This is a genomic window from Streptomyces sp. NPDC033221, from assembly GCF_055577005.1.
This window is the reverse complement of record NZ_JBVIQN010000015.1, coordinates 1-114,481: the sequence shown is the minus strand read 5'-3', so window position 1 is coordinate 114,481 and position 114,481 is coordinate 1. Positions and strand designations below refer to the sequence as shown.

Below are 114,481 nucleotides of genomic sequence, written 5' to 3'. Positions count from 1 at the left end.
AACTATTTCCATACTCCTACCCCGTGCCGTCCGGAGGACAGGGGACGAAGGTCCCTCCCCGGCACGGAGTAGAGTCGAACGTCACTTCTCAGCCCCTTACCTGGGACGCAATGAACACACTTCAGGCCCCGCAGTCCGTCGCGTGGACCGAGGCCGGCGCCGAACGCACCGCACGCTGGCGTTCCGAGAGCGGCACCCCGGCCCCCCGCCGGGTGGCCGTCGCGGACGACCGCACGAAGGCCGACGACGCCTACAAACTCGCCTGCGAGGGCACCGCGCTGCTGTGGCGCGGCGACTTCCACAACGCCCGCCAGCTGCTGACGGCGCTGGCCCGCCGTATCGACCGCCGTCCGCGCAAGCGGCCGCCGGCCGACCCCGCCCAGGCGTTCCACCTGCACCGGGCCGCGCAGAGCCAGCGCGCCCGGATCCTGGGGATGCTGCTGGTGTCCCTGGACCCCGGCTACGGGCTCGCGCTGCGCCGCGCGCCCGACGTCCGGGAGGCATGCGTCCAGGCGTACGGCCCGGACGACGCCGGAAGCCCCGCCGGCGCGGCCGAGACCGACGCCGGTCTGCCCCTGGTCATCTCGCTGCGCGAACTCCTCGGCGTGCTCGGCGCGTATGAATGGCGCAGAAACGGCGTCGGGATACCGGCCCTCGGCGGCGACCGCATCCATCCGTACTACGGCGTCTTCTCGCCGGTGCGCGGCGAGTACGTCGACCTGGTGGCCCGGGCGCCCCTCCCGTCCGTACCCGGCCCGGCCTTCGACATCGGCACCGGCACCGGCGTGCTGGCCTCGGTGCTGGCCCGGCGCGGCGTCTCCCGGGTGGTGGCGACGGACCAGGACCCGAGGGCGCTGGCCTGTGCGCGGGAGAACACCGAACGGCTGGGCGTGGGGGACCGCGTGGAGGTCGTGGCGGCCGACCTGTTCCCGGCCGGACGCGCGTCACTGATCGTCTGCAACCCGCCGTGGGTCCCGGCCAAGCCCACCTCCCCCGTCGAGTACGCGGTCTACGACCCGGGCAGCCGGATGCTCCGCGGCTTCCTGAACGGCCTGGCCGCCCATCTCGAACCGGGCGGCGAGGGCTGGCTGATCCTGTCCGACCTCGCAGAACACCTCGGACTGCGCCCCCGCGCCGAACTGACCGCCGCGTTCGACGCGGCGGGCCTGACGGTGCTGGACCGCCTGGACATCCAGCCCCGGCACCCCCGCGCCCACGACGCCTCCGACCCCCTGCACACGGCCCGCGCCGCCGAGGTGACGTCGTTGTGGCGGCTGGGGGCGGCGGGAGCAGCGGGAGCAGCGGGAGCAGCGGGAGCAGCGGGAGCAGCGGAGGCATGATCACCGTGTCCGGCGGCGCCGTACCGAAGTGCTGAGACCTGAAGCCCCGAAAGAGGATCGAAGACCGCGATCATGGAACCGCAGCAACTCACCGCACGCGCCCGGCGCCTCGCCGCCTCCGCCACACCGGGCCGCCGCCGGCTCCTCGGCATCGCGGGGCCGCCCGGCTCGGGCAAGTCCACCCTGGCTGCCCGCCTGGTGTCCGAGCTGGCCGGAGCGGCGGCACTCGTCCCCATGGACGGGTTCCACCTCGCCGAGGCGGAGTTGCGCCGCCTGGGGCGTACGGACCGCAAGGGCGCCCCGGACACCTTCGACGCCGCCGGGTACGCGGCCCTGCTCACCCGCCTGCGCTCCCCCGCGCCGGACACCGTCGTCTACGCCCCGGCCTTCGACCGCCGCATCGAGGAGGCGGTGGCGGGCAGCGTCCCCGTGACGCCCGACGTGCCGCTCGTCGTGACCGAGGGCAACTACCTGCTGCTGGACGACCCGTCGTGGGCCCGGGCCAGGGCGTGCCTCGACGAGGTCTGGTACGTGGACCTGGACGACGCGGAACGGGTGCGGCGCCTGATCGACCGGCACGAGCGCTTCGGCAAGTCCCGCGCGCACGCCGAACGGTTCGTGCACGCTTCGGACGAGGCCAACGCGCGCTTGGTGGCGGCCGGGCGGGAGCGCGCTGATCTGGTCGTCCGGCTTCCTGCGGGTCCAGAGCTTTAGTTTGCCTCCCGGCTTGGGGCTGGTTGTTTTATTGCTGGCGGCTCGTGGCTTTTGGCCTGCGGCTCGTGGCCTGTGACTCGTGGCCTGTCGCCTGCGGCTTCGGGCCTCTGGCTGCTTACGGCGGCGGGTCACCGTATCCGCTCGTAGACCTCTATGCGGCGGCCGACGGTGTCCGTACGGTCGGTCCGCTTGAAGTGCCGGTCGAGGACGCGGAGTTTGACGGCCTCGCGTACGGGGGCGGGCGGCGCGGCACGCCGGGTGTCGGTGACGACCACGAGGCGGGTCTCGGCCAGCATGGCGGAACGTATCTGCTCGGCACTGCCCTCAACGCCCTTGATGGTGCCGGAGGCCGCCGGGCCCTCGGTCAGCGCGAGATCGTCCAGAACGGTGAACGCCGACGGCGTCACCAGTGCCGTGTCGCGCCGCGCGGCCGGTATGAACAGCACGCCGTCACCCTTGTGCGCGGTCGCCGCGACCCGGCCGGCCGCCCGCAGCACGTCGTCCGCCCTGCTCTTCGGCTCGCGCAGACCGGTCTCCACCGGCAGCAGCGCCACGAAGGCCAGCGCTGTGACGCCCGCGAGCAGCACCCACGTACGGACCGGGAGCGCCTGGACGGCAGCCGCGACGCCGACGCCGACGAGCAGGGCGAAACCGATGTTCGTGTAGAGGACGTAGCGGTCGAGGTAGACGGGCTCCACGAGGACGGAGGCCAGCAGCAGACCGCACTGCGGCACGGCGAGCAGCGGCAGTCCCACGGAGGCCGGTGACATGGGCGCGCGGCCCCGGCCGGGGTACGGGACACGGGCGCACACCAGCGCCACGAGCAGCAGCATGGCGATGCCCAGCAGCGTGGACACGGCGACCGGCTTGATCCACGACACCTGGTCCGACTGGGCCCGGCTGGCCTGGATCAGCGGCAGCGCGCCTGCCAGCACCACAGCGGCGGAGACCGACCACGGCAGCCACAGCGGGCGTGCGCCGCGGCGGCGCGCGGCGAGCACCGTGACGGCGTGCGCGGGCAGAGCGAACAGCGAGAACCAGTTCAGCAGGGCCGTGATCAGCATGACGACGGCGTAGCCGGTCCAGCGCGGCCAGCGGCGGCGCGGTACGGCCGGCATGCCGTTCGAGGTGCTGCCCGAGGCGTTGCCCGAGGTGCTGCCCGAGGTGCTGCACGTGGTGCTGCACGTGGTGCTCACCAGGAGCCAGGTGGCCACCGCCGTACCGGCCGTGACCAGCGCGTACGCCCGCCCTTCCTGGGCGTAGTGCTGGATGTTGGGGACCAGCGCGAGCACCAGTCCGGCGGCGAGACCGGCCCACGGCCCGGCGAGGCGGCGTCCGGCCGCGGCGGTTGCGGCAGCGGCCACGGCGACGGCCAGGACGGACGGCATACGGAGAACGGCCGGGCCCGTGCCGAACAGCTCGAACACGCCGTGCATCAGCACGTAGTAGAGGCCGTGCACGACGTCCACCTGGCCGAGCATGTCCCAGATCTCCGCCACCGAACGCTGCCCGACCTGCCAGGTCACGGCCTCGTCCCGCCACAGACTGTCCTCCCGCCGGATGCCCCACAGGCCGAGCGCCAGCGCCAGCAGCGCGGGCAGCGCCGGGACGGCGAACCTCGCGAGAGCGGGGCGGCGGGCGGAGAGGTGGGCGGGGGCGGAGCTGCGGGTGGAGGGTGCGGCGGTGACGCCGCGCTGCGCGGGGAGAGCGGCGGCCGGTGGGGCGGGGGCGGCTTCGGCGGGCATGGCGTGGACTCTACACTGCACGTATACATTGAATGTATACACCCCGAGGGTAGCGCGCCGCTTCGCCATTTGCGCAGCTCAGCGGGGCCCCGTCCCACCCGCACGAACGGAGCGTCCGGCGAAGTGCTCGACCAGACCACCGATCGGCTCGCCGGTCGGACCATCGATCAGGCCACCGATCAGGCCACCGATCGGGCCGTCGCCCGCCCCCATGCCGGAACCGGCCCCCGTCCCCACGTCCGCCTCCGCACCCGCACCCGCACCCGTACGGCCCTTTCACCCCTGCTCGCCATCTGGCTCCTCAGCCGGCTCTGGCTGGTGCCGGCGGCGCTGAAGGTCAGCCCGTTCGTGGGTGGCGGCGGCCTCGATCCGTCCGTGAGCAGGGTCTACACCGGCTGGTACGAGACCTTGAGCACCGGCAGCTTCCCGCTGCACGACGTGAGCTGGCAGTACCCGCCGGGCGCCGCCCTCCCGATCCTGGCTCCCGGCCTCGTCCCCGGCCTCGGCTTCGGGCACGCCTTCATCGTGCTGGCCGCCCTGTGCGACGCCGCGATCTTCGCGCTGCTGGTGTGGGCCGCGCGGCGGCGCGGCCGTTCCCTCGCCGCGCCCTGGCTGTGGACGGTGGGTCTGGCCGTCCTCGGCACCATGCCGTGGAACCGGTTCGACCTGCACGTGACCGCCCTGGCGGTGCTCGCCCTGGTGGCCGCGTCCGCGCGGCGCGCCTGGGCCGACCGGGCCTTCGGCGCCGTGACGGCGATCGCCGCCGTCATCAAGGTCTGGCCCGCGCTGCTGCTCGCCGGTACCTTGCGGGGCCGCCGTACCCGTACGGCCTGGACGGCCGCCGCCGTCACCGGCATCGCCGTGACCGCCGGGTTCGCCCTCGCCATGCCGAACGCGCTCTCCTTCCTCTCCGCCCAGGAGTCGCGCGGCATTCAGATCGAGTCGGTCGGCTCTCTGCCGTTCCATGCGGCCCGGCACTTCGGCTGGAGCGGTACGTGGGCGGCGAAGGACGGGTCGCACGAATTCGTCGGCCCGTGGGTGAACGGGGTCAGTGTCGCCATGCAGGTGTCGACCGTGGTGGCCTTCGGCTGGCTGCTGTGGTGGCGGCACCGTTCGGACCGCACCGCGGCCCGGGTCCTGCCGGACGCCGCGCTCACCGCGACGCTGCTGTTCGTGGTCACCAGCCGGGTGATTAGCCCGCAGTACATGATCTGGCTGCTCGGCCTGGCCGCGGTCTGCCTGCTGCGCGGCGACACCACCCAGCGGCCGGTCGCCCTGCTGATCCTCGCGGCCTGCCTGTTCACCACGCTGGGCTTCCCGCTCCTGTACCGCGGGCTGCGGGATGACGCGGCCTGGCCGTCCATCGCCAACCTGTACGTCCGGAACCTGCTGCTGATCGCGGCGGCCTGGCTGTCCACCCGCCGCTTGTGGCGCGGGTCCGTACCCGTGGACCGGCCTTCCTGAGGAGGCGCCGGGAACTTCGGTGCGCTCCCATCCGTACATTCGGCAGTATGTCGACACACATCGACGCATGGACGCATGGACAGTTACGGACTTACGGACCCAGGGGCCCGCAGCTCACGGTTCTGGCCTCAGGACTCACGTAAGGGGACTCAAGGCCGTAACTACCCGGCGCGTACCGCGACTTCCGTAATGACACTGCCGATGTCATCATGACATCATGAGTGTCACAGAAGGCGGCGCAGACCCCGCCGAGCACCTCGCGTACGAGGTGATCCGCCGCCTGTGGCCGCTGCACCGCACGGTCGTACGCGCCGTGGAACGGGAACTGGCGGGTACGGGCCTGACAGCCGGTCAGCACGCTCTGCTGGACACCCTGCGCACGCAGGGCCCGCGTACCGTGCCGGAACTGGCCCGCGCCCTGGAACTGGACCGGCAGCCGGTGCAGCGCTGGGTGAATCACGCGGCGGAGCTGGGCCTGGTGGAGGCCGTCCCCAACCCCGCGCACCGGCGGTCCCGCCTGATCCGGCTCACGCCCGACGGCTCCGAGGTCATGAGTTCCCTTCAGCGGTCCGAGGCGGCCGGGCTGCGGCGCGCGCTGGCCGGGGTGCCGGCCGCCGACGTCGCCACCGCGCTGCGCGTGCTGGACCGCCTCGGCGAGGAGTTCCGTGCGCCGGCCGGGGACGCCCCGGCGCATCCCGGCCCCTCCCGAACGCCCGAAGTCCCCCAAGCACTCCAAGCACTCCAAGCACCTCAGACGACTCAGACGCCCCACCCGACACCAGCACCCCACACAGGACGGCACGGAGCATGACGACCGAAGGAATCCAAGACGCCCAGGGTTTCCAGGAGGCCGGTGTCTGGCCCGGGATGGAGGTCGAGAACGACACGGTCCCCGTCGAGAACGGTGAGCTGTTCTACGAAGCGGCCGGCACCGGCACCGAAGGCGACCCCGCGGTGGTGCTGCTGCACGGCGGAATGCTGGACCAGCGCATGTGGGACGAGCAGTTCACCTGGCTCATCCGGTCCGGCCTGCGTACGGTCCGCTACGACGCGCGCGGCCACGGCCTGTCCTCCACCGTCGACGGTGACTACGCCAACCACGAGGACCTGCGCGCCCTCCTCGACCACCTCGGCATGGCGAGCGCCATCCTCGTCGGCCTCTCGCACGGTGCCCGCATCGCCCTGGACATGGCGCTCACCCACCCGGACCGCGTCTTCGCACTGGCTCTCGCCTCGCCCGGAGTGAGCGGCCGGGCCTTCACCGACCCGTTCATCCTGGAGCACATCAAGGCACAGGTCGCCGCCGTCACCGATGAGGAAGAGGACGGCACCGAGCGCTACATCGAGCACTTCCTGCGTATGTGGGTGGACGGCCCGCACCGCGCCCCCGACGCCGTGGACCCCGCCCTGCGCGAGCGGATACGGGCGTCGGCGGATGCCAACGTGGTCGTCCACGCGGGCGGCATGGGCGCCGGTACGCCGATCGAGGCCGGCGCGTACGAGCGGCTGGCGGAGATCCGCGTACCGACCCTGGTCCTGGACGGCGACCTGGACAGCTCCGACATCTCCGCCAACGCCCACGCCATCACCCTGGCCGTGCCGGGCGCCCAGCGGGTCCGCATCCCGGGCGCGGCCCACATGGTGAACCTGGAGAACACCGGTCACTTCGACCACGCCCTGCACGGGTTCCTCTCCGGACTGCCGTACTGAGCCAGAGGCCCCTGTCGTCCGGCGTCCGGGGCGGGGTGCAACGATGAGCGGGTCATGATTGCGGGGCGTGTTCTCAGAGGCTTGCGTGCCGGGGTGTTCGCGGCGGTGTGTGTGCTGCTCGCCGCCCTCGGCCATGCCCTCATGTCCGACGCGCCCGTGCCCTGGTGGGTTCTGCTCGGCGCGGTGACGGGGACGGCCTGCGGGGCGTGGTGCCTCGGCAGGCGCGAGCGGGGGCCGCTGTTCGTGACCTCGCTGACGCTGGTCACGCAGGCCGCGCTGCATGCCGCCTTCTCCTTCGGCCAGTCGGTGGCGGCCGGTGTGTCCGCCGCCGGCGCCGGGGGCGGGGGCGGGGGCGGGCAGGCGTCCCTGGCCCAGCGGTGGGCGGCCTCACTGATGTGCGGCACGGTCGGTCCGATCCCGCAGCGCGAGGCCGAGCGGATGCTGCACGAAGCGGGCATCGGGCGGCGCTACGGCGAGGCCATGGCCGATATGCAGGGGACGCACGGGGCTCATGGGATGTCTGCCCATGGGATGTCTGGCCACGGGGTGCCTGTCCATGACATGCACTCCGTCCTCTCCATGCACGACATGCCGGGCATGGGCGGCAGCATGACCGGCATGGTCGCGGCGCACGTTCTGGTCGCGTTGCTGGGTGCCTGGTGGCTGTGCGGCGGCGAACGGGCGGCGTTCCGCGTCGTACGGACCGTCTCCGTCCGGTTGTTCGTACCGTTGGCGCTCGTCCTGCGCGTGGTGCTGCCCGAGCCGCCCCGGCCCGCCCGCCCGGTGCGCCGCGAACCCCGGCAGCCGCTGCGGCGGCTGATCCTCGTCCACGTCATCTGGCTCCGCGGCCCGCCCCGGGAGATCGCTGTCCGCTGACAGCACGGTCACACCCAGGACTTCGTACCCGCACCGCGTATCGCGTGCCTCCGGTCCTGGTCCTTGTAATCGTCACCGGTCCCGATCGTCGTCCGTTGCGTACGCGGCGGGGCCGGTTCTCCCGAAGGGCTTCTGATGATGACTCCTGTCCTCGCCGTCGCCGAGTGCGGCGGGCCGCCGCAGCCGGTCGAGCAGCCCGGCCAGTGCCGGGCTGTCCGCGGCGTCCGTCGCGTCCACGTCGTCGGCCGCTTGTCGCGCGGCCGCCGAGGTGAGGTGCTGCAGCCGGGCGGCCCGCTCCGACCAGAGACGGCAGTCCGCGCACCCCGCCAGATGGGCGTCGAGCAGGCCGCCCGTGACCCCCGGCGGCAGCTGTTCGCCGTCCAGGCGGGCGGATACGGCGGTTCGTACGCGCGAGCACTGCATGACCCCATCCTCCCCGACGTGCGCGGCCACGGTTCCGCGGCGGGCGGCACGGAGGTGCGGCGTGCGCGATGACGGCGCGGTGACGGCCTGGGCCCTGGCGGCCCGTACCGGGGACGAGACGGCCGTGGAACGGTTCGTCCGCGCGACGCAGCTGGACGTACGCCGCTACGTCACGCACCTCAGCGGCGACGCGCAGGCCGCGGACGACCTGGTGCAGGACACATACCTGCGGGCCCTGCGCAGCCTGCCCCGGTTCGAGGGGCGGTCGTCGGCCCGTACGTGGCTGCTGACCATCGCCCGCCGGACGGTCGCCGACCGGCTGCGGTCGCTGGCCAGCAGGCCCCGGCTCGCCGGGACCGACGACTGGCAGGCCGCGGTGGAGAAGGCCCAGCCGCGCGGCGTGCCCGGTTTCGACGAGGGCGTCGCCCTCGCCGAACTGCTGTCGGCGCTGCCCGAGCCCCGCCGGGAGGCGTTCCTGCTGACCCAGTTGCTGGGCCTGCCGTACGCGGAAGCGGCGGCGATCGCCGACTGCCCGGTGGGAACGGTGCGTTCCCGGGTGGCGAGGGCCCGCGAGACGCTGGTGGCGTTGCTGGCGGAGCAGGAAGAGGAGGGGCAGGCGTGCGCGGTGGGCGCGCTCGCCCCCTCTCACGCCCGGCGCGCCCGGCGCGGGCGTGTCCCGGCGGGCTCCGCCGCGTGACGCGGTCACCGGGATTGGTTGGCTGACATGGACGGGCGCTCCGGGTGCACACTCGGAGCGCCCGTCTCCGGTCGGTGACGTCCGGCCGGTTCAGGGCCGCAGGTGCAGCCGTCCCGGGCGTACGGCCACCGCCTCGACCCTCATGTCCCCGCTCTCGCGGAAGTGCAGCGTGAAGGTGAGCCGGTCGCCCGGCGCCAGGCGCGGCGGCGGGCTGACCATGATGTCCAGGCCGGTCGGTGACATCCGCACTTCGCCGCGTGCCGGAACGGTGACGGCGCCGGCCATCTCCATCTGATGCGCCCCTTCGGCGACCTCGACATCGCGGCCGACCATGGCCCGCAGCCCGGCGGGGCCGGTGACGCCCGTCAGGACGTCGGCGGTGGTACCGGTGTTGCTGATGGTGAAGAAGGCGGCGGTGGCTTCCGTGTTGGAGGCGGTGAGGATACGGCCGTCGGTCACCCGCAGCCGGGGCGGGGTGCCGGCGTTGCCGGTGACGGTCCAGGCGGTGAGGCAGCCGAGCGTCAGCCCACCCGCGAGGAGCGGTACGGCCACGGAACGGAGGGCGGCGGAGCGGAGGGCGGAGCGTGTGGGGCCCGAGGGGTCGCGTGTGGCGGGGGATGTCATGAGGCGTCCTGGGGAGTCGCGGAGGGGGTGGGAGCGGGGGCGGGGGAGGTGTTCCGCTGCCGACCGCCGGGCTGCCGGTCACCCGACCGTTGACCGTCCGACTGCCGACCACCCCGCTGCCGATCGCTCCTCTGCCGACCACCCGGCTGCCACGCCCGTAGCCGCAGGCTGTTGCCCACCACCAGCAGCGAACTCGCGGACATCGCGGCCGCCGCGATCATCGGGTCCAGCCGCCCCACGGCGGCCAGCGGCACGGTGACCAGGTTGTAGCCGAAAGCCCAGACGAGGTTGACGCGGATGGTGCCCAGCGTGCGCCGGGCCAGCCGTACGGCGTCCGGCACCGCCTGCAGGTCTTCCCGCAGCACGGTGACGTCGGCGGCGCCGATCGCGGCATCCGTACCGCTGCCCATGGCGATGCCGAGATCGGCGTGGGCCAGGGCGGCCGCGTCGTTGACCCCGTCCCCGACCACCGCGACCCGGCCGCCGTGTTCCTTCAACGTGGTGACCAGCGCGGCCTTCTCCTCCGGGAGCGCCCCGGCGTGGATCTCGGTGATCGCGAGATGTCCGGCGACGGCCCGCGCGGTGGCCTCCCGGTCCCCGGTGGCCAGCACCGGCCGCAGGCCCAGGCGGCGCAGGTGGTCGACGGCCCGGTAGCAGTCGGGCCGCAGCGTGTCCCCGATGGCGATGACGGCCTCCGGGCCGCCGTCGACGGTCACCAGTACGGCGGTGTGTCCGGCGGCCTCGGCCGCACGGACCGCGTCCGCGAGCGCGGCGGGCAGTTCCGCCGGCTCGCCGGGCCGCCCGACGGTCACCGTCCGTCCGTCCACCTCGCCGGTCACGCCATACCCCGCCGTCGCGGTGAAATCGCGCGTCGTGGGCGGCGGCCGGTGGTCGGCGAGGGCTGTGCGGCGCGTGTCGCCGTACGTGGTGATGGCGCGGGCCAGGGGGTGTTCGGAGCCGTACTCCACGGCGGCGGCCAGGCGAAGGGTCTCGTCGGCCGTCAGTCCGGGGACACCCGTGGCGCTTTGGGTGCTCTTGGTGCTCGCGATGACTGTGTCACTTGCGGCACTTGCGGCACTTGCGGCATCCGTACGGGACGTCATGGCGACCACGCTCATCCGCCCGGTGGTCAGCGTGCCGGTCTTGTCCAGCACCAGTGTGTCGATGCGCCGCAGCCGCTCCAGAGCCTGCGGCCCGCTGACGAGGATGCCCAGCTGCGCGCCCCGGCCGGTGGCGGCCAGCAGGGCGGTGGGGGTGGCCAGTCCGAGGGCGCAGGGGCAGGCGACGACCAGGACGGCCACCGCGGCGGTCACCGCCGCCTGCGGATCGGCCCCCGCGCCCAGCCAGAACCCGAGGACGGTGACGGACACCGCCAGCACGGCCGGGACGAAGACCCCCGCGACCGCGTCGGCCAGGCGCTGCACCTGGGTCTTGCCGGTCTGCGCCTCCTCCACGAGACGGGTGATCCGGGCCAGCCGGGTGTCCGCGCCGACCGCGGCCGCCCGTACTTCGAGGAGCCCGCCCGCGTTCACCGCGCCACCGACGACCGCCGAGCCCGGGCCGACCTCCACCGGACTGCTCTCCCCGGTGACGAGGGAGAGGTCGAGGGCGGAACTGCCGTCCACCACCGTGCCGTCGGTGGCCACCCGCTCCCCCGGGCGGACGAGGAACCGGTCGCCGACCTGGAGTTCCGCCACCGGGATACGGCGTTCCACGGTGGCGGCGGCACCCTGGGGACCGTTGCCGTCCGCGGTGCCCGCGGCCGGTACCCGTACGGACACGTCCTTGCCGACCAGTTCGGCCAGCGCCCGCAGCGCGGACCCCGTGCCCCGGCGGGCCCCGGCCTCCAGCCGCCGCCCCGCGAGGACGAACAGCGGTACGCCGACGGCCGCTTCCAAGTAGACGTGCGCGGTGCCGCCGCTCAGGAAGAGCGCGTACGCGGACCAGGCGAAGGAGGCGGCCACCCCGATCGAGACCAGGGTGTCCATCGTCGCGGCACCGTGCCGCAGGCCGCGTACCGCACGGCGGTGGAAGGGCAGCGCGCCCCACACGGCGACCGGTGCGGTCAGCGCGAAACAGAGCCACTGCCAGTTGCGGAACTGCCAGGCGGGGGCCATCGACAGGACGAGTACGGGGACGGACAGCAGGGCGGTGATGAGGAGACGGTTCCGTTCGATGTCCGGCGCCTCCCCTTCGGAGGAGGGCGGCGAATCCACTGCCGGGGCGAGCGGCCGGTCATCCGGCAGCTCCGCCGTGAACCCCGCGCCCTCCACGGTCGCCACGAGGTCGCTCACCGGCAGTGCGGCCGGGTGGTGGACGCGAGCCTTGCCGGTGGCCAGGTTGACCGTGGCGGTCACCCCGTCGAGCCGGGCGAGCTTCTTCTCCACCCGGTTCACGCACGCGGCGCAGGTCATCCCGCCCACCGTCAGCACGGTGACGCGCTCGCTCATCCCATACCACCCATGCCGCTCATACCACCCATGCCGTCCGTGCTGTCCATGTCGCCTGTGGAGCCGCCGTTCCCGGGTTGTCGTGGGGCGCCGGGAAGCGGACCGCTCGGCCGGATGCCCGGCGCCACGGGCCCGGCGGCCGCCCCCACCGCGTACGCGCACATGAACAGAACGGCGAGCAGTGCCACGAACCCGATCACCGGTTTCGCGGGCAGCACGGATGACAAACGCCGTACGAGAGGCATGACCACTCCGATACACAGACGACGGAATGAGAAAAAGGGAGGCCGGGGAAAGGGGGCGCCCCGGGGAACGGAGAACACAGCACGGAGCACGGAGAACCGGGCCAAGTCAGGCGGCAATTCATGAATATCGCGCGCCGCAGGCACCGGCCAACGCCCCGGCCCGCCCCCGAAGCCGCCATCCTGGCACGGCAATCGCCCCCGCCCCCCTCCCGAACCGCTTCCCCTCGCACGTGAGGTTTGTCCCGGCCCCAGGCCGGAACCCGACCGGCCGCCCGCCCGACTACCTGGAGTTCCGGCCGCCGTTTCCGGTGCCTCCGCGCCGCCGGTCACGACGTCCCTGCGTCACCGCTCACGACGCCCCCGCGTCGCCATTTCGACCACCGCGACGAAATCCCCGTACCGCGCCGGGAACTCACCGCGATGTCCGCCCGACCTCTGAGTGAAACGCGCGCACGACCGGCCTCCGGCGTGTGCGCGCATACTCAATCGACCGCCGAGGAGTTCGGTCCATGTGTGGCATCACCGGATGGATCTCGTACCGCGAGGACCGTGCGAACGGTGCGGACCCCCGCGCCCGGGCCTCCGTCGTCGAGCGGATGACCGCCGCGCTCGCCCGCCGCGGCCCCGATGCCGCGGGGATCTGGTGCGGCCCGTACGCCGCGCTCGGGCACCGGCGGCTGGCCGTCCTGGATCCCGAAGGCGGTACGCAGCCCATGGCCGCGCCCGCCGCCTCCGTTCCCGTACCGCCACATCCCGGAAGCCCGGCACGGTCGCTTTCCGAGAGCGCGGCATCGTCGCCTTTCGAGAGCGCGGCACCGCCCCACCACCCGCCGCAGGCCGTCCTCACCTACAGCGGCGAGATCTACAACCACCACGCTCTACGTGCCGAACTCCGTTCGCGCGGGCATCGCTTCGCCACCCGCAGCGACACCGAAGTCGTGTTGCGCGCCTTTCTGGAGTGGGGCGACGGCCTCACCGAGCACCTGGAGGGCATGTACGCCTTCGCCGTCTGGGACGCCCGCCGCGAGCGGCTCCTCCTGGTGCGCGACCGGCTGGGCGTCAAACCGCTGTTCTTCGCCGAGGTGCCCGGTGGTCTGGTCTTCGGTTCCGAACCCAAGGCCCTGTTCGCGCACCCCGCGTGCCGGCCGCGCGTCGACGCCCGGGGGATGCGGGAGGCGTACGGCCTGGTCTTCGGTACCGGGGAGACGCTCTGGTCGGGGGTGCGTGAGGTGCAGCCGGGCGGCGTGGCCGTGTTCGACCGGAGCGGTCTGACCGAGCGTGTCTACTGGCGCCTGGAGGCCCGCGCGCATCCGGACGGCGACGGCGGGATCGCCGCGACGGTGGACGCCGTACGGTCCCACGTGGAGCGGGCGGCCCGTGGGCAGCTGGAGGCGGACGTCCCCCTGTGCACGCTGCTCTCCGGTGGTCTCGACTCCTCCGTGCTGACCGCGTTGCTGGCGGACGAACTCCGCGTACGGGAGGGGCCCGCGGCCCGGCTCCGGTCGTACGCGGTCGATTACAGCGACCAGGCGGAACGTTTCACCGGCGATGTCCTGCGCACCGGCCACGACACCCCCTACGCCGCCGAAGCGGGCGCCTTCATCGGCACCGACCACCACCTCGTCGTCCTCGACCCGCGGGAACTGCTGGACCCGGAACACCGCGCCGCCGTAGTGGCGGCCCGCGACTCGCCCATCGGCGTCGGCGACATGGACACCTCCCTGTACCTCCTCTTCGGCGAGATGGCCCGGCACTCGACGGTCGCGCTGTCCGGCGAGGCGGCCGACGAGGTCTTCGGCGGCTACCCCTGGTTCCGCAACCCCGCCGCGCTGGCCGCGGAAACCTTTCCGTGGCTGCTGGTGACCAGCGACGAGGCCGCCATGCCGCTGCACCCGGCGCTCGCGACGACGCTGCGTGTCGGCGAGTTCCAGGCCGACACCTACCGTTCGGCACTGGCCGCCGTGCCCCACCTGGACGGCGAGACACCGGCGCAGCACCGCAGGCGCGAACTCCAGCACCTGTCACTGACCCGCTGGCTGCGCCAGCTGCTGCACCGCAAGGACCGGCTCAGCATGGCGCAGGGACTGGAGGTACGGGTGCCGTACTGCGACCACCGTCTCGTCGAGTACGCCTTCAACGTCCCGGCCCCGCTCCAGGACTTCGACGGGCGGGAGAAAAGCCTGCTGCGCGCCGCCGGCACCCGGCTCGTCCCGCACTCCGTACTCCACCGCCCCAAGAACCACTACCCGGCCACCCACCACCCCGCGTACAACCGCGGCCTCCAGGACATGGCACGCGACGCGCTCGCGGCCGGCCAGGGGCGCGTCCGCGACCTGGTGGACGAGACCGTCGTCAAGACCTGCCTCGACACCCCGCCCGAACACCTCCAGTGGGGCCACCGCCTGCGCCTGGAGCGGGTCGTCGACCTGTCGCTGTGGCTGGACCACCACCGGCCCGAACTCGCCTTCTGACAGTCGGCTGACCCAGACCCACCCGCCTGGCCAGCACACCTCATCAGCCCTCCCCCCACCTCACCAACCCCCGCTAGGAGTAGGCCCATGCGCCTCCCCGAACCGCTCCCCCTCCACGGAGCGGGCTACAAACGTGACCCTTACCCCCTCTACACCGAGTTGCGCGCCCGCGGCCCCGTCCACCGGGTCCGCTTCCCGAGCGGGGTGTGCGCCTGGCTCATCACCGGTTACGAGGCCGCCCACCAGGCGCTGAACGACCCACGGCTGGGCAAGCACCACTCCCGGGGCAACGCGGCCTGGCGCGCCCGCGCCTCGATCATGCCCGAGCCGCAGCACTCGCAGCTCCAGGTCCACCTGCTGCACCAGGATCCGCCCCGGCACACCGACATGCGCCGGCTGATCACCGACGCGTTCACGCCCAGGCGGGTGGCGGAACTCCGGCCGCGCTTCGAGCGCCTGGCGGACGCGCTGCTGGACGCGCTGCCGTCCGCGGCCCCCGGGCACCGGGCGACCGCCGATCTGGTCGAGTCGTTCGCCGCCCGCTTCCCCTTCCTCGTACTCGCCGAGGTCATCGGTCTGCCGGCGGAGTTCACCGAGCGGTTCGACAGGGACTGGGGCAAGGTCGTCCAGCCCGTCGGTCCGGACGATCCCGGCCGCCCGGCGTACGAGGCGAGACTGCGCGGCCTGCAGGGGTACATCGCCGCCCTCGTCCGCCACAAGAGACAGGAACACGGCTCCGACCTGCTGTCCCGGCTGGTGGCCGCCCGTGACGAGGGCACTCTGAGCAGCGCCGAACTGGACTCCATGATCTTCCAGCTGCTCGTCGCCGGTCAGGAACCCGTCACCAACCAGATCACGACAGCCCTGACCGCCCTGCTCCGCCACCCCCGCCACCTAGCGGCACTCCGTGACGACCCCGCGCTGCTGCCCCGCGCCGTCGAGGAACTCCTCCGCTACGACAGTGCCTTCGAGCTGACGACCTGGCGCTTCCTTGCCGAGGACGCGGACGTGTCCGGCACCCCGATCCCGGCCGGCGACTCCGTGATCGTCTCGCTGTGCGCGGCCAACCGCGACCCCGCCCGCTTCCCCGACCCCGACACCCTGGACCTCGAACGGTCCCCCAACCCCCATCTCGCCTTCGGCCACGGCATCCACTTCTGCCCCGGCGCAGCGCTGGCCCGCACCGAACTGCACATCGCCCTGGAGACGCTGCTCCGCCGACTGCCGGAACTCCGCCTGGCCGTACCGGAACACGACTTGGACTGGATACCGGCGGTGCTCGCCCGGGGTGTCAGCGCGCTCCCGGTCACGTACGGCTCCCTTCCGGCGGAACGTTCCGGTGCCGCGCGCCGCTGCCCCTTCGGCGCCACCGGAGAGGCCCGATGAACAGCACGGCGACCGCCATCCTCACCGCCCTCCTCCCGTACCACCGCTCCCTGGAGACGACAGCCACGGCTGACTGCACGGGACCCGCCGACGCCACCGCCCCCGCCCACTTCCCGCACCAACTACGCCAGCTGGAAGACCTGGTGGCCGCCGGCCGCCCGATCCGTTTCACCCTCCCCGGCTTCCCCTGCAAGTCCCCCAACCCCGCCAAGGTCATCGGCCGTCTCCCCGACGAGGGCGAACGCCTCGCCCTGCGCTTCCTCGACCGGCTCTGCGCCCGGATCGGGGAGCTGTACGCGCCGGGCGCGCGGCTCGTCATCTGCTCCGACGGGCACCTCTTCAGCGATCTGATCGGCGTCCCGGATCCGGACGTCGACGCGTACAACGACGAGCTGCGCGCCATGATCCGTACGGCCGGGCTGTCCCACCTCAGCACCTTCGACCTGCGCGACGTCTACGGTGACCTGCCCTGCCACACCAAGCGCGAACGGGCCCACCGCCGGTACGCCCCCTCCCTGGACTCCCTGCGCGCCGAGACCCGGGCCCCGGCCCCCCACGGCGGCGAAACGCTTCGCCTCTACCGCGGCATCACCCGCTTCCTGTTCGAGGACGCCACCGGCTTCGAAGGCACCCGCTCCGCCCTCCAGCGCAACTGCCGCGAGCGCGCCTACGGAGTCATCCAGCGCAGCCGCGCCTGGGGCGCGCTGATCGCCGAGCACCACCCGGACGCCGTACGGCTGTCCATCCACCCGCAGCCGCGCGGGTCGGCGAAGTTCGGCATCCGGCTGCTCGACGCGCCCGACGTGTGGATGACGCCGTGGCACGCGTGCGTACTGCGGGACGCGGACGGCGGCGTACGGCTGATGCGCGCGGCGGACGCGGCGGAGCACGGACGGCTCGCCCACCGGGACGGCCACCCGAGCCACTACGTATCCGAGGCCCCCGTACGGCCGGCGCCCCGCTAGACGGGCCCCTCTGAACGGACCCTCGCTGGACGTGCCCCTCTGAACGACCCTCGCTGGACGTGCCCCGCTAGACGGCGCCCCGCTGATCGACGGCGATCAGCGGATCCCCCGTCAGCGGGTGGTCGACCACCGCCGCCCGCACCCCGAACACCTCGGCCAGCAGGTCCGGCGTCAGCACGTCACGCGGCGCGCCGGAGGCCACCACGGCGCCCGCGGAGAGCACGTGGAGCCGGTCGCAGACCGAGGCCGCCGCGTTCAGGTCGTGCAGCGAGACGAGCGTCGTGCAGGCCCGGCCGCGCAGCAGGCCCAGCAGTTCGACCTGATGCCGTACGTCCAGGTGGTTCGTCGGCTCGTCCAGTACGAGGACGTCCGGGTCCTGGGCGAAAGCACGGGCGAGCAGGGCCCGTTGCCGTTCCCCTCCGGAGAGCGCCGAGAACCGCCGCCCGCCGTACTCCGCCAACCCGACGTCGGCCAGTGCACGGGCCACTGTCTCCCGGTCGCCGTGGTCGTCGCCCGCGAACGCCCGCTTGTACGGGGTACGGCCCATGGCCACCACCTCGTGGACGGTGAGTTCGAAGTCGCCGCCGCGTTCCTGCGGCAGCGCGGCGATGTGCCGGGCCGTCCGCGTCGGCGGCATCGCCCGGATGTCCTCCCCGGCCAGCAGCACGCGGCCCGCCTCGGGGCGCAGATGCCGGTAGACCGTGCGCAGCACCGTGGACTTGCCGCTGCCGTTCGGGCCGACCACCCCCGCGATCTCGCCCGGCGCGGCCATCAGCCGCACCCCGGCCACCACACACCGGCCCGCGTACGAGACCCGCAGGTCCTCGATGTCGATGCGCAGGCCCTGACGCGGATGCTCGTCCGTACCGCTCATGCTCATGCTCCCCCTCCGGTTCCCGTGCCCGCACCCGCGCCCAGCCGCCGGTCCAGCACGTACAGCAGCACCGGCGCGCCGATCAGTGCCGTCACCACGCCCACCGGCAGTTCCTGGCCGTCCATCGCGGTACGGCACACGATGTCCACCACGACCAGCAGCAGCGCCCCGGTCAACGCGGACAGCGGCAGCAGCCTGCGGTGGTCGCCCCCGACGATCAACCGGCACAGGTGCGGCACCATCAGCCCCACGAAGGCGACCGCCCCGGACACCGACACCAGGACGCCGGTGAGCAGGCTCGTCACCACGAACAGCATCCGGCGCAACCGGACGACGTCCACGCCGACGCTCGCCGCCGTCTCGTCGCCCATCGTCAGCGCGTTCAGCGCGCGGGCCCGTGCCTGGAGGGCCAGCAGCCCGGCCGGCACAGCGAGGGCAGGCAGGACCAGCGTGCTCCAGGTGGCGCCGCCGAGGCTCCCCATCAGCCAGAACAGCACGCCGCGCGTCTGCTGCTCGTCACCGGCCTGCAGAACGAGATAGCTGGTGAACCCGGCCAGAAACTGCCCGATACCGACCCCGGCCAGCACCAGCCGCAGCGGCGCGAAGCCGCCACCCCGGCGGGCCAGCGTCCACACCAGCGCGAACGAGGCCAGCGCCCCGGCGAAAGCGGCCAGCGACAGGCCCACACCACCACCGAGACCGAACGTGCCGGCCGCGCCGAACACCCCGCCGGTCCCCGCCACGGCGCCCGCACCCAGCACGATCGCGGCCACCGCGCCCAGCGAAGCGCCGTTGGAGATGCCCAGCAGATACGGGTCCGCGAGGGGGTTGCGCACCAGCGCCTGGGTGGCCGTACCGACGAGCCCGAGACCCGCGCCGACCAGCGCGGCGAGCAACGCCCTGGGGACCCGCAGCTGCCAGACGATCAGGTCGTCCGTACCCGGCCGGGGCGGCTCACCGCCCAGCCGCCGGAACACCACCGACCACACCTCGGCCGGGGCGATGTCGGTGGCACCGAGCGCGACGGCTGCGGTGAGCGCGACGAGCAGCGCAACCAGCAGCCCGAACCCGAGCCAAGCAGCACGGCCCCGGCCCGCCCCTGCCCGTTCCTCTCCCCTGCCTTTCTTGCCTTTCCTGCCTTCTCTGCGTTCCCTGCCTTCCCCGCCTTCCCCGCCTTCCCCGCCTTCCCTGACGCCTTCGGCGACGCCGTCAGCCCGCTTGCCGGACCGCTTGCCGAACCGCTCCCGGGCACGCTCGACGGTCGGCGGCGCCATCAGCGGCCCGCCCCGGCCGTGGCTTCCGCCTTGGCCCCTGCACCTGTTCCTGCCCCTTTTCCTTCTCTTTCTCCTTCCAGACGGTTCGGATAGAGCGTTTCCGCGATCCGCCGCACCGTATCGGCATTGCCCACCCCGGCGATGGTCGTCTGCTCAGAGCCGATACGCAGGAATTTGCCTTCCTTCACCGCGCGCAGCCCCGCCGTGGCCGGGAATTCCCTGAGGAACTTCTCGGCCTCGTCGAATGCCGCCTCATTGGCCGCGGCACTCCCCCGGTTCCGTACCGCGAGCTGAATCCAGTCCGGGTTCTTGCCGACCACGTCCTCCCACGACACCGCCTTGAAGTCGCTCGCACAGTCGGCGAAGACGTTCCGCGCCCCGGCTTCGGTCAGCACCGCGTTCGCCACCTGCCGGTTGCAGACCGCGACGGGCTGTTTTGTACCCGCGTCGTAATCGAAGAAGAAGTACGACGGCCGCTTCGCCTCGGGCACGTCCGCGATGGCCGCGCGTACCGAGGAAACCTTCTTCTCCATCTCCGCCACCAGCTGCATCGCACGCTGCGAAGTGCCCGTGACCTGCCCGAGCCGCCGAATGTCACCCTCCACCGCGGACAGGTCCCGCTGCGGCGCCTCCTTGCGCGGCGCACACGCCGTCGAAGCCAGGTAGACGTGCTTGATGCCCGCCGCGGCGAATTCCTGCTCGGTCGGGCCGGCCGCCGCCCCGCCCATGTTGCCCATGGACGCGAACGTGTCGATATACACGTCAGCTCCCGAACCGAGCAGCTTCTCCTTCGGAATCACCATCTTCCCCAGCACCGGAACACGCTGTGCCCGGGCGTCCAGCGCAGGCGGCAACGTGCCCTTACCCGGCGGGAATCCGGTGCCGACGACCCGGTCGCCCGCTCCCAGCCGGAGCAGCATTTCCAGACTCGACGCATTGCTCGTGACGATTTTCCGCGGCGCCTCGGAGAACGTCGTCTGCCGCCCGTCGCAATCGGTGACCGTCGCGGGAAAGCCGCCCGCCGCGCCGCCCTGACCGTCCGCGGCGCCCGCTGCCGTACGCCCGTCGCCACCGCCGCAGCCAGTGGCAAGCACGGCGACCGCCGCCAGCACCGCCGCCGTCGCCGAGACCGACCGCCCCCTCGGCACCGACCGGCTCCCGGACGCCGCCTTCACCCGACTCACCCGAACCCGACCCAACCGGCCGACCCGACCCACCCGACTCGTCCGACTCATCCGACTCATCCGAGGACGCATACGTCCGCTCTCCCTGCCTCTCGACTGCCCGGCGACCCGCCCCTGCGGGCCCAGGACCAGGTAGTCGAGCGGCGGGCGCCCCGGGTTCCCGCCGTATTGATCCGATGACCAGGCCGCTACCGGGCGTTAGAGTGTCCGGGCCGTGGTGTCGGGAAGACCGGTGAAGACCTTCGGGTCCAGGCCGGAGCGGCCCTCGCCACTGTGATCGGGAAGTTCCCGCCCCTTTCCGTACGTGCCTGCCGCCCGTACGGAGCCACTGGCCGCAGCCCGCGGCCGGGAAGGCCGGGGCGGGCGCGTACACCCGTCAGCCAGGAGACCGGCCACGGCATCTCACGAACTGATCCACGAGGTGCTGGAGCGTGACCACCGGATGCCCCTGTCCGCCGATTCCCCTTCCCCGTCCCCTGCCACCACCACTTCACCCACACCACCCGCCCCCCATGCCCCATCCGCCTCCCCTCCCCCGCCATCCGGATTCCGCTGGCGGCGTCAGGACACCGTGCGGACCGCGGGGCTGATGGCGGTCATAGCCGCGCTACACGTCGTCGCCTTCGGCGTGCTCTTCCTCCTGGTCGTCCCGCAGCACTACGCGGTGGGCTCGCAGGTCTTCGGAGTCGGCCTCGGCATCACCGCGTACACCCTCGGCATGCGGCACGCCTTCGACGCCGACCACATCGCCGCCATCGACAACACCACCCGCAAACTGATGGCCGACGGCAAACGTCCGGTCTCCGTGGGCTTCTGGTTCGCGCTCGGGCACTCCAGCGTGGTCGTCGCCATGGCGGCCCTGGTCGCCGGCGGCGCACAACTGGCCGGCACCCTGCTCGACGACGGATCGAGCGCCCACCAGGTCCTCGGCACCGTGGGCACCACGGTCTCCGGCAGCTTCCTCTACCTCATCGCCGCGCTCAACCTGGTGGCGCTGGCGGGCATCTGGCGGGTCTTCCGCGCGATGCGGCAGGGCCGGTACGACGAGACGGAGCTGGAGCAGCACCTCGACTCGCGCGGCTTCATGAACCGCCTGCTGGGCCGCTTCACCCGCTCCATCACCCGGCCCGGCCAGATGTACCCGCTCGGCCTGCTCTTCGGCCTCGGCTTCGACACCGCGACCGAGGTGACGCTGATGGTGATGGCGGGCAGCGGCGCGGCGGCCGGTCTGCCCTGGTACGCGATCCTGGTGCTGCCGCTGCTGTTCGCGGCGGGGATGAGCCTGTTCGACACGCTGGACGGTACGTTCATGAACTTCGCGTACCAGTGGGCGTTCTCGAACCCGGTGCGCAAGGTCTACTACAACCTCACGATCACCGGCCTGTCGATCGCCGTCGCCTTCTTCATCGGGACCATCGAACTGGTCACCGTCCTGCACGAGAAGCTGGACCTGAAGGACGGTGTCACCGGCTGGATCTCGTCGATCGACCTCGACAACGTCGGCTTCATCATCGTCGGCCTGTTCGTGGTGGTCTGGGCGGTGGCCCTGGCGTACTGGCGCCTGGCCGGGGTGGAGAAGCGCTGGTCGGCGCGGGCGGCGGAGGCCCAGGAGACCGCCTGACCCGACGAGCCGAGGGGCCGGCGGTGGGCCTCCCACTGACCCCGGCGGGCCGACGGCCGGTCTCCCGCCAGGGTCAGGTGGCCGACCCGGCCGCCGCGCCCGTCTTCAGATCCCGCCCCCAGCGCGCCAGCTCGGCTTCGAGGTCGAGCGGACGGAGCCGGTCCGGTTCGTCCGGACCCGGCCAGTCCGTACGCGGCACCCGCCACATGACCTCGAACTCGTTGCCGTCCGGGTCCTTGGCGTACAGCGACTTGGACACCAGGTGGTCGGTGGCGCCGACCAGCGCGCCCCGCCCCGCCAGGTCCGCCGCCACCTCCGCCAGCTCGCCGAGGGTGCCGACCTCCCAGGCCAGGTGGTAGAGCCCCACCCGGCCGTGCTCGGGGCCGGGCGCCGCGGCGCCGACCGCGAACAGCCCGAGATCGTGATCATTGGCGGTCCCCTCGGCACTGAGGAACGCGGCCCTCCCAGGAATCTCGGTGTCCACCCGGAACCCCAGCGCCTCCGTGTAGAAGGCCACGGCACGCGCCACGTCCCGTACGTAGAGCACCGCGTGATTCAGCCGCCGCACAGCCACGTCAATCCCTCACCTTCCGCTTCTCTCCACCAGCACAGCTCATACGATTCACGCAATTCACGCTGCTTCACCGGCTCCGCGCCACCACGCGCTCACGCGCATCCACGTGCTCACGCGCATCCACGCGACCCTCAGTCGCGTACCAGCAACATCGCGAACGCCACGACCACGCCGAACACCAGCGCGGCCACCCCGTACGCGAGCCGGTGCGTACGCAGGACCGGGAGCAGCCTGTCGACCGCGTACCGGCCGGGACCGGTCAGCGCCAGGGCCGCCGCCCCCGCCGTGAGCAGCAGCTCGTACTCCACACCCTCGGGCGCGAAGAAGCCGCCACCCCACTTGACCGCCAGCGCGTTCACCATCGTGCCGACGACCGCCGCGCCCGCCAGCGGCGTCAGCAGTCCGAGCACCAGCCCGAGACCGCCGAGCGTCTCGCTGAGACCGGCCACCACGGCCATGGCCTTGCCGGCCGGGTAGCCGCTGGCCGTGAAGAACTGTCCGGTTCCGTCCAGACCGGGCCCACTGAACCAGCCGAACAGCTTCTGCGCACCGTGCGCGGCCATGGTCAGCCCGACCGCGAGCCGCAACAGCAGCAGGCCGACGTCGTACGCCTGCGGAGTCGCGGCGTGCCGGTCGTCGACACCGCTGCCGTAGTCACTGAGAGGGCTGAGAGGGCTGAGGGGGGAGGTCATACGAGCGCTCATTTCTGTCTGGGGTCCGACGGGCCCGACGGCGGACCGGGCCGCCGTCCGGCCACCGCCACCGGAAGTACTTGAAGTTTCAAGTCACACGTCGACGATACACATCACTTGAAAGTCGAACAACAGCGCCGCGCCCACAACCCTCACTCTTCGGACACCCATCCACACGATGCGTAACCTCTACCCCTGCCCCCGGCCACCCCACATCCATCCGCCCCGCTCCCCCAAAAACCACCGACCCACTCAGCCCAACCGCACAGCCCACCCTCTCGCCCGCCCCTCGACCCGACCTCTCACCCTTATCCCTCAGCCCGCCGCCAACCCTCCATCCGTAACCGACCACGTGTCCTTGTCCCCACCGCGCCATTCCACGAGCCCCGGAGCGTCCAGGTCGATGTCCTCGGCATCCGGCGCCAGCCCCGCGTGCCGCAGGAACTCGGCGACATCGCCGCGCCCGTGTGCCAGCCCGACGATCTGCCCGTGGATGGTGACCCGTCGCCCGCCGGACGAGGAGGGCGGGTGGACGATCACCGACGGATGCTCAGCCATGCTTTTAGCGTGCACCGGGACCGAGCACCACGCATGTCGGCCACCGCACCGACCGCGGCACGTGTGACGCCGCACGGCACACCGCCGGCAAAGACGAGGCCCAGAGCGGCGAGTCCCTCTCCGACCGTGCCGAGATTGACCGGCTGATCGTTGCGCGACCGCACGGCCCTGCATCGGGATGACACAGGTCACCGAACCAGCATCCCCACCCCTGGCATTGACGCTGCCCGGCAGCCGAGACGTACCGCATCGCACCAGGCACCGAGATCGAACTCCCGGCCGCGTTGCACCGGCACGGGCTGACGACCTCCCCACAACAGCGAAGACCCCCCGTCAAGATCGACGAGGGGTCTTCGCGCTGGTGGGCACAACAGGATTTGAACCTGTGACATCTGCTTTGTAAGAGCAGCGCTCTACCGCTGAGCTATGCGCCCTGGCTGAGCCGACAGACTACCTTGCTTCTGGGGCTGCACCGCAAACCAGGGGCCCGGCACCCTGGGGCGGGGGTCGGGAACCGACCCCCGAGATCGCGAACCAACCGGCCGCTGTGTTCGTTCCTACTGGGTGGGAGAATGGCAGTCGGGCCTGGGGCGATGCGATCGGGAGAGGGATGTGACGGCGACACACACGCAGCCGCACGAGCAGCGAGCACGCCGTGCAGTACGCCGTCGCCCTCGAAGGGGCGCGTTCCGGGACACGATGACCCTGCTTCTGCTGCCGCTGCCCTTGCTGGCCGCCGCTGCACCGGCCGCGTTCGCCGGTGGCGGTACGCGGCGCTGGTTCGGGCGCGGGGAGAGCCAGCGTGCGGACGCGCAGGCCGCGAAGGATGCCGCGGCGGCGGCTTTCTACGAGCTGGACACGGCGCAGCGCGATCTCCGCATCTCCATAGAAACCATCACGGCGGTCGACAACTCGCCGGCGGCCAGACGGGCCGCGGAGGACTACGCAAACTTCGGGCGGCGGATCGACGAGGTCAGCCAGGGCTACATCAGCGCCGTCGACGCCCACGACCTCGACGGGGACGACCTCGACGCCGGCGCGGCCGCGCGGGCACGCGCCGACCTGACCCGGGCCAAGGAGGAATTGGAGCGGGTCAAGGCGGACCTCGACCGCTTCGCGCAGGGACTCGGTCCGCTGCTGCAGACCGCGGAAACGCAGCTGGCGCGGCTCGCGCCCGCTGTGGAGCGGGCCCGGCAGGCTCTGCTCGCCGCGAGCAACGCGCTGGACGCCGTTCGCGCGCAAGACTTCAAGGCCGACGATCTGGCGGCCCGGCTGGCCGCCCTGTCCCCCGAGCTGACCAAGCTCAACCAGGGCGCCGGCCAGCACGGCGTACAGGAGACGATCCGGCGCGCCGATGACGTACTGCGCCGGGCCGAGGCCGTACGGACCGAGGCGGAACGGCTGCCCGAGAAGGCCGCGGAGATCGACAAGCGGCTGGTGTCGCTGCGCACCCGGGCCCAGGCCATCACGACACGGGCGGGCAAGGTCGACCCCGTACTGAGCGAACTGCGGCGGCGCTACAGCGCGGCCTGCTGGCAGGACCTCCAGCACGTGCCCGACCAGGCCGCGGACGCCGTCGCGCAGGCCGAGACCAAGGTGCGGGAGGCCCAGCGGGCACGGGACGAGCAGCGCTGGGCCGACGCCACGAGCCTGCTGACTACCGTACGGGCCCTGCTGAACACGACCGACGAGGCGGTTTCGGCGGCCGGCGACCGGCTGCGGCGGCTGGACGAGGTGTCCTTCGACCGCGAGAAGGAGGTCGAGCGCACGCGCTTCGCCGTGCGGGACGCGCAGCGGCTGGCGATGGCCGGACGCAGCACGCCCGACCCACGCCACGCGCGGCCGCTGGACGACGCGGTGGCGCGTCTGGAGCGGGCGATCGACGGTCTGGAAGGACGGCACCCGGACTGGTGGCACTTCCTGACCGAGACGGAGGCGGTACGGCAGACCGCGACCCGGGTCGTCCAGGAGATCCGCGACGAACGGGGCGGCGGCGCAGCAGGCTGAAACGCCCGCAGCAGGAAGGGCTCGCAGACGTAGGGGCCCCACGGAGCCGCCCTTCGGAGCCGCCCTCCCAACTCCGCCCTCCAGCCCCCAGCCCCGGTCCCCGACTTCCAGTTCCCCGGCCCCAGCTCCCAGCCCCATTCCATAGTCGTGACCGCCCGCCCCCGCGCCCCGCCCCCACACCCCTCCCCCTCACCCCCTTCCAGCCCCTTGACCTGGCACTATGGCGTTACGCCACGTACAGGCGGATGCTGGACTCAGGCACGGCCCTGGCGGTTCGATCTGCGCTAAGGAGGCCGGACATGGACGCTGGCCAGGCTCTGCACGGGCCCTCCCGGACGCTACGCGGCAAAGTACGGCACACGCGGCTCGACGAACACCTGCCCGTCGATCACCGGCTCAGCACGGTCTACCGTTTCGGCGCCGGGCTGATGGGTCTGGTCCTCGTCGCATTCGGCATTCTCGGCCTGATCGACAAGATCGGATTCTTCGACACCGGCGGCGACACCGTCGTCGGCCTGAACACCAACGGTGCACTGAGCGTGTTGTCGATCATCGTGGGCCTGATCCTCTTCGGCGGCATGATCATCGGCGGGAACTTCGCCTCGACGCTCAACATCGTCCTCGGAGTGGCGTTTCTCCTGAGCGGCTTCATCAACCTCGCCATCCTGGAAACCGGCTTCAACTACCTGGCCTTCCGTATCCAGAACGTCCTGTTCAGCTTCCTGGTCGGCCTGATGCTCCTGGTCTTCGGCATGTACGGACGTGTGTCCGGCGGCCTGCCGCACGACAACCCGTACTGGCGCGCCCGGCACCCGGAAGTAGCACCACGACCGGTCCGGCGACCCCTGCCACCCCGGACGGGCTCTCACGCGACGCCCCGACCAACGACCACCACGGGCAGCCGCCACCGCTCCCCAAGGCACCGCAAACACGCCATGTGACGACGGCCACCAACCCCCTCGCCCCGCCCCCTCACCCCGGCTCCCGCCCCGTCCCTCCCCGCGGCCCCGATCGATAGACCACCAATTGATAACCCCACCCCCGCATGCCAGCCTGCCTCTGATCAGTCGCACACAGTTGCACACAGTCCGAGGAAGGCGGCGGGCAGCGTGAGCATCAGCCGTGTGGAAACGTTTCTGGCCCCGCCGCGCTGGATGTTCGTCCGCGTGGAGACCGACGAGGGGCTCGTCGGCTGGGGCGAGCCGGTGGTCGAGGGCCGCGCCGAGCCGGTACGGGCCGCCGTCGAGGTGCTGTCCGAATACCTCATCGGCCAGGACCCGTCGCGCATCGAGGACCACTGGCAGGTCATGACAAAGGGCGGCTTCTACCGTGGCGGCCCGGTACTTTCCTCCGCCGTCGCCGGGCTGGACCAAGCCTTGTGGGACATCAAGGGCAAACAGTACGGAGTGCCCGTCCATCAGCTCCTCGGCGGCCCCGTACGGGAACGTGTCCGCGCGTACGCCTGGATCGGCGGCGACGAACCGGACGAAATCCGGGACGCCCTGACCGCCCAGATCGAGGCGGACTTCACCGCCGTCAAGATGAACGGCTGCGGGCCGATGACACCGGTCGCCACCCGCGCGGAGGTACGCGACTGCCTGCGCCGCGCCGAAACCGCCCGTGAAGTACTGGGCGACGAACGCGACTTCGGCCTGGACTTCCACGGCCGGGTCTCCCCCGCCAACGCGCGACGCCTCCTCCCCCTACTGGCCGAGTACGCGCCGATGTTCGTCGAGGAACCCGTCCTCTGCGACTACCCGCACGCCCTTCCCGACCTGGTCAACACCTCCAACATCCCCCTCGCACTGGGCGAACGCCTCTTCACCCGCCAAGAGTTCCTGGCCCCGCTCCAAGCCGGCGTCGCCATCCTCCAGCCGGACATCTCCCACGCGGGCGGCATCTCCGAACTCCGCCGGATCGCCGCCCTCGCGGAAACGTACGGAGCCCAGCTCGCCCCGCACTGCCCGCTCGGCCCGGTCGCCCTCGCCGCCAGCCTGCAGATCGCCTTCACCACCCCCAACTTCCTCATCCAGGAACAGTCCATCGGCATCCACTACAACCAGGGCGCCGAACTGCTCGACTACGTGACCGATCCGGAACCCTTCCGCTTCCACGACGGCTCTTTCCTGCGCACCGACCGCCCGGGGTTGGGCGTGACAGTCGACGAGGTGGCCGTACGAGCCGCCGACCAGCGGGGGCACGCATGGCGCAATCCGGTCTGGCGCCACGCGGACGGCTCGTTCGCCGAGTGGTGAACAGCAGCCCGTCCCGGACCGCCCCCCCACGGCCCGCACGACTGGTCACCCTCATCCACGCGACTGGTCCCCTCATCCACGCGGCACGGACGCCGACGCATCGTTCCGTGCGGTCACCCACCTCCCCTCCCCCGCTAGCGGGCTAATCTGTCGCCATGCCTCGTTACGAATACCGCTGCCGTTCCTGCGGCTCGACCTTCGAGCTGAACCGTCCTATGGCCGAGTCCTCCGCCCCGGCGACCTGCCCGGACGGGCATGAGGACACGGTCAAACTGCTGTCCACGGTCGCCGTCGGCGGCACCGCCGCGGCTCCGGCACCCAGCGGCGGCGCGGGTGGCGGTTGCTGCGGAGGCGGTTGCTGCGGCTAGGTCTGGAGGCCGGGCCGCAAGCCCAGGCAGAACCAGGCTCCAGGCCAGGGACGGGCTCAAGGCCCGGGTTGAGCTCCGCACCAGGCCCCGGCCCCAGGCCAGTGCCGGAGTCCGAGCCAGGATCGGGCTCCAGGCCAGGACCGGGGTCCGAACCAGGACCGGGATCCAGGCCGGGGCCGAGGTCCGGGCCATGACCGGGACCCCAACCAGAGACGGCCCGGCTCCCGATCGAAAGCCACCCCTCACTGCCTGCGTGCCACCGTCAGTCCGTCTGCCACGGTGAGCATCACCGCCTCCACCCTCTCGTCCGCCATGACGTGCTCGTTGAACTTCGCGATCGCCGCGGCCGGGCCTTCCGCCCGGGGATCGACGACCGCCCCGCCGAAGACGACGTTGTCCGCGACGATCAGCCCTCCGGGCCGCAGGCGAGGGATCAGTTCGTCCCAGTACTGGGTGTAGTTGCCTTTGTCCGCGTCGAGGTAAGCGAAGTCGATGTGCGGCTCCTCGGGCATGGCTCGCAACGTGTCCAGTGCCGGTGCGATCCGCAGGTCGATACGGTCCGCGACGCCGGCCTTCTCCCACGCCTTACGGCCGTACGCCGTCCACTCATCGGAGACGTCGCAGGTGATCAGCTTGCCGTCCGCCGGCAGGGCCTGGGCCATCGCCAGTGCCGAGAAGCCGGTGAACGTGCCGACCTCAACGACCTGGTGCGCGCCACACAGGCGGATCAGGAAGGCCAGCAGCGGGCCCTGTTCCTGGGCCGACTGCATCTGCGCCACGTCGGGGAAGCGCTGATATGTGATCTCCACCAGCTCTCGCTGCACGGCGTCCAGCGGCGGGTTGTGCGCGAGGACGTAGCCGTACAGCTCCTCCGTGATCGCGGTGGACTTGCTCTTGGTCACCGGTACTCCCTCAGGTCCCCAAATAGCGCAAAACGGCCAGAACGCGGCGAGAGTAGCCCGAAGTGCCGGTCAGACCGAGCTTGTCGAAGATCGCGTTGGTGTGCTTCTCCACCGCGCTCTGCGAAATGTGCAGCCTCCCGGCGATGGCGGCGTTGGTGTGGCCCTCGGCCATTTGGGCGAGCACCTCACGCTCGCGTGCGGTGAGTGAGTTCAGCGGGTCGGTACGGCTGCTGCGGGAGAACAGCACGCGGACGACCTCCGAATCGAAGGCCGCCTTCCCGGAACCGACCCGCTCCAGCGCGTCCAGGAACTCGTCCACCTGCACGACTCTGTCCTTGAGCAGATAGCCGACCCCTTCGCTGTCCTCGGTCAGCAGCTCGGTGGCGTACCGCCGCTCGACGTACTGCGACAGGACGAGCACGCCGACGTCCGGCCAGCGTTCCCGGATCTGCACCGCCGCTCGCAGCCCTTCGTCCGTGTGCGTGGGCGGCATCCGTACGTCCACGACCACCACGTCGGGCCGCTCCTCCGCCGGCGCGCGCTCCAGCACCGTCATCAGTTCGGCGGCGTCCGCGACGGCGGCCGTCACCTCGTGATCCTCTTCCGTCAGCAGTCGCACCAGGCCCTCCCTCAGCAAGGTCGAATCGTCGGCAAGTACTACGCGCACGGCAGCTCCGCGGTGATCGTGGTGGGTCCACCGACCGGGCTGTCCACCTGGAATCGGCCGTCCATGGCGGCGACCCGGCGGGCCAGTCCGTAGAGACCGCTTCCCGAGGCGTTCGCACCGCCCCAGCCGTCGTCCTGGATCCGGACGGACAAAATGTTCTCATCGCGGTTTACGGTGACGGTTATCCCTTCGGCGCAGGAATGCTTGACGGCATTGGTCACCGCTTCGGAGACGACGAAATAGGTGACGGTCGCCACGGCGGTATCCGGTTCACGGGGGAGGTGGTAGCTGAGCCGGACGGGGACGGCAGAGCGCTCCGCTACGGTTTCCAGGGCGGCCCGCAATCCGGCCTCGTCCAGCACCGTCGGATAGATACGCCAGGCGACCTCGCGCAGCTCGGTCAGTGCCTGGCGGCTCTCCGCATGGGCCTGCCGCAGCAGGCCGACCGCGTGTTCCTCGTCTTTGCTGCGCAACGCGCGGCCGAGCAGCATCCCGAGGGCCACCAGCCGCTGCTGCACTCCGTCGTGTAGGTCACGCTCGATGCGGCGGCGTTCGTCGTTGACCGCGGCGACGACGCCGGCCCGGCTGGAGGCCAGTTCCGCGACGCGGCGTTTCAGTTCCCGTTCGTGCGTAGGGCCGAGGAAGTGGCGTGCCAGCCGGGCTTCCAGGGCCGCCACCCCGAACACCCCCTGCAGGCTGAGGAAAAGCAGCAACAGGCCGCCCACGCCGGTCTCCGCGACATCTACCGGGTGCTCGACGTGGGAGAACATCCACGCCGTCGACGCCCACAGAACAATGGTCGCGCCCGCGAGCGCGAAGAACACGACAGAAGCGCCCAGGAGCCCCAAAAGCCAGCGGACCGCCAGGTACTTGAGCGCTCGCTCGTTGTCGTATCCGTAGGAGAAATCGGCCCCGCCGAACCTCAGGCGGCGACGCGCGGACTCGATGAGCCACCGGGCCACGGCCGTCACCGGCTGCAGCACCTTGCGTCTCCCGCGCGGCCACACGAAAACACAGAGCAGCACGAGCGCCGAGAGCACGATGAACGGCAACTCGACCGCCACCGTGCCCGCGCCGACCAACAATCCGACCGTGAGGCGCATCCCGCGCCGTGCCATCCCCCGCATGATCGAAACGCTAGTGCCGCGTCGGCACCGCCGCACTGCGGAAAACCGCAGTGTTCCCTGCGGTTTTCCGCAATGTGCGGGCGAGCACGGATTTCTAACGTCGAAGTCATGAACGAACACGCGGACACCAGCTGGATCACCGGACTCATGGACACCCTCGGCGCGCCCGGCGCGGGCCTGGCGATCGCCGCCGAGAATCTCTTCCCGCCCCTGCCGAGCGAGCTGATCCTGCCCCTCGCGGGATTCGCCGCGGGCCAGGGCCGGATGACGCTGTTCTCCGCGCTCGCGTGGACGACGCTCGGGTCGGTGCTCGGCGCCCTTGCTCTCTACGGCGTGGGCGCGCTGCTCGGCCGGACCCGCATGCTGGCGATCGCGGCCAGGCTGCCGCTGGTCAAGGTCTCCGACGTCGAGAAGACGGAGCGCTGGTTCCAACGGCACGGCAACAAGGCGGTGTTCTTCGGCCGGATGGTGCCGATCTTCCGCAGCCTGATATCCGTCCCGGCCGGCATCGAGCGGATGTCGATACCGGTCTTTCTCGTCCTGACCACCCTGGGCAGCCTGATCTGGAATTCGATCTTCGTTCTCGCCGGCTATGCGCTCGGCGAGAACTGGGAGGAAGTGACCGGCTATGTCGACGCGTACTCGAAGGTGGTGCTGGTGGCCGCCGTACTGGCCATCATGGCCTTCCTCGTCGTACGGCTCAGCAAGAGCGGGCGGGGGCAGCGGCGCCGCGGGTGAAGGCCCGCAGGATCTCCTCGCCCGCCACCGCTCCGCGCTCCTCCAGCGCGGTGACGTGCGGGGCGCTCCATCCCGAGTCCGCCAGCTCACCGTGGCCGGGGCGCCAGCCGTGGTCCGCGGCCAGCAGCAGGTCAGCATCGAGCAGCGAGTCACCGGCGGCGAGTACCTGCGAGGTCCCGGCCCGTCGGATGACCTCGGCCACGGCGGCACTCTTGGTGAGCGGCTTCGGCACGGCGTAGATCTTCCGGCCCTGGAGCGAGACGGTCCAGCCGCGGGCGTCCGCCCACTCGGCGAGTTCCTTGACCCAGGTCTGCGGCAGCAGCGCGCGCTCGACGACGAGGTAGGCGAAGAGATCCTCGGCGACACGCTCCTTGAGCAGCCATGCCGGGTCGGCGGTGCGCAGCAGATGCGTACGGACCTCGTCGAGCGAGGCGCACTCCGCGCTCAGCCGGGCGGCGACAGTGCGCTGCCAGTCCCGGTCGGACTCTCCGTCGACCAGCAGGTGGCCGCCGTTCGCGCAGATGGCGAAACGCGGGGCACGGCCCGGGAGGTGAATGCGTCCGTACTGCTCGCGGGTGCGTGTGGTCGTGGGGACGAAGGTCGTGGCGTCGGCGAGGCCGGCGAGCAGCCCGGCCGCCGTCTCCGTCATGTAGGAGAGCGGTCTGTGTTCGTAGACCTCGACACAGAGCAGGCGCGGCGCCTGGGCGTCGGGCATGGCCAGGTCCAGCGCGGCGGCCGAATAGATGAGGGTGCGGTCCAGGTCGCTGGCGACGATCGTGTTCACGGCGCGGTCACCGCCTTGCCGTCCGCACCCGTCGCGCCCCGGGTGAAGCGGGGGTGGATCAAACCGACACAGGTGTAGGGGAGTTCGTCGACCTCTTCGACGGGTACACCCCGCTGTTCAGCGAGGAGACGCACATGATCGAGGTCCGTTCCGGCGCCGCGCCGGGCAAGTATCTTCCAGGGGACGCGCCGGAGCAGTACCCGCGTGGTCTCGCCGACACCCGGCTTGACGAGGTTGACGTCGTGGATGCCGTGCGCCTCGCTGATCCGCTCGACCGCGGCCCAGCCCGCCCACGTGGGTGTCCGGTCGGCCGCGGCCAGTTCCTTCACATCGGCGGCAACCTCCTCGGCGACCTCGTCGAAACGCGCGGCGACCGTGTCGATGAGCACCCGAGACAGGTCGGCCGCCGCGAGATCACGGTAGAACTTGGCGCCGTGGAAGTCGTCGGGCCCCACGAGGTCGTCACGGAGCACGGTGCGCGAGATCAGGCCCGAGACGGTCGAGTTGAGGCACGCGGAGGGGATGAGGAAGTCGTCGCGGGTGCCATAGGTGTCCACGCAGCCGCCGGGGTCGGCGAGGACGGCGATCCGCGGGTCGAAGCCGGAGAAGTCGCGCAGCGCCTCGGCCAGTTCCCTGGTGATGGCGCCCTTGCCGGTCCAGCCGTCGACGAAGACGACGTCCGCCGGGTCGTGGTGGGCGGCGAGCCAGCGCAGTGCGGTGGTGTCGATGCCGCGGCCGCGCACGATGGAGACGGCGTAGTGCGGCAGGTCGAGGCCGTGATTGTGCAGCGCCCAGCGGCGCATCAGCACACCCACCGGAGTGCCGGCACGGGCCAGCGAGACCAGTACCGGACGGGGCGAGCGCTCGGCGATCACGGTTTCCGTGACGGCGCCGACCGCCCGCGCGATGCGGCCTGCGGAGATGTCCAGTGCGCTGTGGAACAGCGCCTGATACTGCTCGCTCGGCTGGTATTCGACGGGCAGCGACTCGGCATAGTGGGCGCCGCCTGCCTGTATCGCCTCCTCGCGCTCTTCCGTCGGCGCTTCAAGGGTGATCGCGGACAGGTCCTGGAGCAGCCAGCCGACCTCGTCGGGGGCGTAGGAGGAGAAGGCGGGGCCGCGCAGCGGCTCGGGGAGGGGCATCGGTCAGACCTGTCGTCGCGTGGCGTGGGGCGTGGGCTTCGGGGCGGGCTCCGGCGTCTGCGGCAGCGGGCCCGCCGGCGTGTACGAGGGGATGACGGCGAGCAGCAGCCGGTCGGTGTGGGCGGCGAGCCGGCCCAGCAGACCGTGGGGGGCGTGGAGCTGCGGGGTGTCGCCGTGCGAATCGGTGACGGCGACGATCGCGTCGAAGCGCCGCTCCGGGTCCGCGCCGGCCGCGACGTTGTACGCGTAGCGCTCCCCCGGGCCGTCGGCCGGACGGTCATGGGCCGGGAAGGCCAGCCGGGTGCGTATGGCGTAGCCGGGGTCGTCCACGGCGAGGACCGGGGAGCGGGTGGTGGTCGAGAAGTACACCTCGGCCGGTATGGCGTCGTCCAGGGCACCGGCGAGGCGCAGCGGCGCGTACATCAGCTCTTCGTTGCCGAGGACCAGGACCCGGCGAGCGCCGGTGAGTCCGTCGGCGAGTGCGTCGGCGACCCGGGCCGCCATGCCGGGGAGCGCCGCTTCCAGGCGGTCCCGGTGCGCGGGGGTGAAACCGTGCCGCCCGCCGTCCGGCACGGCCTCCGGCCAGCCGAGGTCGATCCGTACGGCGGGCAAGGGGCCGCTCGGGGTCGAAGGCCCCCCGTCGGCCACAGGCTCGTCCGGAGCCCCAGGCTCAGTGCTCGGGACGGTTCTCGGAGCCGGGATGTCCGGCGGCGGCGTCGGTGCCGGTGCCGATATCGCGTCCTGGTGGGCGGCTACGAGGGCCTGGCCTCGTTCGAGTACGTCCGCGGGGAGCTGGACGCCCCCGGCAGCCAGGGATATCAGGTCGACCCGTGCGCCGAGGTCCGCGGCGAATTTCTCCAGGTGGACCCGGTCCGCGTCCGAGCGCATGTCCACCAGGGCCACGACGACGTACCGCTCGCGGGGGAAGCGGGCGTGCAGCGCCTTGATGGTGTTCAGAACCGTACGGCCGGTGGAGAACTCGTCGTCGACCAGGACCAGGGGGCCGTCGCCGGCCAGCAGCGCCGGGTTCTCCGGAAGCAGCAGGTGCGAGGTCGCGTGGCTGTGCTCCTCCTCGAAGCCGCCCGCCTGCTCGACCCCCGCGACGGGCCGCCGCGTGGAGTGCAGATACGGCGCGAGGGCCAGCCCGTCGGCCACGCTGTGCCCGAGGCCTGTGGCGGTCTCGGCGTAGCCCAGGACGACGGCGCGCGCAGCCTCGGTGTCGCCGAGCAGTTCACGGACCCGGCGCCCCAGCCCGAGGCCCGCGCCGTGGACCGTGTCGGGCCGCTGCGGCACATGCTTGCCGAGCACGTTCGACACGAGCAGATGAGCCCGCTTGGGGTTGCGCCGCAGCGCCAGCCCCAGCAGCCGGGGCAGCTCCGTCCCGCCGCTCAGCGAGACCCCCAGCCGCTGGGCGACCCACTCTCCCGTCCACACCACTGTGCCCGTCTCCTTCGTCTCTTCCGCCGTCGTCATCGTCCGTTGCTTCCTGGGCGTCGTCGGCCCGGTCGGGCGGTATCCGCCAGGTCTCCTCAGCCGTTCGCCGTCTCAGGTGTTCGGAAGGCTGGCCGTCAGCAGCTCCACGAAGCCGACGCCCTCACGGGCGACGCCGAACGCGTCGGCGCGCAGCAGGGTCCGTTCGGCCCAGGCACGGTGCGGCTTGATCTCGTTCATCTTGTTCGTGTACGCCGAGCGCAGGACGCCGCCGGCGCCTCGTTCGGGCCGCAGGATGTCCATGGCGTCGCTGAACTCCTCATGGCTGACGACCGAGAGCGCGTGCACCGGTGCCACATGCGAGGGATGGATGCAGGTCTTGCCCTGCAGGCCGTTCGCGCGGTCGAGTTCGATCTCGCGCAGCAGGCCGTCCATGTCGTGTTCGATCAAGGCCGTCCGGAGCTCCTCGGCCCGGCCCAGGAAGGGACTCTGCCGCAGCTGCGGCTTGAACATCCGCTCGTGCAGCCGGAAGTACTCCCACACCGGGCCGGTGACGGTGAACCCGGTGCCGTCCGCCCGGCCGAGCACGTTCACCACGTCGGCGATCACGGACGCGACGATCTGTACGTCATAGGCGGTCATGTCGGGGGCCCGGCGCAGACCGTAGGCCGAGCAGAAGTCGGTGACGCCCAGCCGCAGCGCCAGTATCCGTTCACGGTATTTGTCCACCGTGCGCGCGATGCCCCGCAGGGTCTCGCCGCGGCTCTCCAGGTGGAGCAGGTCGGGCGATTCGAGCACCGGCATCGCGAACAGCCGCCGCCCGCACTCCGCCTCCGCGCCGGTCAGCGCCTCCAGGAACGGGACGCCCCGCTCCTCGGTGAACTTGGGCAGCACGAATCCGGACAACAGCCGCACGTCATGCCCGAGTCGGCGCACCAGGTCGAGTATCTGTGCGGCCGCGCGGACCCGGATGAACAGCAGCGGGAGGTCCGTCCCGCTCTCGGCTTCCGCGCCGAGGTCCGCGAACTGCCGGACGAGGTTCTCCTCGCCGGCGGCCACGTCCGCGTCGCTGATGGAGTCCTCCAGGCACAGCACCATGGACACCACTCCACGGCCGGCCTGCTTGACGATGTCCTCGGCGAGCCGCGGACGGGTGGCAGGGCTGTAGAGCGTCGCGCCGAGGGCGACCGCGAGCGTGCCGGGCGGGGAGTCGGCGGTGAACTCGACCGGCTCCTGGTGGAACAAAGCGTTCCGGATATCGGGCGCAAGGTGCCCAAAGTGACGCATAGAACTCCCCGTGAGCAGGCGGGGCCGGGGCCACCCCGCGGCGACTCGCTGTCTGGATCCGGCCGGTAATCGTACGTGTGGCCGTGACGAGAAAGTTCCCACCCATGTGAAAAGCACGTAACCCGCACACGACGGCCAGGTGAGGAGAACCTCCGGCAAGCCACGCCGGGAAGGCCCCCGCGTTGTCCCCCCGACCTCCGGGAAGGCAGGATTACGGACATGACGCACGCGATGCTGAAAGGGTCGAACGTACCCCTCGACACCACGGCGGTCCGGGCCGTACTGCGCTGGACCCCCGGCGCCGGAGTGCGCGATGTCGATGCCTCGGCCCTGCTCCTCGGTGCCGACGGACGCGTGCGTTCCGATGCGGACTTCGTCTTCTACAACCAGCCCCGGCACCCCAGCGGCCTGGTGCGGCATCTGCCGAAGCGGCAACTGGCCGACGGGCTGGCGGACACGATCGAGGCGGACCTGTCCGCTCTCGAGGCGTCGGTGGACCGTGTCATGCTCACCGCGTCGGCGGACGGCGGAACCTTCGCGCACGTACGGGACCTACGTGTCCTGCTGTACGACGCCTCGTCGTCGGACGACGAGGCGGTCGCGGTCTTCGACGTGGTGCCGGAGACGGGCAAGGAGACGGCCCTGATCTGCGGCGAGTTGTACCGGCGCGGCGATCAGTGGAAGTTCCGTGCGCTGGGGCAGGGGTACGAGAACGGTCTGATCGGCCTGGCCACCGAGTTCGGGATCTCGGTGGAGGAGGACGACGGGTCCGCGACCGGCGAAGCCGGCACGAGTACGTCCGCGGCTGCCGGGACGGGCACCGCTACATCCGCGGCTGCCGGGGCCGGCACGGCTACGACTGCCGGGGCCGGCACGGTTTCGGCGGCGCCGTCCGCCGCCACGGCTTCGTCGGACGGTTCCGGGGAAGCTGAGGCGCTGTCGTCGTCAGCGGATCCGGAGGCCGCGACGCAGCACCTCCCCGACCCGGACCCGGCATCGAGCCCGGCTCCGAACCCGGCTCCGGCTCCGGCCCCGGCATCGACATCAGCGGCTGCAGCGGCATCGGCTCCGGCCCCCGCCTCGCAGGCGGAACCGGATTCCTTCCCGCTGTCGCCGCCCACCGCCCCGCCCGCGACTGCTCCGCACGCGGGCGCTCCGGCCACCGCCTTCCCACCTCAGCCGCAGCCCACCGGCGGGGGCTACGGCTATCCGCAGAGCGCCCCGAACTTCCCGCCGCCTCCGGCCCAGCCCCCGGCCCAGCCCGCGTACGGGTATCCCGGCCCGATGCCGCAGCAGCCGCAGCAGCCTTCGTACGGCTACCCGCAGCAGCCGCAGCCGCCTCAGCACCAGCCGTATCCGACGGGCCCCGTGGGCCCGGCCGTACCGGCGCCGCCGACCTACGGCTATCCGCAGCAGCCCCCTGGCCCCGGTCCGGCCCTGGACCCGAACTTCGTCCTGCCGCCCCAGGGACCGCAGTTCCAGCACCGCTGACCGGCGAACGGCAGCCGCGCATCGCCGGGCAAGGCCGTCATATCTGCCCGGAGGAAGCCACCCCTCGCCGGGCGAGGCCGACACGCCTGCCCGGCGACAGCATGCCCACCGCCCGACGAAAGCCGTCATACCCGCCCAACAACAAGCCGCCCGTCGCCCGGACAAGGCAGGCACGCCTCCCCCGCCGGCAGCCACCCACCGCCGGGCAGAGCCGTCACGCCCACCCAGCGGCAGCCACCCACCACCGGGCCAAGCCGTCACACCCGTTCAACAACAGCCACCCGCCCCCCAGACAGGCCCGTCACAACCACTGGCAGGCAGCCCCCTCGCCCCACCCCCAGCACCGCCCCCTCACACCTTCGACTTATAACCCCGCCCCCACTGCAGGCCCCAGCCGTACAGGCGGTCCAGTTCGGACTGGAAGCCGTAGACGTACTTCACTTCGCGGCGGACGGTCAGCTCGCCCTTGTTGTTCTCCAGCATGAAGATGGCGCAGGAACGGGCCTGTGGCGCGCGTTCGTCGAGGCCGATCTCCACCCGGGGGCCGCTACTCGGGTAGAGCGTCACGACGGCGTGGGTGCGATCGAAGGCCGGTGTGCCGTCGTAGATGTAGACGAAGATCAGCAGGCGCTTGATCTCGTCGCGGTGGTCGAGGTTGATGTAGAGCGTTTCGCCCGAGGGTGAGCCGAAGCGGTCGTCGCCGCTGAGTTTCACGTACGGTGCCGCGTTGATGTCCCCCAGGAAGTTGCCGAGGGGCTGCACCACGCCCTTGGTGCCGTCCTTCAGCTCGTACAGGCAGGCCAGGTCCAGGTCGATCTTGACGACCGCCGGCCCCTGCGCCTGCACCACCTCCGGTTTGAACATCTTGCCCGGGTTGCGCAGCAGGCTCCCGCCGCGCTGTGAGCCGCGCATCCCGATGTCGGACGTGCGCATCTGCCAGGACAGGTTGACCCGCAGGTGCCCGGAGGCCGCGCCCTGCTTCGTCAGTGAGACGACCGGATTGCGCTTGGTCAGTTCGACCACGTACGACGCGCCACCGGCTTCGAACTTCGGCGTCCCGCCCCGACGCCAGTTGTCCAAGAACGACACCTTGCCCCACCCCATCGATCCGACCGAAAGGCCGCCCGCCCCGATGGCCCGACGGCCCGACTGCTGTTTGTCCCTGTGATCCGTGGTGTTCCGGTGAATCCGTGCTGCCCCGGCTGTTCCCGGCCGCCCCGTGGCCCGGTACGGCCGCGGGGCGGTCATGGAGTGAGCACTCCATGGCCGCCCCGCTGAGAGCGTTCCTCAATCGGACCGCCGTCACACTCCGGAGGCGACTTCCGACTTTGGCGACGAGTCCTCTCCCGACTTGCCTTCCTGTCGGTTCTTGCGCACGGACGACCAGAACGACAGCGCGATCAGGACGATTCCGACCAGGCCGGTGATGACCTCGTTGATCTCGTACTTGATCGTGGCGAGCAGGATGACGGCCAGCGCGCCGATGGCGTAGTGCGCGCCGTGCTCCAGGTAGACGTAGTCGTCCAGGGTTCCCTTGCGGACCAGGAAGACCGTCAACGAACGGATGTACATCGCGCCGATGCCCAGACCCAGCGCCATCTCGAAGATGTCGTTGGTGATGGCGAAGGCGCCGATGACACCGTCGAAGGAGAACGACGCGTCGATGACCTCCAGGTAGAGGAACAGGAAGAACGCGGCCTTGCCGGCGAGCCCCACGCCGGAGACGGCGCCGCGCTTGGACGCCGCGCCGTTCGCACCGGCTTCCTCGGACGCCACCGCCGCCTTCGCCGCGGAGCCGTTCCCGGCGTCCTCCTCCTCGGCCTCCTCGGCCTCCTGGGCCTCCTCGGCTTCCTCCAGCTTGTCCTCGAAGTAGCCGGAGACACCGCCCACGACCAGATACGTGAGCAGGCCGGCGACGCCGGACAGGAGCACCGTCGCGCTCTTGTCACCGCCGCCGTGCGCGACGTCGGTGGCCACCGTCATGGCGCCGACGAGCAGGACGATCAGCGCGACGATGACGGACAGCATGTCCAGCTTGCCCATTTTGGCCAGCGGGCGTTCCAGCCAGCCCAGCCACTTGTGCTCGCGCTCCTCGAAGATGAAGTCGAGGAAAATCATGAGCAGGAACATGCCACCGAAGGCCGCGATGGCCGGGTGGGCCCCCGTGACCAGGTGCTCGTACTGCGCCTTGTCGTTGATCGCCAGATTGACGGCCTCGATCGGTCCGATCTTCGCGGTGACCGCGACGATGACGACCGGGAAGATCAGGCGCATGCCGAAGACGGCGATGAGGATGCCGACGGTCAGAAAGATTTTCTGCCAGAAGGCGTTCATCTTGCGCAGGATTCCGGCGTTGATGACCGCGTTGTCGAACGAGACCGAAATCTCCAGGATCGACAGGATGCCGACGATCGCTAGCCCCTGCCACCCCCAGAGGACGCCGGCCAAGGCCAGGCCTGCCGCCGTGACGGCGAACGACCAGCCAAAGGTTTTCAGGAGCACTGCCTAACCCAATCCCTCGCTGTATGGGGTCCCCCGCGCGCAGTGCGCGGCGCTTTACGAAACGTTGACCCCGAAGTCTAGAGCGATCCCCCGCAGACCCGACGCGTACCCCTGGCCCACCGCGCGGAACTTCCATTCACCGCTGTACCGGTAGACCTCACCGAAGATCATTGCTGTTTCGCTGGAGGCGTCCTCGCTGAGGTCGTACCGTGCCAGCTCGCTGCCGTCCGCCCGGTTGACCACCCGGATAAAGGCATTGCTGACCTGGCCGAAGCTCTGGCCGCGCAGATCCGCCTCGTGGATCGAGACCGGGAAAACGATCTTGTCGACCTCTTCGGGGACCGCGCTGAGGTCGACGAGAATCGATTCGTCGTCGCCTTCACCCTCACCGGTGAGGTTGTCGCCGGTGTGCTCGACCGAGCCGTCCGGGCTCTTGAGATTGTTGTAGAAGACGAAGTACTCGTCGCCGAGCACCCGCCCCGACCTGCACAGCAGTGCGCTGGCGTCCAGGTCGAACGGCGCTCCCGTGGTCGAGCGCGCGTCCCAGCCGAGGCCGACCATGACCTGCGTGAGATTCGGAGCGGCCTTGGAGAGGGAGACGTTGCCTCCCTTAGCGAGCGTGACGCCCATGGTGTTCGCATCCTCCCCGGTGACGGTGGTGCCGCGGTTGTCCACGGCTTTCATACGGGTTCGTACACGGCCCGTACAGGACGGACACGGCACCGGATACGCCACCTTTACGGCGCGCGCCCGGACTCCGCGCGGTACGCGTACGCCACGCCCGGGCTCCGTGTCCCGTACGGCCTGTGTACGGGCTTCAAGCGCGCCCGGCGCCGTACTCCCCAGAGGGGGGCACGGCGCCGGGCGCGGAAGGGTTACGGCTCGGCTCAGACGTTGACGCCGAAGTCCTGCGCGATGCCGCGCAGGCCCGAGGCGTAGCCCTGACCGATGGCCCGGAACTTCCACTCCGCGCCGTTGCGGTACAGCTCGCCGAAGACCATGGCGGTCTCGGTCGAGGCGTCCTCGCTCAGGTCGTAGCGGGCCAGCTCGTTGCCGTCCGCCTGGTTGACGACGCGGATGTACGCGTTGCGGACCTGGCCGAAGCTCTGCTGGCGGTTCTCGGCGTCGTAGATGGACACCGGGAACACGATCTTGGCGACATCGGCGGGCACGCCGGCGAGGTTCACCTTGATGGCCTCGTCGTCGCCCTCGCCCTCACCGGTGGTGTTGTCACCGGTGTGCTCGACCGAGCCGTCCGGGCTCTTCAGGTTGTTGAAGAACACGAAATTCTGGTCGTTGGCGACCTTGCCCTGGTCGTTGGTCAGCAGCGCGCTGGCGTCCAGGTCGAAGTCCGTACCGGTGGTGGTACGGGCGTCCCAGCCCAGACCGACGAGCACCGCGGTCAGATTGGGGGCTTCCTTCGTCAGCGAGACGTTGCCGCCCTTGCTGAGGCTGACTCCCACGAGTCCTCCCTGGGTTCGAGGGGTACGAATTGCTTTGCGCCCCCATCGTGCATGGCATCAGATCAACGTTTTGATCCTAGTGACCGGTTCCCACCGATTACAGGTACCGGTACGGACACCGCGCCGATGTCGCGGCGGGAGCCGGTCACGGCGGGAATCAGAGGTCGCCGAGCGCCTTGAGGTAGTCGTTGAGGTCACGGGCGTCCGGCAGACCGTTGACGACCGTCCAGCGCACCACGCCCTCCTTGTCGATGATGAAGGTCCCGCGCACCGCGCAGCCCTTCTCCTCGTCGAAGACGCCGTACGCCCGCGAGGCCTCGCCGTGCGGCCAGAAGTCCGACAGCAGCGGGTACTCCAGGCCCTCCTGCTCGGCGAAGACGCGCAGCGAGAAGGGCGAGTCGTTGGAGACGGCCAGCAGCTGCACGTCGTCGTTGACGAACTTCGGCAGCTCGTCGCGCAGGGCGCACAGCTCGCCGGTGCACACGCCGGTGAAGGCGAACGGGTAGAAGAGGAGGACGACGGCCTTCTCGCCGCGGAAGTCGGAGAGCTTCACCAGCTCGCCGTGCTGATTCTTCAGCTCGAACTCCGGAGCCTTCGAGCCGACCTCGATCGCCATGGGGACCGTTCCCTTCGCAGACACCGTGGGCGGACGCCTTCGCCGTGCCCGGCGCCGTCACCGGCGTGCGGCGCGGGGCAGCACCGGCAGCGGCCGCTCCGGCGGATTCCAACAGGTTGCGGCCAACCCTACGCTCCGGCGCGCGCACGCCGAGCCCCCCACCGGATCATCCGGCGGAGGGCTCGGCAGGAATCGTGGGGGCGCAGCTCAGCGCTTGCCCGACTTGGCACCCTTGGGGGTGACCAGGCGGCTGCCGCTCCAGTCCTTGCCCGCGTTGATGCTCCTGGTCTGGGACAGGCCCGCGGTCTGCGCGGCTTCATTGATGTCGCTCGGCTCGACGTACCCGTCGCGGCCGGTCTTGGGGGTCAGCAGCCAGACCTCGCCGCCCTCGTCGATCAGACCGATGGCGTCCACCAGCGCGTCCGTGAGGTCGCCGTCGTCGTCCCGGAACCACAGCAGGACGACGTCGGCGACGTCGTCGTAGTCCTCGTCGACGATTTCCTGGCCGGTCACGGCCTCAATGCCTTCTCGGAGCTCCTGCTCGACGTCGTCGTCGTAGCCGATCTCCTGGACCACCTGCCCGGGCTCGAACCCCAGCCTGGCGGCAAGGTTGGTCCGCTCCTCCGCGTGGTCCGCGGTCGCGCTCACGGATTGCCTCCTGTCATGTTTCGGTAAATGGCTTGCACCCACGCATGCGCGGGAGCATTGGGCGTAGTCCACACGGGCCGGGCGGATCGCGCAAGTACCCGGCGACCGAGACCGTCGAAACGGTGACGTTTACCGCCGTCTCGCCGCAACTGCGACCCCACGCACGAGGCGGTAAGTGATTCAACCCACACCGTTTTGCCGCCTTTATTGGCTTTTAGCAGGGGACTGGGCTCTTTGGGGGGCGTCACCCGCCACACGGACCTCCTCTCGGGGTTCGCACGACCGTACGGCGACCGGTTCCGGCGTGGGCGTATGGTTGCGATTTGGCCGACCTCAAAAACCGGCCTTTGAGCGCCCGTCTCTTAGGGGGTGGTTACCCACCGGTAGAGATGACGTATCCCGGTGAGCCGGTACACGATGGAAGACGGCGCGACACCAAGCAGAGCAAGACCGAACAGCGAAGGAACAGCGTGGCTTCCGGATCCGATCGCAACCCGATCATCATTGGCGGCCTTCCCAGCCAGGTCCCGGACTTCGATCCCGAAGAGACCCAGGAATGGCTCGACTCGCTCGACGCAGCCGTCGATGAGCGAGGCCGGGAACGTGCCCGCTACCTCATGCTCCGCCTGATCGAGCGTGCCCGCGAGAAGCGCGTGGCCGTGCCCGAGATGCGCAGCACGGATTACGTCAACACCATCGCGACCAAGGACGAGCCGTTCTTCCCCGGCAACGAGGAGATCGAACGCAAGATCCTGAACGCGACCCGGTGGAACGCCGCGGTCATGGTCTCCCGGGCGCAGCGCCCCGGAATCGGCGTCGGCGGCCACATCGCCACCTTCGCGTCCTCCGCCTCCCTGTACGACGTGGGCTTCAACCACTTCTTCCGGGGCAAGGACGACGGCAAGGGCGGCGACCAGATCTTCTTCCAGGGCCACGCCTCCCCCGGCGTGTACGCCCGCGCGTACCTCCTGGACCGGCTGAGCGAGACGCAGCTCGACGCGTTCCGCCAGGAGAAGTCCAAGTTCCCCAACGGTCTGTCCAGCTACCCGCACCCGCGGCTGATGCCGGACTTCTGGGAGTTCCCGACCGTCTCGATGGGCCTCGGCCCGCTCGGCGCGATCTACCAGGCCCGGATGAACCGCTACATGGAGGCGCGCGGCATCGCCGACACCTCCGACTCGCACGTGTGGGCCTACCTCGGCGACGGCGAGATGGACGAGCCCGAGTCGCTCGGCCAGCTGTCCCTCGCGGCGCGTGAGGGCCTGGACAACCTGACCTTCGTGGTCAACTGCAACCTGCAGCGCCTGGACGGCCCGGTCCGCGGCAACGGCAAGATCATGCAGGAGCTGGAGTCGCAGTTCCGCGGCGCCGGCTGGAACGTGATCAAGCTGGTGTGGGACCGCAGCTGGGACCCGCTGCTGGCCCAGGACCGCGACGGCATCCTGGTCAACAAGCTGAACACGACCCCGGACGGCCAGTTCCAGACGTACGCGACCGAGACCGGCTCGTACATCCGCGAGCACTTCTTCGGTGACGACCACCGCCTGCGCGCGATGGTCGAGAACATGACCGACCAGCAGATCCAGCACCTGGGCCGCGGCGGTCACGACCACAAGAAGATCTACGCGGCGTACGCGGCGGCCAAGGCCCACAAGGGCCAGCCGACGGTGATCCTCGCGCAGACCGTCAAGGGCTGGACCCTCGGTCCGAACTTCGAGGGCCGCAACGCGACCCACCAGATGAAGAAGCTCACGGCCGAGGACCTCAAGCGCTTCCGCGACCGGCTGCACCTGCCGATCGCGGACAAGGACCTGGAGGACGGCAACCCGCCGTACTACCACCCGGGCCGCGACTCCGAAGAGATCCAGTACATGCACGACCGCCGCAAGGCGAACGGCGGGTACGTCCCGACCCGTATCGTGCGTGCCAAGCCGCTGCCGCTGCCGGACGAGAAGGCGTACGCGGGGGCGAAGAAGGGCTCCGGCCAGCAGAAGATCGCCACGACCATGGCGTTCGTGCGGGTCCTGAAGGACCTCATGCGGGACAAGGAGATCGGCAAGCGTTTCGTGCCGATCGCGCCGGACGAGTACCGCACCTTTGGTATGGACGCGTTTTTCCCGTCCGCGAAGATCTACAACCCGCTGGGCCAGATCTACGAGTCGGTCGACCGCGAACTGCTGCTCGCCTACAAGGAGTCGCCGACCGGCCAGATGCTGCACGACGGCATCTCCGAGGCCGGCTGCACCGCGTCGCTGATCGCGGCGGGCTCCGCCTACGCCACGCACGGCGAGCCGCTGATCCCGATCTACGTCTTCTACTCGATGTTCGGGTTCCAGCGCACCGGCGACCAGTTCTGGCAGATGGCCGACCAGCTCGCGCGCGGCTTCGTGCTGGGTGCGACCGCCGGTCGTACGACCCTGACCGGTGAGGGCCTCCAGCATGCGGACGGCCACTCCCAGCTGCTCGCCTCGACCAACCCGGCGTGTGTCGCCTACGACCCGGCGTACGGGTACGAGATCGCGCACATCGTCAAGGACGGTCTGCGCCGGATGTACGGCGAGGACAGCGAGGACATCTTCTACTACCTCACCGTCTACAACGAGCCGATCCAGCACCCGGCCGAGCCGGCGGACGTGGACGTGGAGGGCATCCTCAAGGGCCTGTACCGCGTCAAGCCGGGCGACAAGGGCGAGCACGCGGCCCAGATCCTCGCGTCCGGCGTGGCCGTGCCGTGGGCGATCGAGGCCCAGCAGATCCTGGCCGACGAGTGGAACGTCAAGGCGGACGTCTGGTCGGCGACCTCCTGGAACGAGCTGCGCCGCGACGCGGTGGAGATCGAGGAGCACAACCTGCTCCACCCGGAGGAGGAGCAGCGCGTTCCGTTCGTTACGCGCAAGCTCGCCGACGCGCAGGGTCCGAAGGTGGCCGTCTCCGACTGGATGCGTGCCGTTCCCGACCAGATCGCGCGCTGGGTACCGGGCACCTACCAGTCGCTGGGCGCCGACGGCTTCGGCTTCGCCGACACGCGGGGCGCGGCCCGCCGCTTCTTCCACATCGACGCGCAGTCGATCGTCCTCGGCGTGCTCACCGAGCTGGCCAAGGAGGGCAAGGTCGACCGTTCGCTGCTGAAGCAGGCGATCGACCGTTACCAGCTGCTGGACGTCGCGGCCGCGGAGGCCGGCGAGGCGGGCGGCGACGCGTAGTCACCCGCAGGGCAGCCGACAGCTGACACCACGAGGCGCCCCCGGCCGGATCTCTCCGGCCGGGGGCGCCTCGTTCCGCTGTCCCGGTGGTCCTGCCCGCCGGTGACCCCGGGGACGGGCAGGCGACCCGTAGGGCTGCCGCGGGTCCGCTCAGAACGGGGCCCCGACGGCCGTGGTGGTGATCCGGATGATCGCGAACACCGTGTCGATCACACCGAGGACGACGGCCACCAGTGCCGGCAGCGCGTGGCTCCCGCTGTTCCACCGGCGGCCCATCGCGAGCCAGCCGAGAAGCACGGACACCGGCCCGAGAACGATGCTCAGGATGAAGAATCCGGCGACCGCACAGATCAGTCCGATCACGCCCAGCGTCGCGCGGTCCGGCCCGGTCCGAGGCCCCGTCCGGCCTCGTGAGCGGGGGTTGCTCCGCAGGTGGGTCCGCCATCGGGTGCGGCTGTGCTGTCCGAGGCCCGCCATCATCCCTCCCGTGGGTCGTGTGGTTCGGGCTCGGCACCCGGGTACCCCGCGTCGCCGTGCCCACTCCCCCGGTCAGCGCTCCCAGATTTTGAACGCCCTGACCTGGTACGGGGATTCGGGAACCCAGCTGCCGCCGCCCGGATAGGTGTCGAACTCCCCGGTCTCCTCGCACTCGGCGCTCTGGTACGTGGTGACCGGCCGGCCCGTGCGGTTGGCGAACGAGGCGCCGCGGACCCCGGCGGGCAGCGTGACGCAGCTTTCGATGTCGGTGCCGGACAGTTCGTAGGTCAGCCTCTTGCCGCCGAAGCCACGGCCCGGCCAGACGCAGAACTGGCCGGTGCCGCAGTCGCCCGCGGCCGGCCCCGCGTGGTCCCGTGGCCGTTGCTGCGGCGCTCCGTGGGCGGACGGGACGCCGAGGTGGGCGGCGGCCAGTGCGGCGGCTCCCGTCAGCAGCGCGACGGTGTGGATCGTACGCATGTGCATCACTCCCCCGTGGAGTACGAAGTGGCCTGCCGCGGCGGGCTGTTGTCCGCCGCGGTCCGGTGATCCGAGCTTGGCCGTGCGCGGACGCCGGAGCCAAGCCCGCGCGGGGCGGTCCACCCTGATAGGCGATGCGCTGCTGCCGGGCTCTCAACGGGGTTCCGGCGGCCGGTCGTTGACCTCGGCTGCCTGGGCGTACGGGCGGGGGCACGCGCGGGGGTGCGGAAAGCTTCACCTCCGTACGGGGGAACGCGCGCCTGTGGAGAAACGAAACGCGCGGCCGGCCGGGGCAGTGAGCCCGGCCGGCCGCGCGTCGACGCGACCCGGTCGTCCGGCGGACGTCAGATGTGCCCGACGCCCGCGCCCGCCTCGGCGTTGGCGCCGCGCTTGGTGAACAGCGCGACGACGGCGGCCACGACCGCCACGGCACAGGCGACGGTGAAGGCCAGGCCCATGCCCGACACGAACGTGTCGTGCACCGCGGTGCCGATCCGGTCGACGATCTGCGGCGTCATGCCCGGGGCCTGGGCCACCTGCGGCGGTACCGCGCCGACCTCGGCGGCGGCCTTCAGCGCCGGGTCCGGAGCACCCGGGAGGCCGGCCTTGGTCCAGTTGCCCGCGAACTCCGAGCTGACCTTGCTGGACATCACGGCGCCGAGCACCGCCGTACCGAGGCTGCCGCCGACCTGCATGGCGGCCTGCTGGAGGCCGCCCGCCACGCCGGACAGCTCCAGCGGCGCGTTACCGACGATGACCTCGGTGGCGCCGACCATGACCGGCGCCAGGCCCAGGCCGAGCAGCGCGAACCACACGGACATGGCCAGCGTGCCCGTACCGGAGGTCAGGGTCGTCATGCCGTACATCGCGACGGCGGTGCAGACCATGCCGCCGACGAGCGGGACACGGGGGCCGAACTTGGTGATCAGCGCGCCCGCGGCCGGCGAACCCACGATCATCATCGCGGTGAGCGGCAGCAGGTGCAGACCACTGTCGACCGGGCTCAGGCCGTGCACGTTCTGCAGGTAGAAGGTGACGAAGAAGAGGCCGCCCATGAAGCCGAAGGCCATCAGCACCATCAGGACCGTACCGGCCGTCAGCGGTACGGAACGGAACATCCGCAGCGGGATCAGCGGCTCGCGGACCTTGGTCTCCAGGATCGCGAAGGCGGCGAAGACGACGACCGCGGCGGCCAGGAAGCCGAGGGTCTTCGCGTCGCCCCAGCCCCACGCACCGGCCTTGATCAGGGCCCAGATGAGGCAGAACATGGCACCGGAGAGCAGCACGATGCCGGGGATGTCGAAGGAGCGCGGGGCGTTCTGGGCGCGGTGGTCCTTGAGGATGACCAGGCCCAGTACGAGGGCGAGGACGCCGACCGGCAGGTTGATGAAGAACACCGACTGCCAGCTGACGTGCTCGACGAGCAGCCCGCCGACGATCGGGCCGCCGGCGGTGGAGGCGCCGATGACCATGCCCCAGATGCCGATGGCCATGTTGAGCTTCTCGGCCGGGAAGGACGCGCGCAGCAGCCCGAGGGCGGCGGGCATCAGCAGTGCGCCGAAGAGGCCCTGCAGCACGCGGAAGGTGATGACCAGCGAGACCTCGCCGGACACACCGATGGCTCCGGAGGCGAGCGCGAAGCCCACCACGCCTATGAGAAACGTCTGCCGGTGGCCGAAGCGGTCACCGAGCTTGCCGGCCGTGATCAGCGAGACGGCGAGGGCCAGCAGATAGCCGTTGGTGATCCACTGGACGTCGGCGAGCGACGCCTTGAGGTCCGCCTGGATGGCCGGGTTGGCGATGGCGACGATGGTGCCGTCGAGGGCCACCATCATCACGCCGATCGCGACGGAGAACAGGGTCAGCCACGGATGGCCCCGGAGTCCCTTGCGAGGCTCCGGTGCGGAACGGTCCGGCGCGGCTTGGGCAACCGGGGTCTGAGAGCTCATTCCACGAGGCTAATGTCAGCTACTGACAGTTGACAAAGTAATTCATCAGTCGGTAACTGTCATTTAGCTCACAGGTATTCTGAGCAGCGGCAACATCGAGAAAGGCGGCGCAGGATGACCGGCTCCACGCCGCAGGCGGCCCGACCGGAAACCGTCCGGTCCCGCGGAGGCGTGCCCTCCGCCGGCACCGGGACCGGCACCTCCGTCACCGGCGGGCTGCGCGAGCGCAAGAAGCAGCGCACCCGTGACGCGCTGATCCGCTCCGCCCTCGAACTGTTCACGGCGCACGGCTACGAAGAGACGACGATCGACGAGATCGCCGAGGCCGTCGACGTCTCGCAGCGCACGTTCTTCCGCTATTTCGCCAGCAAGGAGGAGGTCGTCTTCGCCGTCCAGGAGATGGTGGAGGCGCGCTTCATCGAGGAGCTGGAGCGGCGGCCGGCCACCGAGGTGCCCCTGGAGGCACTGCACAGCGCCGTGATGACCTCGTGGGACGACATCGGCGGTGCCATCCAGTCGGTGATTCCGCTGGAACTGCACATGCGGACGTACCGGATGATCGAGTCGACGCCCGCGCTCGTCGCCGCGCACTGGCGCCGCTACGCGGACCTGGAGGAGCAGATCGCCCGGCTCATCGCGCGGCGCGAGAGGCTGGACGTGACGGTGGACCCGCGGCCGCGGGTGGTCGTCGCGGCGTTCAGCGGGGTGATGCGGGTCGCCGGGAAGGTGTGGGGCGAGGGCGAGGACGTCAGCGTGGAGTCGATCCGCGTGGTCACCGAGGAGTACCTCGCGAAAATCGGCCCGGCCGTGTGCGGGGACTGGCGGCGCCCCGGGGGCGGCGAACCGGACGACCGGTGAGCCGGGCCGCCGGTGCGCCGCAGCCCGGCCGCGGCCCTGACGAAGGCCGCGGCCCTGACGAGCCCCAGCGTCGCCCGAGTGCCTGCCTGAGTCCGTTTCTGCACGTCTGAGCGTCGGGCCGCCTCACACCGTGTCCGAAGTGGCCCCAAATGGCCAGCGCGAAACGTGAGATCCCTCACCCCCTCAGCGGGCGCCCCGTCACTTCTCTTAGGGTGGCCCGCGGTGACTTCTTCTTTTCCGGGGCTCGGCGCTCCCTCCTTCGGTTTCCTGCAGTCCACCGCCTGGCGTGCGGCGCTCGCCCTGGTGGTGGTGTTCGTGATGCTCGCGATGACCGGCTGGACGGCCGTCAGAGGCAGCAAGGACGACGCCAATCCGCTGGCCACCGCGCGGTCCGCCTGGGAGCACGCCTCCTTCCGCGGCCACCGGCTGCCGGCCACCGGCTCCACGCCCGGCGCGCTCGCCGCCTTCTTCAAGAAGCTGGACCACGCCGACCGGGCCGCGCTCGCCGACCGCTATCCGCTGGTCGTCGGGAACATGGGCGGCGCCCCCGTCGACCTGCGCTACCAGGCCAACAAGAAGGCACTGGGACAAGCCGGCGAGGTGGAGCGGGAGCGGACGCACGACCGGCGGCTGACGCCGGTGGGCCGCCAGGAGGCGACCCGGCTGATGCACCGATTCGAGTCGATGCGGGCTTCCGGCCGGCAGATCCTCGCCTTCGACCCGGCCGGCGGCGGCCGGGCCGCCGAGGTCTTCGGCGATCTGCGGCAGGCCCGTCATGTCTCGGTGGTGGTGCCCGGTGTGGACACCAACCTCGGGACCTTCGAGCGCACCGCGCGGGCGACGAGCGCGCCCGCCGGGATGGCCAAGTCGCTCTACGACGCCGAGCGGTCCGTACGCGACGGCGATCCCCGTACGGCCGTGATCGCCTGGGCGGACTACACCGCGCCCGCCGGGCTCGGGGTCGGTGCCGCCACCGGGCAGCTCGCCGAGGCGGGCGCCGTACGGCTGAACGCGCTGGTACGGGCGCTGCCGAAGGCGGCTTCCGTGTCGCTGATGTGCCACAGCTACGGCTCCGTGGTGTGCGGCGTCGCGGCCCACCGGCTGCCGGCCCGCGTCACCGACATCGCGGTGGCGGGCAGCCCCGGGATGCGCTCGGAGACCGCCGCCGGGCTCGGCACCAGGGCCCGGGTGTGGGCGATGCGCAATCCCGACGACTGGATCCAGGACGTGCCGTACATGGAGGTCGGCGGGCTCGGCCACGGCGCCGACCCGGTCACCGAGGCCTTCGGCTCCCGGGTGCTGTCCGCGGCCGGCGCCGAGGGGCACGCCGGTTACTTCGTGCCCGGCACCCAGAGCCTGCGCAACTTCGCGAAGATCGGGGTGGGCGCGGTCGACTCGGTGAACTGTGCCGCGCAGGACCGGGACTGCTCGGCCGACCTTGCCTGAGGGGCGCGACGCCCTCCCGGCCGTATCCGCGGGGCGTCGGGAACGCGCCCGAACGGTTCGTTCAGGACGGGCCGGGCGCGGGAGCGACATGGGGCAAAAGCGGCTTGACGCGCGTAGCGCATGATGTCCGGAAGGGGGACGGGCGGGCGACCGCCGCTTACGATGAGCCGCATGGGTGATGTGCTGGCCGGTTTTCACGCCGTCTGGGAGTTCGACACGGACTCCGTGCTCATCCGCTTCGAACGGGGGATACGCAGGCCGAAGCTCTTCCAGGCGCTCGGTGAGCGGCGCGTCCCCTACGAGGCGCTGAGGTCCGTCGAGCTGTCGCCGGGCAGACGCGGCACGGTCGTGCTGCGCGCGGTGCCGCGGCCGGGCGCCGATCCGCTGATGGAGGCCGCCGACGGCCAGCTCAAGGACGATCTCGACCCGTACCGTCTGACCCTGCCGGCCGACCGCGAGGCGCTCGCCGAGTACTACCGCGACGAGCTGCGCGCCGTCCTCGGGCCCGCCGCCGCGCTCCCGGCCGACGAGCATCTGGTGGCCGCGCCGGAGCCGCCGCTGACCTTCAAGGCGTACGACGGCAAGGCGTCCTTCGACGGCAGCTCGGTGGCGTTCCGCTGGTTCTGGACGGGGGCGTCGTCGGCCAAGTGGAAGTGCGGCGACCAGCACTTCCCGGTCGCCGGGCTGAGCGGGGTGCAGTGGCGTTCGCCGGAGGGCGGTGCCGGGGTGCTGTCGGGCAACGGGTACCTGCGGCTGGTGGAGCGTGGCGCGGAGGACCGGCGGCCCGGTGAGGCGGACCAGGATCCGGCGTCGGTGGTCTTCGGGCTGGGGTACGGGCCGGTGCACGAGTCGCTGCCGTTCGCGGCCTCGGTGCTGCAGGCGGTACGGTCCGCCGCGCCCGGCTCGGACGCGGCGCCGCGCCGGGCGGTGCGGACCCGTACCGACGAGCGGCGTGACCCGGCCGACATCGCCGACCGCATACGGCAGCTGGGCGAGCTGCACACGGCGGGCCTGCTGACGGACGCCGAGTTCACGTCGAAGAAGGCCGAGCTGCTGGCGGAGCTGTAGCGGCGCGGGGACCGGGGCGGGGGCCGTGGAGGCGTGGAACCCGGCCGGGGTCCGTGGAGGCGTGCGCCCCTCGGCCGTACCGGAGTACCGCACCGCCGCCCCGGAATACCGCACCGCCGCCCCGGAGTACGGCGCCGCCTCCCCCCGTACCGGGGTATGACGGCAGAGGCCCCCTCGGTATGACGCCCGGGCCCCCGGGCGCCGCTTACGCTGACCAGGTCATGGAGACCACATCACGCCCCACGGGCGACCGCCGGCTCACCCGCACCCGCGCCCTGCGGGCCGGGCGGCAGGCGCTGCGCACCCTCGCCGAGGACCTCGGGAGGCCGACCGGCCCCGGCGCCCCGCTCTTCGGCCAGGTGCAGAACCGCTGGCTGCGCCTGCTGCCGTACGTGGTCGCCATCGCCTTCATGGCCTCGCTGCTGCCCTCGTCGGTGCACGTCCTCACGCAGGACTACGGCCTCGGCGGCGGCCTGGCCGGCGCGCTGGCCACCGCCCAGACGGTGCCGCTGCTGCTGGCGGTGATCAGACCGCTCCAGGCGTGGTGGGTGGTTTTCGCGGCCGATGTCGTCTGCGGTATCGCCCTGGCCGTCGTACCGGCGGGCGCGGGCCGCGCCTGGCCCTGGCCGGCCACGGTCATCATCGGCTACCTCGTCCTGATGCTGGCGCTCTCGCTGCGCGAGAGGCGCCGCACGCTGATGGCCGTCTGGGGGGCGACCGGCGCCGTCAGCGTCCTGTTCGAGCTGATCCGGCCGGACCGCAGCGACGGCACCTGGGTGCTGCTGTTCGTCCTCTCCGGTGTGGTGCTGCTGGTCGGTGCCGCGCTCCGCGAGCGCGGGGCGGCGCAGCGCAAGCTGATCGAGCAGGAGAACATCAGCGAGGCGGAGCGGGCGATGCGCACCCTGCTGGAGGAGCGCACGCGCATCGCCCGCGAACTGCACGACGTCGTCGCCCACCACATGTCGGTGATCACGGTCCAGGCCGACAGCGCGCCGTACCGCATCAGCGGCATACCGGAAGCAGCGCAGGAGGAGTTCAGCACCATCGCCGCCACGGCGCGCGAGTCGCTGGCCGAGATGCGGCGGCTGCTGGGCGTGCTGCGCAGCGAGGAGTCGGAGCGGCACGGCGGCCCGGAGAAGGCGCCGCAGCCCGGCCTGGCGCAAGTGCCGAAGCTGGTCGAGGGGACGGTGCGGGCGGGGGTGCCGGTCGAGTTGGCGATGCCCGACGAGCCGGTGGCCCTGGCATCCGCGGTGGACCTGTCGGCGTACCGCATCGTGCAGGAGGCACTGGCCAACGTCGTACGGCACGCGCCGGGCGCGCACACCCGGGTCTCGGTCACGGCCGACGAGGACGGCGGCCGGCTGACCGTCCTGGTCGTCAACAGCGCCCCGCCGCGCGCCGCCGCGCCGCTGGAATCCTCCGGTACGGGCCACGGGCTGGTCGGTATGCGTGAGCGCGTACGGCTGGTGGACGGCACCCTGGACACTGGGCCCCTGCCCGACGGCGGCTTCCGTGTCGCCGCTCAACTCCCCATGACAGCAAAGGACCACCACCCCGCATGACCACTCGGGTGATCATCGTCGACGACCAGGCCATGGTGCGCGCGGGCTTCGCCGCGCTGCTCGCCGCGCAGAGCGACATCGACGTCGTCGGCGACGCGCCGGACGGTGTGCAGGGCGTCGAACTGAGCCGCCGTACGCATCCGGACGTGGTGCTGATGGACGTCCGGATGCCGGAGATGGACGGGCTGGAGGCGGCCCGGCAGCTGCTGGATCCGCCGCCCGGCGTCGTGCACCGGCCGAAGGTGCTGATGCTCACCACGTTCGACGTGGATGACTATGTGTACGAGGCGCTGCGGGCGGGGGCGTCCGGGTTCCTGCTCAAGGACGCGCCGCCGGCCGATCTGATCTCGGCGGTACGGGTCGTGGCGGCGGGTGAGGCGCTGCTCGCGCCGTCCGTGACGCGGCGGCTGATCGCCGACTTCGCCCGGCAGCGGCCCGCGCCCCGCAAGGACCGGACCGCGCTGCGGCTCAACGGGCTGACCCCGCGCGAGACGGAGGTGCTGGAGCTGATCGCCCGCGGCCTGTCGAACCAGGAGATCGCGGACGCGCTGGTGCTCGCCGAGCAGACCGTGAAGACCCATATCGGCCGGGTGCTGGCCAAGCTGGAGCTGCGTGACCGCGCGCAGGCGGTGATCTTCGCGTACGAGTCGGGGCTGGTGGCCCCCGGCGTGAACTGAGGGCGCGGGCCCGCGCCTTCGCGCCCCCGGCCCCCCGCTCCCCCGCCCCTCGGACGGCCCCGCCGTAGCGCCGGTCAGCGCGGCCGGGGGTGGGGGTAACCCCCCTGCGGCGCCTGGTGGTGGCCGGTCGTGCTGAAGGACGAGCAGGTCAGGCACCCCCTACCCCGGTATCAGCGGACAGTTGGCTCCGCGGTGTGACGCCGGGTCACCCACCCGCTTCATACGTTTCCCTCGCCACACCAACGGAAGAGGGAGACCCCACCATGTCCTTGCTGCGCCGGTTCACCCAACGCGGTAGGCGCACGCTCGTCGCGGTCGCGCTGGCGGCGACGGTCGTCGGCGGCACCGGCGGCTGGGCGGCGGGGTCCACGCAGGAGGCCGTCACCGGGCCCGCGCCCGGCGCCGCCGCCTGGCGTGCGGACCACTCGCTGGGCAAGCGGCTGCCGGACCCGGCGACCGCCACCCCGGCGGAGGTCGCCCGGTTCTTCACCGCGCTGAACGAGGCCGAGCGGCAGGAGCTGGCGGCCCGTCACCCGCTGACCGTGGGCAACCTGGACGGTGCGCCGGTGGCCCTGCGCTACCGCGCCAACGCCCTCGCCCTGAAGGCGGAACGCGACCGTCAGACGGCCCGCGCCACCGACCCGTCCGGCACCCTCCAGGACCACCGGGAAGCGCGCAAGCTGGCCGCCCGGTATGCCGAACTGCTCCGCCCCGGTCGGCAGATCCTCGCCTTCGACCCGCGCGGCCGCGGCCAGGTGGCCGAGGTGTTCGGGGACCTGGTGGCGGCGCAGCGTACGTCCGTGTTCGTGCCGGGCTCGGACATCGACCTGTCGTCGTCCGACCGCGAGCGCGACCCGTACGGCACGCCGTCCGGCATGGCCAAGTCGCTGCGGGCCCGGATGGCCGCCGAGGCGCCCGGTGTCCGGACGGCTGCCATCGCCTGGACCGGCTACACCACGCCGGTCGGCCTCGGTCCGGACGCCGCGACCGGCCGTCTCGCGGAGGCCGGTGCCCCGCGTCTGGCCCGTTTCCTGGACGGCCTGGCCGCCGCCGGCGTCAAGGCTCCCGCCCTGCTGTGCCACAGCTACGGAACGGTCGTGTGCGCCCAGGCCGTACCGCTGCTGGACCAGGGGCGGATCGCGGACCTCATCGTCTTCGGCTCCCCCGGTATGCGCACCGACGGTGTGGCGGCGCTGCACACCGCCGCCCGGGTGTGGGCCGCCCGGGACGCCTCCGACTGGATCGGCAACGTGCCGAACGTCGAGTTCCTGGGCCTGGGACACGGTACGGACCCCACCGACCCGGAGTTCGGCGCGCGCCGGGTGCCCGCGCGGACGGCCGAGGGCCACACCGGCTATCTCGCGCCCGGCACGGACTCGTTGCGCAACTTCGCCGACATCGCGCTCGGCCGCTACGACCGGGTGCGCTGACGGGCGCCGGACACTCCCGCCCGGCTCAGCCCTCCGACCCTCCCGAAGAGAGGCCCTCATGGCCATCCCGCTCCTTGCCCCCGTCCGCAAGGCCGTCCGCACCATCGAGGGCCGCACCCCCGCCCACCGCGACCGCGCCATTGACGGCCTGCGCGCTCTGGCACTGCTCGCCGTACCGACCGGCCACTGGCTGCTCGGCGGGTTCACCCTCGATCCCGGCGGCGCGCTGCACAACGCGAGTCCGCTGTCCTCCTTCGCCGCGCTGGCGCCCGCGAGCTGGGTGCTCCAGATGCTCGGCATCTTCTTCCTGGTCGGCGGGTACGCCTCGGTGCTGTCCTTCCACCGGGCCGCAGCGCGCGGAGAGTCGACGGGCCACTGGCTGCGGGCCCGGCTGGCCCGGCTGGGCCGTCCCGTCCTCGGGGTGACCGCTGTCTGGGCGGCGCTGATACCCGTACTGTCCACGTTCGGCGTGCCCGAGGCGACACTCCGTACGGGGGCGACACTGGTCATCCAGCCCCTCTGGTTCGTCGGCGTCTACGCGGGCATCACCGCGCTCACGCCGTACTGCGTCCGCGCGGCCCGCCGCATGGGCGTCTGGGCCGCGGCGCCGCTGCTGGCCGCCGTCGCCACCGTCGACTTCCTGCGGTACGGGCCGTACGCCGACGCCATGCCGTCGTGGCTGAGCCTGCTCAACCTGCTGCCGGGCTGGATGTTCGCGTACCAACTGGGCGTGGCGTGGGGAGAGAAGCGGCTCGGCAGGCGCGCCGCCTGGGTGCTGCTGCTGGGCGGCACCGCCCTGTTCGCGGCGCTGCTGCTGTTCTTCCACTACCCGGCGAGCATGGTGGGCGTCCCGGGCCAGGACCGGACGAACTCGCATCCGCCGTCGTTGCTGGTCCTCGCGCTGGCCGCCGCCCAGTCCGGCGCGGCGATCCTGCTGCGCGACCGTATCGCCCGGCTGCTGCGCCGGCCCGCCCTCTGGGCGCCCGTGGTGGTCGTCAACCTCTGCGCGATGACGGTCCTGTGCTGGCATCAGACGGCGATGTTCTCGGCGGCCGTTCCCGCGTCCTTCCTCGGTGCGGTGCCCGGTCTCACCACCGCGCCGGACACCGCCGGCTGGGTCCTCGCGCGCGTCGCCTGGCTGCCCGTCTTCGCCGTGGCACTGCTGCTGATCGGCCGTCTGACCCGCCGGTTCGAGGCGCCGTGGACCGGTGTCACGGCGGCCCGGCGGGCCGTGGCGGGGACCCTGGCGGCGGCCTTCGCGGTATTCGCGCTGGGGCTTGCCTGAGTCCCGGCGCGGGCGCGGGAAACGCGACGGGCGGAGCCGGTCGGGGGACGGCTCCGCCCGCCGCGCATCCGGGTGTTACTCCCGGCCCGCCGAAGTGAACGTCATGTCCGCGTACCGGTCGCCCGCGACCTTCCCCGCGACCGGCGCCAGCAGCGCCAGTTCCTCCTCGCTGAGCACGATGCGCGTGGCGGCGGCGTTCTCCTCGATCCGGCTGCGCTTGCGCGTCCCGGGGATGGGCACCACGGCCAGGCCGTGCACCTGCGCCTGCTGCTGCACCCAGGCCAGCGCGACCTGTCCGAGCGAGGCCCCGTGGGCCGCGGCGACCTCGCGGACCGGCTCCAGCAGGGCCGCGTTGGTCTTCGCGTTGTCGCCGGTGAAGCGGGGCTGCTGACGGCGGAAGTCGTCCGCGCCCAGCTCCTTCTCGGCGCTGACGAACGAGCCGGTCAGGAAGCCGCGGCCGAGCGGTGAGTACGGCACGAAGCCGACGCCCAGTTCGCGTGCGGCCGGCACCACGCCGTTCTCCACGTCGCGGCTGAACAGCGACCACTCCGACTGCACGGCGGTGATCGGGTGCACGCCCTGTGCCGCGCGCAGTTCGCCGCCGGTGACCTCGCTCAGGCCCAGGTACTTGACCTTGCCCTCGGCCACCAGCTCGGCCATCGCGCCGACGGTGTCCTCGATGGGGACCTCCGGGTCGCGGCGGTGCATGTAGTACAGGTCGATCTCGTCCACGCCGAGGCGGCGCAGGCTGGCCTCGACGGCCTGGCGGATGTACGGGCGGTCGTTGCGGATGATCCGCTTGGCCGGGTTCAGCGGGTCGGCCGGGTCCATGGCGATCGCGAACTTCGTCGCCACCACGACCTCGTCGCGATGCGCCTGGATGAATGGCGCTATGAACTCCTCGTTGTGCCCATTTCCGTACATGTCGGCGGTGTCGTAGAGCGTCACGCCCAGTTCGAGCGCCCGTTCCAGCGTGGCGCGCGCCTCGCCCTCGTCGTCCGTCGGGCCGTACGCGAAGCTCATGCCCATGCAGCCGAGGCCCTGCGCTCCGACCAGCGGTCCGGAGGTGCCCAGCCGAACGGTTCCGATGTTCTCAGTGGTCATGCGGGCTCAGACCCTTTCCGACGCCCGGCGGGCGTCAGCGTAGACATCGATTTTGTAGTCGAGGACCCGGAGGGTGCTCTGCAGTTCGGCGATCCGCTGCCGTACGTCCTCGCGGTGCGCGGTCAGCAGCCGTTCCCGCTCGGGGAAGGTGTGCTCGCCCTCGCGCACCAGTTCGGCGTAACGGACCATGTCCGCGACCGGCATGCCGGTCAGGCGGAGCTTGGTGACCAGGTCCAGCCAGTTCAGGTCGCGGTTGCTGAAGCGGCGCTGGCCCGTGTGCGTACGGTCCACGTGCGGCATCAGCCCGATCCGTTCGTACCAGCGCAGGGTGTGCGCGCTCAGTCCGGTGTGTTCGGCGACCTCGCTGATCGTGTACTGGTCGCGGCCGTCGGGCCGCGGGTGCAGAACCGTTCCTTTGCAGGCTGCAGGCCGCACCGGCTCCGCCACCGCCCGATCCGTCGCCGTCACCGTCATGCCGCGCCTCCCGTAGTCGCCGGATGCCCCGAAACCGGGGCGTCTTCTCCGGATCTCTCACGACGGCTTCAACGCTAGAGACTTGGAGTGCACTCCAAGCAAGCGAAGTCTTGACCCGGACTTGAGCAAGGCCGCGGACGTCCGCCCGTCCGCCCCGGCCCGTCCCGACCTCGCCGGTGGGAGCGTTAGGCTCGGGACCATGCCCTTGCAGAGCCTTCGGATGATCGAGAACTGGCCGGTGCCGACCGCGGCCGTCGCTGTCGTACGGACCGACGGGACGGTGGCCGGATCGCACGGCCCCCAGGAGCACCGCTTCCCGCTGGCCTCGGTCACCAAGCCGCTCGCCGCGTACGCCGCGCTGCTCGCCGTCGAGGAGGGCGCGGTCGAACTGGACGAACCGGCCGGGCCGCCCGGCTCGACCGTCCGCCACCTGCTCGCGCACACCGCGGGCCTGGCCTTCGACGAGGACCGGGTGCAGGCCGCGCCGGGCGACCGCCGGCTGTACTCGAACGCGGGCTTCGAGGCGCTCGGCGACCACATCGCCAAGGCCACCGACATCCCCTTCCCGCAGTACCTGCGCGAGGCGGTCCTCGAACCGCTCGGCATGACCGCGACCGACCTGCCGGGCTCACCCGCCAAGGACGGCGTCTCGACCGCCGCCGACATGGCCCGCTTCGGCGCCGAACTGCTCGCGCCGCGTCTGCTGGCGCCGCAGACGCTCGCCGAGGCGACCTCGGTGGTCTTCTCCGGCGTACGCGGTGTGCTGCCCGGCTACGGCATGCAGAACCCCAACGACTGGGGCCTCGGCTTCGAGATCCGCGACGGCAAGTCGCCGCACTGGACGGGCGCTTCGTCCTCGCCGCGCACCTTCGGCCACTTCGGCCAGTCGGGGACGTTCCTGTGGGTGGACCCGGACGCGGGCGCGGCCTGCGTCGCGCTGGCGGACCGGGCCTTCGGCCCCTGGGCGATCGAGGCGTGGCCGCCGCTCACGGACGCGATCCTCGCCGAGTTGCGCTGAACGCGCGCAGCGGTGCCGCGGGAGTCCGGACCGGACGGCTGTCCGCCGCCCCCTCAGCCGTACGACGGTTCGCCCGGCATCTCCCACATCAGGCACTCCGCGGCGCCCTCGGCGGCCAGCTCCACGTCCGCCGCGTCCGTGATCCGCGCCGCGTCCCCGGCCGCCAGGCGCTCGCCGGCCAGCCGCACCGCGCCGCGCACGACGTGCACGTACATCCGCGGCGCGTCCGGCACAGCGGACCGTTCGCCGTCGCCCAGCCGCCGTACGTGCAGCATCGAGGCGGCCCCGGGCAGCGCGTACGGCGTCCCGTCGGCGATGCCGCGCACCACCTCGTACTCCGGTTCGCCGCCGGGCACGGTGGGCGCGAGCCACATCTGCACGAACCGCAGCGGCCCGGCACCGGCGTTGCGCTCCTCGTGCCGCACGCCGTCCGCCGAGCTGAGCCGCTGTACGTCGCCGGGCCGCACCACCGTCTCGTGGCCGGTGGTGGAGTCACGGTGGGTCAGCTCGCCCTCGACGACCCAGGTGACGATCTCGGTGTCGCGGTGCGGATGCTCGTCGAAACCGGCGCCGGGCGCCAGCCGTTCCTCGTTGCAGGCGACGAGCGCGCCGAAGCGCAGATTGTCCGGGTCGTAGTGCGGGCCGAAGGAGAAGGCGTGCCGGGTCTCGATGCCGGCTGCCGTGTCGCCGCCCGGATAGCGTTCGTCGCCTCTGTGTACCTGGATCACCCGACCACCGTAGCCCCCGCCCCCGAGAGCCCACCGCGCCATCACACCGCCCCGATAAGGCAGGCTTGTCCCCGTGTCTGAACCCGCATCGCGCGACCCGCACCCGCATCCGCACACCGCGACCCTCCGCCGCCTGGAGAAGTCATCGGGAAAGCTGGCTGCCAACGCCATCGCCCGCATGGACGCGCAGCTGCCGTGGTACCGCGCCATGCCGCCGGAGAACCGCTCGTGGATCGGGCTGGTGGCCCAGGCGGGCATCGCGGCCTTCACCGAGTGGTTCCGGCATCCGGAGACGCCGCAGGCGATCAGCACCGACGTGTTCGGTACGGCGCCGCGTGAGCTGACCCGGGCGATCACTTTGCGCCAGACCGTCGAGATGGTCCGTACGACCATCGAGGTCATGGAGGCGGCGATCGACGACGTGGCGGCCCCCGGCGACGAGGGGGTGCTGCGCGAGGCGCTGCTGGTCTACGCGCGGGAGATCGCCTTCGCCACCGCCCAGGTGTACGCGCAGGCCGCCGAGGCCCGGGGCGCGTGGGACGCGCGGCTGGAGTCGCTGGTCGTCAACGCGGTGCTCTCCGGGGAGGCCGACGAGGGCGCGGTCTCGCGGGCCGCCGCGCTCGGCTGGAATTCTCCCGAACATGTGTGCGTTGTGCTGGGTACGGCCCCCGACGGGGACAGCGAGCTGACGGTGGAAGCCATCCGCCGTGCGGCCCGGCACGCCAAGCTCCAGGTGCTCACCGGCGTCCTGGGCACCCGCCTGGTCGTCATCGCGGGCGGCTCGGACGATCCGCTCAAGGCGGCGAAAGCCCTGATCGGACCGTATGCCGCGGGCCCGGTGGTGGCCGGTCCGGTGGTCGCCGACCTGCTGGCCGCGACCCGCTCCGCACAGGCCGCGGCGGCGGGACTGAAGGCGTGTGCCGCCTGGCCGGACGCACCCCGCCCCGTACTGTCCGACGACCTGCTCCCGGAGCGGGCGATGGCGTCCGACCCGGCGGCTCGCGAGCAGCTGGTGGAGGAGATCTACAGACCGCTGGAGGAAGCAGGCTCGGCGCTCCTGGAGACGCTGAGCGTGTATCTGGAACAAGCCAGCAGCCTGGAGGGCGCGGCACGGATGCTCTTCGTGCACCCCAACACCGTGCGCTACCGGCTGCGACGTGTGACCGACGTCACCGGGTGGTCACCGTCGGACGTACGCTCCGCCTTCACGCTGCGCATCGCGCTGATCCTGGGGCGTCTGGCCGACAGCGACAGCCAACTCTAGACTTTTGTAGAACACCAACAATTCCCCTGATGGTTCTTCGTCCCTGTCCCCACGGGCGGGCGGGACCTCCCACAAGAGAGAGTGTGAGGGTGCTCGTACTCGTCGCTCCCGGCCAAGGCGCTCAGACGCCCGGCTTCCTGACCCCCTGGCTCGACCTTCCCGGTGTCGAAGACCGGCTCCGTGAGTGGTCGGCCGCCATCGACCTGGACCTGGTCCACTACGGCACGAACGCCGACGCGGACGAGATCCGCGACACCGCGGTGGCACAGCCGCTGCTGGTGGCGGCCTCCCTGGTCTCCGCCCGGCAGCTGTTCGCGACCCCGGAGGACTTCTCGCGGCTGGTCGGCGCCGCCGCCGGGCACAGCGTCGGCGAGCTGGCCGCCGCGGCCCTGACCGGCGTGCTCTCCGAGGGCGAGGCGCTGGAGCTGGTACGCAAGCGGGGTCTGGCCATGGCCGAGGCCGCGGCCGTCACCGAAACCGGCATGGCCGCCCTCCTCGGCGGCGAGCAGGACGTCGTCCTGCCGCACCTGGAGAAGCTGGGCCTGACCCCCGCGAACGTCAACGGCGCGGGCCAGATCGTCGCCGCGGGCACCGCCGAGCAGCTGACCGCGCTGGCCGAGGACAAGCCCGAGGGCACCCGCCGCGTCGTACCGCTGAAGGTGGCCGGCGCCTTCCACACCGAGCACATGGCCCCGGCCGTGACAGCCCTGGAGGCAGCGGTCGCGCAGGTCACGCCGGCCGACCCGCACACCCGGTACGTCTCGAACAGGGACGGCCGCGGCGTCACCGACGGGCAGGACGTCGTACGGCGCCTGGTGGGCCAGGTGGCCAACCCGGTGCGCTGGGACCTGTGCATGGAGACGTTCAAGGAGCTGGGGGTCACCGGCATCATCGAGGTGAGCCCCGGCGGCACGCTGGTGGGCATCGCCAAGCGCGCCCTGCCCGGCGTCAAGACCCTCGCGCTGAAGACCCCCGACGACCTCGACGCGGCCCGCACGCTGATCGCCGAGCACTCTGCCCAGGCCGAATAGGAGCCCCGAGAGCATGACCTCGAAGATCAAGCCCGCCAAGGGCGCCGCGTACGCGCGCATCATGGGCGTCGGCGGCTACCGCCCGACCCGTGTGGTGCCGAACGAGGAGATCCTCAAGCACATCGACTCCTCCGACGAGTGGATCCGCTCGCGCTCCGGCATCGCCACCCGCCACTGGGCCGGCCCGGAGGAGACGGTCGCGGCCATGTCGGTGGAGGCGGCCGGCAAGGCCATCGCGGACGCCGGCATCACGCCGGAGCAGATCGGCGCGGTGGTCGTCTCGACCGTCTCGCACTTCAAGCAGACCCCGGCCATCGCGACCGAGATCGCCCACAAGATCGGCGCGGGCAAGCCCGCCGCGTTCGACATCTCCGCGGGCTGCGCCGGATTCGGTTACGGTCTGACCCTGGCCAAGGGCATGATCACCGACGGCAGCGCCGAGTACGTGCTGGTCATCGGCGTCGAGCGGCTGTCGGACCTGACCGACCTGGAGGACCGGGCCACCGCGTTCCTCTTCGGCGACGGCGCCGGCGCCGTGGTCGTCGGCCCCGGCAAGGAGCCCGCGATCGGCCCGACCGTCTGGGGCTCGGAGGGCGACAAGGCCGAGACGATCAAGCAGACCCTCGGCTGGGACGTCTACCGCCGCACCCCGGTGCCCGGCGGCAACGGCCCGGACGCCCAGCCGGCGCTGGACGAAATCCGCTATCCCGCCATCACCCAGGAGGGCCAGGCGGTCTTCCGGTGGGCGGTGTTCGAGATGGCGAAGGTCGCCCAGCAGGCGCTGGACGCGGCCGGAGTCAGCCCGGACGACCTGGACGTCTTCATCCCGCACCAGGCCAACATGCGGATCATCGACTCGATGGTGAAGACTCTGAAGCTGCCGGAGAGCGTCACGGTCGCCCGTGACGTGGAGACCACCGGCAACACCTCGGCCGCCTCGATTCCGCTCGCCATGGAGCGGCTGCTGGCGACCGGGCAGGCCAAGAGCGGGGACACCGCGCTCGTCATCGGCTTCGGGGCGGGTCTCGTGTACGCCGCGACGGTCGTTACCCTCCCCTAGGCGAGATTCGCGCAGCGCCACCGGTGATCATGTGTCCCGGTGCCTGGGCGGAGCTTGCCCACATCCCCGGAACTGCAGACTTTCTACCGTTCCCCCGAAAAATACCGAAGGAGCGCCAACATGGCCGCCACTCAGGAAGAGATCGTCGAAGGTCTCGCCGAGATCGTGAACGAGATCGCCGGGATCCCCGCCGAGGACGTCAAGCTGGAGAAGTCCTTCACCGATGACCTGGACGTCGACTCGCTGTCCATGGTCGAGGTCGTCGTCGCCGCCGAAGAGCGCTTCGACGTGAAGATCCCCGACGACGACGTCAAGAACCTCAAGACGGTCGGCGACGCGACCAAGTACATCCTCGAGCACCAGGGCTGATCCAGCCCCGGCGCATGTCGCCACCCCGCGGTGGCGCCGTCGATTCTCAACCCCTCAACCTGTGGAGTAGGAATTTCCGTGAATGCGACCAATCGCACCGTGGTCGTCACCGGTATCGGCGCAACCACACCGCTGGGTGGCGACAGTGCCTCGACCTGGGAAGGGATGCTCGCCGGACGTTCCGGCGTGTCCGCCCTCGACCAGGACTGGGCAGCCGACCTCCCGGTCCGCATCGCCGCCGCGGCGGCCGTCGACCCGGGTGAGATCATCCCCCGGGCGCAGGCCCGCAAGCTGGACCGCTCGGCGCAGTTCGCGCTGATCGCGGCCCGTGAGGCGTGGGCGGACGCCGGTTTCCAGGCCCGGGCCGGCGAGGACGCGTCGGTGGACCCGGACCGGCTCGGCGCGGTCATCGCCTCCGGCATCGGCGGCGTGACCACCCTGCTGAACCAGTACGACATCCTGCGGGAGAAGGGCTCGCGCCGCGTCTCCCCGCACACCGTGCCGATGCTGATGCCCAACAGCCCGTCGGCCAACGTCGGCCTGGAGGTCAACGCGCGGGCCGGTGTGCACACCCCGGTCAGCGCCTGCGCCTCCGGCGCCGAGGCCATCGGCTACGCCATCGAGATGATCCGTACGGGCCGTGCCGACGTCGTCGTCGCGGGCGGTACGGAAGCGGCCATCCACCCGCTGCCGATCGCCGCCTTCGGCAACATGATGGCGATGTCGAAGAACAACGACGACCCGCAGGGCGCGTCCCGCCCCTACGACGCGGACCGCAACGGCTTCGTGCTCGGCGAGGGCTCCGGCGTGATCGTCCTGGAGTCGGCCGACCACGCCGCCAAACGCGGCGCGAAGGTCTACGCCGAGGCCGTCGGCCAGGGCATCTCCGCCGACAGCCACGACATCGTGCAGCCCGAGCCCTCCGGCAACGGCATCGCGCACGCCCTGCAGAACCTGCTCGCCAACACCGACCTCAAGCCGGCCGAGATCGCGCACGTCAACGCGCACGCGACCTCGACGCCGCTGGGCGACCTGGCCGAGATCAAGGCGCTGCGCAAGGTCTTCGGCACCGACGTCGACCACATGGCGGTCTCCGCCACGAAGTCGATGACCGGCCACCTCCTGGGCGGCGCGGGCGGCGTGGAGACCGTCGCCTCGGTGCTGGCGATCCACCACCGGGTGGCGCCGCCGACCATCAACATCGAGAACCTCGACCCCGAGGCGGACGCGGACGTCGTCCGGGACGAGAAGCGCGCGCTGCCCGCCGAGGGCACGATCGCGGTGCTGAACGACTCGTTCGGCTTCGGCGGTCACAACGTGGTGCTGGCCTTCCGGACCGTGTGACCGGAGCCGGGCCCGCCGGTCCGTGAGGCGGGTGAAGGGACCGTGCCGTGTGGCACGGTCCCTTCCGCGTGTCCGGGGGCGCGTACGCGTCAGAAGCTGGCGAAGTACGCCGCCGCGCCGTCCTCGTCGCCGTGCCCCTGCGCCTCCGCCCGCCGGAAGCGCTCCGCGGCGGCCGCGGCCAGGTCCATGTGCACCCCGCCCGCCGCGGCCGCCTCCTCGATCAGCCGGGCGTCCTTGCGCGCGGCGGACACGGTGAAGCCGGCCGGATACGCGCCGGACAGGATCAGCTCCGATTTCATCCGCAGGTAGGGCAGGTCCAGCGGCCCGCCCTGGACGGCTTCGAGGAAGGAGCGGGGGTCCACGCCGAGCCCCTGCGCGAGGGCCAGCGCCTCGCCCGTGCCGTTGATGACGGTGAGCACCCAGCTGTTGACGACGAGCTTGAGGCGGCTGGCCGCACCCGATGCCCCGTCCTCGTCGACCCACAGGGTGCGCTGTCCGACCACGTCGAAGACCCGGGCGGCCCTGTCCCGCACCTCCTGCGGTCCGGCCGCCAGAACGGTCAGCAGGCCCTTCTCGGCGGGTTCCTTGGTGCCGACCACCGGCGCGTCCACGAAGTCCAGGCCGTGTTCGCGGGCGAAGGCGACGAGCGGGACGGTTCCGTCGGCGCCCACGGTGCTCATCTGGAGCCAGAGGGTCCGCGCGCGGAGGCCGGGGGCGCTGTGCCGCATGGCGTCCAGGACGGCGGGTCCGTCCAGCAGGACGGTCAGGACGGCGTCCGCGCCGTCCACCGCCTCGGCCGGGGTGTCCACGACCCGTACGCCGTCGGCGGCCAGTGGTTCGGCCTTGGCGCGGGTGCGGTTCCAGGCGCGTACGTCCAGGCCGGCGCCGGCGAGGTTACGGGCCATCGCCGCGCCCATGATTCCGGTGCCGAGCACCGCCACTGAGGTCTTGTCAGGCATGGGCCGCACGCTACGGGCTGGAGTGCGCTCCAGGACAAGGGCGGCGTCGGCGCGCCGCCGGGCCGCCTCGGACGACCCCGGCGCTCGGACGACCCCGGCGCTCAGACGACCTGGTGCAGCCAGCGGACCGGGGCGCCCTCGCCCGCGTACCGGAAGGGCTCCAGCTCGTCGTCCCAGGGCTTGCCGAGCAGCTTGGCGACCTCGGCCGCCAGCTCCGTCTCGCCGCCCGCCGAGCGGGCGAGCGCGGCGCGCAGCCGGTCCTCGGGGATGAGGATGTCGCCGTGGATGCCGGTGACGGCGTGGAAGATGCCCAGCTCGGGCGTGGCGCTGTAGCGCTCGCCCTCGGCGGTGGCACAGGGTTCGGCGGTCACCTCGAAGCGCAGCAGGTGCCAGCCGCGCAGCGCGGAGGCCAGCTTGGAGGCCGTGCCGGCCTCGCCCTGCCAGGAGAACTCGGCTCTCCAGGTGCCGGGGGACGCCGGCTGGCGGATCCAGTCGAGATTGACGCGCACACCGAGCACGCCCGCGACGGCCCATTCGACATGCGGGCACAGCGCGCGCGGCGCGGAGTGGACGTACAGAACTCCACGTGTCGTCACCGGGACCTCCAGTACGGTTCGAGGTTCGCCTTCCCCAGCGGCCTCGTGCCCGTTCCGGTCGCGGCCGGGACAGTTGCAAGCATTCTGCCCCAGTGATCACGTCGGCACCGGCATCCGAGGTTACCTACAGTAAACACCATAAGCCCCAATTTGCCGCAAAAGGGACAGTAAATGACGTGATGTAATGCACGCGTGCCGACTGTGCCGGTGCCATCGGGCGAGGACCCTACGGGTCACGGCACAAGCTACCGCGCGGCAGCCGTCGGGGGGTGACGTACCGTCGGTACCGGAACAGATATCACTCGCACGCCGGAGGGGGACAGGGGATGACAGTGGTCAATCGGCCCTTTCGGCCAAACCGGGCCCGTACCGCCGCGACCGCCGTCCTCGTGGCGACCGCCCTCGCCGCCTCCCTCACCGCCTGCGGCAGCGACCCGGACGACGGCGGCCGGACCGCTCCGAGCCCCTCCCCCAAGCCCTCGCCCGCCTGGCGTACCGACCCCGCCTCGGTGGCCGCGCTCGGCGACTCCATCACCGTCGGCTTCGACGCCTGCTCGGTGCTGTCCGACTGCCCCGCCGTCTCCTGGGCCACCGGCACGGACCCGGGGGTGAACAGCGTCGCCCGGCGACTGGTGAAGGACCCCGCCACGCACAGCTGGAACTTCGCGAAGACCGGCGCCCTGATGCGCGACCTGCCGGCCCAGGTCGACCAGGCCGTACGACAGCGGCCCGAACTGGTCACCGTCCTGGTCGGCGCCAACGACGCCTGCCGCACCGACGTCGGCGCGATGACCTCGGCAACCGCCTTCCGCGCCGGCTTCGAGGCGGCACTGGGCAAGCTGCGGCGCGCCCTGCCCAAGACGCAGGTGTACGTCGCGGCCGTGCCCGACCTGATGCGGCTGTGGTCGCAGGGGCGGCAGAACCCGCTGGGCAAGGAAGTGTGGAAGCTGGGGATATGCGGCTCGATGCTGCGCGACCCCGACGACCTGTCGAAGGCCGCCGACACCCGCCGGCAGAGCGTGCGCGACCGGGTGCTGGCCTACAACAAGGTGCTGGAGTCGGTCTGCGAGCGCGACAAACTGTGCCGCTTCGACCGGTCCGTCTTCGACTTCCGCTTCACCGGCGCCGAGTTGAGCACCTGGGACTGGTTCCACCCCGGCCGGGAGGGGCAGCGGGAGCTGGCCAGGATGGCGTTCCAGGAGATCACCCGTAAGGGGACGTAGCCGCGCCGGTCAGGGATGGCGCGGATACCCCCTAAGGGGAACGGCGGGGAGATCGTCCCTGCTGGGGACCCGGAGGGAGCGCGGACCGCGGGAAGATGACAGCCGACCCGAGTGGCGGCGCGCGAAAGCCCCGTACGCCGCTCAGCGCCCGCGCACACCGCATTCCGTCTCCGGGGGGACCATCATGACCGCACGCCGCACCGCCGGACCGGGCGACCGCACCACCCGTATCGCCCTCGCCACCGCCGCCCTCGTCACGGTGACCGTCGCGGTCACCGGCTGCGAGCTGACCGAAAAGGTCACCGAAACCGAACGCAGCTACACGGTCGAGGGCCGGACCACGACGCTGGACGTGACGACGCCCGGCGGCGACATCGAGGTCGTCGCGGACGACACGGCCGGCGACAGGGTCAAGGTGACGGAACGGCTCGCGTACGGCGAGCGGAAGCCCGACACCCGGCACGCCCTCGAAGGCGGCACCCTGAAACTCACCGCCGACGACTGCGGAGGCACCCGCGGCAAGTGCAGCGTCGCCTACGAGGTGCGGGTGGCGCCGTCGGTCGCCGTGAAGCTGGACACCGACGGCGGCGACATCGACGTCAAGGGCGCTTCCGGCGCCGTCGACGCGAGAACCAGCGGCGGCAACATCGACCTCCGGGACTGCGCGGCGAAGCAGGCGACCGCGGACACCGACGGCGGCGGCATCGACGCCCGCTTCACCGGCGTGCCGGACCGGGTGAACGGCCGGACCAGCGGCGGCACGGTCTCGGTCCGGCTCCCCCAGGGCCGTTACGCGGTGGACGCCACCACGGACGGGGGGAGCCGCAGCGTCACCGGCACCGTGGACAACGGCTCGCCGCACAAGGTCAAGGTGCACAGCGACGGGGGCGATGTGGAGGTGGTGGCGGGGCGCTGAGGTACGGCGGAGCGCTGAGTCCGGCCGGGCGCTGAGGTCCGGCTGAGTGCTTCGAGGCCGGGCCCCTGCCCCTGCCCGCACTCCTCCCCGTACCCGAACTGGATCACCCCTTCCGCCACGGGCGCCACGCCGGTTTACTCACCCCATGAGACGCATACGTACCTCGGTGGGCGTGCTCGGTGCCGCGTTGCTGACCATGGCCCCGCTCGCCCTCGCCGCCCCTTCCGCCACTGCGGCCCCTTCCGCCACCACGACCCCGTCCGCCATTGCCCTCGCGCGGCAGCAGTCCGCCACCGCGCCGACCGTCGAGGAGCAGCGGCTGTCGCAGCGCGCGCCGCAGGAGATCCTGCGGCGCAGCGGGTTCGCCCCGGTGGCCGGGACGTTCGCGGACGGGCTGGGGAAGGTGGACTCGTACGGAGCGGCGAAACGATACGTCACCGAGGCGGGGCGCGGCCTGTGGCGGCGCGCGGTGGACCGCGTGCAGGGACGCGGGCCGCAGGGCGGCGACCTGAGCCGGGACGACGACCGGCCGCTGTACTGGGCGCGGCTGGGCATGACCAAGGCGCTGCGCGAGTGGCAGCCGCGGTTCCGGCTGACCGCGGGCCAACGGGACGCGCTGATGGGGACGCTGGAGCGCGGTTCGCGCGGCCAGGACTCGATCGGCCTGCCCGGTGGCGGGCGCTCCGGGAACCGGCCCCTGCGCGTCGTGGTGACCGGTTTCGACCCCTTCCAACTGGACGCGGACGCGCGGCGCAGCAACCCGTCGGGGGCCGCGGCGCTGGCGCTGGACGGCACGACGGTCCGTACGGCCTCGGGGCGGCTCGCCCGCGTCGAGACCGCCGTCTTCCCCGTACGGTGGGCGGACTTCGCGGCGGGTACGGTCGAGCGGACGCTGCTGCCGCACTTCCGGAGCGGGCCGCGGAAGGTGGACCTGTTCACCACCATCAGCCAGGGCCGGCCGGGGCAGTTCGACCTGGAACGGACGAACGGCGCCTGGCGGGGCGGCTACCCGGACAACGCGCGGGAGTCGCGGACCGAGACGGTCCCCGTCCCGAAGGGCGTGCCGACCGTACGGCCGCAGCCGCAGTGGACCACCACGACCCTGCCGTACGCGCAGCTCACCGCCGCGGACACCGGGCCGTACCCGGTGCGCGACAACACGGCGGTGACCGAGATCCCGGCGGGCGGCGGGGCTCCCGTCGAGCGGCCCGACGGTCCGACACCGGGCTCGACGGCCCGCGCGGGCGGCGGCGGTGACTACCTGTCCAACGAGATCGGCTACCGGGCGACGCTGCTGCGGGACGCGGTGAAGCTGAACGTGCCGGGCGGCCATCTGCACACGCCGGTGCTCCAGTTCGGCGCCGGGAACACGGATCCGGCGACCGGCGAGGTCACCGATCCCGGCTTCGTGCGCAACCGGACCGCCATCACCGGGCAGGTGCGGAACATCCTGACCGCCGCGTTGTCAGTGGTATCGGGCAAGATGGAGAAATGATCGTCGCAGCAGCACAATTCGCGTCCACGCCGTTGGACATCGAGGCCAACGCGGCTCGAATGGCCGCGCTGGTCACCGAGGCCGCCGACCGAGGTGCCGAGCTGGTCGTCTTCGCCGAGCTGGCCCTGACCAACTACGAACTCGACGCGATAGCCGCCGCCCTGGAGCGGTCCGTGCTCGCGCCGGACGACCCGCGCCTGGCGCCCGTACGGGACGCCTGCCGGGCGGCGGGCGTCGCCGCGGTGGTCAACTGCCCGGGCAGCGGCCCTTCGGGCACGGCCGACGGGATGACGATCGCGTCCTTCGTGTACGGACCGGACGGCGCGCTGCTGACCCGCTACGACAAGCACCATCTGCACGGCCCGGAGAACGACCAATTCACGGCGGGGCCGTGCGCGGGCGGCCGCTTCACCTTCCGCGGCCTGAGGTTCACCCTCGCCACCTGCTATGACAACGCCTTCCCCGAGGTGGCCGAGCAGGCCGCGGCCGACGGCTGCCAGGTGTATCTGGCCAGCTCGTTCCACGACACGGTGGAGCGCACGGAGCAGTACGCCGCCAAGGCGCGGGACCACGGCCTCGTCGTGCTGCTCGCCAACGCCGTCGGCCCGGGCAGCGCGGGCGTCGCCTGCGGGTACAGCGGCATATGGGCGGCGGACGGAACGTCCCTCGCGCGCTTGGCCGACGGGCCCGGCCTGGCCGTGGCCGAGGTCGGCCCGGCCGTCGGGCGCCCGGCGGCGGGTCCGGAAGGGGCCGGGATATCCGGCGCCCCGGCGGGCGGGGCGGCCGGCCAGGTTTCCTGACGGGCTCCCGAGCGGCCTCCGGCGGAGACGGTCCGAGTGCGGCGCCCCCGCCGTGGCCTCCGGGTCAGGATCCGAGCACGACGCCCACGCAGCGGGCCTCCGGGTCAGGGTCCGGGTACAGCGCACCCGCCGCGGCCTCCGGGCCAGGGTCCGCGTGCGGCGCCCCCACCGCGGGCCTCCGAACCAGGGCCCGAGCACGGCTCCCCCACCGCGGCCTCCGGGTCAGGACGGCAGTTCGTCCAGCGTCGGGTAGGACGGCTGGGCGCCCGGCTTGGTGACGGCCGCGGCGCCGACCCGTACGGCGAAGCGGGCCGCCTCCGTGAGGGAGTCGCCGCGGGCCAGGCGGGTCGCGAGGGCGCCGGTGAAGGCGTCGCCCGCGCCCGTGGTGTCGACGGCCTCGACCTTGACGCCGGGGACCCGGTCGGCGCTGCCCGCACCGTCCACGACCAGCGCGCCGTCGCCGCCGAGCGTGACGACGACCGAGCGGGCGCCCTGCTCGCGCAGCGCTCGGGCCCAGTCCTCCGGGGTGCCCTCGCTGCGGCCCGTGAGCTGCTGCGCCTCGTGCTCGTTGACGACGAGCGGATCGGCGGCGGCGAGGAGTTCGGGGTCCAGGCGTTCCGGGGTCGGGGACGGGTTGAGGACGACCCGGGTGCCGGTCTCCGTGGCGGTGGCGGCGGTGGCCCGTACGGTCTCCATGGGCACCTCCAGCTGGAGGGAGACGGCGGCGGACGCGGCGATGGTGTCGCGGGCGGCCGCCACGTCCTCGGGGGTGAGTGCCGCGTTGGCGCCCGGGGAGACGACGATGCTGTTGTCGCCGTCCGGGCCCACGATGATCATCGCGGTGCCGGTACGGGCACCGGACTCGACGATCACCTGCGTGACGTCCGTGCCCGCGGCGCGCTGCGCGTCCAGCAGCAGCTCGCCGTACGCGTCGTCGCCGACCCGAGCCAGCAGGCCGACCCGGCCGCCGAGCCGGGCGGCGGCAGCAGCCTGGTTGGCGCCCTTGCCACCCGCCGATTCGACCAGGTCGGAGCCGTGCACGGTCTCGCCCGCGCCGGGCCGCCGCGCCACCCGGACCGTCAGGTCCGCGTTGGCCGAGCCCACTACCAGTACGTCGTACATCTGCTTCTCACCCATCGAATTCCGCCGCGTTCTTGCCGGTCACCAGGACCACCGGCACCTTCACCTGTTTCGGCAGCCGCTCGCCGCGCGCCGCCTTGAGCGCCTGCGCCACGGCCTGCCTGCCCAGCAGCCTGGGCTGCTGGGCGACCGTGGCGGTCAGCGTCCCGCCGCGTACGGCCGCGACGCCCTCCGGCGTCCCGTCGAACGCCACGATCTTCACGTCCTTGCCCGCCCGGGCGCCCAGCGACTTGGCGGCGCCGAGCGCCATCTCGTCGTTGGCCGCGAAGACGCCGCCGATGTCCCGGTGTACTTGGAGCATATTGGACATCACGTCCATGCCCTTGGCCCGGTCGAAGTCGGCGGGCTGCCGCGCCACCACCTCGATGCCCGGGTACGCCTTGATGCCCTCCTCGAAGCCCTGCCCGCGCTCGCGGGCGGCCGAGGTGCCGGCCTGGCCCTCCAGGAAGGCCACCTTGCCCTTGCCGCCGAGGGACTCGGCGAGCGTCTTCGCGGCGAGCCGGCCGCCCGCGACGTTGTCGGAGGCGAGGGCCGAGCCGACCCGGCCGCCGTTGACGCCGCGGTCGAGGGAGATCACCGGTACGTCCACCCGGTTGGCGACACCGACCGCCGGCACGGCCGCGTCGGAGTCCACCGGGTTGATGATCGCCGCCTTGACGTCCTGGCTGGTGAACGTCTCCATCTGGTTGATCTGCTGCATGGGGTCGTTCTGCGCGTCGGTGATGTTGATGTTCAGGCCGCGCCGGTCCGCCTCGGCCTGCGCGCCCTCCCGGACGGCGACGAAGAACGGGTTGTTCAGGGTGGACAGGGCCAGGCCCAGGTCCGTGTCGCCGCCACGGTCGCAGCCGGACAGGACGAGGGAACCGGCCAGGGCGGCCGCGCCGAGGAGCCCCGTACGCCTGCGGAGGGAACCCGTACGCATGCCGGGCAACCCGGTGCGCTTGTGGAACGAATCCCTACCGCCGCCGGACAGATCCGTACGCCGCCGCCTCATCGCGCGCTCCGGCGCCGCAGCGTGTCCAGGAGCACCGCCAGCGCGATGACCAGGCCGGTGGCCACCTGCTGCCAGAACGCCGAGACGCTCAGCAGGTTCAGGCCGTTGCGCAGGACGGCGAGGATCAGCGCGCCGATGAGCGTGCCGGACGCCTTGCCGGAGCCGCCGGAGAGGCTGGCGCCGCCGATGACGACGGCGGCGATGGCGTCGAGCTCGTAGCCGACGGCGGCCTGCGGCTGGGCGGAGGTCAGCCGGGCCGCGAGGACGATGCCCGCGACCGCCGCGAACAGCCCGGACATCGCGTAGATCACCAGTTTGCGGCGCTTGACGTCGATGCCGGAGAGCCGCGCCGCCTCCTCGTTGCCGCCGATCGCGAACATCGCGCGGCCCGCGTACGTACGGTTGAGGACCAGCGCCGCCACGAGCCCAGTCGCGATCATGACCAGGACCGGCACGGGCAGCCAGCCGCCCAGCGTGTCCCCCAGCCTGCTGACCGAGGCGGGGAAGGGGATCGGCGTGCCACCGGTGATGACCAGGGCGAGGCCGCGGCCGATGGAGAGCATCGCGAGGGTGGCGATGAAGGCGGGCAGTTTCCCGTACGCGACGAGCGCGCCGGAGACCAGGCCCGCCGCCGCGCCGAGCGCGAGCCCCAGCAGGACGGCGGCCCACACCGGCAGGCCCGCGTCGGTCGCGGCCCAGGCGACCACGGTGGCGCTGAGGGCGGCGACCGAGCCGACCGACAGGTCGATGCCGGCCGAGACGATCACGAAGGTGACGCCGAAGGCGAGGATGGCGGTGACGGACGCCTGCACGCCGACGTTGAGGAGGTTCTGTCCGTTCAGGAAGTCCCCGGACAGCGCCGCCATGACCACGACGAGGGCTATCAGGCCGCCCAGCGGGCCGTTCTTGAGGACGGCCCGGGTGAACCAGGGGCCGAAACCGTCACCGGGCGGGGCGGCGCCGACCGTCTCGGCGGCCGCTCCCGTCTTCACATCAGCGGACATCGGAGCCCTCCATCGCGCTCTCGTTCGTCGGGTGGTGCGGCGATTTCCCGTCCGGTGTCGCCCGGTGCGGTCCGGACGCGCCGTCGGCCGGCCGCACCGCCAGTTCCATCACCGCGTCCTGCGTCGCCTCGTCGCCAGAGAGTTCACCGGCGAGCCGTCCCTGCGCCATGACCAGCACCCGGTCGCTCATACCGAGCACCTCGGGCAGGTCACTGGAGATCATCAGGACCGCGTGCCCGGCCGCCGTCAGCGCGTTGACCAGCTGGTAGATCTCGACCTTCGCGCCCACGTCGATGCCGCGCGTCGGCTCGTCCAGGATCAGCAGCCGGGTGTCGGCCAGCAGCCACTTGCCGATGACGGCCTTCTGCTGGTTACCGCCGGACAGCGTGCGGACGTGCTGCCCCAGCCCGCTCATCCGCACCTTCAGCCGCGCGGCCACCTCGGCCGCCGCGCGCCGCTGGGCACGCCGGTCGACCAGACCGCCACGGGTGTCGCGGTCCAGCCGGGCGAGCGTCAGGTTGTCCTGGAGCGAGGCGTCCAGAACCAGCCCCTGGCCCTTGCGGTCCTCGGGGACCAGGCCGAGCCCGGCGCGCATCGCGGCCCGTACGTCGCCGGGGGCCAGCACCTGCCCGTCGATCTCGACGGTCCCGGCGTCGTACCGGTCCACACCGAAGACCGCCCGCGCGACCTCGGTACGGCCCGCGCCGACCAGGCCCGCGAGGCCGACGACCTCGCCCGCCCGCACCTCGAAGCCGACGTCCTCGAAAACCGGGGTGCCGTTGGGGCCGTGCCGGGTCAGACCGCGTACGCGCAGCAGGGGCGCGCCGGGCTCCTCCGGGCGCTGCCGCGGATACTGTTCGGCGATGTCCCGGCCCACCATCAGGCGGATCAGTTCGTCCTCGTCCGTACCGGCGGGCACCTCGGCGACCGAGCGGCCGTCGCGCAGTACGGTGACGCGGTCGCCGAGCGCGCCGATCTCGTCCAGATGGTGGGTGATGAAGATGATCCCCACCCCGTCGTCGCGCAGTTCGCGCACGATGGCGAAGAGCGTGTCGACCTCCTCGGAGGTCAGTACGGCGGTCGGCTCATCCATGATCAGAACGCGGGCGCGCAGGCTCAGCGCCTTGGCTATCTCGACCATCTGCAGGCGGGCGATGCCCAGTTCGGACACCGGGGTGTCCGGGGAGACGTCCAGCCGTACCCGGCGCAGCAGTTCGGCGGCGCGCGCCCGCATGGTCTTCTTGTCGATCAGCCGGAGCGCGGTGCGCGGCTGTCGGCCGAGGAAGATGTTCTCCGCGACGGTCAGGCGGGGGACGAGGTTGAACTCCTGGTAGATGGTGGCGATGCCGAGCCGTTCGGCGTCCTGCGCGGAGCGGATGTGCACTTCGCGGAGGGGGACGTGGGAGGCGTTGGTGGTGGCTGGGGCGTTGGTGGTGGTTGGGTCGCTGGTGGCGCTTGGGGTGCCGGTGGGCTGGCCGGTGACGGTCGGGCCGGGCGCGGCTGGGCCGCTGCCGGTCGGACCGGTGGCGGCCGGATCGCTAGCGGTCGGGTGCGTCGGGCCGGTGTCGGCGAGGATGCGGCCGGCGTCGGGGCGGTGGGCGCCGGAGAGCATCTTGATCAGGGTGCTCTTGCCCGCGCCGTTCTCACCGAGCAGGACGTGTACCTCGCCCGCGCGCAGGCTCAGGTCCACCCCGTCCAGCGCGCGTACCCCGGGGAACGACTTCGTCACCCCCTCCATGCGCAGAAGTTCGCGGCCAGCCGGTGCGTCGTCCCGAACGTCGTCGTTGACGTCGGTCATGCGCTGCCCTCCTCCTCGTGGGTGTCCTCAGCGGTGTCCCTAGGGGTGTCCTGATGGGCGGTGCCCGGTTCGCCGCAGGAGCGGCGGGTGACGAGGCGGGCCGGCAGCAGTACGGAGCCGGGCGCGCGCCCCTCGATCCGTTCCAGCAGGGTGTGCAGGGCGGCCCGGCCCAGCTCGCGGGTGGGCTGCGCGATGGCGGTGAGCGGCGGGTCGGTGTGCGCGAACCACGGCACGTCGTCGTACACGACCAGCGCCATGTCGTCCGGCACCCGCAGCCCGCGCGCGCGAATCTCGTCCATCGCGCCGAGCGCCATCAGGTTGTCGGTGGCCAGTACGGTGTCGGGCGGCTCGGGCAGGTCCAGGAATTGGCGCATCACCTGGCGGCCACCGGTGTGCTGGAGGTCGGGCGTGGAGCCGACGCGCTCGTCCGGCAGCGCTATGCCGTGCGCGGCCAGCGCCGTACGGAAGAGCTCCAGCCGCTCGTCGCCGGTCGGCGTGCCCGCCGGGGCGACGATGATCGCGGGGCGCCGCCGGCCGAGGGCGGCGAGGTGCGCGGCGAGGTCGGTGAGCGCCGCGGCGCCGTCGGCCCGTACGCACGGCGCGTCGATGCCCGGCACGATGCGGTCCAGCAGCACCAGCGGCGTGCCGGAGTCGACGACCTCGCGCAGCATCGCGGAACCGGTTCCGGCCGAGCTGACCAGCAGGCCGTCGATGCGGCGGTCCAGCAGCGTACGGATGTAATCGTCCTGCTGGCCGGTGCGTTCGGCGGCGTTGCCGATGATCAGGCTGTAGCCGAGGCTGCGCGCCGCGTCCTCGACGGCGTCGGCCAGCTCGGTGAAGAACGGGTTGGTCAGGTCACTGATGACCAGGCCGAGCGTGCCGGTACGGGCGGTGCGCAGGGCACGGGCGACGTTGTTGGGCCGGTATCCCAGCTCCTCGACGGCGGCGAGCACCCGCTCCCGCGTCGCGGCGACCGGGCTGCGCCCGTTGAGCACCCGGGAGACGGTCGCCACGGACACCCCGGCCCGTTCGGCCACATCCTTGATCTTCGCCATGCTGCCCCAGCCCTTCCGTGCGGGTTCGCGCAGGCAGGTCGAGGCCACCGCGGTGCAGGGCGTCTCGATCGCACATCGGCGTGAAATCGATTTCGTGTGGGCTTACGTAATCGATTACACGGCACCGTCGTCAAGAAGGCGTACGAGTGGCCTGCGTCACAGGAGGGGGTGCGGGGAAGCCGGAGCGGGAGTGGAAAGGGGAGCGGGGGTGGGAGTGGGAGCGGCGAGCGGCGGTGGTGCATCGCTCAGCTCTTCCGTCACTCTGCCCCCTCGGATGCCTCACGCCACCACGGTAGCCACCGCCCGTACAGCATCACAGAGCCTCGGCAGCATTTGGCGCGAACCTGACAGCCACACCACGGTACGAGCGAGACAACCGGAACGAGCGGAACAACCGGAACGGCCGAGGGCCGCACCCCCGTACGGGAGCGCGGCCCTCGGCCCGGAGCGTCACCGGCAGCCGGCGCGCGGCCGCCGGCTGGCGACTGCCGGCCCGTCGACCTGCCGGCTGCCGCCCGAACGTCAGCCGACGCTGAGCTTCACGTCGATGTTGCCGCGGGTGGCGTTCGAGTACGGGCACACCTGGTGAGCCTTCTCGACCAGGTCCTGGGCGGTGGCCGCGTCCACATTGGGGATGGAGGCGGAGATCTCGACGGTGAGACCGAAGCCGCCGGACGGGGTCTTGCCGATGCCGACCTTCGCGGTCACCCGGGAGCCGGAGACGTCCGCCTTCTCCTGGCGGGCGACGACGCTGAGCGCGCCCTGGAAGCAGGCGCTGTAGCCGGCTGCGAAGAGCTGCTCGGGGTTGGTGCCTGCGCCGCTGCCGCCCTGCTCCTTGGGCGGGTTGACGACGACGTCCAGCTTGCCGTCGTCGCTGGCGACGCGGCCGTCCCGGCCGTTCTCGGCGGTGGCGACGGCGGTGTAGACGACGTCTACGGGCTGGATGGACATAGAAATCCTCCTGTGGTTCGCCGCGACTCGCGCCCACGATCGCGGCGGCTTGGGGCCGAGCCTAGTGGCCCGGCGGGACCGGCTCCCTGCGGGGTCAGTCCGTGAGATCGACGATCATCTTGCCGGTGTTGTCACCGCGCAGCAGACCGAGAAACGCCTCGAAACCGTTCTCGATGCCGGCGACCTTGGTCTCGCTGAACTTCAGCTCACCCGAGCGCACCCAGGCCGACACCTCGGAGACGAACTGCTCCTGGAGGTGAGTGTGGTCGGCGACGAGCAGGCCCTGGATGCGCAGCCGCTTGCCGATGACCTGCGCGAGGTTGCGCGGCGCGGGGGTCGGCTCGGTGGCGTTGTACTGCGAGATCATGCCGCAGACGGCGACGCGGCCGTGCACGTTCAGCGAGTCGAGCGCGGCTTCCAGGTGGTCGCCGCCGACGTTGTCGAAGTAGACGTCGATGCCGTCGGGGGCGGCATCGCGGAGCTGCTCCTTGACGGACCGGTCGGACTTGTAGTTGAAGGCGGCGTCGAAGCCGTACTCCTCCGTCAGGAGCTTGGCCTTCTCGTCGGAGCCCGCGCTGCCGATGACGCGCGAGGCGCCCTTGAGCTTGGCGATCTGGCCGACCTCGCTGCCGACCGCGCCGGCCGCGCCGGAGACGAAGACCGCGTCGCCCTCCTTGAAGGAGGCGACCTCCAGCAGGCCCGCGTAGGCCGTCAGGCCCGGCATCCCGAGCACGCCCAGGTAGGCGGAGAGGGGCGCCAGGGAACCGTCCACCTTGGCGATCTTGGCGGCGTCCACGAAGGCGTACTCGCGCCAGCCCTTGAAGTGCAGGACGTGGTCACCGACCGCGAAACCGTCGGCGTTGGAGGCGATGACCTCGCCGACCGCGCCGCCTTCCATCGGCTCGTCCAGCTTGAAGGGCGGGGTGTAGCTCTTCACGTCGTTCATCCGGCCGCGCATGTACGGGTCGACGGAGAAGTACAGGTTGCGGACGAGGAGCTGCCCCTCGCCGGGCTCGGAGATCCCGGCCTCGCGGAGCGCGAAGTCCTCCGGCTTCGGCCAGCCGTGCGGGCGGGCGACCAGGTGCCATTCGCGGCCGGACGTGGGCAGTGCGGACATGGGCTGCTCCTCCTCGAAATACTTCAGGTACTGAAACAATAATGCTCCTAGATATTTCATGTTGTCAAGCAATTCGGTACCCTGGTGTCATGACTCCTCGCGCAGACCACCTGACCGTCGAGGTCGTCGAGCTGATCGGCACCGTCGTGGCCCGCTATCACGAGGAGTACGAGCACGCGGCGGCCGCGCACTCCCTCACCGGCGCCCAGGCACGCGTCCTGGGCCTGCTCGCCCGCGAGCCGATGCCGATGCGCCGGATAGCCCTGCACCTGAAGTGCGAGCCGTCGAACGTGACCGGGATCGTGGACCGGCTGGAGACCCGCGGCCTCGTCGAGCGCCGCCCCGACCCGGCCGACCGCCGGGTCAAGCTGGCCGCTCCGACGGAGGCGGGCCTGGCGACGGCCGCCCAGCTGCGTGACTCTCTGGACTTCGCGCGCGAGCCGCTCGGCGAGCTGTCCGTCGCGGAACGCGCGCTGCTCAAGGAACTGCTCCAGCGGATGCTCGGCATCACGGCGGAGTAGGCGCGTACGGGCCGCGCGGGCGCGGTCCGGCCGAAAGCCGCGGTCGAACTCCCGGCCGGAAGTTCGATATCGAACTATCGTGGCGTCATGACTGACCAGAATGCGTCTTCCCCGAACACCACCCGTCACACGGTCGACTTCTATTTCGACCCTCTCTGCCCGTTCGCCTGGATCACCTCGCGCTGGATCCTGGAGGTGGAGGCCCACCGCGACATCGACCTGCGCTTCCGCGTGATGAGCCTGGCCGTCCTCAACGACGGCCGCGAAGGGCTGCCGGAGCAGTACCAGGAGCTGCTGGCCAAGGCCTGGGGGCCGGTGCGGGTGTCCATCGCCGCCGCCCAGAAGCACGGCGAGGAGGTACTGCGCGACCTGTACACCGCGCTCGGCACGCGCCTGCACAACGGCGGCCGGGACGATTACGGAACCGTCATCGAGGAGGCGCTCGCCGAGGCCGGGCTGCCCGTGGAGCTGGCCCGCGCCGCCGACAGCACGGAGTACGACGACGCGCTGCGCAAGAGCCACCACGAGGGCATGGACCCGGTCGGCGAGGAGGTCGGCACGCCCACCATCCACATCGACGGCGTCGCCTTCTTCGGCCCGGTGCTGACGGCGATCCCGCGCGGCGAGGAAGCGGTGCGGGTCTTCGACGGCGCCCGGCTGCTCGCCGGTTACGACAAGTTCTTCGAGCTGAAGCGGACGCGGACGGGCGACCTGGACTTCAGCTGACTTCAGGCCGGATGTCAGTGGCGGGACCTACCGTGGCGACATGGACGCTTCGACGTACGACCGCCACTGCACCGAAATCGTCGCGCAGACCGACCAGTTGCGCTCCCTCGTGCGGGACGCGGACCACCTGAGAACCGCCGTGCCCTCCTGTCCCGGGTGGAACGTGGGTCAGCTGCTGCGGCATCTGGGCGGTGCGCACCGCTGGGCCGAGGAGGTGGTGCGCACCGGCGCGGAGGCGCCCCCGCCCGACGGCCACTTCCGCGATCTGTCGCCGTACGCCGACGAGAATCCGGCCGTGCTCGACGGCTGGCTGGGCGAGGGGGCCGCGCTGCTGGCGGAGACCCTGCGGACCGCCGGGCCCGGCGCGGAGGCCTGGGTGCCGCTTCCCCAACTGGGGCCGGCGGCCGCGTTCTTCGCCCGCCGGATGGCCAACGAGACGGTCATCCACCGTGCCGACGCGTTTCTGGCCGAGGGCGCGCGTTTCACCGTCGGCGAGGAGACCGCCGCCGACTGCCTCGACGAGTGGCTGGAACTGTGCTCGCAGCCGCAGGCGTTCGACCACCGCCCAGCCCTGCGCGAACTGCTCGGCCCCGGCCGCACCCTGCGCTTCCAGGCCGCCGGCACGGCACCGGGGACGGCGGCCGACTGGCTGGTCGACCTGACCGGCGATTCGATCACCTGGCGCCGCGCGCCGCGCGAGGAGGCCGCCGTCACCGTACGCGGGCCGCTGACCGACCTGCTGCTGGTCATCTACCGCCGGCTGCCCGCCCGCAGCCCCGGCATCGAGATCGGTGGTGATGCGGAGCTGCTGGACTTCTGGCTGGAGCGGGTCAGCTTCGGGTGACAGGGATGTCGACGGAGGTGTCGGCAGAGGCGTCGCAGCGGGCAGCCGGGCCCTCCGCACCGCCTTGGGCTGCCTGGGTCCGTACGCCCCTGAGCAGTACGGCCGCCAGCAGCGCGCCCAGCACCATCACGAGCGCCGAGCCGAGCATCGCCGCGTGCAGGCCGCCGAGGAACGCCGTACGGGCCGCCGACAGCAGCGCCTCCCCTGCCCGGCCCGGCAGTTCCCCCGCGACTGCCGCAGCTCCGGCCAGGGTTTCCCGTACGGCACCCGTCGCGCCCGCGGGCAGCCCGCCGGGTACGGAGCCGTCGATGCCGCCACGGTAGACGGTGTTGCCGAGGGTGCCCAGGAGTGCCAGGCCCAGGGCGCCGCCCAGCTCGGAGCCGGACTCCAGGAGCGCGGAGGCCGAGCCCGCGCGCTGCGGCGGGGCGACTCCGAGGGCCAGTTCGGTGCCGAGCGACATCACCATGACCAGCCCCGCGGCGTAGACACTGGCTCCCAGAAGCACGATCCACAGCGGGGTGTCCACCGCCATCCCGGACACCCACAGAAATCCTCCGGCGGCGGCCAGGAAGCCCCCGGCGATGACGAAGGCCCGGTCCATGCGCTGTGCGAGGGCGGTGGCGGCCGGGGCCATGCCACCGACCGCGATGGTCGGCACCACGTTCCACAGGGCGGCCTCCAGTGGGCTCATACCGCGTACGGACTGCAGATACTGGGTGAAGAAGACCGCGCTGCCGACCAGCGCGAACATCGCCAGCAGGTTCATCAGGACGGAGCCCGAGTAGCCGCGGTGGCGGAAGAGTTCCAGGTCCAGCATCGGGTGCCGCGCGGTGCGCTGGCGGCGTACGAACGCGGCGGCGGCCAGCAGTCCGGCGGCGACGGCCAGTGCGGGCAGCGGCTCGAAGCCGTCGCGGGCCATCTCCTTGATGCCGTAGACGACCGGGAGCAATGCCGCCAGGGAGAGCAGCGAGCCCGGCAGGTCGAAGCGGCCGGCCGCCGGGGACGTGAACTCCGGGAGCAGCAGGGGCCCGGCCACCAGCAGCAGCACCATCGCCGGGGCGTTGATCAGGAACACCGAGCCCCACCAGAAGTGCTCCATCAGTACGCCGCTGAGCACCGGCCCGAGGGCGATGCCGCCCATCATGCCGCCGGACCAGATCGCGACGGCCTTGCCGCGCTGCCCGGCGTCGTGGAAGAGGTTGCGGATCAGGGCCAGCGTGGACGGCATGAGGGTGGCGCCGCCGACGCCGAGCACCGCGCGGGCGGCGATGAGCGTGCCGGGACTCTGCGCGTAGGCGGCGAGCGCCGAGGCGATGCCGAACAGGACGGCGCCGGAGAGCAGCAGCCTGCGGCGGCCGATGCGGTCGCCGAGCGCGCCCATGGTGATCAGGAGCCCGGCCAGAACGAAGCCGTAGACATCGAGAATCCACAGCTGTTCGACGCCGCTGGGCGCGAGTTCCGCGGAGAGGAACGGTACGGCGAAGTAGAGCACCGAGACGTCCATCGAGACGAGCAGACACGGCAGCAGGAGGACGGCCAGGGCGGTCCACTCGCGGCGTCCGGCGCGGGGTGGTGATGCGTACGGGGTAAACGTCATAGCCAGGAAGGTAGACACCGCACACGTACGGCGCAAACCCCGGCACGCTCAAGGGAATTGGGCGTGCATCACACTAGTGCAGCTAGGGCGCCCCCCACCGGCGCCGACCCGGCCCTGTTACCCTCACAGCCCCTGGTGCACTAGTACGGAGACTTCGGAGGCCGCCACCGTGGACCGAGCCGTCACCCCGCCGTACCGACGGATCGTCGCGGAGATCCGTCGGCGTATCGACGCGGGAGAACTGACCGCGGGCGACCGTGTCCCCTCGACACGGTCGATCACCCGGGAGTGGGGGGTGGCGATGGCGACCGCGACCAAGGTCCTCACGACGCTGCGCCAGGAGGGGCTGGTCCGGGCCGTGCCGGGGGTGGGCACGGTGGTCGCGGACCCCGGTGCGGGCACGGACGGGGCGCCCGCGCCCCGGCCTCGCGGCAACGGTGGTTCCGGCGGCGACCGTCAGCCCTTCCCGCCCGGTGACGGCCCGGCCCCCGGCCAGACCCCTGGCCAGTCCCCCGGCCTCAGCCGCGACCGCATCGTGCGGGCCGGTGTCCGGATCGCCGACGCCGAGGGCCTGCGCTCCCTGTCGATGCGCCGGGTGGCCGCCGAGTTCGGCGCGTCCTCGATGGCGCTCTACCGTCACGTGGCGAACAAAGACGAACTGGTCATGCTGATGGCGGACGCCACCTTCGCCGAGATCGAGCTGCCCGACCCGGCGCCGCGGCACTGGCGCGCGCGGATGGAGGCCGGGGCCCGTCTCCAGTGGAAGCTGTACCAGCGGCATCCATGGGTCGCCCAGTGGCTGTCGATCACCCGCCCGCAGCCGATGCCGCACGCGATGATCCTCATCGAGTGGACCATGGGCGCGGTGGCGCGGTTCGACCCGCTGACCAAGCTGCGGCTGGCCCTGACGCTGCTCAACCACGTACGCGGCACGGCGGTCGCCCTGGAGGAGGATCTGGAGGCCGAGCAGCACACCGGCATGGACCAGGACCAGTGGATGGCCTCGCTGGAGCCGGAGTACGAGCGGATCATCGAGTCCGGTGCGTTCCCCATGTACGCGGGCATTGGCGACCAGGACGACGCGGGGATGCTGCAGCTGGACGCGATGTTCGAGTTCGGCCTGGCCCGGCTGCTCGACGGCTTCGAGCTGTTCACCGAGGGCAGGAAGGACCGCCCGGCACGCTGAGTTCACCCCGCAGCCGCCGGGCCCGTAGCACGAGTTCCAGTTCGAAGCGGCGGTCCGGGTCGTCCACCTCGTCGCCCCACAGTTCGCGTATCTGGCGCAGCCGGTAGCGGACGGTCTGCGGGTGGACGCCGAGCCGGGCGGCCACTTCGGGGGCGCCGCCGCGCGTCTCCAGCCAGGCGAGCAGGGTTTCGGCCAGCCGGCGTCCGTGGGTGGGCCCGCAGTGCGCGAGGGGTTCCAGGCGCCGCCGGGTCAGGTCCTCGATCAGCTCCTCGGGGGGCAGCAGGACCAGCGCTTCGGTGTGTTCGGTGCAGTGCAGCAGCTGCCCGGCGGGCAGCAGGCCGCGTTCCATCAGGTCGACCGCGGCGCCCGCCCAGCGCAGGGACTTCGCCGCGTGCGCCAGGGGTACGGCCGGACCGAGCGCACCCGACCACCCGGCCGTGGCCCGCTGGAGCAGTTCCCCGCGCCCGGCGGCGTCCGGCTCCGGCACCACCATGCGGGGCCGCTCGCACTCCATGTCCAGCAAGACGTCCGGGCCGACGGCCGGGGCGACGGACTCGCGGGCCGGGCGCAGCAGTACGGCCACGGCGACCCGTTCGGGCAGGGTCCAGCCGATCCGGGCGGCGCGGTCGGTGAGCGCGGGGGCGTTGGGTGCCCGCGCCCCGGGCGCGAAGAGCTGTTCCATGAGGCGGCGTTGGTGCCGCAGCCGTTCGCCCGCCTGGCGGGCCGCGGCCTCGGCGAAGCCGCGTACCGATTCGGCGACCAGCCCGTCCAGGTACTCGAAGCCGGATTCGGCCAGTTCGTACATGGCGGGGGCCGGGATCGACACCTGCTGGCCGATCTCCGCCAGCCGCCGCCAGGCCAGCCGTACGCCCAGCCGGTAGATCGCCTGGAGGGCGTCCAGGCTGCGGCCCTGGATGCCCGCGCCGCGGCCGAACTCCTGGAAGATCCGCGGGTGGACGTGCGGGCTGTCCAGGCCGGCGGACATGTGCTCGACGAAGTGCTCCAAGGACTGCCGGATGCCGGTCAGGGCGCGCGGTTCGCCGTACTCGTCGAGGGCGAGCGGCAGTTGCGGGTACTCTCGGCGGATTTCCGCCAGGATGCGCTGGGCCAGTGCCGGGACCTCTTCGAGTGCGCGGACGGCGAACTCCCGTACCTGCGCCGGGGGTACGTCGCGCCAGGCCGAGCGGGCGGTCTCCACCACGCCTGCGACCTCCCCTAGGGCGTCCGGTCGAAGGTCACGAGGGGCACGTTCGGCTGTTCGGGCGTGGCGTTCAGGGCGGCGACGATGCCGAGGGAGGCGCCGACGGCGAGGGCGGCGGCGGCCAGCGAGGTCAGTACGGCGGCGAGCAGTCTGTGCATGGCGCGGCGGGCCCCTTCGGTGACGGGTACGTCGAGGGTTGCGCGGCGCACCGGCCCGGCCCGGCCCGCGGACGGCCTCGGGCGCACGCCGGAGTGCGCGACGGCGGCCACGGTGCCGTACCGCGCCGACGGGACGCCGGACCGCGACGGCCGCGGTGACTGCCGAGTGTGTGGGGGGCATTGACGGCATGTCAAGGATGCGCCTACGGTTCCCGCCCGTTCACCCGGACCACCGCCACACCGCACGTGCACTGCCCCCGCCGCCCTCAGGAGTGCTCGTATGCGTAAGACCGCCTCACCCTTTTCCCTGGTCCTGCTGGGACTCGGCGTCTTCCTCCTGGTGCTCGCCCCGATGCTCGCCTGGTACGTCGCGCCGCGCGCCCAGCGCACCCCGGTGGACGTCGACGCGACCACCGTCTTCGCCGGCACCGGCAGCTACTTCGACACCGGGACGCTGCGCACGAAGAACCGGCAGAAGATCACCATCACCCGGCACGTACTGGGCGACGTGGCGGAGAGCGAGCGCAGCGGACGGGCCGTGTGGGACGCGTCCACGACTGTCGACACCCCCGTGACGCTGGAGCTGAAGGATCCGCGCAAGGCGTTCCAGTGGACGCTGGAGCGGTGGGTCACCGACCGGCGCACCAACGCGCCGGTGCACTGCTGCGAGGAGGCGCCGACCCGCTTCGAAGGGGATGCCTACCTCAAGTTCCCCTTCGACGTGCAGCGCCGGACCTATCGCTGGTGGGACAGCACCCTCGGCGCCGCGGTCCCGCTCCGCTTCGCCGGCACCAAGCGCGTGCAGGGGTACGAGGGCTACCGCTTCACGGGCACCGTCGAGCCCACCAGGACGGGCAGCCGGCAGGTGCCGGGGCGGCTGGTCGGGCGGCCGGCGCAGGGCCAGGTGCAGGCCGAGGAGTGGTATGCGAACAGCGGGATCGAGCTGGTCGTCGAGCCGCGTACCGGCCGGATCATCAACGCGTCGATCTCGCCGCACAAGACGCTGCGGGCGCCCGGCGCGCGGACCGACGCGGTGACCCTGCTGCGCGGTTCGGGGATCGAGTTCACGCCCGCGACCCAGCGCAAGCAGGTGGCGTTGGCGGACGCGGACAGTGGCAAGCTCCGGACGGTCGGCGAGACGGCGCCGCTCGCGGCGGCCGTGGCGGGCGGCGGATTGACGCTTTTCGGAGTGGTGCTGGTGGTGCGCGGGAGGCGGCGGTTCAGCTGATCCTGCGCGAAGTGATGAGGCGTCAGACGGAGCCGGGGCGGAAATTGTCACGCCGGTGAGTAGCCGCATCGAACAGGGCGGCGAAAACTATCCAGCTCACCCACCCGCGACCCCGTCCCCGCACCGGTCCCCCGCCCGTCCCCGTCATCCGTCCCCCGCCCCCGTCCGCAGCCCCAGGCCGGCAGGTCCGCACGACTCAGTACGCAGTACGTCCCCCCACACCACTGGTACCGCACCCTGAGACGAGTTGGAGCGCACATGCCCCAGCACGTACGACCGTCCTTGTCCGCCGCACCGCACGCACGCCGTGAATCACCTGCACGCCATGACACATCCGCACGCCATGAACCGCCCGCACGCCACGAATCATCCGCACGCCATGCAGCACCCGAATCACCCGCACCGACAGCGCACACCACAGCTCCCGCCCGTCCCGCCCCACCACCCACCTCCGACCACCCCACACCCCCGCTCCCCCTCCCCCGCCGCATCGTCTTCCTCGCCCGCCGCGACCTGGGCAACCCCGCCGCCGGCGGCTCCGAGCTGCTCGTCGACCGCATCGCCGAAGGTCTGACGGCACACGGCCACCAGGTCACACTGCTGTGCGGCGGGCCCGCCGCCGACCGCGGCTACCGGGTGGTGTCCGCGGGCGGCGACGCCGGGCACTTCCTGCGGGTACGGCGGCAGTTCAGCCGCCGGGTCGGCGCGTGCGACCTGCTGGTCGAGGTGTGCAACGGGATGCCGTACCTGGCCCCCTTGTGGCACAGCGGACCGACGCTGTGCCTGGTCAACCACGTCCACACGGACCTGTGGGGGATGCGCTACCCGGCGCCCGCCGCCCGGCTCGGCCGCCGGCTGGAGCACTGGGCGCTGGCGGGCACCCACCGCGGCAACCTCATGGTCGCCGTATCGGGCTCGACCGCCGCCGCGCTGCGCGGCCTCGGCGTGGAGCGGGAGCGCATCCGGCTGGTGCACAACGGTGTGGAGGAGCCCGGCCCGCTGCTCCCCGAGTCGCCGGAGCCGCTGTTCCTGGCCATGGGGCGACTGGTCGAGTACAAGCGTGTCGATCTGCTGCTGCGCCTGTGGGAGCGGGTACGGCCGGTCACCGGCGGCCGACTGGTGATCGTCGGGGACGGTCCGGAGCGCGACCGCCTGGCGGCCATGGCCGGTCCCGACGTCCACTTCACCGGCCGGATCAGTGAGCAGGACAAGCACGAACTCCTCTGCCGGGCCTGGCTGCTGCTGCACCCGTCGCTGGTCGAGGGCTGGGGGCTGGTCGTCATGGAAGCCGCCGCCCGGCACACTCCGGCCGTCGGGTTCGACATCCCCGGCCTGCGCGACTCGGTCGACGACGGAGTGACCGGGCTGCTGGCGCGCGGTGAGAGTTCCTTCGCCGCGCGCTGGTGCACGCTGGCGCTCAGCCGTCCGCGCCGGCAGGCCCTGGGGGCCGCCGCCGCGCGGCGCGCCGCGCGGTTCCGGTGGAGCGCCACGGTCCGCAGCTTCCGGGCCGTGGCGGCCGAGTCGTACGCCGAGGCACACCTCGACCTCCCCGCCGGGCGGTGATGCTGAGGTGCGGGACCCTTCCCTGCGCAGATCTCTCGCCCTCTTCCGCGCCTTCCTGCGCGAGCAGCACGACCCCGAGCGCTGTTACGGCCTGCTCGCGCGGGACGCCGCCGACCAGATCGAACGGTACGAGCCGCTGAAGGGCCGGGTCGTCGCGGACATCGGCGGCGGCAGCGGGCACTTCACCGAGGAGTTCCGGCGCCGCGGCGCGCACGGCTATCTCTTCGAGCCGGACCTGCGCGAACTGGCTGCCCGGGGCCGGCCGCCGCGCGGCGCGGTGCTCGCCGACGGTTACCTCCTCCCGCTGGCGGACGGCACCGCCGACATCTGCTTCTCCTCCAACGTCCTGGAGCACGTGGCGGACCCGCAGACCTTCCTCAGCGAGCTGGTGAGGATCACCCGGCCCGGCGGCCTGATCTACCTGTCGTTCACCAACTGGCTCTCCCCGTGGGGCGGGCACGAGATGGCGCCCTGGCACTACCTGGGCGCCCGACGGGCAAGGGAGCGTTACCGGCGGCGTACCGGCCGGGCCGCCAAGCACACCCTGGGCGAGAACCTGTTCGCGCTGCACGTCGGCCGGACGCTGCGGCAGATCAGGGCGCGGGACGACGTGTGGATCGTGACGGCCCGCTCCCGGTACGCGCCATTCCTCGCCGAAACGATCCCGCGCCTGCCGGGCGTACGCGAAGTAGCCACCTGGAACCTCCTCCTCATCCTGCGGCGGTTGCCATGACCCAGACGCTCCAGTCCAGCTCAGAGCCGGGATCGCCGGACGCCGGCGGCACCCCGGCGGCCGCGCCGGGCGCGCCGCCGCCCGGGCCGCCCCGCTCCCGGCGCTGGCTGCTGGCGTTCTGGGCTGTCACCTTCGTGCTCTTCCTCGCGCCGTCCTCCGGGAAGATGACCTTCGAGACGAAGCTGGGGGTGACCACCGCCCCCTGGCGGTTCCTGGGCGACCTCGGACAGCTCTGGCACGACCGGGCGGGCTTCGGCGGCATCACGGACCAGTACGTCGGCTACGCGTTCCCGACCCTGCCGTACTACGCCCTGACGGACCTCGTGCACCTGCCGGTGTGGATCGCCGAGCGGCTGTGGATGTCGCTGATCGTCACCGCCGCCTTCTGGGGCGCGCTGCGGCTGGCCGAGCGGCTGCGCGTCGGCTCTCCACCAGCGCGGCTGCTCGCCGCCACCGCGTACGCACTGTGGCCGACCTTCACCATGGTCGTGGGCTCGACATCGGCCGCCGCCCTGCCCGGCGCGCTGCTCCCCTGGGTCCTGCTGCCGCTGACCAACCACCGCGCCCCGGCGCGCCTGGCCGCCACCCGCTCCGCGCTGCTCATCCCCTTCATGGGCGGCGTCAATGCAGCCTCGACACTGGCGTCGCTGCTGCCCGTCCTGCTGTACGTGCTGTCGCGTACGGGCGCCCGGCGCAGAGCGCTGCTCGTGTGGTGGATTCCGGGCGTCATCCTGGCGACGGCCTGGTGGGCGGTGCCGCTGCTGCTGCTCGGGGTGTACGGCGAGAACTTCATGCCGTACATCGAGCAGGCCAACACCACGACCGGCACCATGTCCGCCACCGAGCTGCTGCGCGGCGCCGGCAACTGGACCGGCTACCTCAACTTCGGCGAACCCTGGCTCCCGGCGGGCTGGACCATGGCGGCGGGCGCCGCCGCGATCCTCGGCTCGGCACTGGCCGCCGCGCTGGGTCTGGCCGGGCTGGCCCGCCGGGACGCGCCCGAACGGCGCTGGCTGCTGCTGACCGTCCTGGTCGTGGCCGGTATCTGCCTCACGGGATACGCCGGTTCGCTGGGCGGTCCGTTCCACGGGCTGTGGCAGGACTGGCTCGACGGCTGGCTGCGGCCGTTCCGCAACATCTACAAGTTCCAACCGGGGCCGGCACTGGCGCTCGCGTTCGGCCTGGCGCACCTCCTCGGCGTGGCCAGTGAGCGGCGCGGCACCCGGCGCGTCCCGGGGCGCCGCCATATCCCGCTGATCGTCGCGCTGCTGACGGTCCCCGCGCTCGCCCTGCCGTACCTCAACGGCACCGTCCTGCAGCCCGGCGCCTTCAAGAAGCTGCCCTCCGCCTGGGAACGGACCGCCGACTGGCTGAAGAAGAACACCCCCGACAACCGCGCCCTCGTCGTCCCCGCCACCGCGCACGGCATCTACACCTGGGGCTCCCCCATCGACGAGCCCCTGGACGTGCTCGCCCGCTCCCGCTGGGCCCAGCGGGACTTCGTACCGTTCGGGACGCCGGGCGTACGGCGTGCCCTGGACGCCGTCGAACAGGCGCTGATGTCCGGCTCCGAAGTGCCGGGCCTGCGGGACTTCCTGGGCCGGGCCGGCCTGTACGACGTCGTCGTACGCAACGACCTCGACCCGGACCAGATCGGGTACATACCGACGCAGACCGTCAAACGCACCCTGGAGGCGTCCGGTTACCGCAAGGTGGCCGCGTTCGGGCCGCTGACCACGGACGGGAAGATCGCCCCCGACACCCCGGTACAGATCCAGGGCCTCTATCCGCGCCAGCGGTCGGCGGAGATCTACGAACCGGTGGACACCCCACGGCCCGGACCGGTCACCGCCCAGCCGGTCGCGGACACCGCCCAGGTCAGCGGGGGGCCGGAGGCACTGCTCCCGCTGTCCGCCGACCCCACGCTGCGCCACCGTCCGGCCGTACTGACCGGCGACAACCACCCGGGCGTCGGCACCCCGCCGCTCCAGCTGACCGGCGACGGGCTGCGCCGTGCCGACACCAGGTTCGGACTGGTCAACTCCCAGACGTCCTATACGTACGCGCCCGGCGAGCGGAATCACCCGGACAGCGTCCAGGACCCCGGCCGCCCGCCGCGCCAGATCCTGCCCACCGAGGGCATCGACCACCAGACCACCGGCGTGCTGCGCGGCGCCTCCTCCGTCACCGCCTCCAGCAGCGGCAACTGGCTGTTCCACCTGCCGCAGTACGACCCGGTGCACGCCTTCGACGGCAACCCGGACACCGGCTGGGCCGAGGGCAGCGCGGGCGAACCGGCCGGCCAGTGGCTGCGGATCGGCTTCACCCGGCCCACGCCCGTACCGTCCAGGATCTCGCTGACACCGCTGCCCGGCGACGGGATGCGGGCGGCACCGACGTCCGTACGCATCGAGACCGACCGGGGCAGCGTGCGGGGCCAGCTGCTCACCAACGGCACGAAGCAGCAGGTCAGGGCACCAGCAGGCGTCGCGAAGTGGCTGAAGATCACCATCACCGGGTCGCAGACGCCGCGCGCCGGACTGTCCGGCGCGGGCTTCTCCGAGGTGTCGGTACCGGGCGTGCAGGTCACCCGGCTGCTACAGCTCCCGAAGGACGACGAGGAGTCCACGGCGCCGTCCGCGACGTACTCCCTGCACCGCGGCAGCGACCCCGGCGGCCTCTCGCCGGTCTCCGCCGAGGTGGGGCTGCACCGCCAGTTCCGGACCGGCACGGACGCGTCGTACCAGGTGTCGGCCAAGGCCCTGGCCGTACCGGGACCGGAACTCGACCAGCTGCTGGACCGGGCGGCACCCCGGCAGAAGGAACGCATCACCGCCACCGCCGACTCCACCAGCTTCGGCTCCGGCCGCTCGCTCAGCCCCCGCAACCTCGTCGACGGCGACCTGACCACCGCCTGGATCGCGGGCGACCGACCGACCCTGCACCTGCGCTGGCCGGGCAAACGCACCGTCGACCAGATCGTGCTGGCCGCGGCCGGCGGCATCTCCACCCGCCCCGAACAGATCCTGGTCAACTCCCCCGACGGCGCCGCGACCGCCGGGGTCGACGAGAACGGCCAGGCCCGCTTCGACCCCATCACCACCGACCGCCTCGACATCACCATCAGCAAGGTCAAGGAACTCACCGTCCACAACCCGGTCGCCGACCAGGCACTGCAGCTGCCCGTCGGCCTGAGCGAGGTCTACATCCCGGCCCTCGACGCGCTGCGCACCCCGCCGCCCTCGGCCACCGACCGGTTCTCGCTGGCCTGCGGCCAGGGCCCGCCGCTGGCCGTGGACGGCACCCTGCACGCCACCAAGGCCTCCGGGTACGTCCGCGATCTGACCGAACGCCGGCCCGTCACCGTCGAACTGTGCGCGGGCGAGGCGCAGGGCGGGCGCCTGCAACTCCCCTCCGGCCAGCACCAGGTGGAAGCCGGCGACCAGGGCCCGCTCGCGCTGACGGACGTCACCCTCACCCGGGGCAGCGCCCCCGCACCCGCCTCCGAACGGCGGTCGGCGACGGCCATGGACTGGGCCGGCGACCAGCGGTCGGTGCAGGTGGGCACCGGCGCGGCCGCGTACCTCCAGATGTACGAGAACGCCAACGCCGGCTGGCACGCGACGCTCGACGGACGCGAACTGTCACCGGTCCGCCTCGACGGCTGGCAGCAGGGCTTCCTGATCCCGGCGGGCACCGGGGGGCTGGTGAAGCTGTCGTACGCGCCGTCCACCACCTACGACCTCGGACTGCTCGGCGGCGCACTCGGCATCGCCGTACTCATCGGCTCCGCCCTGATACGCCGTACGCCACGCACGCCACCGGAACCGCAGGCGCCGCCCGCGCCCTCCTGGCTGCTGGGGGCCGTCGCCCTCACGGTGGTCGTGGCGCTCGCCGCCGGGCCGTACGCCGTGATCGTGCCGCTGCTGGCCCTGGGGGCCCGGTTCCTGCCGGGACTCCTCGTACCGGTCGCGCTGCTGGCCATGGTGGGCGCCGGCATCACGGCGGCCCTCGGCGCGGGCGAACCGGCCGCCGCCGACGCCGGGGCCTTCAGCGCCACGGCCCAGGCGCTGGCGCTGCTGGCGCTGGCGGCGGCGGTGGTGACTGTGCCGGGTGCGGGGGCGCGGCGGGGGGCTCGGGTGGGGGCGGGGCCTGGGCCTCGGGAGGGGGCGGAGTCGGCCGGGGAACCGGTGTCGGCCGCGGGAGCGGGAGCTACGCAGCCGATCCCTGGGGCGGCGTCCGGGCCTCCGGCTCCGCCGCTGCCCCGCCGCCGACGACGACGCGCTGCGGCGTCGGACAGCGCGCCGCCGCCGAACGAGACGCCACCGAATGACACGCCGCCAAACGGCATTTCACCGGACCGCAGCGGGGAGGAACCCACCCGATGACCGCACTGCAACCGGCACGGCAGGAACCGGCCGGGGACGGGCCGCCCGGTGCGGCGGACCGGGCCGTACGGCGGATTCCGTTCCCGGTGGTGGACGAGATCACCCGGCACTGCCTCACCGACGACGAACCGGAAACCGTGCACATCGAGGTGCATCTGCCCGGTCGGCCGGACCCCGGCCGGCTGCGGGCGGCGTTCCGGGAGGCGCTGTGCCGGCATCCCCGCATCCTGATGCGCCAGGCCCCGCACCGCTGGTGGCGGCGGCGGTACGCATGGGAGCTGACCGGCGTGCCGGACGTGGACCCGGTCGTCTTCCCGCCGCCGGGCCCGGACGCTCTCGAACGGGCCCGGGAACGTGCCCTGGCGGACTGTCCGCCGCTGGACGCCTCTCCGCCGGTGCGCTTGGAGGTCATCGAACGGGAGTCGGATGGAGGCGTGGGCGGAGGTGGGGGTGGAGGTGGCGGAACGGTACTGCTCGTCACCATCAACCACACCGCGCTGGACGGACCGGCCTGTCTTCGGGTCCTGGCCACCGCCGCCCAGCTCTACGGCGGCGCCGACAACTCCCCGGCGCCACCTCCCGTACGCGCGGCCGGAGCCGCTGCGGGCGGCGCGCCCCATGACACGCCGCCACTCGGCGGGCACCGCCTGGCCCGGCCGGTACGGATAGCCGCCGACCACGGGCCGCGCCGCGCGAACAGCCGGGGCAATCGTGACGGGCGGGCCAACCGCGACGGGCGGGGCAACGGCATGCTCATCACCGAGCTGCCCGTCCCGGCCCGGCCGCCCCGCGTCGACGGCGTGGCCGCCTTCACCGTCAATGACCAACTCCTCGTCGCCACCTGCCTGATGGTGGCCCGCTGGAACCACGTACACGGACGCCCGAGCGCCCCCGTCGTCGTCACCATGCCGGTGGACGACCGCCCGCGCGGTACGGACATGCCCATCGGCAACGGCACCCGGCTGGTCTCCGTCGGCTTCGGGCCGACGGAGGAGCGGGATGCCGCGCTGCTCACGGCCGATCCTCCCGATCCGGCAGCGGTCGCCCGGCTGCTGCGGAGCACCGCCGCCCGCACCCGGTCCCTGAAGGCCGCGCCGGGCTCCCAGCTCGGCCTCGGTGCGGCGCTGCTGACCGCGCCGGTGCTTCCGGTCGGCGCGCGCGGAGTCCTCACGCGTGCGCTGCGCACGGCTGCCGCGCCGCTGGCGTCCACCACGCTGCTATCCAACATCGGCCGCATCCCCTACCCGCTCGACTTCGGGGACGCGGGGCGTCCCACCGCCGTGTGGTTCTCGGCCCCGGCCCGGATGCCGCGCGGCCTGACCGTCACCACCGTCTCCGTCGGCGGGCGCGTCCAGCTCGCACTCCGCTGGTCGCACGCGCTCCTGGACGACGAGGCGGGCGTCCGCCTGGGCTCGCTCTTCGCCCGGTCGCTCGCGGCCACGTCCTGGACGCCGGAGACCGGAGACGGGCTGGGGACCGGAGGCGGGCCGAGGGACGGAGACGACGCGGGAGCCGGAGGCGGGTTCGGGGCCGGAGACGGGTTCGGGGCCGGAGACGGGTTCGGGGCCGGAGACGGCCCGGGGGAAGGAGCTGCCCCGTGATCCGGCAGGCGGCCACCGAACGGGACGGCCCGCAGGCCACAGCGGACCGCGAACCCCACCACAGTCTCCGGGAGTTCTACGAGAACCCCGCCGTCCCCGTCGCCTCAGGTGACGCCCGCAGCCGCCGTCAGGCCCTGATGCTGGCCCGGGCCCTGGGACCGGTACGTTCCGGCGCGCCTCCGGCCACGGTCCTGGACATCGGATGCGGCGACGGAAGCGCGGCCGCCATCGCGGCCGGTCTCCTGCCCGGCCACCGCATCGTCGGCGTCGACTGGTCGCAGGACGCACTGCGCCGCGCCGCCCCGCGCGTCCCATACGCCGTACGCGGTGAACTGGGCGAGGGGGGCCTGCCGTTCGCGGACGCCACCGCCGACGCCGTCCTCTTCAGCGAGGTCATCGAGCATCTCGTCGATCCCGACGCGGCCCTCGACGAACTGCGCCGGGTGCTGCGTCCCGGCGGTCACCTGATGCTCTCCACCCCCAATCTCGCCGCCTGGTACAACCGTGGACTCCTCCTCGCCGGGGTCCAGCCCGTCTTCTCGGAGGTGAGTATGCGAGGCATCCACGGCCGGCCCGGTACCCAGGTCGTCGGCCATCTGCGCCTCTACACCGCCCGCGCGCTGCGCGGCTTCCTGCCAGCCTGCGGCTTCGAGGTCGTACGGATCGCGGGCGCGCCGTATCACGACGTGCCGCGTCCGCTGCGGCCCCTGGACCGCGCCGCCTGCCGACTGCCTTCGCTGGCCTCCGTCCTGCTCGTCCATGCCCGCCGGAGAAGGGAGTAGGGCAGTGCTGTGGTGGGGCGTGGCGTCCGCGCTGCTCGCCAACGTCCTGTACAGCACCGGGTTCGTACTGGAGAAGCGCGCCCTGTCCACGCTGCCCGCGCTCAGCACCCAGCGGCCCGCCCGGCTCGTCCGCCACCTGCTGAGCAGCCCGCTGTGGCTCGGCGGCTCGCTGGCCCTCGCCGCCGGTTTCGCCGCCCAGCTCGCGGTCTACCGCACCCTTCCCATCGCCGCCGCCCAGGGCATCTTCGTCTCCGGTCTGGTCCTGCTGCTGCTCTTGTCCTCCGTCTTCCTCGGCGAGCGCACCACCGGCCGCGAACGGCAGAGCATCCTGGCGATCCTGCTCGCGCTCGGCATGGTCGTCGCGTCGCTCCAGGGCAACGGCGCCGGCACCGTCACCCGCACCGCGCCCACCGGCACCCTGCTCGCCATCGCACTGCCCTCGCTGGCCGCGGGGCTGTGGCTGTACGGGGCAGCCGAGCAGCGCGCCAAGCGCCGCCACCGCCAGCCGTCCTCGGGCGTCCCCTACGGTGTGGCCGTCGGCCTGCTCTACGGCGTCAGCTCGCTCGCCATCAAGGGCGTCTCCGGACTGCTGAACGCGCACGATCCGGCGGGCGCCGTCCGTGCCCTGTTCACCTCCCCGTATCCGTATCTGCTGCTGTTCACCGGCGCGGTGGGCCTGGTGCTGTCGCAGACCGCGCTCCAGCGCTGCCGTGCCTCCTTGATCGTCCCCGTTTGTACCACCGTGACCTGCGTCTACACCGTCGCCTGCGGCACGGTCGCCTTCGGCGAACCGCTGCCCTCCGACCCCCTGCGGCTGGCCCTGCGCCTGGGCGGCACCGCGGTCGCCGTACTCGTCCTGCTCGCCCTCCCCCGCCAGGACGCCCCACCACCGGAACCGGGGACGGAACCGGAACTGGAGCCGGCACCGAATCCGCCCTTTCCCTCCTCTCCCGCCTCGCCCTCCTCCCCCTCCCAAGGAGCTGAGCCGTGACCCCCGACGACCCCCTGCTGAAGATCCTCGCCTGTCCGATCGACAAGGGCCCGCTGACCCTGCTCGTCCCGGACGACGTCCTCTACAACCCGCGGCTGCGCCGCCGTTACCCGATTCTCGACACCATCCCCCAGCTCCTCCCCTCCTCCGGTGAACAGGTCACCGAGACCGAACACCAAGCCATCCTGCGCCGCCTGCCCCCGGACGAACGCCCACCCGACGAGCCCGTCTAGAGCACCCGCCCGAACCCGTCGTCCGCCAACATGTCCATCATGAACCCCACCACTGACAACGGCCCTTCCGACGGCCCCCGCGCCTTCCAGCTCGTCCTGCTGCGCCGTATGGCCGACCACCAGCCCGGCCTGGTCGAGGACGCGCTGCGCACCCTCGGCGCCTCGCGCGGCGACCTGCGCGAGGCCAACCGCCGCTGGCAGGCGTGGACCCATTCGCCCCGGTCGCGCGGCGCGGTGCAGCGCTACCGCTCGCTGCTCGGCCGTCCCGAGACCGTCACCGCCCGCCGTATCGGCGATCTGACCTGCGAGGCGCTGACCTGGCCCGTACCGCTCTGGCCCGATCTGCGGTTCGAGGTTCTCACCGGCCCGCAGGGCACCGCGTGGAACGCATGGCTGGTCCGCGCCCCGGGCGCCGCCGCCCCCGCCCTGCGGACGACCGAGGACCTGCTGCCCTGGTCCTGCACGGTGGACGAGGTGGCCCGCGCCTTCGCTCCGGCCCGTCCCATGGAGGGCACCGCCCCCACCCGATGGCGGCTCGCTTTCACGGCGCCCGACGCGAACGGCGAACTGCGGGACGTCGTCGCGGAGTTCACCTGGGGCCTGCTACAGCGCATCCTCGAATGAGGCCCGCATGCAGGCGGCCGTGGCCGAGCCGCCCGCCGACAGCAGGTCGCGCGGCGTCCCGGCGAACACGATCTCGCCGCCCCGCCGGCCGCCGCCGGGTCCGAGGTCGACCACCCAGTCCGCCCGTTTGACCACGTCGAGGTCGTGCTCGATCACCAGGACGGTGTTGTCGCCGTCCACAAGCCGGTCGAGCAGTGCCAGCAGCCCTGCCACGTCGGCCATGTGCAGCCCGCTCGTCGGCTCGTCGAGTACGTACACGCTCCCCGTACGGTGCAGCCGGGTGGCCAGTTTGAGGCGCTGCCGCTCGCCGCCCGACAGTGAGGACACCGCCTGCCCCAGCGTCAGGTAACCGAGCCCCACCTCGGCCAGGGCCGCCAGCTTCCGTACGATCCCCGCCGCCTCGTCGCCACCGGCGGACGCGGGACCGTCCGCCTCGAAGAACGTCTTCGCCTCCACCGCCGTCATCTCCAGCACGTCCGCGACCGACCTGCCCCGGAGGGTCAGCCCGAGCACCTCGTCCTTGAAGCGCCGTCCGCGGCACGCCTCGCAGGCCGAGGTCACCGGGTCCATGTACGCGAGGTCCGTGTGGATCACTCCGCGCCCCCGGCACGCCTCGCACGCCCCGGCCGCGTTGAAGCTGAACAGTCCCGCCGGGACGCCGTTCTCGCGCGCGAAGAGGGCGCGTACCGCGTCCATCGCCCCGAGGTAGGTGGCCGGCGTGGACCGCCCGGACACCCCGATCGCCGACTGGTCGACCACGACCGCCTCCGGGTGCGCGCCCACGAACGCCTCGGACACCAGCGTGCTCTTGCCGGAGCCCGCCACCCCCGAGACGGCCGTGAGCACCCCGGTGGGCACACGGAAGTCCACGCCCTTGAGGTTGTGCAGCGTCACGTCCCGCACGGTCAGCCAGCCGCCCGGCGTGCGGACGTCCTCCTTTACGCCCGTCACCCGCCGCAGGCCACGGCCCGTGGGCGTGTCGGCCGCCGCCAGTCCGCGCACCGTGCCCGCGAAGACCACTTCCCCGCCGTCCCTCCCGGCCCCGGGCCCCATGTCCACGACGTGGTCCGCGATGGCGATGACGTCGCGGTCGTGTTCGACGACGAGGACGGTGTTGCCCTTGTCGCGCAGGCGCACCAGGAGGTCGTTGAGGCGGCGTACATCGCTGGGGTGCAGCCCGGTGCTCGGCTCGTCGAAGATGTACGTCATGCCCGTCAGGCTGCTGCCCAGGTGGCGCACCATCTTCAGCCGCTGCCCCTCGCCGCCGGACAGGGTGGCTGCCGGGCGGTCGAGGCTGAGGTAACCGAGGCCGGTGTCGACGAGCCGGCCGAGCGCCGTGACCGCCTGTGCCGCGATGCCCGCGCCCACCGGCTCTTCGCCCGGGTCGATGCCTCGCAGGACCTCGCTCAGCCCGGTGACCTCCAGTGCCGACATCTCGGCGATGGAAAGCCCGGCGACCTGCGATTTCAGCGCTGCCGCGGTCAGCCGCGCCCCCTGGCACGGCGGGCAGGTCCCGTCTTGGACGAAGCCGCGCACCATCTCCCTGGTCTTCTCGGCGAGCGCCGACAGATCGCGTTTCACATAGCGTCGGTCGAAGTTCTCGACCAGTCCCTCGTACGTGTTGTTGTAGGCCCGCTCGCCGCGCTTGACCTTGAATCCCTTGCCGTAGAGGAGGAGGTCCCATTCCCGTGGCGTGTACCGGTCCAGGGGTTTGTCCGGGTCGAAGAGGCCGGAGGCCGCGTAGATCTGCCAGCCGGCCGTGCCGACGGCGAGCGGCGGGAAGCGGATCGCGCCCTCGTTGAGGGAGCGGCCGGTGTCCAGGAAGCGGTCCAGGTCGATGCGGGTGGTGCGGCCCAGCCCGGCACACTCCGAGCACATCCCGGCGGGGTCGTTGAAGGAGTACGCGGTGGCCTCGCCGGCGCTGGGCGTGCCACAGCGCGAGTAGAGCACCCGCAGGACCGCGTAGATGTCCGTCAGGGTGCCGACGGTGGAGCGCGCGCCGCCGCCGAGGGGCCGCTGGTCCACGACGATCGCCGGGGCGAGTCGCTCGATGGTGTCGGCCTTGGGCCGTTCGTGTTTGGGCAGCTGATTGCGTACGTACCAGGTGAAGGTCTCGTTCAGCTGGCGCTGCGACTCCACCGCCACCGTGTCGAAGACCACCGAGGACTTGCCCGAGCCGGACACGCCGGTGAAGACGGTGATGCGCCCCTTGGGGATCTCCAGGTCCACGTCCTTGAGGTTGTGCTCACGCGCCCCGGTGATCCTGATGCTGTCGCCGTACTGCGTCCCCGTACGGCATGCCCCTACTCCTGCCCGGGCCCCTGCTCCTGCTCCTGCTCCTGCTCCTGCTCCTGCTTCCATGCGGCCACGCTAGGGACGAAGTAGGTCAGAACATGGCCGCTTTCTGCGGCACCCTGGAGGCATGAGCGACACCCCGGCGCGCCTCCTGGAGCTCCTGACGCTCCTCCAGACCGGCCGCGAGCGGACCGGCACCGAGCTGGCCGGGCGGCTGGGCGTCAGTCCGCGTACGGTCCGCCGCGACATCGACCGGCTGCGCGGCCTCGGCTACCCCGTGGACGCGGCCCTCGGAGCCATCGGCGGCTACCGCCTCGCCTCCGGCACCGCGATGCCGCCGCTCCTCCTGGACGACGAGGAGGCCGTCGCCATCGCCGTGGGCCTGCACGCCGCGGCGGGCGGTACGGTCGCGGACGTCGCGGAGACCTCCGTACGGGCCCTGGCCAAGCTGGAACAGGTGCTGCCCGCCCGGCTACGGAACCGGGTCACCGCCCTCCGGGAAGCCACCGTCCCGCTGTACGGCCTGCTCACCGGCGGCGGCGAGGCGCCCGTCACCGACCCCGCCGTCCTCACCTCCCTCGCCACCGCGTGCCGCCACCGCGAACGCGTCCGGTTCGCGTACACGGCGGCCGACGGCGCCCCGAGCAGGCGGCACGCCGAGCCATATCGCCTGGTCAGCGCGGACCAGCGGTGGTATCTCGTCGCGTACGACGTGGACCGTACGGACTGGCGTACGTTCCGCGCCGACCGGATCAGCGGCCCGCGACCCACCGGCGCCCGCTGCATACCGGGTCGCCGGCCGCCCGCCCCCGACGCCGCCGCGTTCGTCGCCGAGTCCATCACCAGCCACCGCGCGCGGCACCGGGCGCTGGTCACCCTGCACACCACCCTGGAGGACGCCGCCACCCGGCTCCCCGCGGGCACCGGCCTCCTGGAGCCGCTCACCCCGGATTCCTGCCTGCTGCGTACGGGAGGCGACGCGCTGGACTGGCTCGCGTACCGGCTCGGCCTGCTGGGCGTCCCCTTCGAGGTGCACGAACCGCCGGAACTGATCGCCTACTTGCACGATCTCGGCAGCCGCCTCCTCGACGCCGCACAGCGCTCCACGGCCCCACCGGCCCCCAGCGCCTCTTCCGCCCCTCGCAACCCCATGTCCCCCAACCGGACCTCCTCAACGCGCACCTGACGACCCGTTGACAGACGATGGCTCACGAGTGGCCGCCGGCGGCCGCTCGGCCCGTACCGCCGAATGCTTCCCGGGGAGGCACCATCCATGACCGCCAGCCTGGCACAGTTGCTCCGTTGCACGGTCGCCGTCGACCTGGGCGCTGCCCGCACCCGGATGTACATCAAGCACCAGGGCCTGGTGGTGGACCAGCCGACCGTCGCGGCCGTCAACATCCGCACCGGCGCGCTGATCGCCGTCGGGGACCGCGCAGAGGTGATGGACGGCCGCACACCCGACCACATCCGCGTCGTACGCCCGGTCTCCGGCGGCACCGTCGTGGACATCGACATGGCCCAGCGGCTGCTGCGCAACCTGGTCGACGACAAGCTGCGCAAGGCATGGCGGCGCAGACCCGCCATGCGGGCCGCGGTCTGCCTGCCGTACGGCAGTGAGCCGCTGGCGCAGCGGGCCGCGGTGGAGACGCTGAACGGGATCGGCGCCCGCCGGGTGGAGATGGTCGACACCCTGGTCGCCGCGGCCGTCGGCTGTGACCTGCCGGTGGAGCACCCGGAAGCCACCATGATCGTGGTGTGCGGGGCGGGGACCACACAGATCGCGGTGCTCTCGCTCGGTTCGATCGTGGCGGCGGCGACCGTCGCGGTGGGCGGCAACGCCATCGACCACGCCGTCGTCCAGCACCTGAGGCTGCATCACAAGCTGATGCTGCCGGGCCAGTCCGTACGGCCGCTGCACCTGATGCTCTCCGGCAACGGCGACCTGGTGGCGGGCCCGACCGAGGTGCACGGCCGGGACGTGGTCAGCGGGCTGGCCCGCTCGGTCATGGTGGAGACCGAGCCGGTCCAGCGCGCCATCGCCTCACCGCTGACCACGATCCTGGACGGAATCGGGTCGGTACTGCGCCGCTGCCCGCCGGACCTGGTGGCGGACCTGGGCGAACGCGGCATCATGCTGGCGGGCGGCAGCGCGCTGATCCCCGGCCTCCAGTCGATGATCCGGCAGGCCACGACCATGCCGGTGCACGTCGCGGACCGGCCGGACACCTGTGCGGTGCTGGGACTGGGCGCCATGATCGAGGGGAAGGTGGAGCCGTTGCACCTCGACCCGATGGCTTCTTAGGCGCGCTGATCAGGGCCGCAGGTAAGGGCCGCCGGTCTGGCCTGCTGGTCAGGGCCGCCGGTCTGGCCTGCTGGTCAGGGCCGCCGGTCTGGCCTGCTGGTCAGGGCCGCCGGTCTGGCGCGCTGTCAGGGCCGCCGGCCAGGCCCAGTCAGGCCTACCGGTCCGACGCCACGGCTTCCTAAGAGTGCGGCCGACGCGCCCCCGCAGGAGCATCCCCTCCACGGGGGCACATCCTCCAGGCGCGCGCCGGTCGCCGCTCACAACGTCCGGGTGTTCCAGCCCACCACCGCGGGCCGCCCGTGCTCCGCGCCGAGCACGCCCACCGTGCCCGTCTCGAAGGTGAACAATGCGCCCGCCGAGGCCGGCAGCCCCAGCCGGCGGGCCGCCAGCACACGCTGGAAGTGCCCATGACCGACCAGCACCACATCGCCGTCCGCCGTGCGCAGCTGCTCCACGATGCGGTTCAGCACCCGGTCGGCGCGCGCGCCGACCTGCTCGGGCGATTCACCCGGGTGTTCCGGGGGGCCGGCGGCCACGCCGTCGGTGAACAGGAACCAGTCGGGGCGGGTCCGGTGGATCTCGTCGGTGGAGATGCCCTCGTAGCCGCCGTAGTCCCATTCGCTCAGGTCGGCGTCGATCCGCGGTTCCGGCAGTCCGGCCAGCTCGGCGGTGCGCCGGGCCCGCCGCAGCGGGCTGCTGAACACCGCGCCGATCTTCCGGTCCGCCAGGACCGGCCGCAGGGAGCGGGCCTGCTCCTCACCACGGTCGGTGAGCGGCAGATCGGTCCAGCTGGTGTGCTGACCGGACCTGCTCCACTCCGTCTCGCCGTGGCGGATCAGGAGCAGTTCATTCACCGCTGCCCTGTCCCTCCTGCGTCTGGGCCTCCTCGACGGAGGCACGGACCTCGTCCATGTCCAGGTTGCGCGCCTGGCCGATGACGTCCTCCAGCGCTTCCTCGGGGAGCGCGCCGGGCTGCGAGAACACCGCGATGTTCTCGCGGACGATCATCAGGGTCGGGATCGACTGGATCTGGAAGGCGGCCGCCAGCTCGGGCTGCGCCTCCGTGTCGACCTTCGCGTAGACCAGGTCGTCGTTCTTGTCGGACGACCGTTCGAAAACCGGGCCGAACTGCTTGCACGGGCCGCACCACTCGGCCCAGAAATCGATCAAGACGAAATCGTTGCCGGAGACGATGTCGTCGAAGTTGTCCTTGGTGAGCTCAACCGTGCTCATGCGTACTTCCCTGCTTCCGGTTCCGGTCTGTTTACGGTCCCGCTGCGACAACGAGGTCATCCCTTGACCTATTCCGCACGCCGGACCGTCCCGCACCCCTGCCCAGCAAACGCCGTCCTATCCATGCGAATTTTCCCGGCCGTCCGGCGGCGCCCCGGGCAGCCCGCCGGACAGCATCCGCCACACCCGGTCCCGGGTCAGCGGCAGCCGGGTGAAGCGGACGCCGGTGGCGTCGCGGAGCGCGTTGGCCAGGGCCGGCGCGACCGGGTTGAAGGGGCTTTCGCTCATGGCTTTCGCGCCCACCGGGCCGACCGTGTCGGACGTGGGCGTGAAGTGCACTTCGGTACGGGGCACGTCCGCGAAGGCCGGCAGCCGGTACTCGCGGAATGCCGCGGTGCGCACCGCGCCACGCCCGTCCAGCCGTACGTCCTCGAAGAGCGCCGACCCCAGCGCCTGCACCACCCCGCCCTCGACCTGCCCCCGGCACTGCATGGGATTGATCACAGTGCCGGCGTCCGCCACATGCACGCTGCGCAGGATGCGGATCTCGCCGGTGTCCGGATCGACCGCCACACGGAACCAGTGCCCGTTGAAGGCGACCGTGCGCGGCGTACCGGCGAAATGCCCGTATCCGGTCAGCGGACGGTACCCGGCCGGCGGCTCGCACCCGGCCGACGGCCCGGATCCGGCCGACGTCCGATACGAGGACAGCGCCCCATCACCACTCCCGCTCCCGCCCCCACTCCCGTCTCCATTCCCGCTCCGGATCTGCCCGGCCAGGGACCGCGCCGCGCGCAGCACCGCCTCGCCCCCGACCACCGTCCCGGCCGAGCCGAAGCCCCCGGTGTCGTACCCGACCGCGTCGGTGTCGGCCTGCCGCACGGTGATACGCGTGTCGTCGACGCCCAGCTCGGCGGCGGCGATCTGGCGGAGCGCGGTGGTGGTCCCGCTGCCCGATTCGGTCGAACCGACAGCCAGCTCGTACGTGCCGTCAGCGGTGCGTGTGATCCGGGCGTCGGCGAAATGGCCGCCGGGCCCGGCCGCGGCGATCATCGACAGGGCGCTGCCCTCGCCCACGAGCCAGCCGTCCGGCACGTCAGGCCCTCCAGCAGCCGCCTCCGGCCTGCCGGACACCTCTCGCAGTACCTTCAGGCACGCGTCCAGCCCGTAACTGCTGATCCGCAGGCCGCCCTCCCCCACCAGCGTCTCCAGAGCGTCGCTGGGCCGCAGCACATTGCGTTCGCGCAGCAGCAGCGGGTCGATGCCCAGCCGCCGCGCCAGTTCATCGAGCGCGCTCTCCAGCGCGAAGACGACCTGCCCGAGCCCGTACCCGCGGAAGGCACCGGCCGGGACGGTGTGGGTGTACGCGGCGAAACCGTCCACCTTCTTGTTCGGGCAACGGTAGAGCGCCAGAACATCACCGCAGCCGCGCTGCAGCACGGTCCGGGCGTGGTTGCCGTACGCGCCGGTGTCGGACACCACGTGCAGCCGGAGCGCGGTGAGGGTCCCGTCCCGGCGCGCGCCCGCCTTGATCCGTACGGTGAACGGGTGCCGCGTCGTCGCACCGTGGAACTGCTCGGCCCGGGTGAACTCCAGCTTGACCGGGCGCCCGGTCCGCAGCGCCGCCAGCGCCACGATGTCCTCGACGAGCATGTCCTGCCTACCGCCGAAGGCACCGCCGACCCGCCCCGCGACCACCCGTACCGCCTCGGGCGGCAGATCCAGCAGCGCGCACAGGGAACGCCGCACGAGGAACGGCACCTGGGTACCGGTACGGACGACCAGCCGCCGTCTCGGAACGGAATCGCCCTCACCCGGGTCGGTGCGCCCGACGGGCCCAGCCGGCCCAACCGGCTCGAAATACGCGAGCGCACCATGCGTCTCCAGGCTCGCGTGCTGCGCCCGCTGCGTACGGAACGTCCCCTCGTACACCGCGTCGGCCGCCGCGAACCCCCGCTCCACATCACCGGTCTCCCCGTGCACCTCACCCGCCACATTGGTGCCGGGCCGTGCGATCCCGGCCCACGCCCCCTCGTCGTGCACGACCACAGCCCCCGGTGACATCGCCTGCTCCGGACCGAGAACCGCGGGCAGCACCTCGTACGTCACCCTCACCCTGCGGCAGCCCTCCTCCGCGGCCGCCTCGCTGTCCGCGACCACCGCGGCCACCCGCTGCCCCACATGCCGGACCGTTTCGTCCAACAGCCGGGTGTCGTACGGATCGTCCTGGCGATGCTCGTGCTGAGCGGTGGTGAAGTACCGGTCGGGCGCGTCCCGGTGGGTGAAGACCGCGTGCACGCCCGGCACCCGCAGCGCCGCGCGGGTGTCGATGCCGGTGATCCGGGCGTGGGCGTGCGGTGAGCGCAGCAGCTTCATGTGCAGCAGTCCCGGCCAGGAACCGGTGTCGAGGTCGAACGTGTAACGGGCCGCGCCGGTGACCACATCCCTACCGTCGAGCGCGGGAACATTACGGCCGACGGCCGCCCCCGCTGCCGCGTCCTCGGTGTGCCGGACCCCTCGTACGGCGTCCTCGATGGCCCGGTACCCGGTGCAGCGGCACAGGTTCCCCTTGAAAGCGCGCGGCAGATCCGCGAGCAACCCCTCGTCGAGCGCGGCAGTCGTCATCACGAACCCGGCAGTACAGAAACCACACTGGAACCCCTGCGCGTCCAAAAACCGCTGCTGCACGGGATGCAGGCGACCGCTCCCCACATCAGCCAGCCCCTCGACAGTGGTGACCGACCGCCCATCGGCCCACACGGCCGGATACACGCAACTGTGTACCGGCTCACCGTCCACATGCACCGTGCACGCCCCGCAGTCCCCGGCGTCACATCCTTTCTTGACGCCACAACAGCCGCGCTCGCGCAGGTAGGTACGCAGGCACTGCCCGGGGCGGGGAATCACTGCGGTGCTGCTGCCATTGACCTCGGCACGAAAGAGTCCGGAAGCGCCCGCCCCAACAGACCCAGCCGAACTCGATTTCGAAACCGTCCCCGAAACCGACCCCGAATACGACCCCAAAACCGAAGCCGAACCCGAAACGGGGGCCGGAAGCGGTACGAACCCAACGGGCTCCCGCCTCCCCAACTCCTCCTCCCCCAACTCCTCCCCCATCCCCTCTCCCATCTCCTCCCGCACCTCCTCCCCCATCCGATACGTCATATTCCGCCGCCACTCCGGCACCCCATGGACATCGTCGAACCACCCGTCGTCCGGCACGGCCCGCCCGATCGCTGCGCGCAGCTCACGGGCCGACGGCAGCTCCGGGAAGCGCAGCCGTGCCGGCCGTACGGTGGAGGCGGTGATGGTCAGGCTGAAGGCCTTGTCCACCGGGTCGAGCGTCCCGATCAGCAGCGCGGCCGACCGCCCGAGCCCGTACAGCGAGGTCTGCCGGAACGCCGTCCGGCATCCCAGCGCGCGGGCCGGCAACGTGACCGAACGCAGCAACTCCCCTTCCGTCAGGGCATTCCGCCCGGCCCCGGTGACGAGGTCCGTGACCGGCAGCCGCCGGGCGCTTCCGTCCCCGGCCAGCAGCAGACAGCTGCCGTCCAGCGCCGCCGTGAGAGAGATCATCGGGCCGGCGGGCAGCGCGTGACACAGATTCCCGCCGACAGTGGCCGTGTTCCAGATCTTGAACGACGCCAGGAAGGCACGGCAGCACTGCTCGAACAGCGGCCCCGCCGCCTGCCCGATGCCCTGACCGAACCGGGAGACTTCGGCGACCGTGCACGTGGCCGCGATCTCCAACGCCCCGTCCGGAAGCCACCGGAGCGACTCCCAGCCCATCCGGCTCAGGTCCAGCAGCCGCCGCACCCCGGGCTGCGGCTCGGAGAAGAGGTGGGTACCGCCGCCGAGCCACGCGTCCCCCGGCCGCCAATCCGGATGTTCCCGGGCGTCCAGGACCTCCCGCACCGTATTCAGGTCCATGCCCCGAGTGAAACAAGCGCAACCCCTCAAAACCCGCCGCAACGCCCCACAATCCCCACGAACTCACCCCCACCCCACCTCCATCCCACTCCCTCCCCCTCCCCGGCACCAGCGCCACTACCCCGCCCATTCCCCTGGCATTTACGATGCGATTCCGCACTCTCACCTGGTGAGTGCGCACGGCAGATCCCCGGGCCCGGCGCCCGGACGGTACGAGGAGTACGCCCCATGCCGCACACCACCCCGCCCGCTCCCGGGGAAGGCCCCGCCCCCGCCACCCTCGAAGGGCTGCTGACCGCCGTACCCGCCGACGTACGCGCCGTCTTCAGCGCCCGTACCCTGCGCCCGCTCCTCCCTGAGCACGACAGGACCGGCACCCTGCTGCACACCCTGGAGGTCTTCCTGCACCACGACGCCTCCTGGTCCCGTACCGCCACCGCCCTCCGCCTGCACGTCAACACGGTTCGCTACCGCATCCAGCGCATAGAACTGCTCACCGGCCGCGACCTCACCCGCCTGAGCCACCGCCTCGACCTGCGCGCCGCCCTCCTGTGCCACGCGGGAACGGCACAGGGCGCGGCGTAACGAAGCCGCGCCCACGGGGTGCCGCCCTAAACAAGTAAGGGCCTCACCAGTACCGCCCCACCAACGAAAGGCGGGACGGCAGCCGCCGCCCCGCCCACCCGCTCCCGGGACACCTCCCGGAACGGCTGTCCGGAATCCGGATCAGATGTGCAGCAGGTACACGTACTTCCCGCCCGCGCCCGCGTTGAGGTCCTTGTCGTAGCGCTCCCAAGGCTTCGGCGGCTGGTAATCACGGTTGTCGGTGAGCGCGACGTCCAGGGAGTTGATCGGCGAGCCCTGGTCGGCACTGCGCGTGTACGCGGCGTAGATGAACTCGCCGCCCGAGCCGGCGTTCAGGTCCTTGTTGAGCTTGCGGTAGCCGTGCGGAGGCTCGTCACCCTTGGACAGGAAGATGATGTCGGTGATGGGCCCGAACGCGGCGTTGGGCGCGGCGAGCTTACTGTCGGTCTCGAAGGCGAAGTACAGGTACCGACCGCCGGCGCCGGCGTTCAGATCCTTGCTGATCTTCGTCCAGCCCTCGGGCTCCTGCTCGTCCCCTTCGAGGACCATGAGGTTGATGACAGCCATTGCGTCCGTTCCTTTCTCGTCGGCGTGCTGAGAAGAGGCGGGCTCACGCTATGGCTGTCCCCCCTGGAGCACATCGCGCGCAATCGGACAGCGGGGCGTTCGAATCGCCATCCGGTCACGCCCCGCCTGAGCTGCCGACCACACACCCCGCCCGACCCACCCCCTCGAACAACCGAACGACACAACAGGTGGCCCCCTGTCCGGTTCCACCGCCGCCCCCCACTCACTTCACCCTGGCCCCCCACGGCAACGCGGAAGACCCGAATGCCACCGACGGGGTCCGGCCGCTCCCGGACGGCGGGAACAAAACCGACGACACCCCTCGGCAACCTCGCCCCAGAGCAGCCTGAACCGCACCCTCCCTGGAAAAGTGCACAGGCTTGCCTACGGTCAGCCGCCGAAGGGCGGGAAGAAGTGAAGGCGTACCGCCCGGCGCCTCGGGAGCGGCCTCCGGCGTACTGAACGCGGCACGGCAGATCGGCTCTTCCATAGGTCTCGCGGTGCTCGGCACCGCGGGCGTCAACGCGGCCAACTCCACCTGGCAGGACAAGGTGTCCGGCCTGGACGGGCCGGCCCACGACGCGGCACTCGGGCAGGGACACCACGTGGGCAGCGGCCAGGTGCACACCGTGGTGGACACGCTCGGCGCCCCGTTCCGGCAGGCCGCCGTCGACTCCTTCCTGCACGGCTATCAGCTGGCCGTACTGCTGGCCGCGGTCTGCACCGCCGTAGCCGCGGGCTTGGCCTGGATAGGGTTCCGACACAGCCGAAGGAAATCCCTCGAGGACGATCCGGACACACAACCGGACACCCAAAGGGCCCCAGAGGCCGCCCGCCACGGTGCCAGCGGCGACCTTTAATCCCGCCCCCTCTCCGAACCCCCGCGAACCCATGCGCACCCCTGCGGTTCCGTGCATGCACACAGGCCACATCACCCGAGGCACGGGGAGTGACGCAGCTCACTCCCCTCGCCCGTCACAAACCGGCAGGCGGGCCGCATCCCGTGTGTGAAGCGATTCCACAACGGGAGGCAGATATGAAGGTCGTGGTGGTGGGGGCCGGTTACGCGGGGACGATGGCGGCGAACCGGTTGGCCAAGAAGGTGAAGGCAGCGGAGATCACGGTGATCAACCCGCGCCCGGACTTCGTCGAGCGGGTGCGGCTGCACGAGCAGGTCGCCGGGACCGGAGCCGCGGCGACCCCGCTGTCGTCGATGCTGAGTGGGGGGATCACCACGCAGGTGGGCACCGTCGACAAGATCGGCGACGGTCAGGTCACTCTCGTCGACGGCGCGAATCTCGACTTCGACCATCTGTTTCTCGCGGTGGGCAGCACGGTCGCGCCGCTGCCGGGCACCGTCGCGGTGGGGACCTGGGAGGGCGCGGAGGAGGCCCGGGCCGCGTTGGCCGGGCTGCCCGGCGGGAAGGCGGTCACCGTCGTCGGTGGCGGGCTGACGGGCATCGAGACGGCATCCGAGATCGCCGCCGGCCGGCCCGACCTCCGCGTACGCCTGGTGGGGCAGACGATCGCCGCGAGCCTGTCGGCAGGGGCGCAGAAGCGTGTGCGCACCGTCTTGGACCGCTTGAACGTGGAGATCGTGGAGGACAGCGTCGCTCAGGTCGATCCTGGCGCCGGGGAAGGAGGAGGCGACGTGGTGCGTCTCCACTCGCGCCCGCAGTTCACCTCCGACCTCACGCTGTGGGCGATCATCGGCAGCGTGCCCGACCTGGCCGCCCGCAGCGGACTCCAGGTGGACGCCGACGGGCGTGCGGTGGTCGACGAGCACCTGCGCAGCGTGACCGACCCGCGGATCTTCGTCGTCGGTGACTGCGCGGCGGTTCCCGGCTCCCGAGCGGCCTGCGCGACGGCCATGCCGCAGGGCGCACACGCAGCGGATACGCTGGCGCGGATGATCCAAGACCGTGAGCCCGAGCCCTACTCCATGGGGTACGTCGGACAGGCGTTGAGTCTGGGCCGACACGACGGGCTGCTGCAGGTCGGCCGCAGGGACGACGCCGTGCGGCGGCTCTACTTCGCCGGGCGCACCGCGGCCGTGGTCAAGGAACGCATCTGCCGTTACGCGAAGTTCAGCGCCCGCACCGCCACGTATGCCTGGCTGCGGGGCCCGAAGTGACCGGGCAGCCGGACCCCGCGGACGAGTTCACCGCGCACCGAGCCCTGCTCTTCTCGATCGCCTACGAGATCCTCGGTTCGGTGGCCGACGCCGAGGACGTCCTGCAGGACAGCTACCTGCGGTGGCGGTCGGTGGACCACGCCTCGGTGGAGAACACGCGGGCCTACCTGGCGCAGATCGTCACCCGGCAGGCACTCGGCGTACTGCGGTCGGCCGCCCGCCGCCGGGAGCAGTACGTGGGACCGTGGCTGCCCGAGCCACTGGTCACCGGCGCTGTCGGCGACGCACCCGACGGCATCGACCATGTGCTCACCGGCGAGGCGGTGACCACGGCGATGCTGCTCGTTCTGGAAACCCTGACGCCTGGCCAGCGCGCGGTGTTCGTGTTGCGCGAGGTGTTCGGTTTTGACTACGCGGAGATCGCCGCCGCGGTGGGCAAGTCCGAGGCCGCGGTGCGGCAGCTGAACCAGCGCGCCCGCAGCAGCGTGCGCGCGAAGCGACACACCGCGGTCGCCACACCTGCCGAGGCCCAGCCGGTCGCCGAACGATTCCTGGCGGCGGCCGCGACCGGCGACGTCCAAGGCCTCATGGATCTGCTCGCGCCCGATGTGGTGTTCCTGTCCGACGGCGGCGGAGTCGTCAACGCGGTACGGCGCCCCGTGGTCGGCCCCGACAAGGTGGCCCGGCTGCTTCTCGGTCTTCTGGCCAAGGGTGCCCGCCTGGGCGAAGTCGACATCCGCGTCGGCACGTACAACGGGATGCACTCCGTCGTGGCGCGCATCGACGGCGAACTCGACCAGGTGACCTCGATCGAGATCCGGGACGGCATCGTGACGGCCCTCTACTGCGTCCGCAATCCGGAGAAGCTCACGGCGATCAAGGTGTGACCCGTGAGCCTTCGGGGCTTTTGGCGGCGAGCGGTCCCCGCGTGCGCGGGGACCCGCGGCGTTGCGCCTCTCGCGGACACCGCCGATGTCACCCCCGCGCCTACGGGAATGAGCCCCCGGCCTGGAATAGCGGCCGGTCAACCAGCAGACTGAGCGCCCATGCGGAACGCGGTCACGAGCAAAGTGCCGGCGGCACGCGGGCCAGGCCCGCCGGGCAAGGTCTCCGTGCTGATCCCGGTGAACCCGGCCTCATCAAGGAGCTTCGTCCACACGTGCCACCGTTGACCTGTACGCGGTCAGCGTGCACTGGGCGCTCGGCGACACAGGCGCCGCGCTGGAGGCCGGCAGGGACCTGCGGCCCGGGCAGTTCCCTACCGCCGAGCGCAAGGCCCGCCTCGGCACGGACATGGCACGGGCATGGAACCGGCCTGAGCAGACCGCCCGCGCCCTGCTGAACGCACACCGGGCCAGTCCCGGCGAGGTCCGCGACCGGCCCGCAATCCGCCAGATCGTCAACGCATTGGCCGAGCGTCACCCGCATACAACGGGCGCACGAGAGCTGTACACCGCCGTGGCACCGGCCGGAAACGGCTGACGCAGGCAGGGCTCCCCCACAACCGCCACAATCACAGTAGCGACGTGCTCGGGCGTTCCGCGCCCGCGCTGCAGAGAACAGTTCCCCAGCCAGACACCCAGGCTCACTCGGCTCGCCCCTCGGCGAAGCCTCACCCTTGAGCCAGCCACGCGGCCATTACCGTCCGTGTCCCTTCACAAGGTCACGGGAACGCTTCGTCGGCGTCTTCGGAGCTTTGGCGCTGCCACTTGCCTTCGCGTAGCCACGGCGGCCATCGCACGGAGGCCGCGTGCGGCAACCGTGAGGCGACGGATGTCGCCAGACGCCCTCGAAGTGACGTTTCCGCAGATCACAACGTTTCTGCACTGGTGGGCGGGTGGGACTCGAACCTAAACGGGTGGGCCATCTCACCTGCGGTTTCGCTGGACAACCGGACATATGCATCCGATTCGATCCTGCTCCGCCCTCTCCGGTCCCGGCCGGTCTGGAGCGGTGAGGCAATTGCCTCACCGGGCTTTGAGTTCCGCTCGGAGCTCACGGCGTTCCGGTCAAGACGACAGGCCCCGCCACAAAGCGCACGCCGCACGTGGCCGGGTGGACCACCTCAGAGCTGCAGGACCGACTCTCTCCAGCGGCTACGCACAGTAGCCCTTCACGAGACTCGGCCACGACCACGCACCGCCCCACTCGGGAAGCGCACGTCGCCGAACATTGGTTGCCACCCTTTGACGACTCCCGGCACACGGGTAGGCGACGCCCGCTCCGGACCGTCCAATAACAGGGGGAACCGTGACCGGTCCGTCGTCGGCCGGCCGGCGGAAGGCGGGCAGCAAACACCAACTGATCTGCGATGGACGCGGCACCCCACTGCACGTCATCACGACCGCCGCCAACAGACCCTGAATCTGGTCCACGGAACCCCGCCGGTGGCCGGACGCCCGGGCCGCCCCCGGCGCCCTGAGTGCGTTCTGGGCGACAAGGCGTACGACTCGAAGGCCTTGCGGCGTGAACTGCGGCGCACCCGAACCATGCCGGCGGCCGGCCCCCTCACAAGGGCTCCCCGAACATCGAGGGCTTGGGAAGACTCCGCTACGTCGTCGAGCAGACCTTCGCCCTGCTCTACAGTTCAAGCGTCTGGCCGTGCGCTGGGAGCGACGCGTCGAACTCCATGACGCCTTCCTCCCGTTGGCCTGCGGCCTCATCTGCTGGAGGCGACTCAAGACGACCGGGTCATGATCGCGTTACGAGCTCTAGGTGACCGCGCTGGCCGCAGACCTCATTGAGTGGTCGTGACCAGCATCTTCCCGACAGACCCTAGGAGTTGTCTTCAAATGTCACGCCCACATCAGGAGCGATGCAAGGGTGACGGCTGCTCGGTAGGACTCGGCGGTCTTCTCGTAGCGGGTGG

97 protein-coding genes, 1 tRNA gene, 4 pseudogenes and 1 riboswitch are annotated in these 114,481 nt (G+C 71.9%); of the genes and pseudogenes, 55 read left to right on the top strand and 47 right to left on the bottom strand.

What is annotated here, in order from left to right; translation table 11 throughout:
- Positions 1-110: 110 nt before the first annotated feature.
- The gene (locus ACZ53K_RS21175; protein WP_468838692.1) at positions 111-1,340 is read left to right on the top strand and encodes a methyltransferase; all 1,230 of its coding nucleotides are present in this window, start codon (positions 111-113) and stop codon (positions 1,338-1,340) included.
- Positions 1,341-1,412: 72 nt separating this feature from the next.
- Positions 1,413-2,054: a nucleoside/nucleotide kinase family protein gene (locus tag ACZ53K_RS21170; protein WP_468838689.1), complete on the top strand. Its 642-nt coding sequence runs from the start codon at positions 1,413-1,415 to the stop codon at positions 2,052-2,054.
- Between the two features lie 128 nt (positions 2,055-2,182).
- Here ACZ53K_RS21170 and ACZ53K_RS21165 read toward each other — a convergent pair whose 3' ends face one another.
- Positions 2,183-3,799 carry a glycosyltransferase family 39 protein gene (locus ACZ53K_RS21165; RefSeq protein WP_468838687.1) on the bottom strand — a complete coding sequence of 539 codons (1,617 nt, stop codon included), beginning with the start codon at positions 3,797-3,799 and terminating at the stop codon, positions 2,183-2,185.
- Between the two features lie 123 nt (positions 3,800-3,922).
- On the opposite strand from ACZ53K_RS21165, the gene ACZ53K_RS21160 reads away from it, so the two are divergent.
- From ACZ53K_RS21160 to ACZ53K_RS21145, 4 genes are all read left to right on the top strand, one after another.
- A complete protein-coding gene (locus ACZ53K_RS21160; protein ID WP_468838684.1) occupies positions 3,923-5,263 on the top strand; it encodes a glycosyltransferase family 87 protein in 1,341 nt (446 codons plus the stop codon).
- A gap of 217 nt (positions 5,264-5,480) precedes the next feature.
- Positions 5,481-6,074 carry a MarR family winged helix-turn-helix transcriptional regulator gene (locus ACZ53K_RS21155; protein ID WP_468838681.1) on the top strand — a complete coding sequence of 198 codons (594 nt, stop codon included), beginning with the start codon at positions 5,481-5,483 and terminating at the stop codon, positions 6,072-6,074.
- Positions 6,071-6,973 carry an alpha/beta fold hydrolase gene (locus tag ACZ53K_RS21150; protein ID WP_468838679.1) on the top strand — a complete coding sequence of 301 codons (903 nt, stop codon included), beginning with the start codon at positions 6,071-6,073 and terminating at the stop codon, positions 6,971-6,973. The genes ACZ53K_RS21155 and ACZ53K_RS21150 overlap by 4 nt, the downstream gene beginning before the upstream one ends.
- Positions 6,974-7,054: 81 nt before the next feature.
- A complete protein-coding gene (locus ACZ53K_RS21145) occupies positions 7,055-7,849 on the top strand; it encodes a PE-PGRS family protein (protein ID WP_468838677.1) in 795 nt (264 codons plus the stop codon).
- Positions 7,850-7,921: 72 nt separating this feature from the next.
- On the opposite strand, the gene ACZ53K_RS21140 is transcribed toward ACZ53K_RS21145, so the two are convergent.
- A complete protein-coding gene (locus ACZ53K_RS21140) occupies positions 7,922-8,272 on the bottom strand; it encodes a zf-HC2 domain-containing protein (protein WP_468838674.1) in 351 nt (116 codons plus the stop codon).
- A 61-nt stretch (positions 8,273-8,333) separates the two neighbouring features.
- On the opposite strand from ACZ53K_RS21140, the gene ACZ53K_RS21135 reads away from it, so the two are divergent.
- Positions 8,334-8,969, top strand: a complete 636-nt coding sequence (locus ACZ53K_RS21135) for a sigma-70 family RNA polymerase sigma factor (RefSeq protein WP_468838671.1) — start codon at positions 8,334-8,336, stop codon at positions 8,967-8,969.
- A gap of 90 nt (positions 8,970-9,059) precedes the next feature.
- On the opposite strand, the gene ACZ53K_RS21130 is transcribed toward ACZ53K_RS21135, so the two are convergent.
- From ACZ53K_RS21130 to ACZ53K_RS21120, 3 genes are read right to left on the bottom strand one after another with little or no spacing between them, the layout of a single operon-like run.
- Positions 9,060-9,593: a copper chaperone PCu(A)C gene (locus tag ACZ53K_RS21130; RefSeq protein ID WP_468838668.1), complete on the bottom strand. Its 534-nt coding sequence runs from the start codon at positions 9,591-9,593 to the stop codon at positions 9,060-9,062.
- Positions 9,590-12,043: a heavy metal translocating P-type ATPase gene (locus ACZ53K_RS21125; RefSeq protein WP_468838665.1), complete on the bottom strand. Its 2,454-nt coding sequence runs from the start codon at positions 12,041-12,043 to the stop codon at positions 9,590-9,592. Before ACZ53K_RS21125 ends, ACZ53K_RS21130 begins: the two co-directional genes overlap by 4 nt.
- Positions 12,040-12,288, bottom strand: coding sequence for a hypothetical protein (locus tag ACZ53K_RS21120; RefSeq protein WP_468838662.1), 249 nt, complete (start codon positions 12,286-12,288; stop codon positions 12,040-12,042). Before ACZ53K_RS21120 ends, ACZ53K_RS21125 begins: the two co-directional genes overlap by 4 nt.
- A 509-nt stretch (positions 12,289-12,797) precedes the next feature.
- Here ACZ53K_RS21120 and asnB point away from each other — a divergent pair.
- The 3 genes from asnB to ACZ53K_RS21105 all read left to right on the top strand — a co-directional run bounded on the left by asnB (position 12,798) and on the right by ACZ53K_RS21105 (position 17,110).
- Positions 12,798-14,759, top strand: a complete 1,962-nt coding sequence (gene asnB, locus ACZ53K_RS21115) for an asparagine synthase (glutamine-hydrolyzing) (protein WP_468838660.1) — start codon at positions 12,798-12,800, stop codon at positions 14,757-14,759.
- A gap of 87 nt (positions 14,760-14,846) precedes the next feature.
- Positions 14,847-16,145, top strand: coding sequence for a cytochrome P450 family protein (locus ACZ53K_RS21110; protein WP_468838657.1), 1,299 nt, complete (start codon positions 14,847-14,849; stop codon positions 16,143-16,145).
- Positions 16,142-17,110: an L-tyrosine/L-tryptophan isonitrile synthase family protein gene (locus ACZ53K_RS21105; protein WP_468838654.1), complete on the top strand. Its 969-nt coding sequence runs from the start codon at positions 16,142-16,144 to the stop codon at positions 17,108-17,110. Before ACZ53K_RS21110 ends, ACZ53K_RS21105 begins: the two co-directional genes overlap by 4 nt.
- Positions 17,111-17,177: 67 nt before the next feature.
- Here ACZ53K_RS21105 and ACZ53K_RS21100 read toward each other — a convergent pair whose 3' ends face one another.
- Genes ACZ53K_RS21100 through ACZ53K_RS21090 form a run of 3 tightly spaced genes read right to left on the bottom strand, consistent with a single transcriptional unit; the run spans position 17,178 to position 20,433 of the window.
- A complete protein-coding gene (locus tag ACZ53K_RS21100; RefSeq protein WP_468838891.1) occupies positions 17,178-17,951 on the bottom strand; it encodes an ABC transporter ATP-binding protein in 774 nt (257 codons plus the stop codon).
- A gap of 35 nt (positions 17,952-17,986) precedes the next feature.
- Positions 17,987-19,258 carry a FecCD family ABC transporter permease gene (locus ACZ53K_RS21095; protein WP_468838651.1) on the bottom strand — a complete coding sequence of 424 codons (1,272 nt, stop codon included), beginning with the start codon at positions 19,256-19,258 and terminating at the stop codon, positions 17,987-17,989.
- Positions 19,258-20,433: an ABC transporter substrate-binding protein gene (locus ACZ53K_RS21090; protein ID WP_468838649.1), complete on the bottom strand. Its 1,176-nt coding sequence runs from the start codon at positions 20,431-20,433 to the stop codon at positions 19,258-19,260. The genes ACZ53K_RS21095 and ACZ53K_RS21090 overlap by 1 nt, the downstream gene beginning before the upstream one ends.
- Positions 20,434-20,640: 207 nt before the next feature.
- A riboswitch (cobalamin riboswitch) is annotated at positions 20,641-20,853 on the top strand.
- Positions 20,854-20,884: 31 nt separating this feature from the next.
- On the opposite strand from ACZ53K_RS21090, the gene nicT reads away from it, so the two are divergent.
- Entirely contained in the window at positions 20,885-22,063 is a 1,179-nt protein-coding gene (nicT, locus tag ACZ53K_RS21085) for a Nickel transporter NicT (RefSeq protein WP_468838888.1), read from the top strand.
- Positions 22,064-22,136: 73 nt separating this feature from the next.
- On the opposite strand, the gene ACZ53K_RS21080 is transcribed toward nicT, so the two are convergent.
- The 4 genes from ACZ53K_RS21080 to ACZ53K_RS21065 form a co-directional block, all read right to left on the bottom strand.
- Complete coding sequence (locus ACZ53K_RS21080) at positions 22,137-22,637, bottom strand: VOC family protein (protein ID WP_468838646.1); 501 nt, start codon at positions 22,635-22,637, stop codon at positions 22,137-22,139.
- Positions 22,638-22,768: 131 nt separating this feature from the next.
- Complete coding sequence (locus tag ACZ53K_RS21075; protein ID WP_468838643.1) at positions 22,769-23,329, bottom strand: DoxX family protein; 561 nt, start codon at positions 23,327-23,329, stop codon at positions 22,769-22,771.
- A 315-nt stretch (positions 23,330-23,644) separates the two neighbouring features.
- Positions 23,645-23,887 carry a hypothetical protein gene (locus ACZ53K_RS21070; RefSeq protein WP_468838640.1) on the bottom strand — a complete coding sequence of 81 codons (243 nt, stop codon included), beginning with the start codon at positions 23,885-23,887 and terminating at the stop codon, positions 23,645-23,647.
- 359 nt (positions 23,888-24,246) lie between these two features.
- Positions 24,247-24,321 (bottom strand) — tRNA-Val (locus ACZ53K_RS21065).
- 178 nt (positions 24,322-24,499) lie between these two features.
- Between ACZ53K_RS21065 and ACZ53K_RS21060 the strand changes: the two genes are divergently transcribed.
- From ACZ53K_RS21060 to ACZ53K_RS21045, 4 genes are all read left to right on the top strand, one after another.
- The gene (locus ACZ53K_RS21060) at positions 24,500-25,894 is read left to right on the top strand and encodes a hypothetical protein (RefSeq protein ID WP_468838637.1); all 1,395 of its coding nucleotides are present in this window, start codon (positions 24,500-24,502) and stop codon (positions 25,892-25,894) included.
- A 299-nt stretch (positions 25,895-26,193) separates the two neighbouring features.
- Complete coding sequence (locus ACZ53K_RS21055) at positions 26,194-26,835, top strand: DUF4383 domain-containing protein (RefSeq protein WP_468838634.1); 642 nt, start codon at positions 26,194-26,196, stop codon at positions 26,833-26,835.
- A gap of 168 nt (positions 26,836-27,003) precedes the next feature.
- On the top strand, positions 27,004-28,149 hold the full coding sequence (gene dgoD / locus ACZ53K_RS21050; protein WP_468838632.1) for a galactonate dehydratase: 1,146 nt from the start codon (positions 27,004-27,006) through the stop codon (positions 28,147-28,149).
- Positions 28,150-28,304: 155 nt separating this feature from the next.
- Positions 28,305-28,517, top strand: a complete 213-nt coding sequence (locus ACZ53K_RS21045; RefSeq protein ID WP_468838629.1) for an FmdB family zinc ribbon protein — start codon at positions 28,305-28,307, stop codon at positions 28,515-28,517.
- Between the two features lie 242 nt (positions 28,518-28,759).
- Here the strand turns inward: ACZ53K_RS21045 and ACZ53K_RS21040 are convergent, their stop codons facing one another.
- Genes ACZ53K_RS21040 through ACZ53K_RS21030 form a run of 3 tightly spaced genes read right to left on the bottom strand, consistent with a single transcriptional unit; the run spans position 28,760 to position 31,213 of the window.
- Positions 28,760-29,419, bottom strand: coding sequence for an O-methyltransferase (locus ACZ53K_RS21040; RefSeq protein ID WP_468838626.1), 660 nt, complete (start codon positions 29,417-29,419; stop codon positions 28,760-28,762).
- A gap of 10 nt (positions 29,420-29,429) precedes the next feature.
- Complete coding sequence (locus ACZ53K_RS21035) at positions 29,430-30,086, bottom strand: response regulator (protein ID WP_468838623.1); 657 nt, start codon at positions 30,084-30,086, stop codon at positions 29,430-29,432.
- A complete protein-coding gene (locus ACZ53K_RS21030; RefSeq protein WP_468838620.1) occupies positions 30,077-31,213 on the bottom strand; it encodes a sensor histidine kinase in 1,137 nt (378 codons plus the stop codon). Before ACZ53K_RS21030 ends, ACZ53K_RS21035 begins: the two co-directional genes overlap by 10 nt.
- A gap of 108 nt (positions 31,214-31,321) precedes the next feature.
- Here ACZ53K_RS21030 and ACZ53K_RS21025 point away from each other — a divergent pair, with 108 nt between their 5' ends.
- Positions 31,322-31,951 carry a DedA family protein gene (locus tag ACZ53K_RS21025; RefSeq protein ID WP_468838617.1) on the top strand — a complete coding sequence of 210 codons (630 nt, stop codon included), beginning with the start codon at positions 31,322-31,324 and terminating at the stop codon, positions 31,949-31,951.
- On the opposite strand, the gene ACZ53K_RS21020 is transcribed toward ACZ53K_RS21025, so the two are convergent.
- From ACZ53K_RS21020 to ACZ53K_RS21010, 3 genes and pseudogenes are all read right to left on the bottom strand, one after another.
- Positions 31,914-32,735 (bottom strand): HAD family hydrolase, encoded by an 822-nt coding sequence (locus ACZ53K_RS21020; RefSeq protein WP_468838615.1) that lies wholly within the window; start codon positions 32,733-32,735, stop codon positions 31,914-31,916. The genes ACZ53K_RS21025 and ACZ53K_RS21020 overlap by 38 nt on opposite strands.
- Positions 32,732-35,350: pseudogene (locus ACZ53K_RS21015) on the bottom strand (phosphoribosyltransferase). Before ACZ53K_RS21015 ends, ACZ53K_RS21020 begins: the two are co-directional and overlap by 4 nt.
- A 72-nt stretch (positions 35,351-35,422) precedes the next feature.
- Positions 35,423-36,595 carry an HpcH/HpaI aldolase/citrate lyase family protein gene (locus ACZ53K_RS21010; RefSeq protein WP_468838613.1) on the bottom strand — a complete coding sequence of 391 codons (1,173 nt, stop codon included), beginning with the start codon at positions 36,593-36,595 and terminating at the stop codon, positions 35,423-35,425.
- Positions 36,596-36,814: 219 nt separating this feature from the next.
- Here ACZ53K_RS21010 and ACZ53K_RS21005 point away from each other — a divergent pair, with 219 nt between their 5' ends.
- Positions 36,815-38,086 (top strand): TerD family protein, encoded by a 1,272-nt coding sequence (locus ACZ53K_RS21005; RefSeq protein ID WP_468838610.1) that lies wholly within the window; start codon positions 36,815-36,817, stop codon positions 38,084-38,086.
- A gap of 351 nt (positions 38,087-38,437) precedes the next feature.
- On the opposite strand, the gene ACZ53K_RS21000 is transcribed toward ACZ53K_RS21005, so the two are convergent.
- From ACZ53K_RS21000 to ACZ53K_RS20975, 6 genes are all read right to left on the bottom strand, one after another.
- Positions 38,438-39,175, bottom strand: coding sequence for a TerD family protein (locus ACZ53K_RS21000; RefSeq protein WP_468838608.1), 738 nt, complete (start codon positions 39,173-39,175; stop codon positions 38,438-38,440).
- 213 nt (positions 39,176-39,388) lie between these two features.
- Positions 39,389-40,588 (bottom strand): DUF475 domain-containing protein, encoded by a 1,200-nt coding sequence (locus tag ACZ53K_RS20995; protein WP_468838605.1) that lies wholly within the window; start codon positions 40,586-40,588, stop codon positions 39,389-39,391.
- Between the two features lie 54 nt (positions 40,589-40,642).
- Positions 40,643-41,218 carry a TerD family protein gene (locus tag ACZ53K_RS20990; protein ID WP_468838885.1) on the bottom strand — a complete coding sequence of 192 codons (576 nt, stop codon included), beginning with the start codon at positions 41,216-41,218 and terminating at the stop codon, positions 40,643-40,645.
- Between the two features lie 257 nt (positions 41,219-41,475).
- Positions 41,476-42,051, bottom strand: a complete 576-nt coding sequence (locus ACZ53K_RS20985; RefSeq protein ID WP_030023139.1) for a TerD family protein — start codon at positions 42,049-42,051, stop codon at positions 41,476-41,478.
- Positions 42,052-42,208: 157 nt separating this feature from the next.
- Entirely contained in the window at positions 42,209-42,667 is a 459-nt protein-coding gene (locus ACZ53K_RS20980) for a peroxiredoxin (RefSeq protein WP_468838602.1), read from the bottom strand.
- A 207-nt stretch (positions 42,668-42,874) separates the two neighbouring features.
- A complete protein-coding gene (locus ACZ53K_RS20975; protein ID WP_468838599.1) occupies positions 42,875-43,315 on the bottom strand; it encodes a DUF3052 domain-containing protein in 441 nt (146 codons plus the stop codon).
- Between the two features lie 470 nt (positions 43,316-43,785).
- Between ACZ53K_RS20975 and aceE the strand changes: the two genes are divergently transcribed.
- Positions 43,786-46,518: a pyruvate dehydrogenase (acetyl-transferring), homodimeric type gene (aceE, locus tag ACZ53K_RS20970; protein ID WP_468838597.1), complete on the top strand. Its 2,733-nt coding sequence runs from the start codon at positions 43,786-43,788 to the stop codon at positions 46,516-46,518.
- Positions 46,519-46,668: 150 nt separating this feature from the next.
- Here aceE and ACZ53K_RS20965 read toward each other — a convergent pair whose 3' ends face one another.
- From ACZ53K_RS20965 to ACZ53K_RS20955, 3 genes are all read right to left on the bottom strand, one after another.
- Complete coding sequence (locus ACZ53K_RS20965; protein ID WP_468838594.1) at positions 46,669-46,998, bottom strand: small hydrophobic protein; 330 nt, start codon at positions 46,996-46,998, stop codon at positions 46,669-46,671.
- A 69-nt stretch (positions 46,999-47,067) separates the two neighbouring features.
- Positions 47,068-47,472, bottom strand: a complete 405-nt coding sequence (locus tag ACZ53K_RS20960; RefSeq protein WP_468838591.1) for a peptidase inhibitor family I36 protein — start codon at positions 47,470-47,472, stop codon at positions 47,068-47,070.
- A 344-nt stretch (positions 47,473-47,816) separates the two neighbouring features.
- A complete protein-coding gene (locus tag ACZ53K_RS20955; RefSeq protein WP_468838588.1) occupies positions 47,817-49,421 on the bottom strand; it encodes an MFS transporter in 1,605 nt (534 codons plus the stop codon).
- A gap of 114 nt (positions 49,422-49,535) precedes the next feature.
- Here ACZ53K_RS20955 and ACZ53K_RS20950 point away from each other — a divergent pair, with 114 nt between their 5' ends.
- The 7 genes from ACZ53K_RS20950 (at position 49,536) to ACZ53K_RS20920 (ending at position 57,747) form a co-directional block, all read left to right on the top strand.
- Positions 49,536-50,279: a TetR family transcriptional regulator gene (locus tag ACZ53K_RS20950; protein ID WP_468838585.1), complete on the top strand. Its 744-nt coding sequence runs from the start codon at positions 49,536-49,538 to the stop codon at positions 50,277-50,279.
- Positions 50,280-50,501: 222 nt separating this feature from the next.
- Positions 50,502-51,725, top strand: a complete 1,224-nt coding sequence (locus tag ACZ53K_RS20945) for an alpha/beta hydrolase (protein WP_468838582.1) — start codon at positions 50,502-50,504, stop codon at positions 51,723-51,725.
- 171 nt (positions 51,726-51,896) lie between these two features.
- Positions 51,897-52,793, top strand: a complete 897-nt coding sequence (locus ACZ53K_RS20940) for a DUF4429 domain-containing protein (RefSeq protein WP_468838580.1) — start codon at positions 51,897-51,899, stop codon at positions 52,791-52,793.
- A gap of 221 nt (positions 52,794-53,014) precedes the next feature.
- Entirely contained in the window at positions 53,015-54,355 is a 1,341-nt protein-coding gene (locus ACZ53K_RS20935) for a sensor histidine kinase (RefSeq protein WP_468838577.1), read from the top strand.
- Positions 54,352-55,032: a response regulator transcription factor gene (locus tag ACZ53K_RS20930; protein WP_365834567.1), complete on the top strand. Its 681-nt coding sequence runs from the start codon at positions 54,352-54,354 to the stop codon at positions 55,030-55,032. Before ACZ53K_RS20935 ends, ACZ53K_RS20930 begins: the two co-directional genes overlap by 4 nt.
- Positions 55,033-55,295: 263 nt before the next feature.
- The gene (locus ACZ53K_RS20925) at positions 55,296-56,462 is read left to right on the top strand and encodes an alpha/beta hydrolase (RefSeq protein ID WP_468838574.1); all 1,167 of its coding nucleotides are present in this window, start codon (positions 55,296-55,298) and stop codon (positions 56,460-56,462) included.
- A 58-nt stretch (positions 56,463-56,520) separates the two neighbouring features.
- On the top strand, positions 56,521-57,747 hold the full coding sequence (locus tag ACZ53K_RS20920) for an acyltransferase family protein (RefSeq protein WP_468838571.1): 1,227 nt from the start codon (positions 56,521-56,523) through the stop codon (positions 57,745-57,747).
- A gap of 75 nt (positions 57,748-57,822) precedes the next feature.
- Here ACZ53K_RS20920 and ACZ53K_RS20915 read toward each other — a convergent pair whose 3' ends face one another.
- Positions 57,823-58,851, bottom strand: coding sequence for an aldo/keto reductase (locus tag ACZ53K_RS20915; RefSeq protein ID WP_468838568.1), 1,029 nt, complete (start codon positions 58,849-58,851; stop codon positions 57,823-57,825).
- 6 nt (positions 58,852-58,857) lie between these two features.
- Positions 58,858-59,325, bottom strand: coding sequence for a MerR family transcriptional regulator (locus tag ACZ53K_RS20910; protein ID WP_468838566.1), 468 nt, complete (start codon positions 59,323-59,325; stop codon positions 58,858-58,860).
- Positions 59,326-59,524: 199 nt separating this feature from the next.
- On the opposite strand from ACZ53K_RS20910, the gene ACZ53K_RS20905 reads away from it, so the two are divergent.
- On the top strand, positions 59,525-60,343 hold the full coding sequence (locus ACZ53K_RS20905; protein WP_468838564.1) for a serine hydrolase domain-containing protein: 819 nt from the start codon (positions 59,525-59,527) through the stop codon (positions 60,341-60,343).
- Positions 60,344-60,396: 53 nt separating this feature from the next.
- Here the strand turns inward: ACZ53K_RS20905 and ACZ53K_RS20900 are convergent, their stop codons facing one another.
- Complete coding sequence (locus ACZ53K_RS20900; protein WP_468838561.1) at positions 60,397-61,071, bottom strand: pirin family protein; 675 nt, start codon at positions 61,069-61,071, stop codon at positions 60,397-60,399.
- A 73-nt stretch (positions 61,072-61,144) separates the two neighbouring features.
- Here ACZ53K_RS20900 and ACZ53K_RS20895 point away from each other — a divergent pair, with 73 nt between their 5' ends.
- From ACZ53K_RS20895 to ACZ53K_RS20875, 5 genes are all read left to right on the top strand, one after another.
- Positions 61,145-62,335 carry a PucR family transcriptional regulator gene (locus ACZ53K_RS20895; protein ID WP_468838559.1) on the top strand — a complete coding sequence of 397 codons (1,191 nt, stop codon included), beginning with the start codon at positions 61,145-61,147 and terminating at the stop codon, positions 62,333-62,335.
- An 89-nt stretch (positions 62,336-62,424) separates the two neighbouring features.
- Positions 62,425-63,366 (top strand): ACP S-malonyltransferase, encoded by a 942-nt coding sequence (locus ACZ53K_RS20890; RefSeq protein ID WP_468838557.1) that lies wholly within the window; start codon positions 62,425-62,427, stop codon positions 63,364-63,366.
- A gap of 13 nt (positions 63,367-63,379) precedes the next feature.
- Positions 63,380-64,426: a beta-ketoacyl-ACP synthase 3 gene (locus ACZ53K_RS20885; RefSeq protein WP_468838555.1), complete on the top strand. Its 1,047-nt coding sequence runs from the start codon at positions 63,380-63,382 to the stop codon at positions 64,424-64,426.
- 120 nt (positions 64,427-64,546) lie between these two features.
- The gene (locus tag ACZ53K_RS20880) at positions 64,547-64,795 is read left to right on the top strand and encodes an acyl carrier protein (RefSeq protein ID WP_468838553.1); all 249 of its coding nucleotides are present in this window, start codon (positions 64,547-64,549) and stop codon (positions 64,793-64,795) included.
- Positions 64,796-64,873: 78 nt separating this feature from the next.
- Positions 64,874-66,139: a beta-ketoacyl-[acyl-carrier-protein] synthase family protein gene (locus ACZ53K_RS20875; protein WP_468838551.1), complete on the top strand. Its 1,266-nt coding sequence runs from the start codon at positions 64,874-64,876 to the stop codon at positions 66,137-66,139.
- An 89-nt stretch (positions 66,140-66,228) separates the two neighbouring features.
- Here ACZ53K_RS20875 and ACZ53K_RS20870 read toward each other — a convergent pair whose 3' ends face one another.
- The gene (locus ACZ53K_RS20870) at positions 66,229-67,098 is read right to left on the bottom strand and encodes an NAD(P)-dependent oxidoreductase (RefSeq protein WP_468838549.1); all 870 of its coding nucleotides are present in this window, start codon (positions 67,096-67,098) and stop codon (positions 66,229-66,231) included.
- Positions 67,099-67,199: 101 nt separating this feature from the next.
- Positions 67,200-67,694: a DUF3145 domain-containing protein gene (locus ACZ53K_RS20865; protein WP_030597503.1), complete on the bottom strand. Its 495-nt coding sequence runs from the start codon at positions 67,692-67,694 to the stop codon at positions 67,200-67,202.
- A gap of 326 nt (positions 67,695-68,020) precedes the next feature.
- On the opposite strand from ACZ53K_RS20865, the gene ACZ53K_RS20860 reads away from it, so the two are divergent.
- The 4 genes from ACZ53K_RS20860 to ACZ53K_RS20845 all read left to right on the top strand — a co-directional run bounded on the left by ACZ53K_RS20860 (position 68,021) and on the right by ACZ53K_RS20845 (position 72,128).
- A complete protein-coding gene (locus ACZ53K_RS20860; protein ID WP_468838546.1) occupies positions 68,021-68,917 on the top strand; it encodes an SGNH/GDSL hydrolase family protein in 897 nt (298 codons plus the stop codon).
- A gap of 184 nt (positions 68,918-69,101) precedes the next feature.
- Entirely contained in the window at positions 69,102-69,833 is a 732-nt protein-coding gene (locus ACZ53K_RS20855; RefSeq protein WP_468838544.1) for a DUF4097 family beta strand repeat-containing protein, read from the top strand.
- 145 nt (positions 69,834-69,978) lie between these two features.
- Positions 69,979-71,328: a pyroglutamyl peptidase gene (locus ACZ53K_RS20850; protein ID WP_468838541.1), complete on the top strand. Its 1,350-nt coding sequence runs from the start codon at positions 69,979-69,981 to the stop codon at positions 71,326-71,328.
- Positions 71,325-72,128, top strand: coding sequence for a carbon-nitrogen hydrolase family protein (locus ACZ53K_RS20845; protein ID WP_468838538.1), 804 nt, complete (start codon positions 71,325-71,327; stop codon positions 72,126-72,128). Before ACZ53K_RS20850 ends, ACZ53K_RS20845 begins: the two co-directional genes overlap by 4 nt.
- Before the next feature lie 222 nt (positions 72,129-72,350).
- On the opposite strand, the gene rbsK is transcribed toward ACZ53K_RS20845, so the two are convergent.
- From rbsK to ACZ53K_RS20815, 6 genes and pseudogenes are all read right to left on the bottom strand, one after another.
- Positions 72,351-73,250, bottom strand: coding sequence for a ribokinase (gene rbsK, locus ACZ53K_RS20840; protein WP_468838882.1), 900 nt, complete (start codon positions 73,248-73,250; stop codon positions 72,351-72,353).
- 7 nt (positions 73,251-73,257) lie between these two features.
- Positions 73,258-75,266: pseudogene (locus ACZ53K_RS20835) on the bottom strand (ABC transporter permease/substrate-binding protein).
- Positions 75,256-77,064, bottom strand: coding sequence for a sugar ABC transporter ATP-binding protein (locus tag ACZ53K_RS20830; RefSeq protein WP_468838535.1), 1,809 nt, complete (start codon positions 77,062-77,064; stop codon positions 75,256-75,258). The pseudogene ACZ53K_RS20835 and the gene ACZ53K_RS20830 overlap by 11 nt, the downstream one beginning before the upstream one ends.
- On the bottom strand, positions 77,061-78,119 hold the full coding sequence (locus tag ACZ53K_RS20825) for a LacI family DNA-binding transcriptional regulator (protein WP_468838533.1): 1,059 nt from the start codon (positions 78,117-78,119) through the stop codon (positions 77,061-77,063). Before ACZ53K_RS20825 ends, ACZ53K_RS20830 begins: the two co-directional genes overlap by 4 nt.
- A 522-nt stretch (positions 78,120-78,641) precedes the next feature.
- Positions 78,642-79,070: an organic hydroperoxide resistance protein gene (locus tag ACZ53K_RS20820; protein ID WP_468838531.1), complete on the bottom strand. Its 429-nt coding sequence runs from the start codon at positions 79,068-79,070 to the stop codon at positions 78,642-78,644.
- 94 nt (positions 79,071-79,164) lie between these two features.
- Positions 79,165-80,187, bottom strand: coding sequence for an NADP-dependent oxidoreductase (locus tag ACZ53K_RS20815; protein ID WP_468838528.1), 1,023 nt, complete (start codon positions 80,185-80,187; stop codon positions 79,165-79,167).
- Positions 80,188-80,276: 89 nt separating this feature from the next.
- Between ACZ53K_RS20815 and ACZ53K_RS20810 the strand changes: the two genes are divergently transcribed.
- From ACZ53K_RS20810 to ACZ53K_RS20800, 3 genes are all read left to right on the top strand, one after another.
- Complete coding sequence (locus ACZ53K_RS20810; RefSeq protein ID WP_468838525.1) at positions 80,277-80,708, top strand: MarR family winged helix-turn-helix transcriptional regulator; 432 nt, start codon at positions 80,277-80,279, stop codon at positions 80,706-80,708.
- Positions 80,709-80,795: 87 nt separating this feature from the next.
- The gene (locus ACZ53K_RS20805; protein ID WP_468838522.1) at positions 80,796-81,434 is read left to right on the top strand and encodes a mycothiol-dependent nitroreductase Rv2466c family protein; all 639 of its coding nucleotides are present in this window, start codon (positions 80,796-80,798) and stop codon (positions 81,432-81,434) included.
- A 40-nt stretch (positions 81,435-81,474) separates the two neighbouring features.
- The gene (locus tag ACZ53K_RS20800; RefSeq protein ID WP_468838519.1) at positions 81,475-82,278 is read left to right on the top strand and encodes a maleylpyruvate isomerase family mycothiol-dependent enzyme; all 804 of its coding nucleotides are present in this window, start codon (positions 81,475-81,477) and stop codon (positions 82,276-82,278) included.
- Here the strand turns inward: ACZ53K_RS20800 and ACZ53K_RS20795 are convergent.
- A complete protein-coding gene (locus tag ACZ53K_RS20795) occupies positions 82,265-83,875 on the bottom strand; it encodes an MFS transporter (protein ID WP_468838517.1) in 1,611 nt (536 codons plus the stop codon). The genes ACZ53K_RS20800 and ACZ53K_RS20795 overlap by 14 nt on opposite strands.
- Before the next feature lie 169 nt (positions 83,876-84,044).
- On the opposite strand from ACZ53K_RS20795, the gene ACZ53K_RS20790 reads away from it, so the two are divergent.
- Entirely contained in the window at positions 84,045-85,061 is a 1,017-nt protein-coding gene (locus tag ACZ53K_RS20790; RefSeq protein WP_468838514.1) for a GntR family transcriptional regulator, read from the top strand.
- Here the strand turns inward: ACZ53K_RS20790 and ACZ53K_RS20785 are convergent.
- Positions 85,027-86,262, bottom strand: a complete 1,236-nt coding sequence (locus ACZ53K_RS20785; RefSeq protein ID WP_468838511.1) for a PucR-like N-terminal domain-containing protein — start codon at positions 86,260-86,262, stop codon at positions 85,027-85,029. The two genes, ACZ53K_RS20790 and ACZ53K_RS20785, sit on opposite strands and share 35 nt — an antisense overlap.
- Positions 86,263-86,276: 14 nt before the next feature.
- Positions 86,277-86,420, bottom strand: a complete 144-nt coding sequence (locus ACZ53K_RS20780) for a hypothetical protein (protein WP_468838508.1) — start codon at positions 86,418-86,420, stop codon at positions 86,277-86,279.
- Between the two features lie 280 nt (positions 86,421-86,700).
- Here ACZ53K_RS20780 and pgfA point away from each other — a divergent pair, with 280 nt between their 5' ends.
- The 9 genes from pgfA (at position 86,701) to ACZ53K_RS20735 (ending at position 98,563) form a co-directional block, all read left to right on the top strand.
- Entirely contained in the window at positions 86,701-87,648 is a 948-nt protein-coding gene (gene pgfA, locus ACZ53K_RS20775; protein ID WP_468838505.1) for a cell envelope lipid trafficking protein PgfA, read from the top strand.
- Between the two features lie 258 nt (positions 87,649-87,906).
- The gene (locus tag ACZ53K_RS20770; RefSeq protein ID WP_468838502.1) at positions 87,907-89,211 is read left to right on the top strand and encodes a glycosyltransferase family 4 protein; all 1,305 of its coding nucleotides are present in this window, start codon (positions 87,907-87,909) and stop codon (positions 89,209-89,211) included.
- A 7-nt stretch (positions 89,212-89,218) separates the two neighbouring features.
- Positions 89,219-89,944, top strand: a complete 726-nt coding sequence (locus ACZ53K_RS20765) for a class I SAM-dependent methyltransferase (RefSeq protein WP_468838500.1) — start codon at positions 89,219-89,221, stop codon at positions 89,942-89,944.
- Positions 89,941-94,332, top strand: coding sequence for an alpha-(1->3)-arabinofuranosyltransferase domain-containing protein (locus ACZ53K_RS20760; RefSeq protein WP_468838497.1), 4,392 nt, complete (start codon positions 89,941-89,943; stop codon positions 94,330-94,332). The genes ACZ53K_RS20765 and ACZ53K_RS20760 overlap by 4 nt, the downstream gene beginning before the upstream one ends.
- Positions 94,329-95,933, top strand: a complete 1,605-nt coding sequence (locus ACZ53K_RS20755; protein WP_468838495.1) for a condensation protein — start codon at positions 94,329-94,331, stop codon at positions 95,931-95,933. Before ACZ53K_RS20760 ends, ACZ53K_RS20755 begins: the two co-directional genes overlap by 4 nt.
- Positions 95,933-96,715, top strand: coding sequence for a class I SAM-dependent methyltransferase (locus tag ACZ53K_RS20750; protein WP_468838879.1), 783 nt, complete (start codon positions 95,933-95,935; stop codon positions 96,713-96,715). Before ACZ53K_RS20755 ends, ACZ53K_RS20750 begins: the two co-directional genes overlap by 1 nt.
- Before the next feature lie 4 nt (positions 96,716-96,719).
- Positions 96,720-97,706 carry a DMT family transporter gene (locus ACZ53K_RS20745; protein ID WP_468838492.1) on the top strand — a complete coding sequence of 329 codons (987 nt, stop codon included), beginning with the start codon at positions 96,720-96,722 and terminating at the stop codon, positions 97,704-97,706.
- On the top strand, positions 97,703-97,939 hold the full coding sequence (locus ACZ53K_RS20740) for a Trm112 family protein (RefSeq protein ID WP_468838489.1): 237 nt from the start codon (positions 97,703-97,705) through the stop codon (positions 97,937-97,939). The genes ACZ53K_RS20745 and ACZ53K_RS20740 overlap by 4 nt, the downstream gene beginning before the upstream one ends.
- Positions 97,940-97,978: 39 nt before the next feature.
- Entirely contained in the window at positions 97,979-98,563 is a 585-nt protein-coding gene (locus ACZ53K_RS20735) for a hypothetical protein (RefSeq protein ID WP_468838486.1), read from the top strand.
- On the opposite strand, the gene ACZ53K_RS20730 is transcribed toward ACZ53K_RS20735, so the two are convergent.
- The gene (locus ACZ53K_RS20730; protein WP_468838483.1) at positions 98,543-100,924 is read right to left on the bottom strand and encodes an ATP-binding cassette domain-containing protein; all 2,382 of its coding nucleotides are present in this window, start codon (positions 100,922-100,924) and stop codon (positions 98,543-98,545) included. The genes ACZ53K_RS20735 and ACZ53K_RS20730 overlap by 21 nt on opposite strands.
- A 61-nt stretch (positions 100,925-100,985) precedes the next feature.
- Between ACZ53K_RS20730 and ACZ53K_RS20725 the strand changes: the two genes are divergently transcribed.
- Both ACZ53K_RS20725 and ACZ53K_RS20720 read left to right on the top strand, forming a co-directional pair.
- Complete coding sequence (locus ACZ53K_RS20725) at positions 100,986-102,044, top strand: helix-turn-helix transcriptional regulator (protein ID WP_468838480.1); 1,059 nt, start codon at positions 100,986-100,988, stop codon at positions 102,042-102,044.
- Positions 102,045-102,131: 87 nt separating this feature from the next.
- Positions 102,132-103,163, top strand: coding sequence for a rod shape-determining protein (locus ACZ53K_RS20720; RefSeq protein ID WP_468838477.1), 1,032 nt, complete (start codon positions 102,132-102,134; stop codon positions 103,161-103,163).
- Positions 103,164-103,420: 257 nt separating this feature from the next.
- Here ACZ53K_RS20720 and ACZ53K_RS20715 read toward each other — a convergent pair whose 3' ends face one another.
- The 4 genes and pseudogenes from ACZ53K_RS20715 to ACZ53K_RS20700 all read right to left on the bottom strand — a co-directional run.
- Complete coding sequence (locus ACZ53K_RS20715) at positions 103,421-104,017, bottom strand: histidine phosphatase family protein (RefSeq protein WP_468838474.1); 597 nt, start codon at positions 104,015-104,017, stop codon at positions 103,421-103,423.
- A complete protein-coding gene (trxA, locus tag ACZ53K_RS20710) occupies positions 104,010-104,396 on the bottom strand; it encodes a thioredoxin (protein ID WP_468838471.1) in 387 nt (128 codons plus the stop codon). The genes ACZ53K_RS20715 and trxA overlap by 8 nt, the downstream gene beginning before the upstream one ends.
- A gap of 117 nt (positions 104,397-104,513) precedes the next feature.
- Complete coding sequence (locus ACZ53K_RS20705) at positions 104,514-107,303, bottom strand: molybdopterin-dependent oxidoreductase (protein ID WP_468838877.1); 2,790 nt, start codon at positions 107,301-107,303, stop codon at positions 104,514-104,516.
- Positions 107,304-107,831: 528 nt separating this feature from the next.
- A pseudogene (locus ACZ53K_RS20700) lies at positions 107,832-108,326 on the bottom strand (FAD binding domain-containing protein); the annotation flags it as partial.
- Positions 108,327-108,554: 228 nt separating this feature from the next.
- Here ACZ53K_RS20700 and ACZ53K_RS20695 point away from each other — a divergent pair.
- Positions 108,555-108,911, top strand: coding sequence for a PucR family transcriptional regulator (locus ACZ53K_RS20695; protein ID WP_468838467.1), 357 nt, complete (start codon positions 108,555-108,557; stop codon positions 108,909-108,911).
- Between the two features lie 141 nt (positions 108,912-109,052).
- Here the strand turns inward: ACZ53K_RS20695 and ACZ53K_RS20690 are convergent, their stop codons facing one another.
- On the bottom strand, positions 109,053-109,478 hold the full coding sequence (locus tag ACZ53K_RS20690; protein ID WP_468838464.1) for a hypothetical protein: 426 nt from the start codon (positions 109,476-109,478) through the stop codon (positions 109,053-109,055).
- Positions 109,479-109,978: 500 nt separating this feature from the next.
- Between ACZ53K_RS20690 and ACZ53K_RS20685 the strand changes: the two genes are divergently transcribed.
- The 4 genes and pseudogenes from ACZ53K_RS20685 to ACZ53K_RS20670 form a co-directional block, all read left to right on the top strand.
- On the top strand, positions 109,979-110,338 hold the full coding sequence (locus tag ACZ53K_RS20685) for a hypothetical protein (protein WP_468838461.1): 360 nt from the start codon (positions 109,979-109,981) through the stop codon (positions 110,336-110,338).
- Positions 110,339-110,514: 176 nt separating this feature from the next.
- Positions 110,515-111,612, top strand: a complete 1,098-nt coding sequence (locus tag ACZ53K_RS20680; protein ID WP_468838458.1) for an NAD(P)/FAD-dependent oxidoreductase — start codon at positions 110,515-110,517, stop codon at positions 111,610-111,612.
- Complete coding sequence (locus ACZ53K_RS20675; protein ID WP_468838455.1) at positions 111,609-112,499, top strand: RNA polymerase sigma-70 factor; 891 nt, start codon at positions 111,609-111,611, stop codon at positions 112,497-112,499. The genes ACZ53K_RS20680 and ACZ53K_RS20675 overlap by 4 nt, the downstream gene beginning before the upstream one ends.
- A gap of 268 nt (positions 112,500-112,767) precedes the next feature.
- A pseudogene (locus ACZ53K_RS20670) lies at positions 112,768-113,094 on the top strand (transcriptional regulator); the annotation flags it as partial.
- Positions 113,095-114,481: the final 1,387 nt, after the last annotated feature.

Bases quoted from the DNA above. Each gene is read 5' to 3' on its own strand.
- ACZ53K_RS21075 (WP_468838643.1), bottom strand. From the start codon at position 23,329: ATGACCTCCCCCCTCAGCCCTCTCAGCCCTCTCAGTGACTACGGCAGC.
- ACZ53K_RS20905 (WP_468838564.1), top strand. From the start codon at position 59,525: ATGCCCTTGCAGAGCCTTCGGATGATCGAGAACTGGCCGGTGCCGACC.
- ACZ53K_RS20760 (WP_468838497.1), top strand. From the start codon at position 89,941: ATGACCCAGACGCTCCAGTCCAGCTCAGAGCCGGGATCGCCGGACGCC.
- ACZ53K_RS20960 (WP_468838591.1), bottom strand. From the start codon at position 47,472: ATGCGTACGATCCACACCGTCGCGCTGCTGACGGGAGCCGCCGCACTG.
- ACZ53K_RS21120 (WP_468838662.1), bottom strand. From the start codon at position 12,288: ATGCCTCTCGTACGGCGTTTGTCATCCGTGCTGCCCGCGAAACCGGTG.
- ACZ53K_RS20920 (WP_468838571.1), top strand. From the start codon at position 56,521: ATGGCCATCCCGCTCCTTGCCCCCGTCCGCAAGGCCGTCCGCACCATC.
- asnB (WP_468838660.1), top strand. From the start codon at position 12,798: ATGTGTGGCATCACCGGATGGATCTCGTACCGCGAGGACCGTGCGAAC.
- ACZ53K_RS20965 (WP_468838594.1), bottom strand. From the start codon at position 46,998: ATGATGGCGGGCCTCGGACAGCACAGCCGCACCCGATGGCGGACCCAC.
- ACZ53K_RS21155 (WP_468838681.1), top strand. From the start codon at position 5,481: ATGAGTGTCACAGAAGGCGGCGCAGACCCCGCCGAGCACCTCGCGTAC.
- ACZ53K_RS21055 (WP_468838634.1), top strand. From the start codon at position 26,194: ATGGACGCTGGCCAGGCTCTGCACGGGCCCTCCCGGACGCTACGCGGC.
- ACZ53K_RS21045 (WP_468838629.1), top strand. From the start codon at position 28,305: ATGCCTCGTTACGAATACCGCTGCCGTTCCTGCGGCTCGACCTTCGAG.
- ACZ53K_RS21130 (WP_468838668.1), bottom strand. From the start codon at position 9,593: ATGACATCCCCCGCCACACGCGACCCCTCGGGCCCCACACGCTCCGCC.
- ACZ53K_RS20880 (WP_468838553.1), top strand. From the start codon at position 64,547: ATGGCCGCCACTCAGGAAGAGATCGTCGAAGGTCTCGCCGAGATCGTG.
- ACZ53K_RS20870 (WP_468838549.1), bottom strand. From the start codon at position 67,098: ATGCCTGACAAGACCTCAGTGGCGGTGCTCGGCACCGGAATCATGGGC.
- ACZ53K_RS20950 (WP_468838585.1), top strand. From the start codon at position 49,536: ATGACCGGCTCCACGCCGCAGGCGGCCCGACCGGAAACCGTCCGGTCC.
- rbsK (WP_468838882.1), bottom strand. From the start codon at position 73,250: ATGTACGACGTACTGGTAGTGGGCTCGGCCAACGCGGACCTGACGGTC.
- ACZ53K_RS21005 (WP_468838610.1), top strand. From the start codon at position 36,815: ATGACGCACGCGATGCTGAAAGGGTCGAACGTACCCCTCGACACCACG.
- ACZ53K_RS20820 (WP_468838531.1), bottom strand. From the start codon at position 79,070: ATGTCCATCCAGCCCGTAGACGTCGTCTACACCGCCGTCGCCACCGCC.
- ACZ53K_RS20725 (WP_468838480.1), top strand. From the start codon at position 100,986: ATGAGCGACACCCCGGCGCGCCTCCTGGAGCTCCTGACGCTCCTCCAG.
- trxA (WP_468838471.1), bottom strand. From the start codon at position 104,396: ATGAGCACGGTTGAGCTCACCAAGGACAACTTCGACGACATCGTCTCC.
- ACZ53K_RS21175 (WP_468838692.1), top strand. From the start codon at position 111: ATGAACACACTTCAGGCCCCGCAGTCCGTCGCGTGGACCGAGGCCGGC.
- ACZ53K_RS20845 (WP_468838538.1), top strand. From the start codon at position 71,325: ATGATCGTCGCAGCAGCACAATTCGCGTCCACGCCGTTGGACATCGAG.
- ACZ53K_RS20730 (WP_468838483.1), bottom strand. From the start codon at position 100,924: ATGGAAGCAGGAGCAGGAGCAGGAGCAGGAGCAGGAGCAGGGGCCCGG.
- ACZ53K_RS20735 (WP_468838486.1), top strand. From the start codon at position 97,979: ATGAACCCCACCACTGACAACGGCCCTTCCGACGGCCCCCGCGCCTTC.
- ACZ53K_RS21010 (WP_468838613.1), bottom strand. From the start codon at position 36,595: ATGCGTCACTTTGGGCACCTTGCGCCCGATATCCGGAACGCTTTGTTC.
- ACZ53K_RS20915 (WP_468838568.1), bottom strand. From the start codon at position 58,851: ATGACCACTGAGAACATCGGAACCGTTCGGCTGGGCACCTCCGGACCG.
- ACZ53K_RS20850 (WP_468838541.1), top strand. From the start codon at position 69,979: ATGAGACGCATACGTACCTCGGTGGGCGTGCTCGGTGCCGCGTTGCTG.
- ACZ53K_RS20980 (WP_468838602.1), bottom strand. From the start codon at position 42,667: ATGGCGATCGAGGTCGGCTCGAAGGCTCCGGAGTTCGAGCTGAAGAAT.
- ACZ53K_RS21030 (WP_468838620.1), bottom strand. From the start codon at position 31,213: ATGCGGGGGATGGCACGGCGCGGGATGCGCCTCACGGTCGGATTGTTG.
- ACZ53K_RS20770 (WP_468838502.1), top strand. From the start codon at position 87,907: ATGCCCCAGCACGTACGACCGTCCTTGTCCGCCGCACCGCACGCACGC.
- ACZ53K_RS20925 (WP_468838574.1), top strand. From the start codon at position 55,296: ATGTCCTTGCTGCGCCGGTTCACCCAACGCGGTAGGCGCACGCTCGTC.
- ACZ53K_RS21095 (WP_468838651.1), bottom strand. From the start codon at position 19,258: ATGGCGCCGCCGACCGTCGAGCGTGCCCGGGAGCGGTTCGGCAAGCGG.
- ACZ53K_RS20825 (WP_468838533.1), bottom strand. From the start codon at position 78,119: ATGGCGAAGATCAAGGATGTGGCCGAACGGGCCGGGGTGTCCGTGGCG.
- ACZ53K_RS21105 (WP_468838654.1), top strand. From the start codon at position 16,142: ATGAACAGCACGGCGACCGCCATCCTCACCGCCCTCCTCCCGTACCAC.
- ACZ53K_RS20805 (WP_468838522.1), top strand. From the start codon at position 80,796: ATGACTGACCAGAATGCGTCTTCCCCGAACACCACCCGTCACACGGTC.
- ACZ53K_RS21025 (WP_468838617.1), top strand. From the start codon at position 31,322: ATGAACGAACACGCGGACACCAGCTGGATCACCGGACTCATGGACACC.
- ACZ53K_RS20860 (WP_468838546.1), top strand. From the start codon at position 68,021: ATGACAGTGGTCAATCGGCCCTTTCGGCCAAACCGGGCCCGTACCGCC.
- ACZ53K_RS20810 (WP_468838525.1), top strand. From the start codon at position 80,277: ATGACTCCTCGCGCAGACCACCTGACCGTCGAGGTCGTCGAGCTGATC.
- pgfA (WP_468838505.1), top strand. From the start codon at position 86,701: ATGCGTAAGACCGCCTCACCCTTTTCCCTGGTCCTGCTGGGACTCGGC.
- nicT (WP_468838888.1), top strand. From the start codon at position 20,885: ATGCCCCTGTCCGCCGATTCCCCTTCCCCGTCCCCTGCCACCACCACT.
- ACZ53K_RS20755 (WP_468838495.1), top strand. From the start codon at position 94,329: ATGACCGCACTGCAACCGGCACGGCAGGAACCGGCCGGGGACGGGCCG.
- ACZ53K_RS21150 (WP_468838679.1), top strand. From the start codon at position 6,071: ATGACGACCGAAGGAATCCAAGACGCCCAGGGTTTCCAGGAGGCCGGT.
- ACZ53K_RS21165 (WP_468838687.1), bottom strand. From the start codon at position 3,799: ATGCCCGCCGAAGCCGCCCCCGCCCCACCGGCCGCCGCTCTCCCCGCG.
- ACZ53K_RS20990 (WP_468838885.1), bottom strand. From the start codon at position 41,218: ATGGGCGTCACGCTCGCTAAGGGAGGCAACGTCTCCCTCTCCAAGGCC.
- ACZ53K_RS21110 (WP_468838657.1), top strand. From the start codon at position 14,847: ATGCGCCTCCCCGAACCGCTCCCCCTCCACGGAGCGGGCTACAAACGT.
- ACZ53K_RS20680 (WP_468838458.1), top strand. From the start codon at position 110,515: ATGAAGGTCGTGGTGGTGGGGGCCGGTTACGCGGGGACGATGGCGGCG.
- ACZ53K_RS20800 (WP_468838519.1), top strand. From the start codon at position 81,475: ATGGACGCTTCGACGTACGACCGCCACTGCACCGAAATCGTCGCGCAG.
- ACZ53K_RS20815 (WP_468838528.1), bottom strand. From the start codon at position 80,187: ATGTCCGCACTGCCCACGTCCGGCCGCGAATGGCACCTGGTCGCCCGC.
- ACZ53K_RS21125 (WP_468838665.1), bottom strand. From the start codon at position 12,043: ATGAGCGAGCGCGTCACCGTGCTGACGGTGGGCGGGATGACCTGCGCC.
- ACZ53K_RS20795 (WP_468838517.1), bottom strand. From the start codon at position 83,875: ATGACGTTTACCCCGTACGCATCACCACCCCGCGCCGGACGCCGCGAG.
- ACZ53K_RS20830 (WP_468838535.1), bottom strand. From the start codon at position 77,064: ATGACCGACGTCAACGACGACGTTCGGGACGACGCACCGGCTGGCCGC.
- ACZ53K_RS20695 (WP_468838467.1), top strand. From the start codon at position 108,555: ATGCCGCACACCACCCCGCCCGCTCCCGGGGAAGGCCCCGCCCCCGCC.
- ACZ53K_RS20910 (WP_468838566.1), bottom strand. From the start codon at position 59,325: ATGACGGTGACGGCGACGGATCGGGCGGTGGCGGAGCCGGTGCGGCCT.
- ACZ53K_RS20885 (WP_468838555.1), top strand. From the start codon at position 63,380: ATGACCTCGAAGATCAAGCCCGCCAAGGGCGCCGCGTACGCGCGCATC.
- ACZ53K_RS20930 (WP_365834567.1), top strand. From the start codon at position 54,352: ATGACCACTCGGGTGATCATCGTCGACGACCAGGCCATGGTGCGCGCG.
- ACZ53K_RS20780 (WP_468838508.1), bottom strand. From the start codon at position 86,420: ATGCACAGACTGCTCGCCGCCGTACTGACCTCGCTGGCCGCCGCCGCC.
- ACZ53K_RS20955 (WP_468838588.1), bottom strand. From the start codon at position 49,421: ATGAGCTCTCAGACCCCGGTTGCCCAAGCCGCGCCGGACCGTTCCGCA.
- ACZ53K_RS20940 (WP_468838580.1), top strand. From the start codon at position 51,897: ATGGGTGATGTGCTGGCCGGTTTTCACGCCGTCTGGGAGTTCGACACG.
- ACZ53K_RS20855 (WP_468838544.1), top strand. From the start codon at position 69,102: ATGACCGCACGCCGCACCGCCGGACCGGGCGACCGCACCACCCGTATC.
- ACZ53K_RS20690 (WP_468838464.1), bottom strand. From the start codon at position 109,478: ATGGCTGTCATCAACCTCATGGTCCTCGAAGGGGACGAGCAGGAGCCC.
- ACZ53K_RS20935 (WP_468838577.1), top strand. From the start codon at position 53,015: ATGGAGACCACATCACGCCCCACGGGCGACCGCCGGCTCACCCGCACC.
- ACZ53K_RS20720 (WP_468838477.1), top strand. From the start codon at position 102,132: ATGACCGCCAGCCTGGCACAGTTGCTCCGTTGCACGGTCGCCGTCGAC.
- ACZ53K_RS21170 (WP_468838689.1), top strand. From the start codon at position 1,413: ATGGAACCGCAGCAACTCACCGCACGCGCCCGGCGCCTCGCCGCCTCC.
- ACZ53K_RS21140 (WP_468838674.1), bottom strand. From the start codon at position 8,272: ATGCAGTGCTCGCGCGTACGAACCGCCGTATCCGCCCGCCTGGACGGC.
- ACZ53K_RS21070 (WP_468838640.1), bottom strand. From the start codon at position 23,887: ATGGCTGAGCATCCGTCGGTGATCGTCCACCCGCCCTCCTCGTCCGGC.